The following is a 111,464-nucleotide window of genomic DNA, read 5'->3' as shown; positions in this document are numbered from 1 at the left end:
CCCGAGTTCCAGGAACGGCACATCCACAAGATCGCGGGCATGGACTTCACCATCGTGCTCGCGACCTTCCGGCCAGAGGGCGCCCCGCCCGCCCCGCCCCGGCTCGGCGAAACCCCGATGCTTCTGGTTCAGGTCGTGGGCGACCGCGACGCTCCCGACTACGCCGAAGGGCTCGAGGCCACGCCGGTGGCCGTATTCGACGTCGAGGACACCATCATCGGCGACGACCGGAAGTACGCCCAGGCACGCATCCACATGCTGTCGGCCACCGTCGGCGACCAGCTCAAGAGCCGCCGTCGCGTGGACAGCGCCGACTCCTACGTCCTGCTGGTCGAGATCGAGCGCAACCTGCTGGTCGAGGCCCTGAGGTCATGAAGGCGCGCAAGACCCTCATCACCCTGGGGGCGGTCCTGCTGGTCGTCGTGGCCCTGGGCGCGGTCGCGGCCGCGAACTTCCGCTCGATCATCCTGTTCGTGGTGGGTTCGCGGGGCAAGGAGACTCCGGTCGCCAACATCGAGGTGACCTGGAATCGCGGCCCGGACACGCCGGCGGCCGGCGACCGCCCGCCGAATATCGTCTTCATCCTGGCCGACGACCTGGGGATCAACGACCTCTCCACCTTCGGCGGCGGCGTGGCGGGCGGCACGGTCCCCACCCCCAACATCGACGCCCTGGCCGCCAGCGGCGCGATCATGTCCCAGGCCTATTCCGGCACGGCGGCCTGCGCGCCGTCGCGGGCCATGCTGCTGACGGGCCGCTATCCCACCCGGCACGGGTTCGAGTTCACGCCCACGCCCGGCGGCATGCAGCGCATCATGACGCTGTTCTACAACGACGGCACGCGGCCCCACGACATGCTGCGCGACGCCAGGGCCGAGGCGGCCCAGCCGCCCATGACCGAACAGGGATTGCCCGGCTCGGAGATCACCGTCGCCGAAGTGCTCAAGGCCCGCGGCTACCACACCGCCCACATCGGCAAGTGGCATCTGGGCGGCGGCAAGGCGTTCGGCGCCAACGCCCAGGGCTTCGACGAGAGCCTGCTCATGTCAAGCGGACTCTACCTCCCCGAGAACGACCCCCAGGTCGTGAACGCCAAGCTCCGGTTCGACCCGATCGACAAGTTCATCTGGGCGCGGATGACCTATGCGGCCTCGTTCAACGGAGGACCGGTCTTCTCGCCCCGCGGCTACCTCACCGACTACTACACCGACGAAGCCGTGAAGGTGATCCAGGCCAACAGGAACCGGCCGTTCTTCCTCTACCTGGCCCACTGGGGCGTCCACTCGCCCCTCCAGGCGTCGAAGGCCGACTACGACGCGCTCTCGCATATCCAGGATCATCGCCTGCGGGTCTACGCCGCGATGGTGCGCGCGCTGGACCGCAGCGTCGGCCGCGTGATGCAGACCCTCCGCGACGAGGGCCTGGCCGACAACACCGTCGTGGTCTTCACCAGCGACAACGGCGGGGCCGGCTACCTGGGCCTGCCCGACGTCAACAAGCCCTATCGCGGCTGGAAGCTGACCTTCTTCGAAGGCGGCATCCGGGTGCCCTATTTCATTTCGTGGCCAGGCAGGATCCAGCCCGGCACGCGGCTCGAGGACCCGGTCAGCCACATCGACTTCCTGCCCACCGTCGCCGCGGCCGCCGGGACGACACCGCCGACGGACCGGCCGATCGACGGCAGGAACCTGCTGCCCTGGCTGACCGGCCCGCGGCCCGCCGCCCCGCCGCACGAGGCCATCTTCTGGCAGGACGGCTTCTACCTGGCGGTGCTGAAGGACGGCTGGAAGCTCCAGACCTCGGACAATCCGAAGAAGGACTGGCTGTTCCACGTCGCCGTGGACCCCACCGAGCAGACCAACCTGGCGGCCTCCAACCCCGCCAAGGTCGCCGAGCTCAAGGCGGCCATCGCCGAGCATCGCCGCGGCGGTCGCCCGGCCCTGTTCCCCGCCACCGGCGCCATGCCGGTGATGATCGACAAGACCCTCGAAGAGAAGGCGACGACAGCCGATGAATACATCTACTGGCCTGGCTGAGGCCCGCGCGCCGGCCGACCGGCTCGAAGTGCTCGAGACCTACGCCGGCGTTCCGTTCGTCCGCGCGCCCGATTCCGCGTTCGAGGGGCTGCCCGACTACCCGTGGGCGCCCCGCTACGTCGAGGTCGACGGCCTGCGCATGCACTATGTGGACGCCGGCCCGCCGGACGGCCCGGTCGCCCTGCTGATGCACGGCATGCCCACCTGGAGCTATCTGAACCGCCACCTCGTCGCCGCGCTGGCGGCGGCGGGATACCGGTGCATCGCGCCCGACCACATCGGCTTCGGCCGGTCGGACAAGGTGATCCTGGACGACTGGTACTCGATCGCCCGGCACGTACGCGCGATGGCCCAGCTCGTCGCCGAGCTGGACCTGCGCGACGTCACCCTCTTCTGCCAGGACTGGGGCGGCCCCATCGGGCTGGCCCAGGCCGCCGAGTTCCCCGAGCGCTTCGCCCGCCTGGTGATCATGAACACCTGGCTGCACCACGACGCCTTCGACTACACGCCGGCGGTCCGGCGCTGGAACGCCGGCTGGCGCCCCGGAGGCTTCTACGCCGGCAACGTGCCCGAGCGCCTGACCATCGGCTGGCTGATGATGGCCGCCACCGGACGCGCGACCCGCGAGGCGCTGGCGGCGATGGCGGCCGGCCAGCCGGCGCCGGCGCTCTCGCCCGCCGACGACGCCGTCCGCCGGGCCTATGACGCCCCCTTCGACGGCCTCGGCCACGCCGGGCACGCCGGCGCCCGCCGCTTCCCCCTGTCGATCCCGTTCGACAACCCCGAGGGCGGCGCCGCGGCGGACCAAGCCCGCCATTTCGAGACCCTGCTGGGCTGGGATCGGCCGATCCATTTCATCTGGGGCGCAGACGACGACGTGTTCCCCGAGGCGTGGGGCCGCGCCTGGGCGGGGCGCTATCCGCACGCCACCTTCGACCTGCTGCCCGACGCCGGCCACTTTCTCCAGGACACGCACGGCGCCCGGATCGCCCAGCTCTTCCTGCACCGCGCCCGCGCCTAGGCCGCCACACATCCCGCAAAGACGGACCTCATGGACATCGTACGCACGCCCGACAGCCGGTTCGAGAACCTCCCGGACTTCCCCTACGCCGCCCGCTACGTCGAGATCGACGCCGGCGACGGCACGCCCCTGCGCATCGCCTGTGTCGACGAGGGGCCGCGCGACGCCGCGCCGGTCCTGCTGATGCACGGCAACCCGTCCTGGAGCTACCTCTACCGGAAGATGATCCCGGGCCTCGTGGCCGCCGGCCACCGCGTGATCGCGGTCGACCTCGTGGGCTGCGGCCGCTCGGACAAGCCCGCGAGGAAGGCCGACTACACCCTGGCCCGCCACTACCGGTGGATGGCCGACTGGCTGATGGCGATGGACCTTCGGGACATCACCCTCTTCTGCCAGGACTGGGGCGGCACCATCGGCCTCTACCTGGTCTCCCAGCATCCGGAGCGCTTCGCCCGGGTGATCGCCGCGAACACCGGCCTGCCGCGCGGCGAGGGCGAGAGCGAGTTCATGAAGATGTGGGTGGGCGTCATGCGCGAGGCCACCGCCTTTCCCTGGACCAACTTCGGCCCCGCCAAGGCGCACGCCATGTCCGACGCCGAGGCCGCCGCCTACCAGGCGCCCTTCCCCGACCCGAGCTACGAGGCGGGCATCACCCAGTTCCCCGTCCTGATCGCCGTGCAGCCCGACAATCCCGGCGCGCCGCTGAACCAGGCGGCGTGGCCGAAGCTCTGCGCCTACGACCGCCCGTTCCTGACCCTGTGGGGCGGCATGGATCCCGTGGCCCGCGGCGGGAACGTGAAGCTCCAGAACAGCATCGCCGGCGCTAAGGGCCAGCCGCACCACGTGTTCCCCGCCGCCGGCCACTTCCTGCAGGAAGACGTGCCGGACGAACTGGTCGAGCACATCAACGCCTTCATCGCGAGGACGGCGTGAACCCGCTCCTGCCACGCCTGCAGGGCCAGGGCTACGACGGCCGCGCCGCCCGCATCTTCCTGGGACTGATGGCGCTGCTGACCCTCGTGCCGGGCCTGATCCACAGCTATCTGCCCGACGGCGGCGCCGGGGTGATCGCGGGGCTCGAAATGGGCGCGCGCCGCGAATCCGTGGTGGGCCTCTTCGCCTGGAAGGGCGCCACCCAGATCCCCTTCGGCATCGTCCTGCTGGTGGTGGCGCTGCGCTATCCGGCGCTGACGCCGCTGTTCCTGCTGATGCTCCTGATGGAGCGCGGGATGCTGATCGCCCGCTGGTGGGTCTATGCGCCGCCGTCGTCCGGGCATCACCCGCCCGAGCACTACACCAGCCTGGTCGTCTTCCCGCTGACCGCGCTGTTCCTCGCCCTCTCGCTACGCCGGAAGGCCTGATCATGCCCGACCCGACCCTGAAGCAGATCGAGGTCGTGCGCGACGACTTCGCCCGCAGCCGGATCACCGGACAGCCGCTGCCCAACCTGGCGCCGGGCCAGGTGCTGGCGCGGATCGAGACCTTCGCCCTGACGGCCAACAACGTCAGCTACGCCGTCTCGGGCGACATGCTGGGATACTGGCGGTTCTTCCCCTGCCCCGAGCCGTGGGGCGTGCTGCCGGTCTGGGGGTTCGCCACCGTGGTCCGTTCGCGTTGCGAGGCGCTGCCGGAAGGCGAGCGGTTCTGGGGCTTCCTGCCCATGGCCTCGCACGTCGTCCTCGAACCCGGCGAGGTGCGCGCCCGCGGCTTCGCCGACGTCGCCGCGCACCGCCAGGGGCTGGCCGACGTCTACAACCGCTACCAGCTCACGCGCACCGACCCGCCGGAACTCTCCGGCCTCGAAGCCGAGCGGTCGGCGCTGGTCCCGCTGTTCACCACCAGCTTCATGATCGACGACTTCCTGGCCGACAACGACTGGTTCGGGGCGCGCCAGCTCCTGGTGCTCAGCGCCTCGTCCAAGACGGGCTTCGGCCTGGCCGACCTGGCCGGCCGGCGCGACGGCAGGCCCGTCCGCGTGGTCGGCGCGACCTCGACGGGCAACCGCGGCTTCGTGGAAGCCCTGGGCGTCTGCGACCAGGTGGTGAGCTACGACGAGATCGAGACGCTGGACCCGCAGGTCCCCACCGTCGTGGTCGACCTGGCGGGCGCCTCCGAGGTCCGGGCGCGCGTGCATGGTCACTTCCGGGACCACCTGACCCACAGCTGCATCGTGGGCGTCACCCACTGGGACAAGCGGGGCCGCCGGGACGACCTGCCCGGCCCGAAGCCGGCCTTCTTCTTCGGTCCCGGCCAGGCGGCCAAGCGCGACCAGGACTGGGGCCCCGGCGTGATGCGCCAGCGGGCGCAGGTCGAGGCGCTGCGCATCGCGCGCGAGACCGCCTCGCTTCGCACGGTCGAGACGATCGCCGGAGCCGAGGGCTGCCAGCGGGCCTGGACCGAACTGCTGGCCGGGCGGGTCGGGCCCGAGCGCGTGCTGATGCTGAGTTTCCACGAACACAACGGCTGACCGCGCGAACGCGCGGCGGCACGGGAGGACCACCATGACGGAATCCGCGGCCGCGGACGCGGCCCCTCGGCCCCTGCCTGACATCCAGGCCTCGGCCCCCACCCACGATCCCGGCTTCCTGCGCCGCCGGCGAACGGCGCTGGCCCTGCTGTTCCTGGCCTTCACCTTCAGCATCATGGACCGGCAGATCGTCTCGATCCTGGCCGAGCCCATCAAGCTGGAGTTCGGCCTATCGGACACCCAGCTCGGCTTCCTGGGTGGGCTGGCCTTCGCCGCCTTCTACGTGACCCTCGGACTGCCGCTGGCGATGCTGGCCGACCGCGGCGGCCGCAAGACCATCATCACCCTCTCGCTGGCCACGTTCTCGGCCCTGACCGCCGTCTGCGGCCTGGCCCAGAACTTCTGGCACCTGCTGCTGGCGCGCTTCGGCGTCGGCATCGGCGAGGCGGGCGTGAACCCGTCCAGCCACTCGATCCTCGCCGACTACTATCCGCCCGAGAAGCGGTCGGGCGTGATGTCGATCATCGCGCTGGGCGCCAACGTCGGCATGCTGCTGGGCCTCGTGGTGGGCGGCTTCGTCGCCCACCAGTACGGATGGCGCGCCGCGTTCTTCGTGGTGGGCCTGCCCGGCGTTCTGCTGGCCCTGGCGGTGCATTTCTTCCTGAAGGAGGCGCCGCGCGGCTTCTCCGAGGGCCGCTCGCCGGCCGCGGTCCAGCCGCCGCCTCTGCGGGAATCGGTGGCCTACTTCTGGTCCAACCGGGCCATGCGCCACCTGATCGCCGCCTCGATGGTCGCGGCCACCATCTCCTACGGCATGGGCCAGTGGCAGCCGGCCTTCTTCATGCGTTCGTTCGGGCTGACGCCGGCCCAGGTGGGCGTGATGCTCGCCGGGGTCTTCGGGGTCATGGGCGGCCTGGGCGCCGTCACCGGCGGCTGGCTGACCGACAGGCTCCAGCAGCGACGCGTGCCGTGGGGCGTGTGGATGATCGGGGCGAGCCAGCTCGTCATGGTCCCGTTCCAGATCGCGGCCTTCCTGTCGGATTCGCCCTATGTGGCCCTGGCGCTGTTCGCCCTGCCGGCGTTCCTGAGCGGCTTCTATCTCGGCCCGTCGCTGGCCCTGGTCCAGAGTCTGGCGCGGCTGCGGATGCGCTCGGTGGCGGCGGCGGTGAAGATGCTGTGCGTCAACCTCTTCGGCCTGGGGGTCGGCCCCATGCTGATCGGCATCTTCAGCGACCTCATGCAGCCGTCGCTGGGCCAGGAATCCCTGCGCTACTCGCTGGTCGTCTTCGCGGCGGCCCATCTCTGGGCGGCGGTCCACTTCTATCTGTGCGGCCGCAATCTGGAGGCCGGACTTGCCGAAGCCCGACGCGACTAGGATGTGGGTTTGCGGCACGGAGCGCGACAGGCTCCGTGCCGGCCCGCGTGACGCCGCCGGGCGAGTCGAGGTAGCTTCCAGCCTCCGGACGTCGGGCCGCCCGGTCCCCGCGGCGCCGCTCAGGATCGCATTTTGAGCCAGGATATCCTCAGCGACGAATCCCTGCCCGAACAGATCGCGCGGCGGCTCACCCACGCGATCCTGGGCGGCGACTATCAGCCCGGCGCGCGCTTGCCCGAGCCCGAGATCGCGGCGCGGTTCGGTGTCAGCCGGGGTCCTGTCCGCGAGGCGTTCCATCTGCTGGCCCGCGAGGGGCTGGTGCAGTTCCGGCCGAGGCGCGGGGTGATCGTCACCGACCTTTCGGTCGAGGAGACGCAGGAGATCTACGAGTTGCGGGGCCTTCTCTTCGGCCATGCCTGTCGCCTGGCCGCGGCGCGCGCGACCGACGACGAGTTGGCCGGGGTCCGCGCCGCCCTGGACGCCCTTTCGGCCGCGGTCGCCCGCGACGCCGAGCTGCCCGACTTCATGGAGGCGCGGAACGCCCTCGTCGTCTGCGTCTACATGGCGGCCCGCAACCGCACCCTGATCACCGAGACCGAACGCCTGAACCGCAGGGCCCTGCTCCACTTCGCCGTCTTCAATCGTCCCGAACGCCGCCGCGAGTCGGTGGGGCTGTGGAGGGCCGTCGTCGATGCGATCGGGGCGCGCGACGGCGAGGCGGCGGCGGCCGCGGCCGTCGCCATGGTCCGCGCCGCCGAGCGCGAAGTCATCCGTCTGATGGCCGAGCGCGAGGCCGCCCGCGCGGCGACCCAGCCCGCGCCCCGGATATCGAACTAGGGATCGTCCCGGCTCGAGCCGAAGTCCGGAGCGCCTGAGGCGTCTGGCTTCGGCTCAGCTCCCGGACCGCCCAGCCTCGAGGCCGTACCCAAGACCACCGCGTCAGAATTCTCCGCGGGCCATGCATTTCCGCCCTTGACCGAAATAGGAATTTCGGTTCGCATAAGACGAGGGAGAAACGCCGAATGGCCACTGAACTTTACGCGGATTTCGTGCGCGAACAGGCGCGGATCCGTCCCGACGCCATCGCCTGCCGCTTCGAGGGCGCGGACCTTTCCTATGGCGCGCTGGACCGCCGGTCGAACCAGGTGGCGCTGGGCCTGATCGGCGCGGGCTGCCGCCCGGGATCGCGCGTGGCGATCATGTCGAAGAACTCCGCCGCCTACGTCGAGATCCTCGGCGGGACGCTGAAGTCGTCCACCGTCCTCCTGGCGGTCAACTGGCGCCTGGCCCCGCCCGAGGTGGCCTACATCCTCGAACACGGCGAAGCTGAGATACTGTTCGTGGAAGCCGAGTTCGCGCCCGTCGCCGCCCAGGTGCGCGACAAGCTGCGCGGCCCGGCGCAGGTCATCGTCATCGACGGCGAGTCCCAGCAATCCTACGCGGCGTGGCGCGATGCGCAGATCGCCGACGACCCTCTTCTCCCCGCCCATCGGGACGATGTCTTCGTCCAGATGTACACCAGCGGGACCACGGGCCTCCCCAAGGGCGTGCAACTGACGCACGCGAACTACGCGACCAGCTTCGGCGCCCTCGGGCGCCTGGCCTGGAACGCGGTGGGGCCGGACGACATCGTGTTCGCGCCGGCCCCGTTCTTTCATGTCAACGGCCTGAACGCCGTCCTCAGGTCGCTCATGGCGGGCAGCATGCTGCTCACCTGCGACCAGTTCCGGCCGCCCAAGATCGTGGAGATGTTCGAGCGCGAACGCGTGACCCGCGCCGCGCTGGCGCCCGCGATGATCCAGATGTGCCTCGAAGTCCCGGGCGTGGAAGACCGCGACTTCTCGGCGCTCACGCTCATCACCTATGGCGGCTCGCCGATCAGCGAGACGGTGCTCCGGCGCGCACGCGACGTGTTCCGCTGCGATTTCGCGCAGGGCTACGGCATGACCGAGGCCGCCAGCGCCGTGGCGATGCTCTCGCCCGAAGACCACCGCGACGACAGCCGCCTCCTGGCCTGCGGCAAGCCCTTGCCCGGCATAGACGTGAAGGTGGTGCGACCCGACGGAACCGAATGCGCGCCCCGCGAGGTCGGCGAAGTGCTGACCCGGTCGGCCGCCCTGACTCCGGGCTACTGGAAGGATCCCGAGGCCACCGCCCGCACCATCGTGAACGGCTGGCTCCACACCGGCGACGCTGGCTACTTCGACGAGGACGGCTATCTCTACATCCACGACCGCGTGAAGGAGATGATCGTCTCGGGCGGGGAGAACGTCTATCCGGCCGAGGTCGAGAACGCGCTGGCCAAGAACCCCGACATCGCCGACGCCGCCGTGATCGGCGTGCCCCATCCGCGGTGGGGCGAGGCGGTGAAGGCCATCGTCGTGCTGCGCCCCGGCGCGGCCAGGGACGAAGCCGCGGTCATCGCCGAGGTGCGCCAGCATCTGGCTGGCTACAAGGCGCCCAAGAGCGTGGATTTCGTGGAGGCCATCCCCCGCAATCCGGCCGGGAAGATCCTTCGGCGTGACCTGCGGAAACCCTACTGGGCCGGCCAGGCCCGGGCCGTGAGCTGAGCGAGGCCCACCAATGACCGACATGACCACCGACCTCGTGACCCTGAACGGGGTGCCGGGCTCGCCCTACACCCGCAAGATGCTGGCGCTCCTGCGCTATCGCCGCATTCCCTACCGGCTGATCCTCGCCTCCCACGGGGCGGCGGCCGGCCTGCCCACCACCAAGGTGAGCCTGCTGCCCACCTTCTACTTCAAGGACGAGGCCGGCGCCCTCCAGCCCGTGACCGATTCCACGCCGATCCTCAGGCGCCTGGAACGCGAGCACGCCGGCCGCGAGGCGCGGCCGGCGAACCCGGCGCTGGCCTTCCTCGACGCCCTGATCGAGGACTACGGCGACGAGTGGCTCACCAAGGCCATGTTCCACTTCCGCTGGGCCTACGCCGCCGACATCGCCCGCGCCTCGGCGATCCTGCCGGCCTGGACCCGGGGCCGCACGTCGGACGAGAAGCTCAAGGTCATGGGCGACGAGATCGCCGGCCGCCAGATCCCGCGGCTGCGCTATGTGGGCTCGAACGAGGTGACCGGCCCGATCATCGAGGCCAGCTACGCCCGCTTCCTCGACGCGTTCGAGGCGCACCTGCGCGATCATTCCTTCATGCTGGGCGCGCGGCCGGGGGCGGGCGACTTCGGCTGCTACGGCCAGCTCACCCAGCTCGCCCTGTTCGATCCCACCTCGATGGCGGTGACCGAGGCGCGGGCGCCGCGCGTGTTCGCCTGGACCGGCGCGGTGGAGGACCTCTCGGGCCTGGAGCCGACCGACGCCGACTGGTTCGCCCCCGACGCCCTGCCCGAGACCACGAAGGCGATCCTGATCGAGATCGGCCGGGTCTATGCGCCCCTGCTGCTGGCCAACGCCAAGGCGCTGCGCGACGGCGCCCAGCAGGTCGAGACCGTGATCGACGGCGGCCGCTGGGTGCAGCAGCCCTTCACCTATCAGGGCAAGTGCCTGCAATGGCTGCGCGAGGAGTACGCCGCGCTCTCGGGCGCCGACCGCAAGGCCGCCGACGCCGCCCTCGCCGGCACCGGCTGCGAGGTGCTGTTCCAGGGGCTCTGAGGCGCGCCGGGCCCGAAGACCCGACCGGAAATGCAAAGGACGGAGCGGCGAGGGCCGCTCCGTCCTTTCGCGTTCCGGACCTCGCGCCCGCCGGGCGCCTATCCGGCGAGCCAGCGCCGACAGTCGGCGGCGTCGAGGATGGCGTCCAGCCTGGGCGTCCGGGCGGCGGCGTAGCGGGCCTTCAGCGCCGCCAGCGACTTGGCGTGGTACTTCTGCGGCGGCTGGACGTAGGCGCGGCCGGCCAGGTCGACCGAGAACTCCGCCTGCCCCGCCGCCAGGGCGTCGGCGTTGGCCTGCGACCACGGCAGGAAGTAGCGGCCGACATAGGCCAGGACGGGCGCCAGCGTCGGCTCCAGCGACTCCCAGCTCTCGAACGGGCCGTCGTCCCGCGGCTCCATCATGCGGTGGCACCACGCCAGCACCGCGGGACCGCGCGCCAGGATGCCCGCGCCGCAGGTGGGATCCACCGAGGCCTCGTAGATCTGGGCCGAGAGGCCGAAATCGCCGAACGAGGGCCGGCCGCCGAACAGGTATTTCCGGTCGGCGAAATGCGGCTCCAGCAGGTCCAGCAGCTCGAACCAGTAGTCGGTGATCAGGTGCGCCGTAGCCTCGGACGAACCGACGAAATGACCCCGGCCGGTCATCCGCTCCTGGATCATCTTCTGCCGCATCGCCACCTCGGCCGCGTCGGCCCGGGGCGCCGAGAGCCGGGCCAGGGTGAGGGCCGAGGCCTCCTGGTCCACCTTGTCCCACCAGCGATGGTGGAACATCAGCTTGTTGCCCCACTCGTCCCCGAACTCCTCGAACAGCGCCGAGAGGAACGCGAGGTCGGGGTCCGCCGGGTGGATGGACGGCTCGGGATGCAGGGCGTCCACCTGCTCGATGATCGGCGTGGAATCCTGGAGCCCTTCGCCCGCAGGAGTCGCCACCGTCGGTACGATCGGAATCCGCGCGATGGCCTTGTAGTCGGCTTCGTTGTCGCCGTTCCGCGCGATCCAGAGATGCGGAACGCCCTTGTAGCGGAAGTAGGACCGCACCTTCACCGAGTAGGGCGACATCTCCGACCCATAGATGCGGTAAACACCTTCGCTCACGGACTTCCTCCTGATTTGCGCTCCGGCGGTCTTCGGGCTTTAACGTGAACCGGAGTTCCGATTATCATGGCGGGCATGCCGGCGCGCCGCAAGCGGCTTCGAGGCGCCGGCCAAGAAACAACGGTGGACGGCGGGAGGCCGGGATCATGGACAGGCGACAGATTCTGGCGGCGCTCGCCACGGTGCTGGCGACCCCTGCGGCGGCGCAGGCGCAGCCCGACGGCCTGCGGGTGGTGATGGTCGGCACGTCCGGCCCGCTGCCTGTCCGCGACCGCGCCAAACCCTGCATCGCCATCCTCGCCGGCGGCGGCCTGTATCTTGTCGACATCGGTCCCGAGGCCACCGAGAACATGATGACCTGGCGGCTGCCGCTCAGCTCGGCCCGGGCGGTTTTCCTCACCCACATGCACTCCGACCACATCGGCGACCTGGGCGAATTCAACATGCAGAGCTGGGTCCAGGGTCGGGCGCAGCCGCTGCCTCTGGTCGCCCCCCCGGGGGTCGCCAAGGTCGCGCGCGGCTTCAACCTGGCCTACGAGGACGACCGCGCCTTCCGTCGCGCCCACCACGAACGGGGCGAGTTCAGGTTTCCGCTGGCGGCGGGGAAGCTCGAGCCGAAGACGATCGCGATTCCGGCAAGGGCGACGACCGCCCAGGCCTGGCGCGACGGCGAGCTGACCGTCACCGCCATCCGCGTCGCGCACGAGCCGGCCGAGCCGGCCCTCGGCTACCGCTTCGACTACAAGGGCCGGTCGGTCGCGATCAGCGGCGACACCCGCAAATGGCCGCCGTTCGCGGAGGCTTCCAGGGGTGTGGACGTCATGTTGCACGAAGCTCAGCACGACGGCATGACGCGGCAGGTCTCCCAGGTCCTGGGCTCCACGGGAAACGCCCGGACCAGCGCACTGATGGCCGATACGCTCACCTATCACACGACCCCGGTCGAGGCGGCCGAGATTGCGCGCGCGGCGGGGGCGAAGCGCCTGGTGCTGTACCACCTCACCCAGGCCGGGCTGCCGATGTTCAATCCCGAGACATTCGGCCAGGGCATGGACGCCGGGGGGCCGCTCGACTGGCGGCTGGCTCGCGACGGCATGACCATCGACCTTCCCGCAGGCGGCGACGAGATTCGGTTCGGCCAGCTCTGAGCGAGGCGCTCAGCGGCTCTCTTTCTCGAGGCCGAGGTAGCGGAGAAGAAGCAGGCCCAGTTCGTCCGCCAGCCGCGGATCGGTGATCTCGAACGGTCCCGGGCCGTGCAGGAGCTGCGTGATGATCTGGCCGTGCACCATCCGGATGGCGAGCTGGGCCCGCTCGTCGAAGCCGGGCTCGGCCTCGATCCCCCGACGCTCCAGAAGGCTCAGAAGCTGCTCGGCCTCGAAGATCTCGAGTCGGCGCATGGACGGCCACACACCCTTGCCCCGCAGGCTGAGCTCGAACAGCGCGCGAAAATAGCCCTCGATGCGTCCCATCGAACGGGCCGAATTGGCCACCAGCCGGCGGAACATCACATCGAGCGGATCGGTCTCGCACGCCGGGTCCCGGAAGAAGGTGGCGATGTTCTCCTCGGACCGCTCCGCCATGTAGCTCTGCAGGGCGAAGAAGAACGCCTCCTTGTCCTGGAAGCGGCGGTAGAAGCTGCCCACGGAACAGCCCGCGCGGCGCGCGATGTCGGCCACGTGGGCCTGCCAGAACCCGTGCTCGGCGAAGACGCGCTCGCCGGCCTTGAGCAGCCTGTCACGCTGCTCGCGGCTGCGGGTCTGGTAGGCGGGAAGCGCCCAGGCCGGGTCGCCGGATGGCGTGTCTTCGGGATTGTCTTTGGCCATCAGGGGCGGCGTCTTCTCGATTCGAAACTCAGTTATCCTCTACCGCTTGCGCGTGCAGATTGCACAGGCTGTGGCGACGCCGCCTCAATGGCCGGCCGGCGCTGCGGAATTCCTCGGCAGACGGCGCGCCGCCATCAGGAAGAAGATCACGGAAACCACCTCGCCGATCGCCGCCAGCGCAATGGCGTAACCCAGGCTCCGGTTCCCGAACGCGGGCGCCAGGGCGTCGCTCGTGACCCCGATCACCAGCGGTCCCAATCCGAAGCCCACGAGCGCGATGATGAACAGGGTCCACGCCGAGGCGAACGCACGCGTCTGCGCCGGAGCGAGGGTCTGGATGGTGCCGAACACGGGGCCGGTGAAGCTGTTGCCCAAAAAGCCGGGCAGAATGAGCAGGGCGATGGCGAGAGCGGGGGTCGGAGCCAGATAGGCGCTGATGAACAGCGGCGCGCGGACGGCGATCATCAAGGCCGGCAACCACGCGTACCAGCGGTTGTCACGCCGCCCCAGGAGATCGGCGAACCAGCCGCCGGCCAGCGTGCCGACCACGCCCGTGACGCCTGAGATCAGGCCCAGCGCCAGCCCGGCCTCGGCCGTCGAAAGGCCGTGGAAGCGGATCATGAAGGCCGGGTTCCACTGGAGGGCGCCGTACGAGGTGAAGGCGTGCAGCGCCGAACCGAGCACCAGGAAGTTGAACGCCGGAATACGCATCAGCGTCCGAAGCGCCTCCCGGGTCGAGAGCGGGGGTTCGGCCGAGGCCTCGCCGCCGCGGGGCGGCTCCTTCAGGGTGAGCGCGACCACGATGGCCACCAGAACGCCGGGCAGGCCGACGACGATGAAGGCGGTGCGCCAGTCGAAAGTCTGGGCCAGCCAGCCGCCGGCCAGCAGACCGACCAGAATGCCGATCGGCACGCCGCAGGAGAACACGGCCAGGGCGGTCGCACGTTTTCCGTGCGGGAAGATGTCGGCCAGCATCGAGTGGCCGGCGGGACCAGCTCCGGCCTCGCCGACGGCGACCAGGGCGCGTGCGACCAGGAGCTGCGGAAAGTTCATGGCCAGGCCGCAGAGCGCGGTCGCGCCGCTCCAGAGAGCGAGGCAACCGGCGATGATCCCCTTGCGGGAGGTCCGGTCGGCCAGTCGCGCGATCGGCAGGCCGGCGGCCGCATAGAAGAGGGCGAAGCCCAGGCCCGACAGCAGGCCGATCTGGGTGTCCGTCAGGCCAAGCTCGGTGCGGATAGGCTCGACCAGGATCGAGAGGACCTGCCGATCGACGTAGTTGATCACATAGACCAGCAGCAGGAGGCCGAGGGCGTAACGGGCATAGCCGCGTGAGACGCCGCCGCCGGGCGTCTCCGGCGCATTGTTGGCCGCCATGGTTTCCTCCGCCTGTCGCTCTTCTATTCGGAACAAGAATTCCTATTCAGGATATCCGAGCGTTCCGGCCTGTCAATCGACGCTCAGGCGACCGCCAGCCGGCCATGCGACCGGGTCAGGCGGCGCGCGAAGCGAAGGGCCAGGACCTCGCCGGCGCCGATCTCGTCGGCGAACGCGAGGGCGGTCGCGCGCACCTCGCCCTCCAGACCGGCGACGTAGTCGAGGGCGCGCTGGAGGATCCACAGGGCGTGTCCCAGGGCCTGCTGTTCGACCGCCACGCCGTGGTAGTCGACCACGATGGCGCCCAGCACCGGCTGGTCCGCCCCCTCGGGAGACAGGAAGCCCCCGGGCGGCAGCCCGGGGCTGGCCGCGAGCAGGGCGTTCAGCCTTCCCGCGCTCAGGACCAGTTCCTCGGCGTATCCCCGGAACACGTGACGCAGGAAGGCGACCAGGGTCGGCGGGATCTCGTCACCCTCGGGCAGCGCGCGCCGGCGGTCGGGGAATTCCGGCGTCTCGACCTCGGCCCCGTTGATGCGCTCGGTCCAGCGGTAGACCAGCGGCGCGGTGCGCTGCATCAGATGCAGCGGCTTCGGATCGCGGCCGAGATGGCCGTAGAGCGGCCCCATCATGGCGTAGTCGGCGCGGCTCGGCGCGCCCCCAAGGAAGTACGGATGGTGGGCGAAATGATCGTCCAGCAGCGCCAGGGTCTCGCCGTAGACCCGCTCGATGGCGGGGATCGTCCGCGGTTCGATCCCCAGCATGGGCAGATAGCCCGACATCTTGGACGCCACGCGGCGACCCAGCCGCGCGATCTCCTCCGCCGGCGCGGGGAACCTGAGCGAACGGCCGAACTCCCCCACCAGGAAGTCCTCGTTCTCCTTCAGGAAACTCCAGCGGAAGTGCATCGCCGGCTTGGAGACGCCGCGGTCGCCCACCACTTCCAGCAGGTGCGTCGCCAGCGCCTGCCGCGGCCCCATCGACGCCGTGACGGGATCGGGATAGCGGCGTTCCAGCTCATCCAGGATCTCGGTCGAGTCCTGCAGGATCGCTCCGTCGGCGAACTCGGCCACCGGAATGCGGTGCGACTCCACCGCCGGCTTGATCACCTCGCGGTAGCGCGGGTGGGAGGGGAAACGCTCGACATAGGCCACGCGGCGCACCCGCAGGAACGCCCGCACCTTGGCCGTGTAGAGCGACGCCGGAGCCCCATAGAGGACGACCTCGGGCGACCCGGAACCGCTCATGCCGGCGTCCGGCGCTTCAGGCCCTTCTGCTCCATCCGCCACTTGAGCTGGTCGAACCGGTCCTGGCCGAAGAAGGGCTCGCCGTCGAACACCATCATCGGCACGCCGTAGTGTCCGCCCGCCCGCTGAGCGGCCTGGCTCTCTTCGATGATCGCGCGATAGCGCTCGGAGTCGCTGTCTGCGGCGGCGACCAGTTCGTCATGGTCCAGGCCGGCCCTTTCGGTCGCCCGGCGGACATGGTCGCCCTCGTGCCAGTCGGTGATCTCGCCGCTCCAGATCACGCGGCTCACCTCGTCCAGGAACGGCAGGCCCCGCCCGCGCTCGGCGGCGGCCACGCCGAGATAGGTCAGGCGATGGATGAGGGGCTGTTCCGCGGGATAGCTGCCGTCAGGCGCCCGATAGACCGGGTCCGGCCGCGGCCAACGCATCGGCAGGCCGAGGAACTCCGCCTCGCGGCGGATGTCGGCCATGAAGTAGCTGAACCACAGCGGATCGCGCCCTTCGAAGAACTCGGGCGTCCGCACGGCGATCGGGAAGACCGGCCGCACGTTGCACCGCACCTCGAACGCCTCCTCCAGCGCCCGCAACCGGCTCGCGATGAAGTAGGAATAGGGCGAGCGGAAGGACCAGTAGAGATCGTACGTCAGCATGCCAGTCTCCGCGTCGGGCCGAGTCCCGGCAGGCCCGCTTCAGGCCCGCCGGGATCGTATGTGCTCGCCTCCTGAGAGGGAGAGCTTCAGAACCTCACCGTCGCTTCGACACCGTAGGTGCGCGGCGGGGCGTACCAGCCGACGAAGCCCTGCGCCTGGGCCGAGCCGCCCGCCGAGATGAAGGCGTTGAGCGGCTGCAGCGTGCTCTGGAGGATGTAGGTGCGATCGAAGAGGTTCTTGGCGTAGGCGGAAACCCGCCACTTGCCGTTTTCCGGCGCGACCCCCGCCCGCAGGCCCACCAGCGTGACCGAATCCTGGAAGCCGCGCGGATCAAGCAGGGGCTCGAGCATCTTCCCGCTGGTGTAGCTGATGTCGCCGTTCAGGAAGACCTCAAGGCCGGTGCCGGCCAGCGGCGCCTGGTACTGGGCCGCCAGGCTCCACGTCCACTTCGGGCTGTGGGACGGCGTCAGGCCGTTGAAGTTGCAGGTGCCGGGCTGAGTCCCGTTCGCCGGCCTGCCCGGATAGCATTGGCCCGCCGTGTAGTCGGTGAACTCGGCGTCCATGTAGCCGAGCGAACCCTTGATGGTCAGCTCGCGGATCGGCCGGAACTCGGCGTCGGCCTCGAAGCCCTGCACCCTGCGGTCGCCGGCGTTGGCCACGATGAAGCCCGAGCCCGTCAGCGGATTCAGGATCGAGTCCTGGAAGTCCGTCAGCTTCATCCGGTAGATGTCGGCGTTGAGGACAAGGCGATTGCCCAGCAGCATCGACTTGATCCCGAGTTCGAGGGTCTGCGAGTTCTCGGCGTCGAACTCCACCGGCACCCCGACCGCCGCTGTCCGGGCGTTGAAGCCGCCGGTCTTATAGCCGGTCGCGGCGAGCGCGTAGACCATGATCCCCGGCGCAACGTCGTACTGAGCCGTGGCCGACCACGTGATCTTGTCCTCGCTGCGCCGCACCTTGCCCAGGTGGTTCACCGAGAACACGGCGCGGGCCGCCGTCGACGAGCCGGCGAGCACGTCGGCGTCGATGAACCCGTTCTTCTTGTCGTACGAGTAGCGCAGGCCGCCGACGAGGCGGAAGCTGTCGGTCACGTTGAAGGTCGCCTGGCCGAACAGCGCCCAGCTCTTGGTGTCCTGGGTATAGTAGAAGGTGCTGGTGTCGCCCGGGCTGAACCTGAGCCCGTTGGGCAGCACCCGGTTGGCGTGCTGGCCCAGGGTGGTGCGCGTCGCATGGGTGATCGTCTCGGAGAAGAGATACACGCCCGCGAGGTACGACAGGCGCTGGTCGGCGGGCGAGGCGATCCGAAGCTCTTCGGAATAGCCTTCGCGCCGCAGCCGCTGAGCGCCCCTGGCGGTTTCCTGCGGCAGGCCATCGGCGGCCAGTGACTTGATCTTGTCCTCGTAGCCGTTGAACGCCGTGATCGAGGTCAGGGTGTGGCCACCCGGCAGGTCGATGTCGAAGGTCGCCGAGACGCCGTAGATGTCGGTCACGTTGTCGCCCACGACGTCGTCATCGACGACCCGGTCGCGGTCGTCGAAGTTGCGGAAGGGCCGACCCACGGCGTTCGCCGCGGCCAGGAAGCCCGCCGTGGCGATGCCCGTGGCCGTGCTGGGCGCCAGGGTCTCAGGCGTGCAGCACTGCGAATCGATGTTGGCGTAGTAGCCGATGAAGTTGCCGGTGATGTTGTCGGTCGGCGTCCACTTCAGGCGGCCGCGGAGGCCGTACTGCTTGGTTCCGTTGACGTCCTTGCCCGTGAACAGATTGTGCTCGTAGCCGTCGCGGCCCGAGGCCCAGAACGACAGGCGGCCGGCCAGGGTCTCGGAGATGCCGCCCCCGACGTAGCCGCTCAGCGCGCGATCCTCGTAGTTGCCGACCCTCGCCGTGAGCATGCCCTCGGCCTTCTGCGACGGCTCACGCGAGGTGATGTTGATGGCGCCCACGGGCGTGTTGCGGCCGTAGAGCGTGCCCTGGGGCCCACGCAGCACTTCCACCGTCGAAATGTCCTGCAGGTTCCCCTGAATGGGACCGGCGGCCAGGATGTAGACGCCGTCGATGAAGACGCCGACGCTGCCCTCGATGCCGGGGTTGGTGCCCGACGTGCCGATGCCGCGGATGAAGATCGTGGTGTTGCGGTTGTTGTTCGACTGCGAGATCGACACCGACGGGATGAACCGCGACAGTTCGGTGACGTTGCCGATGCCGGTCTTCTCGAGGAAGTCGCCGCTGACGGCCGTCACCGACATCGGCACGTCCTGGATGTTCTCGGCCCGCTTGTTCGCGGTGACGATCAGCGTCTCGATCTCGGCCACGTCGCCCTGAGCCATCGCCGGCGTGGCGGCGGCCATCGCGAGCGCCGTGGAGGCGAGCAGAGTCCGAGCAAGATTGCGCCCTGGCATGGTCGTTTACTCCCCTGGATGCGTGCGTTGTTATCGTTGCGAGTAAGTGAATGTGAATTCCGGTTCAACCTACGCGCCGACCCACAATTGTCAATCCGCCGGCGCCCGATTCAGGTCAGGTCGCGGGGGCCGCGCCCCTCAACTCGCGCTGGCGTTGAGCGAAGTCGTCCTTGCCGATATTGGCGCCCTTCAGGACCGCCTCCCGGGCCCCGACGCGCTTGAACCAGCCCTGGAGATTCGGGAATTCCGCGAGGTCGATCCCGAGCGCCTTGTAGCCGCGCGTCCACGGCCACGTAGCCATGTCGGCGATGGAATAGTCGCCGCCGAGATAGTCCGCTTCGCCCAGCCGCCGATCCATGACGCCGTAGAGTCGCCTCGCCTCATTGGTGTAGCGCTGGATCGCGTAGGGGATCTTCTCCTTCTGATAGTTGAAGTGCGCCGCCTGGCCGACCATCGGCCCCAGCCCCGCGCACTGCCAGAACAGCCACTGCTCGACCATCGACCGCGCCCGCCGCTCAGCAGGATAGAAGCGCCCGGCCTTGTCCCCGAGGTACTGCAGGATCGCGCCGGTCTCGAAGACGGCGATGGGCTGGCCATCCGGCCCTTCGGGATCATGGATGGCCGGCATCCGGCCGTTCGGGGAGAGCGCCAGGAACGCCGGATCGAGCTGGGCCCCAGCGCTCAGATCGACCGGGACCAGCCGGTAGGGGAGGCCCGTCTCCTCGAGCATGATGGTGATCTTCCAGCCGTTCGGCGTCGGCCAGAAATGCAGGTCGATCATTCACAGCTCCTCGTATCGAGGAGGATTTATGAATCGGAATTACTGTTCCGTAAAGCGGTTTAGGCGGAGTTCGTCAGTCGGGCGGCGCCACGCCGACGCCGGCGGCCAGCATGCGCGTCAGCATGTCCACGACCAGCGGCGGCGCCACCGTATCGCCGGTGATCTGGCGGCGCAGGACGCGATTGATCAGGACCGCGTCCACCGTGCGGAGCGCCAGGATACAGGTCTCGTCGAGATCCTCGCCGACGCCCTCGCCCCGTTCGCGCAGGAACGCCGCCAGGAGCCGCCCGGACTCGTTGTCCGCCGCACGCAGCGCCAGGATGTAGGAAGAACCCGCGCCCGCCAGGGTTCGCTGGAAGAGCGCCCGGAAGAAGCCGTGGTGCCGTTCGATCACACGCGCGGAGTTCCCGATCAGCGTCCGGAGGACCTCGTACGTCGGCTTGTCGGACCAGTCCGGCAGCGCCAGGAACCGCGCCATGTTCCGGCCGATCCGCAGGATGAACTGCATGTGGAGCGCCCGGAACAACGCCTCCTTGTCCCGGAAGCGCCGATAGAAGCTGCCGACCGAGCAGTTGGCGGCCGCGGCGATGTCGCTCACATGGGCCTCGTCGTAGCCCTTCTCGGCGAACACCCGCTCGCCGGCCGCGAGCAGGCGCGCCTGGGCCTCCCGGCTGCGCGCCTGGTTGGCGGGAAAGACGCCATCGAGCTCGGTCAGGATCGAGTTGTCTACCGCCAAGAGTCCTGGCTCCCGCATCCGCCGGCCGACAAGTCGGCCGGCGCGTCCTCAGCCTCCGAGCCGGTGCGCTGCAAAGCGGCGCCGGACTCAGTTGCCCCAGTACACGTACTCGTCGCCCTCCTGCTGGGGGCGGATCAGCGAATGATCCAGCATCACGGGCGATTGGCCAAGCTCCGGCCACAACGGCTTCACCTGCTGGGCGTCGTGCGCCGCCAGCAGACGCTTCAGCTCGGCCACTTTCTCCGGCATGGCCTCGGCCAGGTTCACGCGTTCGGTGGGGTCGGCCGACAGGTCGTACAGCCAGTCCTTCTGCGGCCGCTCGGTCACCTGCAGCTTCCAGTCGCCGGCCCGCACGACGCGATAGGGACCCGTGCGCCAGAAGAGGACCTCGTGCGGACGTCCCAGCTTCCTGCCGGTGACATAGGGCATCAGGTCCACGCCATCCATCGGCCGGTCCTTGGGCATCGCGCCGCGCGCGGCCGCCACGCTGGTGGCGAAGATGTCGAAGTGGGAAACGGGCGCGTGATAGATGCTGCCCGGACGGATCGCCGCCGGCCACTTCATCATCATCGGGACTCGGATGCCGCCCTCGAAGAAGGTCTGTTTCCAGCCGCGGAACGGCCGGTTGATGTCCTCGAGCCCCAGATAATACGCGCCGCCGTTGTCGCTGGTGAAGATCACCAGGGTGTCGTCCTCCAGGCCGCGCTCCTGCAACGCCTGGGTCAGCCGCCCGACGTTGCGGTCGAGCTGGCGGATCATGGCGGCGTAGACGCGCAGCTTGTGGTCCTGGATGTGCGAGAGCGACTCGTAGTCCTCGCGCGTCGCCTGCAACGGCGTGTGCGGGGCGTTGTAGGCCAGGTACATGAAGAACGGCCTGTTCTTGTTCGCCTCGACGGCCGCGATCGCCTCGTCGGTGAGGTAGTCGGTCATGTGCCGCTTGGGCTCGAACGGCTCCCCGCCATCCTTGCGGACGTAGAATTGCAGCGTGGCCCAGAGCTGCATGTCGATGGGATCGAAGCCCTGGATCGAATTGACGACCCGAGGGTCCTCCTTCTTCAGGAACATCGACCCGCCGCCCGTGAAGCCGAGGGTCTCCGAGAAGCCACGCACCTGGGGCTGGAACTTGGGCGCCTCGCCCAGGTGCCACTTGCCGAGCTGGATCGTATGATACCCCGCGTTCTGGAGCACCTGGCCCAGCATGATCTGGTCGGTGGGCACGCCCATCTCGACCATCGGGATCACGTCCTTCTCCCGGTCGGCGAAATAGACGGGATTCACCCGGCCGTAGTGATGCGCCCGGACCTGGCGGGCGAAGCGCAGCGGCGTGGGCGTGAACTCGAAGCCGAATCGCGTGGGGTAGCGGCCGGTCAGGAGCGCCGCGCGCGAGGGGGCGCAGGTGCCGTGGCCGGAATAGGCCTGCTCGAACTGCACGCCCTGGCGGCCGATGGCGTCGATGTTGGGCGTCGGCACGGCCCCGCCAGCGACGCCGCCGCCGTTGAAGCTGAGGTCGTTGTAGCCCAGGTCGTCCACGAGGATGACGATGACGTTGGGCGCCCGCCGGCCGGACGGCGACCGCACAGGGCCCGGCTGCCAGGTGACGTCGCGCGGCGGGCCGGCGTTGATCACCGGACGGTCCACAGGCACGTGGGCGGGGGCCTGGGCCACAGCCTGGGGCGCCGAGCCGGCCAGCAGGGCCGTCGCCGTGAGAAGAGCCAGTTTCAAACGCATACGCCGCCTCCCGATGCGCGGGCCGCCGCCGTGCGGACACCCGTCGTTCTTACCTGCGGTCACATCGCCGCTCGACCTTGATACCGGAACCGGTATTCTCATTCAATATTTGTCACGACCCCACCGTCTGTGACAGGGCTAGAGGAACACGAACGGGAGGAAGGGCGCCATGGCCCAGTTGGTGAAGGTCGTCGACGACGGCCACGTGCGGACGATCACGCTGAACCGTCCCGAGCGGAAGAACGCGCTCAGCGACGAACTGGCCTGGGGCGTCATCGAGGCCGTCGAGGCGGCGGCGCGGGACGACAATGTCTGGGTGGTCGCCATCACCGGAAGCGGCGATTCATTCTGCGCCGGCCTGGATCTCTCGGGCCCCGAGCGGTTCTCGCCGCTGACGCCACAGTCCGCGCAACTGGACGACGTCCATTGGGTCGGCCGCTTCCTCCTGTCGATCCGGAAGGTCTGCGACAAGCCGGTGGTGGGCGGGATCAACGGCGTGGCCGTCGGGGCCGGCCTGGGCCTCGCCATGGCCACCGATGTGCGTCTCGTCGCGCGCAGCGCGCGGCTGATGGCCGGCTACACCCGCATCGGCGGCTCGCCCGACGCGGGGCTCACCATCACGCTCCCTCAGGCCATGGGCTACGAACAGGCCATGCGATTCATGATGGAGAACCGCACCGCCACCGGCGACGAGGCCGTCGCGCTCGGCATGGCGGGCGAGGTGGTGGACGACGGCGAGTTCGCCGCCCGCCTGTCGGCCTACTGCCAGCAGCTCTGCGCCTGGTCGCCCATCACGCTGCGGCTGCTGAAGCGGGGCATGGTGCGGGCCCTGGAGACCCACGACCTCGAGCAGCAGTTGCGCTACGAGCTCTCCAATATCCGCATCGCCTTCTCCAGCGAGGACGCCAAGGAGGCCCGGCAGGCCTTCTTCGAGAAGCGCGCGCCGGTGTTCAGCGGCCGCTGAACACCGCGGCCCGAAAGATACAGCCACGACCAGAGACCCAACAGGAAACGTCAGACATGAAGACCCGCATCACCGAACTCTTCGGCATCGAACATCCCATCATCCAGGGCGGCATGCACATGGTGGGCTACGCCGAGATGGCGGCCGCCGTATCGAACGCCGGCGGCCTCGGCATCATCACCGGCCTGACCCAGGGCACGCCCGAGAAGCTGGCCAACGAGATCGCGCGCTGCCGCGAGATGACCGACAAGCCGTTCGGCGTGAACCTGACGTTCCTGCCGGCCGTGACGCCGCCCGACTATCCGGGCCTCGTCAAGACCATCATCGACAGCGGCGTGAAGGCGGTCGAGACGGCCGGCAACAACCCGCAGAAGTGGCTGCCCGCCCTGAAGGAAGCCGGGATCAAGGTGATCCACAAATGCACCTCGGTCCGCCATTCGCTGAAGGCCGAGGCCATCGGCTGCGACGCGGTCAGCGTCGACGGCTTCGAGTGCGGAGGCCATCCGGGCGAGGATGACGTGCCGAACTTCATCCTGCTGCCGCGCGCGGCCGAGGAACTGAAGATCCCGTTCGTGGCGTCGGGCGGCATGGCCGATGGCCGCAGCCTCGTGGCCGCCCTGGCCCTCGGCGCCGAAGGCATGAACATGGGCACCCGCTTCATGGCCACGAAGGAAGCGCCGGTCCACCAGAACGTGAAGGACGCGCTGATCGCGGCCAGCGAACTGGACACGCGACTGATCATGCGCCCGCTGCGCAACACCGAGCGCGTGCTGGTCAACGCCGGCGTCGAGCGCCTGCTGGAAAAGGAGCGCACGCTGGGCGACAAGCTGACCTTCGCCGACATCGCGCCCGAGGTGGCGGGCGTCTATCCCGCCATCATGAAGGACGGGAAGATGGACGCCGGCGGCTGGAGCTGCGGCATGGTCGCGGGCCTGATCCACGACGTGCCCACGGTGAAGGAACTGGTCGACCGGATCATGGCCGAAGCCGAGAGCATCATCAGAGACCGCCTGGCCAAGCTGGTCTGATCGCGGGGCCGGCGCCGGTCGCGCGAGCGGCTGGCGCCGGCCGACCGTTCCGGGCCATGCTGACGCTCCCGGGCTTGGGAGGGCCCGCCGTATGACCCGTCGCCATCACCTGGCCGCCGCGCTGTTCGCGGTGGCGCTCACCTGTCCCGCGCCCGCCGCCTGGAGCCAGCCGCAGCCCGCAGCCGCCAAGGCCGCTTCGCCGGCCTGGGCGCCGGTGCAGTCCGCCCTGCATCCCTTCGTCGACCAGGGCCAGCTTCCGGGCATGATCACCCTGGCGTTCAAGGACGGCCGGATGGTTCACGCTGAGGCCTATGGCGTCCGCGACCTGGCCACAGGCGCGCCGATGGAGATGGACACCATCGTCCGCGCCTTCTCCATGACCAAGCCGGTGACGGCCGTCGCCATGATGATCCTGCGCGACGAGGGCCGCTGGAAGCCGGAAGATCCGATCGCCAAGCACCTGCCCGAGCTGGCGGGGCTCAAGCTCTGGAAGGGCAAGGACGCCGAAGGACGGCCGATCCTGGAGGCGCCGGCGACGCCGCCGACCGTCGGCCAGCTCATGACCCACACGGCCGGCTTCCTCTACGGATTCGAAGCGAGCGACGTGGATGCGATCTACCGCAGCGACAAGGGGCCGATGCGGGCGGCGTCCACCGAGGATTTCCTGCGCCGGGTGGCCGACCTTCCGCTCGCCTACGAGCCGGGGACGAAGTGGAAGTATTCCATCGCCATGGACATCCAGGGCGCGATGGTGGAGCGCCTGAGCGGCCAGTCGCTGGCGCAGTTCATGGACGCCCGCATCTTCCGCCCGCTGAAGATGACCGACACCGGATTCCATGTGCCCGCGGAGAAGCGCGGCCGCTTCGCCGCCCTCTACGAATGGCGAGACGGAAGGCTCCAGGCGCCCGCGGCCGGCAGTCCGTTCCTGTCGGACTACGCCACGCCTCCCCCCTTCGCCTCCGGCGGCGGCGGGCTGGTGACCACGGCCCACGACTACGCCCGTTTCGCGCGGATGCTGCTGGGCGGCGGGACCCTGGACGGCCGCCGCATCATCAGCCGCAGGGCCGCGGCCGAGATGATGAGCAACCATCTGTCGCCCGAACTGGTCGGCGGGAAGTACGGCATCGGCATGCAGCAGATCCGGCCGGGATATGAGTTCGGCTACAACGGCGTCGTCGTCACCGATCCGGCCAAGGCCGGCGTGGCGATGGGCAAGGGCAGCTACCTCTGGGATGGCGCGGCCGGCACCTGGTTCTGGGTCGACCCCGAGAACCGGCTGGTCTTTGTCGGCTTGGTGCAGCGGTTGATGGGGCCGGGCTTCCCGCCCCTGCAGCCGACCAGCCAGAAGGCCGTGCGCGCGGCACTGGACGGAACGCGCTGAGCACAACCGCGACACCGCCCAGTAAGCGGGCGCCGAGGCGGGCTGAATCCAGCCCCAGACTTTTGGGCGCCGCACAAACCCGACAACTGCGGTAGCCATTGGCGGCCGCCCGGAACAGATGGCGGTGACACGGCGGACAGCAGATGACGCAGGCGGCGGCTTCCCGTTTCGTGAGCGGATTTGGGCTTCAGGTGCTGGCCGCGATGGTGGTCGGAGTCCTCCTGGGGCTGGCGGCGCGGCGACTGGGCGTGGCCGAGGGCGAGGCAGGGTTCGCCCTGGCCGAAACCCTCCGGATCCTGGGCTCCAGCTTCGTCCAGCTCCTCCGCGCTCTGGTGCCGCCGCTGGTCTTCACCGCGGTGGTCGCCAGCATCGCCAACCTGGCCGAACTCCAGAACGCCGCGCAACTCGTCTGGCGCACGCTGCTGTGGTTCGCGGCGACGGCCCTGATCGCGGTGGGCATCGGCATCGCCCTTGGGGTGATCCTCCAGCCGGGCCTCCACACCGCCGTGACCGCCGAGGCGGCCAAGGCCCCCTCCACCACCGGGTCATGGCTGGATTTCCTGACCGGCCTGATCCCCGTGAACTTCCTGGGGCTGACGGCGTCCACCCGGCTCTCGGATGGCGCGGCCACGACGACCGTGTCGTTCAATGTGCTCCAGATCCTCGTCATCGCCCTTGTGGCGGGTGTCGCCGCCCTGAAGGCGGGCGAGGCGGGCCGCACGTTCCTGGCCTTCAACGCCTCGGCCCTGGCGGTCGTACGCAGGATCCTGTGGTGGGTGATCCGACTGACGCCGCTCGGCACCGTCGGGCTCCTGGGCTCCGCGGTCGCACGCTACGGCTGGGACGCGCTGGGCCAGCTCGGCCAGTTCGCCTTCGCGGTCTATCTCGGTCTCGCGCTGGTGCTGTTCGTCGTCTACCCCGCCCTGCTCGGGGCGCATGGCCTGAACCCGGTCCGGTTCTTCCGCGCCGCCTGGCCCGCGATCCAGCTCGGCTTCGTCACCCGCTCGTCCATCGGCACATTGCCGGTCACGGAGGCCGTCACCGAGACGGGGCTGGGCGTGCCCCGCGCCTACGCCGCCTTCGCCGTCCCCCTGGGCGCGACCACCAAGATGGACGGGTGCGCCGCCATCTATCCGGCCATCTCGGCGATCTTCGTGGCCCAGTTCTACGGGCTCACCCTCGCGCCGACGGACTATCTGCTGATCGTCTTCGTCTCGGTCATCGGGTCGGCGGCGACCGCGGGTCTGACCGGGGCGGTGGTCATGCTCACCCTGACGCTGTCCACGCTGGGCCTGCCGCTGGAAGGCGTGGGCCTGCTGCTGGCCATCGACCCGATCCTCGACATGGGTCGCACGGCCGTGAACGTCGCCGGCCAGGCCCTCGTGCCGACCCTGGTGTCCAAGGAACTCGGCGTCCTCGACCAGTCGATCTACGAGGGCCGCGCCCAGCCCGTAGAGGACACCGAGCCCGCCGCCCAGCCCGGATGATGCGGATATCAGCTTTCCCCTCGCCGCCCCCGCGTCACCCGCGCTAGAGAGAAGGGGAAAGACCGGACGCCAAGACGCCGGAGGGGATGGAACGATGCACTATGCCGAACTGAACGAGGCCTGGGCCGAGCTGACGGCGCCCGGCGCGCCTTTCGAGATCGTCGTGCAGGAGGTGCGCGGCGCGCCCACCCGCACCTTCAGGAACGCACCACCGAACGTCCGCGCGCTCTGGCTGTCCACGGCCCAGTTCGCCGACCGCGACTATCTCGTCTACGGCGACGAACGCATCACCTACGCCCAGGCGCATGCCCAGGTGGCCTCGGTCGCCAACTGGCTCCTGAGCCAGGGCGTGAAGCCGGGCGACCGCGTGGCCATCGCGATGCGGAACTATCCCGAGTGGATGCTGCTCTACTGGACCTGCGCCGCGATCGGCGTGGCGGCGGTGGGCATGAACGCCTGGTGGACGGCCACCGAGATGGCCTACGGCCTCAGGGACGCCCAGCCCAAGGTCCTGTTCGCCGACGCCCAGCGCATCGCCCGGATCGCCGAGCAGCCCGACATGCTCGGCGGGACGCTGCTGGTCGCCGTCCGCGCGGAAACTCCGGCGGGCGCCGTCTCCTGGACGGAGGCGCTCACGCACGGGGGCGGCCTCCCCGATGTGGCCGTCGATCCCGATGACGACCTCTGCATCTTCTATACATCCGGCACCACGGGCTTCCCGAAGGGCGCCCAGCTCACGCACCGCAGTTGCGTCAGCAACCTGATGAACATGATGTTCGCCGGTCAGGTCAGCGGCCTGGCGACACAGCGCGCGACCGGCGTCGCGCCGCCGGCCACCCCGCCGATCCCGGTATCGCTCATCACCACGCCCCTCTTCCACGTCACGGCCAACAACTGTGGCGCCTACGCCACCACCGCGGCAGGCGGGAAGATGGTGCTCATGTACCGCTGGGACGCCGGCGAGGCGTTGAAGCTGATCGAGCGCGAGCGCTGCACCTCGGCCAGCGGCGTGCCGGTGATGGCGCGCGAGATCATCACCCACCCCGACTTCGACAAGTACGACACCTCCAGCCTGCTCACCCTGGGCGGCGGCGGCGCCCAGCTCCAGCCCGACCTCGTGGCCAAGATCGACAAGGCGGTGGCGACGGCCCGTCCCAACACCGGCTACGGCATGACCGAGACCTCGGGGATCATCACCTCGATCGCCGGCGACTTCTTCGTGGACAAGCCGGCGAGCTGCGGCCGCGCCATGCCGACCTTCGAGGTGAAGGTGGTGGGCGACGACGGACAGCTTCTGCCCCCCGGCCAGCCCGGCGAGCTGTGGGTTCGCGGATCATCGGTCATCAAGGGCTATATCAACCGGCCCGACGCCACGGCCGAGTCCATCACCGACGGCTGGCTGCACACCGGCGATGTCGCCTACCTGGACGAGGACCAGTTCATCTATCTGGTGGACCGCAAGAAGGACATGGTCCTGCGGGGCGGCGAGAACATCTACTGCGCCGAGGTCGAATCCACGATCCACCAGCATCCCGGCGTCGCCGAGTGCTCGGTCTTCGGCGTGCCCGACCCCCGGCTGGGCGAAGACGTCGCAGCGGCGGTGGTGCTCAGGCCCGGCGAAGTCGTGGACGTCGAGGCGCTGCGCGCGCATTGCGCCGCCCTGATCGCGAAGCACAAGATCCCACGCTACATCTGGATCCTGGACCAGTCGCTGCCACGCAACGCCAATGGCAAGTTCCTGAAGCGCGAGCTGCGCGAGACCCTGAAGCTGGAAGACGCCGCCTGATGTCCTGCATCCCCGCCACCGCGTCGGGTGGCGGGAGGCAAGGCCACGTTCACCGCGGCAGGCGCGTGGAGCCCATCAGGTGCTCGTCGACGGCGCGGGCGCACTGGCGTCCCTCGCGGATGGCCCAGACCACCAGGGACTGTCCCCGGCGGGCGTCGCCGCACGCGAAGATCTTGGGGTCCGACGTCTGGTAGCTGAGGGTATCGGCCCGGACGGCGCCCCGGGGGTCGAGGTCCACGCCGCTCTGTTCCACCACGCCGGCCTTGACCGGCCCGACGAAGCCCATGGCCAGGAACACGAGGTCGGCCTTCAGCTCGAAGATCGAGCCTTCGACCTCCTGCATCTGCATCCGGCCGTCGTCGCCGGCCACCCATTCGACGCGGGCGCATTCCACGCCCGTGACCCTGCCGTCCTTGCCCAGGAAGCGCCGGGTCACCACCGAGAAGTCGCGTTCGACGCCTTCCTGGTGCGACGACGACGTGCGCAGCTTCAGCGGCCAGTCGGGCCAGGTCAGCGCCTTGTTCTCGTGCACAGGCGGCATCGGCATGATCTCGAGCTGGGTCACCGAGGCGGCGCCCTGGCGGTTGGAGGTGCCGATACAGTCGCTGCCGGTGTCGCCGCCGCCGATCACCACCACGTGCTTGCCCTTGGCGTTGATCGTGCCGGTCGGCGCGGCGCGGGCCTCGTCATCGCCCGCGTTGCGCTTGTTCTGCTGGGTCAGGAACTCCATGGCGAAGTGGACGCCCGAAAGTTCCCGGCCCGGCACGGGCAGGTCGCGCGGATCCTCGGCGCCGTTGGCCAGCACGAGGACGTCGTAGTCGTCCAGAAGCCGCGGGACCGAGACGATCCCTCCGCCCACCTCGAAGCCGGTGCGGAAGATGACGCCCTCGCCCTCCATCTGCCGGACGCGCCGGTCGATGAGGTGCTTCTCCATCTTGAAGTCGGGGATGCCGTAGCGCAGCAGGCCGCCGATCCGGTCGTTCTTCTCGAACACGGTCACGGCATGGCCGGCGCGGGCGAGCTGCTGGGCGCAGGCCAGGCCCGCGGGGCCCGAGCCCACGACGCCCACCCGCTTGCCGGTGCCCCGCGGAGACGGTTGCGGCGTGATCCAGCCCTCGGCCCACCCGCGATCGATGATCTGGCACTCGATCGACTTGATGGTGACGGGCGTGTCCGGGATGTTCAGGGTACAGGACGCCTCGCACGGGGCGGGGCAGATGCGGCCCGTGAACTCTGGGAAGTTGTTAGTGGACTGGAGGTTCTCCAGCGCCTCGCGCCAGTGGTCACGGTACACGAGATCGTTAAAGTCGGGGATCTGGTTGTTCACCGGGCAGCCCTGGTGACAGAACGGAATCCCGCAGCTCATGCAGCGTGACGCCTGGGCCTGGAGTTCAGGCTGCGGCAACGGCAGAACGAATTCGTTCCAGTGCTTCAGGCGTTCGGCGACCGGCGCATAGCCGCGGTCGTGACGCTCGACTTCCAGAAAGCCGGTCGGCTTACCCATGACGTAATCCCCTGGCGATCTGGACTATTCGGCGGCCACGGCGGCCGCGGCGCGGCGCTCGTCGGCCATGTCGGTCAGCGCGCGGCGGTAGTCGCGCGGCATCACCTTCACGAACGACGGCAGGGCCTGATCCCAGTTCTCGAGGATCTCGGCCGCGCGCCGGCTGCCCGTATGCAGATGGTGACGCTCGATCAGGATGCGCAGGCGCTCGGCGTCGTGGCCCAGTATGTCGCCCATCCCGCTGTTCTCGACCGAGATCGAGCGCTGGCTGGGCTTCAGGGCCTCGTCGCCGCCCCCGTCCGCCGCGACCGGTTCAAGGTCGACCATCGCCTTGTTGCAGAGGTCTGCGAACCGCGCCTTGGGGTCGTAGACATAGGCGACGCCGCCGCTCATGCCGGCTGCGAAGTTCCGCCCCGTGTCGCCCAGGACGACCACCACCCCGCCGGTCATGTATTCGCACCCGTGGTCGCCCACGCCCTCGACGACCGCGACGGCGCCCGAGTTGCGCACGGCGAAGCGCTCGCCGGCCACGCCCTCGAAATACGCCTCGCCCGCGATGGCCCCGTAGAGCACCGTGTTGCCCACGATGATGTTGCGGGTCGGGTCGCGCCGCGAGTCCTTGGGCTGGCGCACCACCACGCGGCCGCCGGAGAGCCCCTTGCCCACGTAGTCGTTGCCGTCGCCCACGAGGGTCAGGCTGACGCCCCGGGCCAGGAACGCCCCGAAGCTCTGGCCGGCCGTACCCTTCAGGGTGATGGCGATGGTGTCTTCCGGCAGCCCGGCGTGGCCATGACGCTTGGCCACCTCGCCCGACAGCATGGCGCCGACGGTGCGGTTGATGTTGCGGATCGCATACTCGCCGCGGACGGGCTCGCCCTTCTCCAGCGCGACCTTCGCGTCGGCGATGAGCTGGTGGTCCAGGGCCTTCTCCAGGCCATGGTCCTGCCGGTCACGGTTCCACAGGCAGTCCTGGCCCTTGGCCGCGTCCGCGTACAGCAGGCGGGACAGGTCCACGCCCTGGGCCTTCCAGTGCTCCACCGCCGGCTGCATATCCAGCCGGTCGACGCGGCCGACCATCTCGTTCAGCGTGCGGAAGCCCATCTCGGCCATGATCTCCCGCAGCTCTTCGGCCACGAAGAAGAAGTAGTTGATCACGTGCTCCGGCTGACCGGTGAAGCGCGCGCGCAGCACCGGGTCCTGGGTAGCCACCCCCACCGGGCAGGTGTTGAGGTGGCACTTGCGCATCATGATGCAGCCGGCCGCGATCAGCGGCGCCGTGGCGAAACCGAACTCGTCCGCGCCGAGGAGGGCGCCGATGGCCACGTCGCGTCCCGTGCGCAGGCCACCGTCCACCTGGACCGCGATCCGCGTGCGCAGGCCGTTGAGCAGCAGCGTCTGCTGGGTCTCGGCCAGGCCGATCTCCCACGGCGAGCCGGCATGCGTGAGCGACGTCAGCGGCGACGCCCCCGTGCCGCCCTCGAAGCCGGAGATGGTCACATGGTCGGCGCGGGCCTTGGCGACGCCCGCGGCCACGGTGCCCACACCCACTTCCGACACCAGCTTCACCGAGATCCGGGCGCCGGAGTTGGCGTTCTTCAGGTCGTGGATGAGCTGGGCCAGGTCTTCGATCGAATAGATGTCGTGGTGCGGCGGCGGGCTGATCAGGCCCACGCCCGGCGTCGAATGCCGGACGCGCGCGATGTTCTTGTCCACCTTGTGGCCGGGAAGCTGGCCGCCCTCGCCCGGCTTCGCGCCCTGGGCCATCTTGATCTGGATGTCGTCGGCGTTGACCAGGTACTCGGCCGTCACGCCGAAGCGCCCCGAGGCCACCTGCTTGATGGCCGAGCGCATGGAGTCGCCGTTGGGCAGCGGCTGGAACCGATCCGGCTCCTCGCCGCCCTCGCCCGTGTTCGAACGGCCGCCGATGCGGTTCATGGCGATGGCCAGCGTGGTGTGGGCCTCGCGGCTGATCGAGCCGAACGACATGGCGCCGGTGGCGAACCGCTTCACGATCTCGGCGGCGGGCTCCACCTCCTCGAGCGGAACGGGAGTCTCGGCCGGCATCAGGCGCATCAGGCCGCGCAGGGTGAGCAGCCGCTCGCTCTGTTCGTTGATGGCGCGGGCGAAGCGCTTGTACTCCTCCGGCAGATTCCCGCGCACGGCGTGCTGCAGGCCCGAGATCGACTCGGGCGTCCAGGCGTGCGCCTCGCCACGCAGGCGCCAGGCGTACTGGCCCCCCACGTCCAGCATGGTCCGGTAGATCGGGTTGTCGCCATAGGCGTCGCGGTGGCGGCGCACCGCCTCCTCGGCGATCTCGGCCAGCCCCACGCCTTCGATGGTGGTGGCGGTGCCGGTGAAATACGTGTCCACCAGCTCGGACGACAGGCCGACGGCGTCGAAGATCTGCGCGCCGCAGTACGACTGGTAGGTCGAGATGCCCATCTTGGACATCACCTTCATGATGCCCTTGCCCACGGCCTTGATGTAGTTCTTGCGCACCTCGTAGGCCGAGAGCGAGAGGCCGCTCTTCACCCGGATCTGCTCCAGGGTCTGGAACGCCACATAGGGGTTCACCGCCTCGGCGCCATAGCCGGCCAGGACGCAGAAGTGGTGCACCTCGCGAGCCTCGCCGGTCTCCACGACCAGGCCCGTCTGCATGCGCAGGCCCTGGCGGATCAGGTGGTGGTGCACCGCCGCCGTGGCCAGCGCCGCCGGGATCGGCACGCGCTCGGCCGAGACCCCGCGGTCCGACAGGATGAGGATGTTGTTGTCGGCCAGCACGCTGTCGGTGGCTTCGCGGCACACCCGGTCCAGCGCCGCCGCCAGACCGCCCGCCCCCTCGGCGGCCGGCCAGGTGATGTCGATCGTGGCCGTGCGGAACGCGCCGTCCAGCAGTTCATGCACCGCGCGGATCTTGGCCAGATCCTCGTCGGTGAGGATGGGCTGAGCCACTTCCAGGCGCTTGTGCGTGCCCGCCTCGCGGCCCAGCAGGTTCGGCCGGGGGCCGATCATCGACACCAGGCTCATCACCAGCTCCTCGCGGATCGGGTCGATCGGCGGGTTCGTGACCTGGGCGAAGTTCTGCTTGAAGTACTCGTAGATCAGCTTCGGGCGGGCCGAGAGCACGGCGATGGGCGTGTCATGGCCCATCGAGCCGATGGGGTCGTCCCCGTCCCGGCCCATCGGCTCCAGGAAGGCCTGGACGTCCTCCTGCGTGTAGCCGAAGGCCTGCTGGCGATCGAGCAGGGTCTCGGGATCGTTCGGCTGGGGCTCGGCCGTCACGTCGTCCAGCGACAGCTCCTCGAGCTTGAACTGGGTGTCCGCCAGCCACTCTTCGTAGGGGGCCGCCTCGGCGAGGGTGCGCTTGATCTCCTCGTCCTCGATGATGCGGCCCTGCTCCATGTCGATGAGCAGCATCCGGCCCGGCTGGAGCCGCCACTTGCGGACGATCCGTTCCTCGGGGATGTCGAGGACGCCGACTTCGGACGCCATGATCACATGGTCCTCGTCGGTGATGACGAAGCGCGCGGGGCGCAGGCCGTTGCGGTCGAGCGTGGCGCCGATCTGGCGGCCGTCGGTGAAGGCCACCGCCGCGGGGCCGTCCCACGGCTCCATCAGGGCCGCGTGGTATTCGTAGAAGGCCTTGCGCTTGGCATCCATCAGCGGGTTGCCCGCCCAGGCCTCGGGGATGAGCATCATCATCGCCTGGACCAGCGGGATGCCGCCGGCGACGAGGAGCTCCAGCGCGTTGTCCAGGCACGCCGTGTCCGACTGGCCGTGCGGGATCAGCGGCCACATCTTGTTGAGGTCGGGCCCCAGGAGGTCGCTTTCCAGCGAGCGCCGGCGGGCGTTCATCCAGTTCACGTTGCCGCGGACGGTGTTGATCTCGCCGTTGTGGGCGATGAACCGGTAGGGGTGCGCCAGCTTCCACGACGGGAAGGTGTTGGTCGAGAACCGCTGGTGGACCAGGGCCAGGGCGGATTCGCAGCGCTCGTCCTTCAGGTCCTCGTAGAAGGTCCCCACCTGGCCGGCCAGCAGCAGGCCCTTGTAGACCACCGTCCGCGTCGAGAGCGACGGCAGGTAGACGTCGTTCAGCGCCGGCATGTTGCGCTTCAGGGCCAGGTCGGCCAGCGGGTTCTGGAACTGCTTGCGCACGGCCAGCAGCTTGCGCTCGTGGCCGTCCTGGTCCTTCACGTTCGGGCCGCGGCCGATGAAGGCCTGGCGGATGACGGGCATCGAGGCCAGCACGGCTTCGCCGAGGCCGTCGGTGTCCACCGGCACGTCGCGCCAGCCCAGCAGCGGCTGCTTCTCGACCTTCAGGTAGTGCTCGAACTGCTCCAGCGCCGCGGCGCGCGCCAGCGCGTCCTGCGGCAGGAAGCACATGGCCACCGCATAGTGCCCGGCCGGCGGCAGGTCGACGCCCTCGGCGACGGCCCACTCCCGATAGAGCCCGTCCGGAATCTGGATCAGGATGCCGGCGCCGTCGCCCACGAGCGGGTCCGCGCCCACCGCGCCGCGATGGTCGATGTTCAGCAGGATCTGCAGGCCCGCCTGGATCACTTCGTGCGATTTGCGGCCTTTGATATTCGCCACAAAGCCCACGCCGCACGCATCGTGCTCGTTCCGGGGGTCGTACAGTCCTTGCCGTTCAGGCGGTCGCATCGTCGTCGTCATCATTTCTCACGCGAGCACGCTGAAACACGGCCCCAAGCCAGTGTCGTGGGGTCGCGCGTGCATTTCGCGGGCATTTACCCGGCATGATCATGCCTTGTCGATGGGGCGGGCCGCCGCTGCCGGGTAAACTTTTCTAGGGCGCCGTTCAGAAGGCAGTGAGCGACCGGACGATGCACCGGCGCTCTGCAGGCCCCAGCCGCGACCCCGCCTAGGCTTCGAGCAGCGATCGCGGCTCCCGGGATCCGACATGGCCCAGGCCTCGCGAACTGCGGCGGTAGCCGATGAGATCCTGAAGTTCCGGCGAGAAGCTGGCCGCCCTCTCACGCGGAACGGAAAGCATGTAGTTCTCCTGCTGGCGGACCGCGCCACCGCAGTAGTTGATCGTGAGCGCCCAGCGCCGCGCGTCGGACCGGTTCGCGCCGCCGCCATGCCAGAGCGTGCCGGCGACGAAACAGACGCTTCCCCGGGGCATCGTCGCCGGAACAGACGGATGATCGCTGTCCCGCCGCGGCGCCTCCAGCCATTTGTGACTGCCGGGAACGATGCGCGTCGCGCCGTTCTCTTCGGTGAAATCCGTCAGCGCCCACACGGTGTTGCAGACGATCTGGCGATGAGGCATCGCGAGATCATAGAGACCGTCGTCCCGATGGAGCGGCTGAGCCGGCTCGCCGGGCCCGATGACCGCCGTGCCCATGGTCGACAGGAGCATGTCCTCGCCGAGGATTCCCCTCAGCACGGGCAGCGTGCTCGGATGCGTGGCCACGCGCTGCCAGACATCTCCGTGATTCAGCAGATCGAAGTATCGGGCGGTGTTGAAGCCGGTGAATTCGTTCGGCGTCAATTTATGGGCGTTCGTGTCTTCGAGGCGTCGGATTTCCTCGCCGATCTCGTCACACATCTCGGGACTTACGGCGTTCTCGATGATCGCAAAGCCATCGGACTCGATCTTCCGGATGTATCCTTCGTGGTCCATTCCTTCCGTCCCCTTGTCATTTTGCTGACACCGCCCAATAGCCCCAGGGAGCAGATTTCGACCTTTGCGCGCCGCGGCTCCAGCAGATTGGTAATACGTTACCATGCAGAGCCGGCGCATGGTAGAGGGGTGAGAGCACCTGCGACGGCGCCGTTGGCGCGCGTGCGTGGGGGGCCCGCCGTTCGCGGGAACGGGATTGAAGACATGCAGAGGGAGCGAACACCATGACCGGACGCCTGAGCGGCAAGACCGCACTGATCACCGGCGGCACGAGCGGCATCGGCGAGGCCACGGTCGAACTCTTCGTCGCGGAGGGCTGCAAGGTGATGATCGCCGGGCGCAACGCCGAGAAGGGCGAGGCGATGGCGGCCAGGCTGGGCGAGTCCGCACGCTTCGTCACCTGCGACATCACCCAGGAGGCGCAGATCAAGGCGGCCATCGAGGCGACCGTCGAGGCGTTCGGGCGACTGGACTGCCTGTTCAGCAACGCCGGCGGCCCGACGCGCGGTGGCCCCGACACGATGGAGGCCGAGGACTATCGCTACGCGATGGACCTTCTGCTGGGCAGCGTGCTGTTCGGCATCCGCCACGCCGCCCCGATCATGAAGGCGCAGGGACGTGGCGCGATCATCAACAACTCGTCCGTCGCGGCGCTCCGCGGCCACATGGGCGGCTATCTCTATTCCATCGCCAAGGCGGGAGTGAAGCGGGCGACCGAACTGGCCGGCATGGAGCTGGGCCAATACGGCATCACGGTGAACTGCATCTCGCCCGGCGCGATCGCCACGCCCATCTTCTTCGGGGGCTCGAAGGCTTCCGCCGGCCTCGATCCGGCGCACGCGGACGCCAAGATGGCCAAGCTCACCCGGAACCTGGCCAAGGCGACGCCGCTGCACCGTTCCGGACTGCCGCACGACATCGCCACCGCCGCGCTGTTCCTGGCGTCGGACGAGGGCGCCTATATCAACAGCCACGATCTGGTGGTCGACGGCGGCATGATCGCCGGAGGCCGCACCAGCTTCGAGACCACAGCGGCCGGCGCGAACGTCTGACCGGGAGGCACGCCCTCGACCGGCTTCACCCCCGCAAGCCTGGCTTTCCCGCCCGGGGCCCGGCTTGCGGCGGCGTTCTGGCCTACGCCTGCACGAGCTTCACGCGAGCGCCGCACAGGACCACGCCGCCCTCCCCGTTCAGGAGTCCGCGCGCCTCGGCCGCCGCCCGAACGGCGACCGGATCTCGGACAGCGACGTCGAAGCCCCCGACCCCCTCGCCCCGGCCGTCGGCCACGGCGACGAAGCGCAGCTCCGACCCGTCGAGGCCGATCGTCCAGGTCCCGCCATCGCGCCGACGCTCGCGTCCCAGCACCTCGGACCAGCGCGCCGACATGGCGTCGGGATCGGCGGCCTGGAGCTCGGCCCCGACGATGCCGGTCGAGACGTCGGTCCTGACGTTGTCGCGCCAATCGGGACCGCCCCAGTGCCAGCGCTCCCACGGCTCCATCGCGTCGATCGACAGGATGGCCCCGCCCACGTCCTTGGGGTGCAGGTGGGTGAAGGCCACGCCGTCGCCGTCGAACTGGTCGGCGACCCGGACTCCGGCCGCGGCCACGCGCGCCCGCGCCCCTTCCAGGTCGCGCACCTGCAGGATCACCATGTAGCCGCCGTCGCCGCCCCGCTTGTCCAGCAGCCGGCCCGCGGTCGTCCCCTCCTGCGTCGGGGCGACCACCTCCAGGAAGGTGTCGCCGACGGGCCAGACGGCATTGTGCAGCCCGTATTTCCCGACCCCGGGGTCGGCATAGTCGCCACCCAGCCCGAGAACGGCGACGATGTCGGCTCGGGCCGCCTCCAGATCCCGGCCCACCAGGGCGATCTGCCGAAGCCGCATGTCACGTCCTCCCATTTTCGCCCAGCAGACCGGCGCCGGAGGAAGGCGTCAAGGAGGACGGACGTGGCGCTCAACCCAGTCGCCACTCGCTCAGCACGACGCCCTGCGCCGTCTCGAACGCCACCCTGTCGAGCTGCGCGGCGGCCACGCAAGTCGGGCGCTGGTCGGGGCTCTCAGCGCGGCAGTGGACCACCCGCCCGTCCGAGAAGGTCGTGAAGCGGCCTTCCAGCACCAGGCGATAGCCACCGATCGGCGCGGGGGCGGGCTGGTCGCCGATCCCCCTGACCGTGAAGCTGTAGGCCCGGCCGCCACGCCGGCCCAGGCGGGATCCCCCCGGCTCGAGGACCGCCGCCAGGCCCATCGTCTGGGGCGACGTCTCGCGGGCCTGCCCGACGACGGGGTCGACCCGCACGTCCGGGCAACCCTCGGCGCGCAGCCAGGGCCGCGCGAGCCAGAAGCCTTCCACAGCCTCCAGGTCCGCCGCGGCCTCGACCAGCGCGGAATCCTTCCAGTCGGCCGGACGAAGGCGGATGTCGACGGTCCGGCGCTCGGGCCCCCACGACCAATGCGCGATCCCGTCGCCGGCCGGATCATCCGGCGACGAAGCGGACGGCTCGCCGCAGCCGAAGGCCTGGCGGACCGTGAAACGGCGGCCGGCCAGCGGCTGGCCTTCCGGGGCCCGACCCGCCGCGTGGTCCGAGGCGGCCGCCTCCATGACCGTGAGCAAATCGCCACGCCCGACGGCCGGGGGCGGCAAAGGCACGCTCGGCGTGGCGGGAGCCTGAGCCTGGGCCTGCGGGGCGGCGGGCGGCGCGGGTTCGGCGCCGCGATCGCATCCGGCCAGCATCAGCCCGACCGTGGCGAACGCGGCGCCGGCGGCGAGATGTACCGGCGAAGGCGTCTGGAACATGAGGCACCCTAACACGCTCCATCCCCCTCAGGAGGTCGACGGTGTTGTGAGTTGACCTTGGCGGTAAGGGACAGTCTGCAAGGCCCATGACCTTCGATCAAATCGCGGCGCTGGTCGTGCTCGTCGGCGTGGTCGGGCTGATGATCCACGGCCGGATGCGCGCGGACGTGGTGGCCCTGACCGGGGCGGCGATCCTGCTCCTGCTGGGGGTGGTGCGCCCTGTCGAGGTGCAGGCGGCCTTCGCCAGCCCGGCGATCATCGCCCTGGCCGGCCTCTTCGTCATCGCCTACGCGATCGAACTCTCGGGCCTGCTCGGCCTGATGATCCGCAAGGCCAGCGACGTGTCGGCCCGGATCGGCGCCCGCGGCATCTGGGCGGTGATCGGCTTCTGCGGCTCGGTGGGCGGCTTCCTCAACAACACGCCCGTGGTGGTGCTGGCCGCGCCGGTCATCCGCGATGTCGCCCAGTCCCTGGGGCTCTCGCCCAAGCGGTTCCTGATGCCGTTGAGCCACGTGACGGTCATGGGCGGCCTGCTGACCCTGATCGGCACCTCGACCAACCTTCTGGTCAACGACATGGCCCGCAACGCCGGGCAGCGGTCGTTCGGCCTCTTCGAGATCACGCCGGTGGGATTCTGCATCGCGGCGGTGGGCGGCGTCTGGCTGTACTTCGTGGGCGCGCGTCAGCTCGACGGCGTCGCCGCCATCGAGGAGGCGGAAGCCGCCCGCGCCGCCGAAGAGGCGGAAGCCCGCCGCCGGACCGTGGGACGGTTCCGGCTGCGACTGCCCTTCCGTCTGCCCCGCCTGGGCGAAGCCCGGAACCAGACGGACGGTTCGGGCGATGCGCGGTTGGGCGATGTCGAACTCTACGGCGCGGCCGACCGGCCCTTCCAGCTCAAGCCTGCGATGATCAGCCTGGGGGTCTTTGTCCTGGTGGTGGCCGCGGCAGGCCTGGGCTGGGCGCCCATCTCCGCGGCGGCTTTCGCCGGCGCCGTCGCCCTCATACTGCTCAAGGTCATCTCGCCCGACGAGGCCTACGCCGGCCTGCGCCCGGAGATCCTGCTGCTCATCGCCGGGATGGTGGTGATCGGCTCGGCCATGGAAGTGTCGGGCCTGGCCACGGCCGGCGCCGAACGGCTGATCGACATCATCCGCCCGCTCGGCCCGCTCGGCGCGCTGATCGTCATGTACGGCGTGACGCTGTTCGCCACCGAACTGTTGTCGAACGCCACGGTGGCGGTGCTGATGACGCCGATCGCCGTCGCCGTCGCGGAGAGCCTGGGCGTCGATCCGCGGCCGTTCCTGGTCACGGTGATGATGGCCGCCTCGGCCGCCTTCGCGACACCGTTCGGCTACCAGACCAACGTCCTCGTCTACAACATGGCCGGCTACACCTACATGGACTTCGTCCGCGTGGGGCTGCCCCTGAACCTGATCACCTGGGCGACCGCGATGATCGCAATCCCGGCGTTCTTCCCCTTTTGAGCCGCTATTCGCCGAAGCCGACGGCCTCGTCGGCGCGAGACCAAGGCGTCCGCCTTGGGAGGGGAGAGGAGCAGGCTGGCCTTTGCGACCTCCGCAGGCGAGAACGGGCGACGTCTAGAACACGCTCCAGCGCATCCGCGAGGCCAGCCGCTCCAGGGCCATCGTGCCGACCTGGGAGTTGCCCGCCTCGTTGAGGCCCGGCGACCAGATGGCGATGGCCGCCTGGTCCGGCACGACGGTCAGGATGCCGCCGCCGACGCCGCTCTTGCCGGGCAGGCCCACGCGGAAGGCGAAGTCGCCCGAGGCGTCGTAGTGGCCGCAGGTCATCATGATCGCGTTGATCCGCCGGGCGTGCTCGGCGCTGACCACGCGCCGGCCCGACAGCGGGTCCAGGCCCTCGGCCGCCAGGAACAATCCGGCGCGGGCGAGCTGGCGGCAGGTGATCCGGAGCGCGCACTGGTTGAAGTAGGTCTGGAGCACGTCCTCGACCGGGTGCTTCAGGTTGTCGAAGCCCCGCATGAAGTTGGCCAGCGCATAGTTGCGGAAACCAGTGGCCGCCTCCGAACGCGCCACCTCGGTGTCGATGTCCAGGTTGGGCGCCTCGGCCAGTTCGCGCAGGGTGTCGCGGATGTCGGCGACGGCGGCGTCGCAGGCCCGCCCATCCAGCACCACGTCCGTCACCACGATGGCGCCCGCGTTGATGAACGGGTTGCGCGGCACGCCCCGCTCGGCCTCGAGCTGGACGATGGAGTTGAAGCGCGACCCCGAGGGCTCGCGCCCCACCCGCGCCCACAACGCTTCGCCCTGGCGGTGCAGCGCGAGGGTGAGCGTGAACACCTTCGAGATGCTCTGGATCGAGAAGGGGACCCAGGCGTCGCCATATTCGGCCGTGCGACCGTCGCAGGTGACGACCGCCAGCCCGAACCGGCGGGCGTCGACCCGGGCGAGGGCGGGGATGTAGTCGGCCACATGCCCCGCGCCCCGATGGGCTTCCATCTCCCCGCCGACCTCGGCCACCACGTCGGCGAGGTCGGCGGGCATGGCGGACCTAGAAGCCGACCGACAGGCCGAGGGTGACGCGGCTGTCGTACAGCTTCCCGAACCGGTGGCGGTTCGTGTCGTGGTACCGCAGGTCGATGCCGATGTTGTCGGTCAGGGCGTAGCCGATCCCGGCGTTCCATGTGGTGTAGTCGCCGGGCCCGTCGAAGAGCTGGCGTCCGAGGGCGGCGCTGAGGCTCAGCTTCTCGCCGATCGAATAGCTGCCGTTGACCTCGAAGTAGGTGGCGTTGTCCACGCCGCCATAGCTGTTGGGCGAATACCAGACCGCACCGCCCAGGGTGGCGGCTCCCAGCGGGATGCTGCCCGCGACCTTGAACTCGAAATAGTCGAGGTCGGCCCCCGACGGCGCGTCGATGTAGCCGTAATAGTAGACGCCCAGGTCCATCGAGATCGCGCCCACCTGGGGCGTGAAGCCGGCATAGAGGTCGAACTCGGCGTCGGTGCTGTCGCCGAAGTCGACGTTCGAGGCCCAGGCGCCGAGATAGAACCGGTCGTCGCCGAAATCCACGCCCCCGAAGACCTGCGGGTCCTCGTCGGTCTGGCTCACCCCCCGGAAGACGTAGTCGGTCGACGCGCCCAGGTTGAAGCTGAAGGCCGGCCCCTCGCCGGCGTCGGCCGCGACAGCGGGAGCGGCCACAGCGAGTCCCGCCGCAGCGGTCAGGGCGGCCAGGGGCTTTGCGAGGCGATCAATCATGCCGAATCCTTCCGTTTCGAGCGGACAATCAGCATGCCGGACACTTAACGGAACCTTGGCGCCAAGCTCAGCCGTACAGAAGGCGCTCGACCGTGGCGCCGCGCATACAGTGGTTCGAGCTCATCGAGGCTCCGTACCCTCCGGTATGCAGCAGGGCGATCCTGTCGCCGCCCGCCAGCGGCGGCAGCGGCGCGCCCCGCGCCCAGATGTCGAGCGCCTCGTTGATGTTGCCCGCCACCGTCGTCGGCCGCCACCGGCCCGGATCGGGTTCGCGCAGCACGCAGGCCAGCGGCGCGCACGGCCGAGCGTAGTGCGCCGGTTCGGGGGCTAGGTTGAAGCCGCCCGCGACGCTGGCGAAGAGTTCGTCGCGCTTCACCTCCACGTCGGTCACCTCCAGCACCAGCAGACCGGCGTCCTTGACGAGGTAGTCGCCGGGCTCCACCGCCACGGAGAGGCCGCGCGCCGAAATCCGCCGGGCGATCACCGCGGCCCACCGCGCCAGGTCCAGTGGGGCGTCGTTCGCCTGCTGCGGCAGGCCCAGGCCGCCGCCGACGTTCACGGTCGTCACGTCGGGTGCGAGATCGAGGAACTCCAGGGCCGCCTCGACGGCCGCCTCCCAGTCGGCCAGTTCCCGGTCGAGGTAGCCGCAGCCCACGTGGAAGTGCAGCGTGGTCAGGCGCAGGCCGTGCGCCCGCGCGGCGGCGACGGCGTCCGGCCACTGCGGGCGATAGACACCGAACTTCGTCACCTCGGCGCCGGCGTAGGTGAGACGCGCGCTGCCGCCATAGCCCACGCCCCGCTCGGGGTTCACCCGCAGGCCGATGGCGCGGCCCGGCGCCCGGGCGCCGATGCGGCGGATCATGCTGACGCTGTCGCAGTTGATGTGCAGGTCCGGGTGCGCCAGCAGCCGGTCCAGGTCGCGGTCGGACACGCCCGTGCCGGTGAAGGAGATGTCCTGCGCCGCGAACCCCGCCGCAAGCGCGCGATCCATCTCGTCGGGCGAACAGATGTCGACGCCGCAGCGCCCCTGCCGCGCCATCGTCTCCAGCAAGGGAATGAAGCGGTTGGCCTTCATGGCGTAGTAGACGCGCGCCGGCCCCGGCAGCGCGCTCAGGGCGCCGGCCAGGCGATCCAGATTCTCGCCCACGCGCGGCGCGCTGTAGAGGTAGAGAGGGTCCAGGGCCTCGTCCGCCGCTGCGGCGACGTCGACGCCCGCGAACACCAGTCGCCCGTCGACATAGGCGAGATCGTCCCGCGTCCACCAGAAGGCCGGATCGGATGCCCGGCGCGCGGCCTCGCTCACGCGGCGGTTTCCGGCGCCAACCTCGCCAGGTAGGCCCGCCCGTCAGCGTCGGCGCCCTCGGCGCGGCCGGTGATCCAGCGCCGGCAGGTGAGTGCGCTGCAATGGCAGGCGAACTGGCGGAACAGCCGGTCCTCGGTCGCGGCGTAGTCGATGGTGAGGAGGTCCCCCGCGGCGATGTCCTTCAGCGCCACCATCTCGAACCGCGACATGTCGAGCCGGCAGTTGGGATCGCAGCCATGCGACAGGTAGCCGATGTAGCGCGTGCCCGAGATGTGCATGTGCTCGTTCACCTGCAGGGTGTGCTGCTTGAGCTCGGCGCCGACCACCCCCGAGAAACGGTGCACGACGTCGCCCGCGCGCCAGCCCGCGAGGCTCCGGACCCCCAGGCCGTAACCGCAGTCGGTCTCCAGGACCTCGAGCGGTTCTGCAATCTCCGTGGCCGGCCCCATGACAACCCTGAGACGATCGTTAGCCCGCGGCTCCGCGGGACGCTGAAGCTTCATCATAGGTCTTGGAGAACCGAAACAAGTTAAGATCGCCTCTTCGCGCATAGGCGGCCTCGTCCATCATCGTACGCACCAGATGGATGCCCAGGCCGCCCACCTTGCGGGCGTCCACCGAGGCGGTGGTGTCGGGCGTGTCGGCGGAGAGAGGGTCGAACGCGGCGCCGTCGTCCTGGATCTCGACCCCGATCCGCCCGTTCGCCACGTCCGCGTTAACGGTGACGCGGCGGGCGCCGCCGTGGCCGAGGACGTTCGTCACCAGTTCGTCGATCGCGATCATGACCGCATTTACGGCCGCAGGGGGCGCGCCGGATGCCTCGAGATGCGTTTCAAGCGCCGCCATGAGGGCCGGAAAGTCCGTCTTGCCGCCCGTGAGCGTATGGGAGAATCGAGCAGCCATATCGCCCACGTGGATCAGACCCGGCCAATCTAGACGGCTGGCGGAACAAGGCAAACGCTCCGATACTGGTTCCGAGGGGAGGCGCGGCGCCCATGCAGATCACCGAACAGACCCGGGACGACGTTCTGGTCGTCGCGCTGGACGGACGGCTGGATTCCAACACCTCCAGCGCGCTGGAGGCGGTGCTGCCCGCGCGCATCCAGGCGCACGAGCGCGTCGTGCTCGATCTGGCCCAGGTGCCCTATGTCAGTTCCGCCGGCCTGCGCGTGCTGCTGATCGGCGCCAAGGCGGCGCGGGCGGGCGGCAAGAAGTTCGCGCTGTCGGGGCTGACCGAATCGGTGCGCGAGGTGTTCGACATCTCGGGCTTCACCAGCATCTTCACCCTGGCGGCCGACGTGGAGGACGCCATCGCCCAGGTCGCCTGACGGCGCCGATCAGGGGCTGCCGGAATCCGCCGGGGCGTCCGCCGGCTTCGAGACCCCGGCTTTCGAGACCCCGGCCTTCGAGACCCCGGCGCGTCGGAACACGCCCTCCAGCCGGTCGGCCATCATGCGCCCCGGAAAGGCCCGGTCGCCCTCCATGACGGCGGCGTAGACGAAGCGGGTCCCCTCGATCGGGCCGGCCGCCCAGCCGACCCCGCGCGAGGCGTCGGAGACGGTGTTGCAGCTCGTCATGACCGCTCGACCGTCGCGGGCGACGCGCCGCAGGAGGTCGGCCGCCTTCAGCGATCCCGCCCCCTCGCACGACGGCAGCTCGCGCTCGCAGGCCGTATGGGTGTTGTAGCGATAGAGCTGCCGCCCGCCGCCCGCCTCGCCGATCAGGACGCAGGTGTTGGGGTCGCCCACCGCGCGCGATACGGCCGAGTCCAGCCGGTCGCGGTCCACACCGGGCGGCGCCGAGGGGGAGCAGGCCGCGACGGCCAGGACGGCCGCCGCGCCGAGGCCCACCGCTTCAGGCCGCCTGTTTGATCTCGTTGCCGTCGCCCAGCAGAACCACCGTCGGGGCATAGTTGCGCGCCTCCTCGGCCGGCAGCATCCCATAGGCGACCACGATCACCTTGTCGCCAGCCTGCACCAGGCGGGCCGCCGCGCCATTGACGCCGATCACACGCGAACCGCGTGGCGCTTCGATGGCGTAGGTGGTGAACCGCGCGCCGTTCGTGATGTTCAGAACGTCCACCTGCTCGTGCGGGAGGATGCCCGAGGCGTCCAGGAGATCGCGGTCGATGGAGATCGAGCCCTCGTAGTCGAGGTCGGCCTGGGTGACCGTGGCGCGATGCAGCTTGGCCTTCATCAGGGTGAGCAACATGGGCGTCCGACGTCCTTGCAGCTTGCCGCCCCGGGTGCAGGGCGCCGCGCATATACGCTCGGGGCCACCCGCGTTCAATGTGGCGGCGCCGCGCGATTGACGTTGCGGCAAGCGGAACAGCGCACACCTTACGGCGTACGCTTCCGCGGGCCGGCCTCTTCGCGCGGGGCGGGGCGGCAATGCCTTGCCCTCGCCGCGCCGCAGCATCGTCCTCAGCGTGCGTGGCGACGCAGGAAGGCGGTCATTTCCTCCAGCACCGGGGCTCGCCCCCGCAGCGGCCGCGACAAGGCCAGGATGATGCGAATGTGATCGACATTGGCATAGTGGCGCTCCTCCACCGTCACGCCGGCCTCGCGCAGCTTCGCCGCCAGGCGCTTTGTATTGCGTGGCCAGACCATCTCGTCGTCCAGGCCCGTGGCCAGGAAGGCGGGCGGCGAGTCCGCACGGACATGGGCCGCCGGCTGGGTCGCCGGCAGGTCGGGCGTCGCCCCGAAGATCCGCTCGGTTATGGGGCTGGCGATCGGCAGGAAGTCGTAGGGCCCGGCAAGCCCCGCGACGGCGCGGACGGCCGACGGATCGACCCCGGCGGACGCCAGCCACCGACGGTCCAGCCCCAGCATCACGGCGTTGTAGGCGCCCGCCGAATGACCGGCCAGGACGATGCGGCCCGGGTCGCCGCCATGGGCGGCGGCGTTGTCCACGGCCCAGCGGACCGCCAGGGCGCCGTCCTCCAGGAAGCCGGGATAGGTCACCTCGGGATAGATCCGGTAGTCCGCCACCACCGTCACGAAACCCCGTGCGGCCAAGGCGTGGCCGACCCAGTTGTAGTCCTGCCGGCGACCCGAATCCCACGAGCCGCCGTAGAAGAAGACCGCCACCGGCGCCGCGCCGCGAGCGTCCCGGGGCGCATAGACGTCCAGGCGCTGGCGAGGGTGCGGTCCGTAGGCCGCGCCCCGCACGCCGACGACCGAAGGGTCCTTGGGCGACAGGGTGGCGAAGAGGCCCAGCGGCGTGCAGGCGGCGGTCATCGCGCCCAGGAGGGCGGCTGGGGCGACGGCGAGCGTCAGGCGCTTGGTCACGATCGGCGGCGGCATGGGACCACCCTGAGCTACGAATCCCGGCGGCCTCGTGCAAGCACCTGCGCCACCCCGCGGGGATACGGTCCGGCCCGCGACCGGGACGCAAGCTCCGCAGCGTGGCCCTTGACGCCCGGCGCGGCGGCCTGCGGTATAAAGGTGAACAGCGATAAGGAGGACGCCCGGTGGACGGAGCGCAAGCAGGCGAAGGGTTGAAGGCCGAGGTCATGGGCGCGGTCGCGCCGGCCCTGCAGGGGCTGGTCGACCAGGGCGCGCTCTCAGGAATGGTCACCCTCGTGTGGCGCGGCGGCGAGGTGGTCCAGTCCCTGGCGATCGGCAAGCGTGACATCGGCGGCGGTCTGCCGATGGAGCGCGACACCCTGTTCCGGATCGCCTCGATGACCAAGCCGGTCACGTCGATCGCGGCCCTGATGCTGATCGAGGAAGGCAAGCTCGACCTCGACGACCCGATCACGCGCTGGATGCCCGAGTTCAAGGACATGCGCGTCCTGAAGGACCCCGCCGGTCCGCTGGACGACACCGTCCCCGCGGCGCGCGACATCACGGTCGAGGACCTCTTCACCCACCGCGCGGGCCTGGCGTACGGTTTCACCTCGATGGGGCCCATCGCGCATGCGCACGAGGCCAAGCTGGGCTCGCCGCTGGTGAATTCACTCACGCCGGACGCCTGGCTCAAGGCGCTGGGCGAACTGCCGCTCAGCTACCAGCCGGGCGAGCGTTTCCACTACAGCCACGCCACCGACGTGCTGGGCTTCCTGGTGGCGCGCATCGAGGGCAAGCCGCTGGGCGAGGTGTTGAAGGCGCGGATCTTCGATCCCCTGGGCATGTCCGACACCAGCTTCTGGCTGGCGCCCGGGAAGCGGGGCCGGCTGGCCAAGCTGTATGAGGCGAACATCGACGGCTCGCCGCTGAAGGACGTCTCCTTGTCCCACACCGACACGCCGGCGGCGTTCGAGGCCGGCGGCGGCGGCCTGATCTCCACGGCCGACGACTACCTGAAGTTCGCGCGGATGATGCTGGGCCGCGGCGAGGTGGACGGCGTGCGGCTGGTGAAGCCCGAGACCCTCGACCTGATGACCGCCAACCGGCTGAGCGAGGCCCAGCGCGAACACACGTTCCTGGGCATGCCCTTCTGGCTGAGCCAGGGCTTCGGCCTGGGCGTGTCGACGATCCTCGACGCCCAGAAGCACGAATGGATGGGCGCCGGCGCGGCGGGGGCCTTCGGCTGGCCGGGCGCCTTCGGGACGTGGTGGCAGGCCGATCCCGCCAACGACATGATCCTGGTCTACCTGATCCAGGACTCCATGCCGCTCGGCCCCGAGGCGGTGACGGCGATGCAGGGCCAGCGGCCCACGGGCCGCATCGGCGGCCCGATGTTCCAGAAGATGGTCTACGCCGCCCTCGGATAGGCGTCCTGTTCACCATGCCCGTGCGCCCCGCGTTAACCTGCGGGGGCGCACGCTCGGGCGCATGGACCCGATCTCCACCGCCCGATACGGCCTGATGGCGGCCACGCGCCGCTTCGAGGCCTCGGCCGAGCAGATCGCCGGCATGCGCAGCATGGACGGCCAGGGCAGGGACGACCAGGGCGCGGCGGACGTCGACGTGGCCGGAGAGATCGTCAACATGGTCCAGGCCAAGCACGCCTTTTCGGCCAACCTGTCGGTGATCCGCTTCGCCCAGGACATGTGGGACTCGCTGCTGCAGTTGCAGACGAGGTAGGACGGCGGCGCGGGCCGCGATCACGGCGATCACCGGATGGCGGGACACTCGCATATCGCCGCTTCCCTTCCCGCGCGGCGGCCCGTAACTGTCACGCCCCATGGATGCCGAAGTCGACGTCGCCGCCGCACCGTTCCGCGATCCCCGCTACGCGCCGCGCCGCCTGACGGTCGAGGCGCGCCCCGGCGGCGAGTTCATCCTCTCGAATCCCACGCCCTATGACGCCACGTTCCAGACGGTCACCGCCGGCCTCGCCCATTGGGCCGAGGCCGCCCCCGACCGCATCTGGCTGGCGGAACGCTCGGGCGAGGGCTGGCGCAAGGTCACCTACGGCGAGGCCTGGGAGCGCATAGGAGCCCTGGCCGGGGGCCTCCGGGGGCTGGGCGTCGTCGGCGACCGTCCGCTGCTGATCCTCGCCCGCAATCATATCGAGCACGCGCTCGTCGCCTATGCGGCCATGGGCCAGGGCCTTCCCGTGGCCCCGGTCTCGCCGCAGTACGGCCTGGCCGGCGCCAACCTCTCGCGCCTGGCCCACGCCTGCCAGGTCCTGAACCCCGCCGCCGTGTTCACCGAGGAGGCAGCCCTCTTCGCCGACGGCCTGTCGGCCGGCGTCCTGGCCGGCCTGCCGGTCATCGCCGCGGCCGGAGCCCGGCCGGGCGACATCACCCTGGACGACCTGTATCGCGGCCCGCCGACAACCCCGACGGCGCGGCCCGAGCAACACGCCAAGTATCTGCTCACCTCAGGCTCCACGGGCCTGCCCAAGGCGGTGATCAACACCCACCGGGCCATGAGCGCCAACGCCGCCCAGATCACAGCGTGCTTCGACGACCCCGACCCGCCGGTGATGGTGCATTCGGCGCCCTGGAGCCACAGTCTCGGCGCCAATGCGATCCTTCACTATTCCGCCCACAGGGGCGGCTCGCTCTACATCGACGCCGGCCAGCCCACTGCCGCCCGCTTCGGCGAGACGATCCGCAACCTGCGCGAGGTGGCGCCCACCTATCAGAACATGGTCCCCGCGGCCTGGATGCTGTTCGCCGAGGCGCTGGAGCGCGACGAGGCCCTGGCCCGGTCGTTCTTCTCGCGCGTGCGGTTGATGCAGTATGGGGGCGCCGCCCTGGGCCAGGCGACGGCCGACCGCATCCAGGCCGTGGCCGTGCGCACCATCGGCCAGCGGATCAGCTTCGGCTCGGGATACGGCGCCACCGAGACCGGCCCGACGGCCAGCAACGTCCACTGGCCCAACGCCCGCATGGGCATGATCGGCCTGCCCCTGCCGGGCACCTCGGTGCGGCTCGTGCCCGAGGCCGGCAAGCTGGAGTTCCGGGTGAAGGGGCCGCAGGTGACCGAGGGCTATCTGGGCCGCCCCGAGGCCGCCGCCTTCGACGACGAAGGCTACTATCGCATCGGCGACGCGGCGAAGTTCGTCGATCCGTCCGATCCCGAGGCCGGGCTGATCTACGACGGCCGGCTGTCGGAGAACTTCAAGCTCGCCTCGGGCACCTTCGTGATGGTGGGCGAACTTCGCATCGGCGTCATCGGCGCCATCGGCGACGCCGTCACCGACGCCGTGGTCTGCGGCGAGAACCAGGACCGCGTGGGCCTGCTGCTCTATCCCAACCCGACGATGGCCCGGCCCGACATCGAGGCCGCCGTCCGCGCCGGCGTCGCCGTCCACAATGCCCGGGCCAAGGGTTCCGGCGGCCGTGTCGCGCGCGCCCTGGTCCTGCCCGACCCGCCCAGCGCGGGCGCGGGCGAGATCACCGACAAGGGCTACATCGCCCAGAGCCTGGCGCGCACCCTCCGCGCCGACGCGGTCACGCGGCTCTTCGCCGACCCCGCCCCCCCAGACGTGATGGAGTTCGAATGAACGGCGCCGACGCCCTGATCGCGACCCTGCTGGCCAACGACGTCACGGCCTGCTTCGCCAACCCCGGCACATCCGAGATGCAGTTCGTGGCGGCCCTGGACGGCGCGCCCGCCATGCGGCCGGTCCTGTGCCAGTTCGAGGGCGTCGCCACCGGCGCGGCCGACGGCTACGGCCGCATCGCCGACAAGCCGGCCTGCACGCTGCTGCACCTGGGTCCCGGCTACGGCAACGGCGTGGCCAACCTGCACAATGCACGCCGGGCCTACACGCCCATCGTCAACGTCATCGGCGACCATGCCACCTATCACCGCCAGTACGACGCGCCGCTGAACTCCGACATCGCCACCCTTGTGGCGCCCAACTCGATCTGGGCGAAGTCCGCCGACACACCCCAGAGCGTGGCGACCCTGACCGCCGAGGCGGTGGCCGCCAGCTACGGCCCGCCGGGTGGCCCCGTCAGCCTGGTCCTGCCCGCCGACTCCGCCTGGCTGCCCGCGACCGGCGAGCCCGTCATCGCCCAGCGGCCCCAGCGGCCGGCCCCCTCCGGCCGGGCGGTCGACGACGCCGCCCGCGCCCTGAAGGCCGCGAAAAAGCCGGTCGTCCTGCTCGGCGGCCAGGCGTGCCGGGCCGAGGCCCTGAAGGCGGCCGCCCGCCTGAAGGCGGCCGGGATCGAGGTCTTCACCGACACCTTCGTGGCGCGCCAGCCGCGCGGCGCCGGCGGCTTCACGCCGCGCAAGATGCAGTACTTCGGCGAGATGGCGCTGGCCGAGCTGGAAGGCGTGGACCTGATGGTGCTGGTCGGCACGACGGTCCCGGTCGCCTTCTTCGCCTATCCCGACCGGCCCAGCGTGCTGGTCCCGGAGGGCTGCGCCACGCTGACCCTCGCCGAACGGAACGAGGACGCCGCGGCGGGCCTCGCCGCCCTCGCCGACGCCCTGGGCGCGCCGGCCGAAGGCCCGGCCCAGCCGCTCACCCTGCCCGACGCCGCGCCGACCGGCGGCCTCAACGCCTATCTCGCGGGGATCGCCATCGCCCGGCATATGCCCGAAGGCGCGATCGTCTGCGACGACGCCGTGACCTCGGGCGGCGGCGTGGCGGCGGCCACGGCGACAGCCCGGCCGCACGATCACCTGGCGCTGACCGGCGGCGCCATCGGCATCGGCCTGCCGCTGGCCATCGGGGCGGCCGTCGCCGCACCCGACCGCAAGGTGCTCAGCCTCAACGGCGACGGGGCGGCCATGTATACGGTCCAGGCCCTGTGGACGATGGCCCGCGAGAACCTCGACATCACCGTCGTGGTCTTCGCCAACCACACCTACCGCATCCTGAACGTCGAGATGGAGCGCACCGGCGCCGGTCAGGCCGGCCCGTCGGCGCGCAAGCTGCTCGACCTCGGCGAGCCCGACGTCGACTGGGTGTCGCTGGCCAAGGGGCTGGGCCTTCCGGCCGTGCGCTGCGACACCGGCGAGGCCTTCGATGCGGCGTTCGCGGGCGCCATGAACCAGCGCGGCCCCATGTTCATCGAGGCGAAGATCTAGCCGCCCTCCACCGGTTCGACCAGGAAATGACGGCCCTGGCGATCTTCGATCTCGACGACCCAGACGTCGGGATCGATACGGACGGCACGCTCGATGTAACGATCGAGGTCGGGCTCCTCGCGTGAGGCGGCGGGCTCCATCCAGACGCGCTCGCCGTCCCCGCGGGTCGCTTCGGCCAGCAGCCGCGCCGTTCCGTCCGACCGGTTCAGCACCTTGACCAGGACGGCGCCGGCCCGCGGATCGCCTTTGCGCGCCACGACGCCGAAGCCCCCGCCAAGTTCGGCGCGGCGGATCAGGGCGCCGACCCAGATGTCGGTGGAAAGCAGCATGGGCTGGAGTTAGCGCGTCCGGCGGGCGGGAGGAATTGTTAACCCCGCTCATAAAGCCGAACGAAAGGACGCTTCGTTAAGCCGCTCCATCAGACGGCCACCAAGGCCGCGCAAGGTGGTGGACGCATGACGAGCCCGCGCAGAAGCGCGCGCCCAGCGTCTCGGTGGATGGGGTTGGCCTTCGTCTGCGCCGCGATCGCGGCGCCGGGGGCTGCGCGGGCGCAGCCGGCGGACCTGTTCTTCGAGCGCATGGTGATGAGCGCGGTCGACGACCGCTGCAACCTGTTCACGCCCGGCGTGTCGGCGGCCCTGGCCGCAGGCGCGGCCCAGGCGCGGGGCGCGGCCCTGCGCGCCGGCTCCGACAACCGCACCCTCGACGCCGTCGCCCGCGACGCCCGCAGCCGGGCGGCCCGGTTCGCCTGCGACGGCGCATCCGTCGCCAGCGCGGCCGCCCGCGTGGAGGACGCCTTTTCGGCCTACCAGCGTGTCACGCGGATGACCTACCGCGGAGATGTCTCGGCCTGGCAGGCCGATCGTGGGGTGGGCCGCGCAGCCCGCTGGCGACTGGCCCAGAGCGCTGACTTCGGCTCGAACCGCATGGTGTTCGGCCTGGCCGGGCGCGAGGGGTCCAGCGCCCTGGTGGCGGTCGCCAACTTCGCGGACAAGCGCACGCCGTACGCCGCCCGCCTGGTGATGCGCGACGGAAGCCGGACGTTCGGGCCGTACCTGCCCGGCGCGACGAACCAGCCGCTGGCGCGCAAGCTGCCGCCGCGGTCCGCCACTCACGCCTACATGGCCGAGGCCCGCGCGGGCGCCGAGACCGAGCTTCTGCCCAAGGGCGCCGCCAGCGGCTGGGCGTTCCGCTTCCCGGCCGCCGCCGCTCAGGCGCTGGCCGAACTGGACCCGAGAGAAGCGATCGCGGTCGAGTTCCTCTTCCCCGGAGACCGGGTACGAACCGCCTATGTCGAGGTGGGCGACTTCGCCGCCGGCCGCGCCTTCCTGCAGGTCGCGGCGCGGTAGGCGGCCGTCCGGGTCAACCCTGGCGGCGCAGAGGCTCCGCCTCGGTCGTGGCGCCCAGGACCGGCAGACGGACGGTGAAGGTGGCGCCCTCGCCGACCGCGCTCTCCACGTTCATGTCGCCGCCGTGCAAGCGGGCGAAGGCGCGGACCAGCGACAGGCCCAGTCCCGAGCCGCCCGCCCGCTGCTCGGCGTCGCCGGCCTGCTCGAACGGCCGGCCGAGGCGGTCCAGATCGTTCTGGGCGATCCCCACGCCGGTGTCGGCCACGATCAGCTCCAGCACGTCGCCCCGGCCCTGGACCGTGACCGTCACCGAGCCGCCGCGGGGCGTGAACTTCAGGGCGTTCGAGATCAGGTTCATGGCGATCTGCTTCACCGCGCGCCGGTCGGCCTCGGCCTGGAGGGGCGTGATCGGCAGGACGCCGCGCAGGTTCACGCCCACCCGGTCGGCCTGCCCCCGCATGAGGCGCAGCACGGCCGAGACCGCATCGCGGGCGTCGAAGGTCTCGATCGCCAGTTCGAAGCGCTCGGCCTCGATCTTGGACATGTCGAGCACGTCGTTGATCAGCTCCAGCAGGTGCGTCCCGCTCTCGTGGATCAGCTCGGCGTACTCGGCATAGCGGTCGCCCAGCGGGCCGAACAGGCGTTGCCGCATGATGTCGGAGAAGCCCATGATGGCGTTCAGCGGCGTGCGGAGTTCATGGCTCATGTTGGCCAGGAAGCGGGACTTGCCCGCGTTCTGCTGCTCGGCGGTCACGCGTTCGGCCTCGAGCCGGCGCTCGCGGGCGAGCTGACCGCTGGCGTCGCGCACCGCGGCCACGATCCGGCCCGAGAGCGTGGCGCGAAGCGTGATCTCCAGCCAGCCGTCGGGATCGCCAGGGGGCGCCGCGTAGAGGCTGGCGTCGCCGGCCTGGGCGGCGGTATGGAGCGCGGCGGCCAGGACGGGCAGTTCCGCCTCCGCCACCATATGGCCCAGGCTACGCCCCTCCATGTGGCGCGGAGCGAAACCTGCGACGACGGAACCTGCGGCCGAGAGGATGCGGCCGCTGCGATCGAGCACCGCGAAGAACAGCGGCTGGCCCTCGATCAACTCCAGGATCTGTTCGGCCCGCGCCCGGCGCGCCTCGTCGCGGCGGCCGGCGCCCTGCCGCGCCACGAGGCCGGCCGCGAATCCGAGCGTGATCGTGGCCAGCGCCAGGAGGCTGAGCCACGGAACTGCGGCCGGGTTCGCCGCCGTCAGGGCCAGCAGTGTGGAGTCGAACGCCGAGACCGCCGCCGCGGCAAGAGCCGCCGCGGCGCCCAGGGCGATCAGGTCGCGGCTGCGGAAGGCCGTGGCGGCGGCGGCCGGCGCCAGGCACCAGGCGGCCAGAGGCCCTGCGATCCCGCCGGTAAGGTGGCAGGCGCCCGCGCCGGCGAATCCCCATACGAGCACGGCCGCGGCCTGGCCCCGACCTCCGAAGGCGCACAGCGCCGCGCCGGCCAGCGCGCCCAGGCCTCCGATGGCGAGCGCCAGGATCGCCGGATCGTCCGGGGACAGGCCCAGGAGCAGCAGACCGGCGGCCGCGGCCGCGACCGCGGCCAGCCAGGCGCCGTGCCAGACGGCGCCGAACGCCGCATCCCTGCGGCGGCGCGCCATCTCGGATCTTGCTCCGGCCCGGGCCATCTCGATCTCTCAGGAACCCCCGTCAGGTCCGCCGGCCGACCTTAGCGGCGAAGGCGGATTCGCGCGAGCGGACGACCCGGCCACGCCGGCTGCGATCGCCCGAAAGATTTTCGTAAGCGGCATGCGTCACCTTGCGGCTTCCAGTCGACCGGGCGTACGCCGTTGCATGGCTCAAGAGGCCGACCTTCCTTCCGGCGCGAAGACACGCGCACGCGCACGCCTCGAGGCGGCCATGGACGAACGGAAACGTTCGTTCCTGCGCATGGTCAGCCATGAACTGCGCACGCCACTGAACTCCATTCTGGGCTTCTCCGAGATTCTCACCTCGGAACTGTACGGCCCCCTGGGAGCGTCCCAGTACAAGGAATATGCCGCGATCATCCACGGCAGCGGCCAGAAGCTGTTGAAACTCGTGAATCAGGTGCTGGAGATCGCGCGCCTGGAGGGCGGAGCCATCGACTTCGACCCCGCGCCCGAGTCGCTGGAGGCCGCCCTGGACGACGTCCTGGCCAACCTTGGGCCCGAACTGGCGGCGCGCGGCGTCACGGTCGCCGTGACGGACCCGGACGCTCTGCCCCAGGTGATGGCCGACCATCGCGGTCTGCGCACGCTCCTCATGCAACTCCTGCACAACGCCGTCGTCTTTTCGCCCGACGGTGGCCAGGTGACGGTCGCGGCCGCCCGGACGGGCGACACGGTCGAGATCACGATCCGCGACTGCGGCGACGGCGTCGAGGCCGCCGAACTGATCCGGCTGATGGCGCCCTTCGAGCAGGGCGAGAATGCGCTGACCCGCAAGAGCGAGGGCGCGGGGCTGGGCCTGCCCATCGCCGAACTGACCTGCATCGCCATGGGCGGCCGCCTGTCCCTGAGCTCGGCGACGGGCGAAGGCCTGACCGCAACGGCGCGACTGCCGGCCGCGGACTGACGGCGGTTGCGCCCGGACGCGCCGGCCCTTAAGTCGCCCGGGCCATGGCCGCCATCGACGACGCCTTCGCCGAGCTCCGCGACGAGTTCGACCTCCTGGGGGACTGGGAGGAACGCTACCGGTATGTGATCGAGATGGGCCGCGACCTGGCCGCCCTTACCGACGCCGAGCGCAGCGACGCCAACAAGGTGCGCGGATGCGCGAGCCAGGTCTGGCTGGTCACCGAACCGCAGGACGACGGAACGCTGAGCTTCCGGGGTGACTCCGACGCCCACATCGTACGCGGCCTGATCGCCATCCTGCTGCGGCTCTATTCCGGCCGGCCTGCCGCCGAGATCCTCGATTTCGACGTCAAGGCGGCGATCGACGGCCTCGGCCTCTCGGGCGCGTTGTCGTCGCAGCGATCGAACGGCCTGGCCTCGATGGTGGCCCGCATCCGGCGCGACGCCGAACTGGCGAAGGCCTGAGCCCCCTCCGCCTCAACCCAGGCCTTCGGCCAGGATGACCCGATAGTCTGCGCCCTTGAGGCGGTGCTGCTTGGCGTCCTGGTAGGCGGGACTGTCGTACCAGGCCTTCGCCGCGGCCTTGTCGGGGAACTCGATCAGGACCACGCCCTCGGCCGCATCGCCTTCCAGCACTTCCAGCGGCCCGTAGAAGGCCAGGGGCTTGACCGGATGGTCGCCGCGCGCGGCGGCGGCCTTCTGGCTGTAGGTCTTGAGCTCGTCGGCGTCGACGGTCCGGTTCTTGATGAAGATGACGTAGGCGGGCATCGCGGCGCTCTCCTCGGATGGGAGCCGGCAACCTCGCGACCCTCACGCGACGTCCGCCAAGCCCCAACTCGATCGCGAGGTTCGATCGCGGGGGCGGCCGCGAAGCAAAGGGCCCGCGGCTTGCGCCGCGGGCCCTCGTCGACCGCCGGAACGACGTCCGGTCAGGTGTTGGTGGGCAGCTTGCAGCTACCCGCGAAGGCGCAGCCGATGGCGCCGATCGCCGAGACGGACGGCGTGCTCTGATACTCGATCACGTAGCCCTTCAGCTTGTCGGCGCAGGCGACTTCGACGTAGGTCGTGCCCTTGTCCGTCTTGCCGACGACCCGATAGTCCGAGACCTCGCACGAGTTGAAGTTGAACTTCTTGAGGTCCGCCGTGAGGTTCTGCAGGCCCTTGTCCGTGCCCATGGAACACTTGTAGCCGGCGACCGGCGCGCGGCCGCAATCCACAACCTGGCTCTTCTGGCCGGCCTTCGACATCAGGATCGCGCCGGAGCCGTCCTTGCAGACCAGCTCGGCCACTTCTTCGCCAGCCTTGGCCGGGAACAGGGCGTACCTGTCGACTTCGCACTTGGCGCCCGCGCTGGCGACCAGACGCGTGTAGAGCGAAGCCTGCTCGGTCTGCGCCTGGCGGGCGTCGGTCAGGGTGCAACCGCCCAGGATCTGGGTCGCCTTCGCGCACTCGATCGTCTCGTCCAGCGCGCCCGTCGCGGCGACCTTGTAGATGTAGCCCTTGCCGTCCTCGCAGGCGGCCTCGTAGTAGGTGGAGTTGTCGCGGGCCACGCCCACGAAGCGCTTTCCCTTGGCGACGCAGCCGTTGGCGGCCTGGGTGACATACTTGTCGATGACCGCCAGGCGGGTGGCCTGATCGGTGAGCGTGCATTTGATGTTGGACTCGGCCTCGTCGTACAGCAGGCAGCTCTGGGCCTGGGCCGGCTTGCCGCTGTCGAAAGGCGCGCTGGCCACGACGATGTAGCCCGCGCCGCCCTGGCAGGCGACTTCCACATAGGTGTTGGTCTTGGTCTGGCCGATACCACGCGCCTGTTCAGGCAGGCATTCCACGCCCGCCGTCTTCAGCATCGGCTGCAGCGCCAGCTTGGGATCGGCGTTGGCGGGCAGCAGGCAGGGCGCCGACGGCGCCTGGCCCGGCGCCGGGGGGGTGTTCGCTTCGATGCAGCTATAGGCCGTCACCTCGCCCTCGGCCGGCTTCTGCAGCACATAGCCCATCGCGCCGGGGGCGCACGCGACTTCGAAGTAGGACGTCTTCGCCTTCTTGTCCTCGCCGATCAGGCGGGCGTCGGACACCTCACAGGTGAGGCCTGCCGCCTGCACGACGGCCGGGGCCTGAGCCATGCCGGTCTTGCGGGCCGCTTCGGGAATACTCGCGGGCTTCTTGCCCTGCGACACGGCGGCGGCGGGGACCAGCAACGCGGCCGCCATCGCCATCGCAAGCCCGACTGCTTTGGGCGTCTTCACCTTTGCTCTCTCCTGGATCGTGACCCGTGGGGTCCGGGGGGTTGGGGCCGGGGGTTCGGGCGCACATAAGCGCCGCGATGTCGCGGCGGTCAAGATGAACGACGAACCGGGCCGAAGTGTGACGTTATTCCAACGGCTTAGGTTGGCGGACTCCTCAGGTCCGCCGCACCTTCAGGCTTGCGCCCTCCACACCCACGATCTCCACATGGGCGCCAGCCTCCAACGCGTCGTCGTCCGAGACCTCGGCCGCCCATTCCTTGCCGTCCACGAAGACGCGGCCGGAACCCCCTTTGAAGGCCTGGACCACATCGCCGCGCCGGCCGAGGAGGCGGCCGATGTTGTCGTTGATGTCGCCGTCCGACGACGCCAGCACGCGGCGCGGCAGGTAGCGGCGCGCCAGCAGGGCCGAGGTCATGGTCAGCACGGCGAAGACCAGCAGGGCGGTGGGGACGGAGATGTCCACCAGCCCCACCACGGCGCCCGTCACCGCGGCGGACGCCGAAGCCCACAGCAGCCACCCCGTTCCTGTGCCGACCTCCACCGCCAGGAGCGCCGCCGCGAGGCCGGCCCACACCCAGAACGGCTGGGCCGCATAGAGGTCGGTCAGGACGCCCATCCCGATCAGGCTCCGGTCGAGGGCACGGCGCCCCGGCCCCGGGCCTGTGGCCGGGGGGGCGGACTCTCGGCGTTGATGGTCTTCACCAGTTCCCCGATCCCGCCGACGGTGCCCACCAGGGCGCCCATCTCGGCCGGCACGATGACCGTCTTCTGCTGCGGGCTCCTTGCGAGCTGGGCGAACGCCTCGACGTACTTCTGCGCGACGAAGTAGTTGATGGCGTTCACGTCCCCGGCGGCGATGGCGTTGGAGACCATCTCGGTCGCCTTGGCCTCGGCCTCGGCCTCGCGCTCGCGGGCCTCGGCGTCGCGGAAGGCGGCCTCGCGGCGGCCCTCGGCCTCCAGGATCGCGGCCTGCTTGGCGCCCTCGGCGCGGGCGATGGCCGCCGCGCGCTCGCCGTCGGCCTCGGTGATGACCGCGCGGCGCTCGCGCTCGGCCTTCATCTGGCGGGCCATGGCGTTGGTGATGTCCGGCGGCGGCTGAAGGTCCTTGATCTCGATCCGGGCCGCCTTGACGCCCCACGGGCTGGTGGCCTCGTCGATGACGTTCAGCAGGCGCGTGTTGATCGCGTCGCGTTGCGAGAGCACCTCGTCCAGCTCCATCGAGCCGACCACGGTCCGAAGATTGGTCATGGCGAGCTGGGCGATGGCGTAGTTGAGATTGTCCACGCGGTAGGCCGCGGCCGCGGCGTCCATCACCTGGATGAAGACGATGCCGTCGACCTGGACCACGGCATTGTCCTTGGTGATGACTTCCTGGCGCGGCACGTCCAGCACCTGCTCCATCATGTTCACCCGCCGGCCGACGCCTTCCACGAACGGCGTCAGGAAGCTGATGCCCGGCTTCAGGGTGCGGGTGTAGCGGCCGAACCGCTCCACGGTGAACTCGCGCCCCTGCGGCACGATCTTGATGGCGCCGAACGCCACGAACGCAGCCAGCACCAGGAAAATGCCGGCGATCGTCATACCCATCTCGTCCCTCCCGCCTCGTTCGGCGAAACTCTACCTTCGCGCGGGCCCCGCCGCCACGGAAACCCGACGCGCCGCAGATCCCCGTGTCACGCTCGCGCCGCAATCGGAGGTCTGCTAGCGCTCCGCCATGATCAACCACCCCCTCCCGGCTTCCATCCTGCTCCTCGCCCTGGCGCTGGCCGCCGGCTCGGCCCAGGCCCAGACCGCCGCCCCGAAAACCCCGGGTCCGAAGGCTCCGGCCCCGAAAGCCGCGGCTCGGCCAGCGGCGGCCCCGACCGCCTTCGACGCCACCAATCCGCAGGGTCTCATGGACGTGCTGAGCGCCGCCGGCGCCAAGGTCCAGACCAGCCGCAAGGAGGACGACGCCGTCTTCATCGCCGTGACGTCGACAGCGGCCACGTTCTCGATGCAGTTCGCCGGCTGCAACGCGCAGGGGCGCGCCTGCCGGGCCGTCCTGCTGGACGCCGCCCTGCCGAAGGGCGCCGCGACGGCGGCCCAGGTCAACGGCTTCAACCAGACCTCGGTGATGTGCCGCCTGTATCAGGACCGGGCCGGCGTTCCGCACGTGCTCTATTCGACCCTCCTGTCCCGCACCATGAGCCGCGACGACGCGTCGAACGAACTCCTGGCGTGGCAGGGATGCCTCTCCGACGCCTACGACTTCTCACGCGACCCCGTCGCCTATCTCGCCAACGCGGCGTGAGACCGGCCGCCGGACATTGCAAGGCTCGCGCCGGACGTCTCGTCTGCTACCGTAGCCGGACGTCAGCAGCGAGTTCCACATGCCTTCGGTGATCCTGAGCGTGATCGGCAGCGACCGGCCGGGCCTCACGGAGGCGCTCGCCGGGGCCGTCCTGTCGGCTGGCGGCAACTGGCTGGAAAGTCATCTCAGCCGGCTCGGCGGACTGTATGTCGGTTCGGTGCTCGTCGAACTCGAGGCCGACAGGATCGACGGCCTGCGCGACGCCGTGCGCGCGGTGGACAGCCAAGGGGACCTCCAGGGCGGGCTCGAGGTGCGCATCGCCGCCGCGGTCGACGCGGCCGATGCCGGTGGCGAGGCCCTGAGCCTCAGCCTCGTGGGCCAGGACCGGCCGGGCATCGTGCGGCAGGTGACGTCCGTGCTCAGCACGCTGGAGGTCAACATCGAGGCCTTCGACACCCGGATCACGGCCGAACCTCATTCCGGCGCGCCGCTGTTCCATATGGACGCCAGCCTGCGCCTGCCCCCGGGCCTGCCCGCGGCCGAGGTGGCTGCGGCGCTGGAGGCCATCTCGGCCGAGATCATGGTGGACCTGGCGCTGACGCCCGCCGCTGAAGGACCTGGGGGACCCGGGGGACGCTGAGCGTCGTCAGGCCGGGACCGCAGCCTTCCGGATCGCGGCCACCCGGTCGATCGCAGCCTCGGCCTCGGCGACGATGCGCTTCACGATCTCGCCGGCCGGCGGCACGTCGCGGACGCCGCCCGCCGACTGGCCCATGGCGAAGCAGGAACTGTCGGCGTCCAGGCCTTCGAGCTGGCCGCCGATGCCGCCCATCACCCCGGCCTTCGACGAATGCATCGCCTGCTGTGGGAAGGGCTGGATATCCTGCGGCCGGCTCTCCCAGTCGGCGACGTAGGGGTTCTTCTTCACCCGCATCGGCTTGCCCGAATAGCAGCGGGTGCGGACGGTATCCTCGTCCGTCGCCTCGAGGATGGTGTCCCGGTACATCTGGCCGGCGTGCGCCTCCTGGGAGGCGATGAAGCGGGTGCCCATCCAGACGCCCACGGCGCCCAGGCTGAGCGCGGCGGCCAGGCCCCGGCCGTCGTAGAGGCCGCCGGCGGCCACCACGGGAATCTTCACCTGCTCCACCGCCTGGGCCACCAGCGGCAGGGTGCCGACGAGGCCCGTATGGCCGCCGCCCTCGCCGCCCTGGCAGATGACGGCGTCGCAGCCGGCCTGCTCGGCCTTCACGGCATGCTTCACCGCGCCGCAGACGACCATGACCTTCAGGCCCGCCTTCTTCAGCCGCTCCATGATCGGCATGGGCACGCCCAGGCCGGCGATGAAGGACGAGGCGCCTTCCTCGATGATGATCTCGACCGAGGCGGTGAGGCTTTCCGGCGAGGCGGCCAGCAGGTCGACGCCGAAGGGCTTGTCGGTGAGCTTGCGCACCAGGCGCATCTGTTCGCGGATGAACTCCGGCGGGCGGCCCGCCATGCCCAGGACCCCGTAGCCGCCGGCATTCGAGACGGCCGCGGCCAGTTCGGCGTAGGACACCCCGCCCATGCCGGCCAGCATGATCGGATGCTCGACCCCCAGAAGGTCGCAGAGCGGCGTGCGCAGGGTCATCTCGTCGGTCCTCCCGTTCGTTGCGGACAGGATGGCGCCCCAGGTTATCGTTGAAAACCATGACGCGAGGTCAGGCGGGATCGCCGTATGGAATCGTCTGCCGGCCGCCGAGGTTGTCGGAAAGGTAGATTTGCCTTACCTTCACGCCATGTCGACGCTGAAGATTACGTCCAAGGGTCAGGTGACCCTCAATCGCGAAGTCCTGTCGCACCTGGGCGCCCGACCGGGCGACAGGATCGAGGTCGAGAAGCTGCCCGGCGGCCGGATCGAAGTCCGCGCCTCGGGGCCGTCGCGCCCGATCGAGGAGATCTTCGGCATGCTGAAGTCGACGCGGCCGGAACCGCTCTCGGTCCAGGAGATGAACGAGATCATCGCGGACGGCTGGTCGGGCCGTCCGTGAAAATCGCCGTCGACACCAACGTCCTGGCTCGTGCGATCCTGGACGACGACCCCCACCAGGGCGAGATGGCCCGCGAAGCCCTCGCGCGCGCCGAGGTCATCGCCCTGTCAATCGTGGTCCTGTGCGAGCTCGTATGGGTGCTGAGGCGCGGATACGGCAAGACGACACGCGAAGTGTCCATCCTGATCCAGACCCTTCTTGAGATCGATCGGATCGTCGTCGACCGGCCCGCGGTCGAAGCGGGGTTGGCGATGCTCGACGGGGGCGGAGACTTCGCCGACGGCGTCATCCAGCACACAGGCCAATGGCTGGGCGGCGACACGTTCCTGTCGTTCGATCGGGACGCCGTCCGACGCCTCTCCGAACAGGGCCATCGCGCCGAGATTCCCGGCGGCGGCTGACCTCAGGCCGCCGTCCAGCCGCCGTCGATGGTCAGCGCGGCGCCCGTGGTCGAGGCGCCGAGGTCCGAGACCAGGTAGAGCAGCAGGCCCGCGAGCTGATCGTACTCAACGAACGCCTTGTTGGGCTGGGCGGCCAGGATCACCTCCTCCACCACGCGCTCGGGCGAGATGCCGCGCGTGCGGGCCTGGTCGCCGATCTGCATCTCGACCAGGGGTGTCTTCACATAGCCGGGGCAGATGGCGTTCGCGGTGATTCCGGCGCGGGCCACCTCCAGCGCCGTCGACTTGGTGAAACCCACCACCCCGTGCTTGGCCGCCACATAGGCCGACTTGAACGGCGAGGCGACCAGGCCGTGCGCCGAGGCGATGTTGACGATCCGGCCGCGCCCCTGCGCCTTCATCAGCGGCAGGGCGTGCTTGGTCGCGTGGAAGGCCGAGGAGAGGTTGATCGCGATGATCTGGTCCCACTTCTCGTCGGGAAACTCGTCCACGGCGGCCACGTGCTGGATGCCGGCGTTGTTCACCAGGATGTCCAGGCGGCCCAGTTCGCGATGCGCGAAGCCGATCAGATCGGCGATCTCGCCGGGCTTCGTCATGTCGGCGCCGTGGTAGAGCACGCGGACGCCGACGGGCCCGGCGGCCTGCATGGCGGCGCGGTCGGCCTCGATCTTCGCGGCGTCGCCGAAACCGTTCAGGACCACGCTCACGCCCTGGGCGGCCAGGGCCTGGGCCATGCCCTGGCCGATGCCGCTGGTGGAGCCGGTGATGACGGCCGCCTGGCCGTCGAGGCGGAAGTCCACGGCCATGTCAGGCCTCCTTGCGCGGGCGGCTCGCCGGCTTGGGCGGCGGCGGCTGGGGTCGGGAGAAGGTGAAGAGCGTGTCGTTCGAAAGTTCCGACCGGAACGTGTAGCCGTCACGGTCGAAGGCCCGGAGGTCCGCGGCCCGGTCGACACGCCCCTCGATGGCGAAGCGGGCCAGGGCGCCGCGGGCGCGCTTGGCGAAGAACGAGATCACCCGCGCCTCGCCGTCCTTCTCCTCGAGGAACCGGCACGAGACCAGCGGCAGCGTCAGCGCCTTGCGGTCCACCGCGCCGAAGTACTCCTCGCTGGCGCAGTTCACGAGCGTCGGATCCTTGTGGCCTTCGGCCGCCGCGCTCAGGCTCTCGGCGATGCGAGGCCCCCAGAAGTCGTAGAGGCTCTCGCCCCGGTGCGTCTTCATCCGCACGCCCATCTCCAGGCGGTACGGCTGGATCGCGTCGAGCGGTCGCAGAACCCCGTAGAGGCCCGACAGGATGCGCACGTGGTCCTGCGCCCAGGCCAGCGCCTTGCGATCCAGTTCTCGGGCGCGGAGGCCGAGATAGACGTCGCCGTTGAACGCGAAGGCCGCCTGCACTCCGGCCTCGCTCTCGGGATCGAAGGCCTGGAAGCGGTCCCGGTTCAGCTTCGCCAGGCTGTCGGAAAGCGACATCATCCGCTTCAGGTCGGCCACGCGAAGCTTCCTGGCGGCCTTCGCCAGTTCGGCCGTGTGACCCGTCATCTGGGGCGCGGTCAGGGGCGCGGAGTCCGGCCCGGCGTCGAAGTTCAGCGCCTTGGCCGGGGAGAGCACGATCAGCATCGCTGTTCCCTTAGCCGCGACTTGGCTCCGGCGCCAAGACCGCCTCGGCCGCATTCGGACCCCTGTGGGTTGCCTGTCCGGGAAGGGTCGGCAAAGAGTGCGCCATGCGTCCCGTTCGAACCGATCGCCCGCTGTTCGCCCTGCTGTCGGGGTTCGCGGTGCTCGTCGTGATCGTGGCGACCACGCTGTGGCTGGGCGAGCAACAGAGCCGCTCGGAAAGGCTCGTCCAGCACACGCTGGCCGTCGAGATGCGACTGGCGTCCGTGCTGTCGATCGTCCAGGACGCCGAGACCGGCCAGCGCGGCTTTCTGCTGACCAACGACGTCGGCTTCCTCACGCCGTACCGGCGGGCCATCTCCGTCCTCGACGGCGAGCTTCAGACCCTCGCGGCGGGCATCTCCGACAACCCGTCCCAGCAGGCCGAGATGGCCGCCCTGAAGTCCGCGATCCGCACCCGCATGGACCTCCTCACCCTCAAGGTCGAGGGTCACAGGCCGGGCGAGACCGGAGTCCCCCTTCTCGCCGGGCTGGTCAAGGGCCGGGCGGCGATGGACCAGGTGAGAGAGATCATCCTGCGGATGCAGGCCCAGGAGGCGGCGCTCCTGGAACGCCGCGTCGAACGCTCCGGGCGCCAGGCCCTTCTTGTCCGCGGCGGGCAGATGCTGGCCGCTGGCCTGGTGGTGGTGCTGGGGGTGTTCGTCTTCGCCGACGGGCGGAGACGGTTGCGGGCGACCGAGACGGCGCGCGGGTCGCTGGAGAAGGCCAACGCCGAACTCAAGGCCGAGATCGCCGGACGCGAGGCAGCCGAAGCTCAGGTTCGCCAGTTCCAGAAGGTTCAGGCGATCGGCCAGCTCACCGGCGGGATCGCACACGATTTCAACAACATGCTGGCGATCGTCATCGGCTCGCTCGACCTGGCCAAGCGTCGGCTGACCACCGACCCGCAGAAGGCCGAAGCCTGCATCGACAACGCGCTGGAAGGCGCCGACCGGGCCGCCCAGCTCACCTCGCGCCTGCTGGCCTTCTCGCGTCAGCAACCGCTCGATCCCCGCGTACTCGACGTCAACAAGCTGGTGGGCGGCATGTCCGAACTGCTCCGGCGCACCATCGGCGAGAACCTCCGGGTCGAAACCGTGCTGGCGGGGGGCCTGTGGCGCACCTTCGCCGACCCCGCCCAGCTCGAGAACGCCATCGTCAACCTGTGCGTGAACGCCCGCGACGCCATGCCGGAAGGCGGCAAGCTGACCATCGAGACGGCCAACACGCACCTCGACGACGCCTATGCCGCCGCCAACACGGAAGTGGCCGCAGGGCAATATGTGATGATCTCGGTCACCGACACCGGCAGCGGCATGCCGCCCGAGGTCATCGAGCGCGCCTTCGATCCGTTCTACACCACCAAGGGCGTGGGCCGCGGAACGGGGCTGGGACTTAGCCAGGTGCATGGCTTCGTGAAGCAGTCCCGGGGTCACGTGAAGATCTATTCCGAGCCGGGCGTCGGGACCACGATCAAGGTCTACCTGCCCCGCAACACCGGCGAGCCGAGAAGCCAGGACAACCCCCCGCGTCCCCTCGGCGAACTGCCCCATGCCCGCGGCGGCGAAGTCGTGCTGGTGGTGGAGGACGACGAACGCGTGCGGCGTTTCAGCGTCGATGCGTTGCGCGAGCTCGGCTACTCGGTCGCCCAGGCGGCGGACGCCAGGCAGGCCATGACGGAGCTGGGCCTCCAGGCGCGCGTCGACCTGCTGTTCACCGACGTGGTGATGCCCGACCTGGACGGCCGGCGGCTCGCCGACCGGGCGCTGGAGGCGCGGCCCGGCCTGAAGGTGCTCTACACCACCGGCTATACGCGCAACGCCATCGTCCACAACGGCATGCTGGACGCCGACGTGGCCTTCCTGGCCAAGCCGTTCACCGTCGAGCAGCTCGCCTTCAAGATCCGCCAGGTGATGGACGAGGACGCCGGAAGCCGGGACGTCAGAACAGGACGCGGGGATTGAGGATCCGCTTCGGGTCCAGGGCCTGGCGGATCGCCCGCTGGACGGAAAGCTCCGCCTCGCTCTTGTAGCGCGCGGCCTCGGCCGTCTTCATCGCGCCCAGGCCGTGCTCGGCGCTGATCGAGCCGCCCAGGCGGGCCACGATGTCGTGGACGATGCGCGAGCCCGCGTCCCGCCGCGCCACATGCTCGGCGTCGGACCCGCCGTCGGACCGCAGGACATCGTAGTGGATGTTGCCGTCGCCCACATGGCCGAAGGCGGCGATCCGCGCCCCCGGCGCGAAGGCCCGCATGGCGGCGTCGGCCTCGGCCAGGAACGCCGGGACCTGACTCACCGGCACCGCGACGTCGTGCTTCCACGTCGCGCCTTCCGGCTTCTGGGCCGGCGACTGGTTCTCGCGGATCCCCCACAGAGCCTTCGCCTGCGCCTCGGTCTGGGCCACAGTCGCATCGCGGATCAGCCCGTCGTCGAGGCCCGCAGCCAGGAACCGCTCCATCGCCGCCTCGGCCGATCCCGGCTCGCCCGAGGCGAACTCGGCCAGCACGTACCAGGGATGCGGCGCGGCCAGCGGGTCGCGCGTGCCGGCGATGTTGCGCAGCGCGAAGTCGATCCCCATCCGCCCCATCAGTTCGAAGGCCTCGACCGCCCCCCCCGTCTCGTCCTTGGCCCGCGCCAGCAACGCGATGGCGTCGGCCGGCGCGCCGACGCCGATGAAGGCCACCGCGCGCGAGACCATCTCCGGATAGAGCTTCAGCGCCGCGGCCGTCACCACCCCCAGGGTGCCTTCGGCCCCGATCAGGAGCTGCTTCAGGTCGTAGCCGGTGTTGTCCTTGCGCAGGCGCTTGAGCCCGTTCCAGACCTCGCCGTTCGGCAGCACCGCCTCCAGGCCCAGCACCAGGTTGCGGGCCATGCCGTAACGCAGAACCTGGGTGCCCCCGGCGTTGGTCGAGACCACGCCGCCCACGGTGGCCGACCCCTCCGACGCCAGGCCCAGGGGAAAGCGCCGGCGCACCGCCGCGGCGGCGGCATGCACCTCGGCCAGGGTCACGCCGGCCTCGGCGGTGAGGGCGTCGTCGCGGTCGTCCACGTCGCGGATCGCCCGCAGCCGCTCGGTGGAAAGCAGGATCTCGCCCTGCGGGATCTGGCCGCCCACCAGGCCCGTGTTGCCGCCCTGGACGGTGACCGGCTGTCCGGCCTCGAAACAGATCCCCACGACCGCGGCGACCTCTTCGGTCGTCTTCGGCAACGCCAGGAACGACGTCGCGCCCATCCAGCGGTCCCGCCACTCCACCAGCTTGGGCGCGATACGCTCGGCGTCCTCGCTCCAGCCGCCGGGCCCGAGCACGGCCTTCAGGCGCGAGATCACGTCGGCGGGGACGGGGGCGGTCATGGCCGGAACCTACGCTTCCTTTCGGCGCCCCACCAGTATATACTTCGGTATATACCGGAGGCCGCCATGGCGATCCTGATCAAGAATCCCGAGGTCGAGCGCAAGGCGCGCGAACTGGCCAGCCTGCGCGGCCTCAGCATCACGGCGGCCCTGGAGGGGGCGCTGGACAAGGCGCTGGCCGACGCGCAGCCGAAGCGGAAGCCGAACCTGGATGAGATGATCGCGGCGAACGAGAGGTTCCGGCAGGCCGCGGGCCTGGACAAACGTCCCTTGAACGTCACCAAGGCCGACTTCGACGCCCTTTGGGAAGATGGTGACGACGACAGATGATCGTCGTCGACACGTCGGCGCTGATTGCCATTGCGGCCAAGGAGGTCGACTGGCGCGCCCACCTCGCCGCCATCGAAGCGGCGGATCGCGCCGTGATCGGGCAGGTCAACTTCGTCGAAACGGGCACAGTGCTCGTCAGCCGTGGCTACATCGACCAGTCCGCCAGCCTGACCGACTGGCTGGACGCCTTTGCGGTCACGCCATACGACGCGCCGCACCTGGGGCCAGATGCCCTGAGCGCCTACCTTCGCTACGGCAAGGGGCGCCATCCGGCGCGCCTGAACCTGGGCGACTGCTTCGCCTACGCCCTCGCCAAGGCGCTCGACGCGCCGCTGCTCTACAAGGGCGACGACTTCGCTCGCACGGATGTCCGTTCGGCGCTTTGAGAAGCGGACCAAACGCGAGCGGCCTCTGCCAAGGTCGGAAGCGGGTGGCTAGCTGACTTTCGCGGCGGAGCCCGTCACACGCATGTAGGCTTGGGGGCTCTGACCCATCACAGTCCGAAAGGCGTAGGTGAAGGCGGACGGCGACCCATACCCAAGCTCCATTGCAGTCCGAGTTACGTCCATCCCGCCGCTCAACAACTCCACGGCCTTGAAGAGCCTGACCCGCCGCCGCCAGGATCGAAGGCCCATTCCAACTTCGGCTTCGAAGCGACGGGTCAATGTTCTGGGTGACATCCCAAGCGTTCGGCTCCACCTGTCGGCTGATCGATCGTCACTCGGATCGGCGTATAGCGCCTCGCAGAGCCGGCTAAGCGGCTCGCTGACGGGCCACGGGAGCGCAGTGGAGATCGGCTCTGCGCGCTCCAGTTGGTCGAAGATCAATCGCGTAACGCGGCTGCGATAGCCCCCAACCGCCGAGCCTTCGGGGAGGTCTGCGGCTTCCATGATCAATGCGCGTAACAGCGGCGAAACTCGGAATACGCTCGGATGACGGCTCAGCGCGTTTGCCGCGTCCAGCGCGACCCACAGACTGCGAAACTCAGCCCCGTGAAGCGACCCTACCTTGTGATTGGTGGCAGGCGGCAGCCATACGGCCTGCTCCGGGGAAATGACGAATGACCGGCGATCCGTGGCGACCGTCAGAACCCCTGAGATCGCATATACGACCTGGCCCCAGGCATGCGCGTGGTGAGGGAAGAAGCTCCGCGCCGGCAGGGTCTGCGCTCGAACCGTCAGCGGCGACGGGGGTGGCGCATCAGCGGGGGTTTCAAGCTCCAACCATGCCAACGGTGATTGGCTGATGTTCGACATCATCTGTCCTCTAGTCGAAATCAGGACATCGATCATTAGGCTAGGTTGAGGATCGCAGACACCCCCTCGCACCATAGGTCTCCATGAACACCGATCGTCACGGAATGCCGATATCGACCGACATCGATCATGCGGCCGACCGGTACCGCGAGGGGATGGCCCTGACCTTCGCAGCTTGGCCAGGTGGAGCCGAGGCTCTCGACGCCGCCATCGAAGCCGATCCTGAGTTTGCACTTCCCTGTGCAGCCCGCGCCCGGCACTACGCGATGGCGAGCGAGCCGGGCAAGGCTCGCGAGTTCATGGAAAAGGCCATCAGGCTGGTGGCTCAGCGCGGCGACGAACGCGAGCGGAGCCACGTGGACACTCTTGCGCTACTCATGGCCGGGCGCACCAAGGAAAGCCTTGCGAAGGCTCTGGCTCATGCGGAGCAGTGGCCGCGCGACGCCCTCATTCTGTCGCTGCCTCTAGGCGCGTTCGGTCTCTTCGCTTTCTCCGGCATGCGGGATCATGATCAGGCTCGCGTCGATCTCTGCGAAAAGCACGCCTCGCACTTCGGCGACGACGACTGGTGGTTCCTCACCGCCTATGGGTGGGCGCTCGCCGAAGACGGTTCGGTGTCTCGTGGACGGGCGATGCTGGAGAAGGCCTTCGAGCTTCGCCGGCAGAGCGCCAACACCGTTCACGCGCTGACACACGCAATGTTCGAGGGCGGCGCTGGTGGTGATGCCGAGAAGCTAATCACCGGATGGCTTCCGGACTATGACCGCAGCGGCATCCTCCACGGACACATCGCATGGCATGCCGCGCTGGTCGCTTTGGAGCGAGGCGATCCAAACGAGGCGTTCCAAACCTATCTCGACCACGTGCATCCCTCGGTGTCCCAGGGCATGCCGATCAACATCGTGAGCGACGCCGCCTCGCTGCTCTGGCGAATGGATGCCTACGGCCACGGCGCACCTGAAGGTCGCTGGCAAGAGATCGCGGAGTACGCCCGAACTGCGTTCCCAAGGCCCGGCCATGCGTTTGTCGACGCCCACATGGCGATGATCGAGGCCGCGACCGGGGCTCATGCCGACTTGAGCGAGCGGGTTGCGGTGCTGGAAACCATGGCGGCCAGTGGAGCGCTCGGGGCGGGAGATGTCGTCCCGGCAATCGGGCGCGCAAGCCTCGCCTTTGCCGAAGGCGACTACGCACGCTGCGTCAGCATTCTGGAGCCTTTCGCAGCCGACGTGGCGCGTATCGGCGGAAGCGGCGCACAGCGGGAGGTCATCGAAGACACGCTGCTCGTCGCGCTGATGCGTAGCGGCGAGGCCGCCAAGGCCAAGGCGCTGCTCGATGAGCGACTTCATCGGCGTCCATCACCTCGCGACGCCCGTTGGAAATCGCAACTCCCGCAGGCGGACTAAGGGGCTATCGATGTCCGAAGCCCGACGCCGCGAGCGCGGCAACATCGCTCGCTTGACCATCGCCCAGGCTCTTGCGGGGGCCAACTCCGTCGTCGTCTATGCGACCGGCGCCATCATCGGAAACACGCTCGCGCCAGACAAGGCGCTCGCCACATTGCCGATCTCGATCTTCGTGATCGGGATGGCCGCCTGCATCATGCCCACTGGCTGGGTCGCGCGGAAGCTCGGGCGGCGGGCAGCTTTTCTGGCGGGGTCGGCGTGCGGGGTTCTCACGGGACTGCTGGCGAGCGTCGCGGTCATCGTGGGCTCGTTCTGGCTCTTCTGCGCCGCGACCTTCTTCGGCGGGGCCTATGCCGCCGTGGTCCTTTCCTTCCGGTTCGCCGCGGCCGACTGCGTCGAGCCCGAAAGGCGGCCGCGAGCGCTGTCCATCGTGATGGCCGGAGGGGTCTTGGCCGGCGTCGTGGGTCCCCAACTCGTCACCGCCACGATGGACCTTTGGCCGCCCTACGCCTTCGCGGCCACATTCATCGCCCAGGCGGTGGTGGCGGTCCTTTCGGCGTTCGTTCTGTTGGGTGTTCAACTCCCGATGCCCACGCTCGCCGAGAGAGCCGGGGAAGGCCGGCCGGTCTCCAAGATCATGCGGCAGCCGCTATTCATTTCGGCCGTCCTCTGCGGGGCGGCCTCCTACATGCTGATGAACTTCCTGATGACTGCTGCGCCGCTGGCGATGCGCCTCTGCGGGCACTCTCAGGAGACCTCCAACCTTGGCCTCCAATGGCACGTCATCGCCATGTACGCCCCGAGCTTCGTCACGGGTCGGATCATCGAGCGTTTCGGTGCGCCCCGAGTTGTCGCGGTCGGGATGGCGCTCACCGGGCTTTCAGCGGCCATAGGCCTTGGCGGGATCGATGTGGCTCATTTCTGGCTCACATTGATCTTGCTAGGCATCGGATGGAACTTCGGCTTCGTCGGCGCGTCAGCCATGGTGCTCGACTGTCACCAGCCGGAGGAGAAGACCCGCGTTCAGGCGGCGAACGACTTTATCGTGTTCGGCACCATGGCGGTCGGCTCCTTTGCATCCGGGAGTATCCTGAACGCCTACGGCTGGAACGCCGTGCTGTGGGTCTCCTTCGCGCCGCTGGCGTTAGCGGCTGTCGCCCTATTGATTGGTTCGAGAGCGATCCGCGCTGTCGCCGTCAGCTGACCTCCAGAGGATCCGCGAAGGGTCGGACACCGACCCTCCACTCTAGGCACGAAGCGGACTCGATACGCCTACCCCACGAACCCCGCCGCCCGCTTCAGCCGGTCGTTGATGGCCTCCCCCAGGCCCTCGTGGGGGATCGGCGCGACGGCGATGCCCGACGGCGCCGTCCGGTCGGCCGCGCGGAGGTAGGCGAAGAGGTTGGCGGCGGCTTCGGCGAGGTCGCCCGAGGGGCTGAGGTTCCAGGGGCCGGCGCCGCCCGGGCCGAACGACAGCCAGGCCTCGCCGGGCCGCGGGCGCGCCGCGTCCAGCCGCACCGGCGCGTTGGGGGCGTAGTGACGGGCCAAGCGGCCCGGGGAGCGCCTGGCGTCGGCCTCGGCCTCGGCCAGCGGCCCGATCACGGCCTCGATCTCGGCGCGGGTCACCGCGCCCGGGCGCAGCAGCCGCGGCGCGTCCAGCAGGCCGACCACCGTGGATTCCAGGCCCACGGCGCAGGGGCCGCCGTCCAGCGCCGCCGCGGCGGCCGGGCCGGTCTCCTCACACGCATCGGCCAGGACCGTGGGACTGGGCCGGCCCGAGCGGTTGGCCGAGGGCGCCACCACCGGTCCGCCAAAGGCCGCGATCAGGGCGTGCGCCAGCGGGTGCGCCGGCGCGCGGACGGCCACCGTGTCCAGCCCCGCGCGGGCCAGGTCGCAGACGGCCAGCAGATCGGCGACGGGCAGCACCAGCGTCAGCGGCCCCGGCCAGAACCGCGCCGCCAGGGCCTCGGCGCGGGCGTCGAACCGGGCGACCCGCCGCGCCATGCCGACGTCCGCCACATGGGCGATCAGGGGGTTGAAGCTGGGCCGGCCCTTGGCCGCGTACACGGCCGCCACCGCATTCGGGTTCGCCGCGTCGGCCGCCAGGCCGTAGACGGTCTCGGTCGGCATCAGCACGAGCCCGCCGTCGCGCAGCGCGCGCGCGGCCGCCTCCACCCGATCTGTCGGCGCATCGTTCACGGGCGCGCCGTTACACCGGCGCAGCCGGACTGTCCCGCGCGAACTGCGCCCGCTTTGTCGCTCCGGCGACTTCCGAAGCGCCGCGCCACCCACTAGAAGCGGCCCAGCACGCCCGGAGAGAAGAGCCCGCCATGACGTTCCGCGCCCCCGTCCGAGACTTGGCCTTCGCCCTCTCCACCGTGGGCCATCCTGACCTGCTGGCGCGCCACTATCCGGACCTCGACGGCGACACCGTCCAGGCTGTCCTCGACGCCGCCGCCGCCTTCGCCGACAACGAGCTGGCGCCGCTGAACCGCCAGGGCGACCTCGTGGGCGCGCGCTACGAGAACGGGACGGTCACCGCCGCCCCCGGCTTCGCCGACGCCTACCGGCGCTTCGTCGAGCAGGGCTGGAACTCGCTCTCGGCCGATCCCGCGCACGGGGGCCAGGGCCTCTCGAAGGCCATGGAGCTGGCCGTCTTCGAGATGGTCCACGCCGCCAACATGGCCTTCGGCCTCTGCCCGATGCTGACCCAGGGCGCCATCGAGGCCCTGACCCTGCACGGGACCCCGCGGCAGAAGGAGCTGGTGCTGCCGAAGCTGGTGTCCGGCGAATGGACCGGCGCCATGTGCCTCACCGAACCTCAGGCCGGCTCCGACCTCGCGGCGCTCACGTCCGTCGCCCGGCCCGACGGCCAGGGGGGCTACCGGATCTCGGGCCAGAAGATCTTCATCACCTGGGGCGACCACGACGCCGCCGACAACATCTGTCACCTGATCATCGCCCGCACCCCCGACGCGCCGCCCGGGATCAAGGGGATCAGCCTGTTCCTGGCCAACAAGTTCCAGGTGAAGGACGACGGCTCTCTGGGGCCGCGCAACAGCTTCCGGCCCGCCTCCATCGAGCACAAGCTGGGCATCCACGGCTCACCCACCTGCGTCATGCTCTACGAGGACGCCGAGGCCGAACTGGTCGGCGAACTGGGCCAGGGCCTGGCCCACATGTTCGTGATGATGAACGCCGCCCGCCTCCAGGTGGGCGTCCAGGGCGTCGCAATCGCCGAGCGGGCCTTCCAGCAGGCGCTGGCCTTCAGCCAGGAGCGCCGGCAGGGCCGCACCGCCCTGCCCGGCGACGGCGCGATCTACGGCCACCCCGACGTCCGCCGCACCCTGATGCTGATGAAGGCCCGGATCGAGGCGGCGCGCGGGATCTGCCTGACCACCGGCGTCCTGTCCGACGTGGCGCGGCTGGCGGACGACCCGGCCGAGCGGGCGGCGGCGAAGGCCCGGCAGGAGCTGCTGACGCCGATCGCCAAGGCCTGGTCCACGGACGTCGGCGTCGACGTGGCGTCGGCCGGCGTCCAGATCCACGGCGGCATGGGGTTCATCGAGGAGACCGGCGCGGCCCAGCACTATCGCGACGCCCGCATCGCCCCGATCTACGAGGGCACCAACGGCATCCAGGCGCTCGACCTGATCGGCCGCAAGGTGCGCGCGAACGGCGGCGAGGCGATGAAGGCCCTCTGCGCCGACATGGCCGCCACGGCCGACCGGCTCTCGGCCACCGCCGGGCTGGAAGGCGTGGGCGTCCGCCTGGGCGCCGGGGTCGCGGCGCTGGAACGCGCCACCCGTTGGCTGCTGGACGCCGACAACATCGCCGCCCAGGCGGCGGCGACACCGTATCTCAAGCTGGCCGGCGACGTGACCGGCGGCTGGATCCTGGGCCGTCAGGCCCTGGCCGCCGCGGGGTCGGAGGACCAGCCCTGGCTCGCGGCGAAGGGCGCCCTGGCCCGCCTCTGGGCCAGCCAGGTGCTGACCCAGGCCCCGGGCCTCGCCGACGGCCTCGCCGACGGCGCGCTCGACCTCGAACCCACCCAGGCGACCGCGCTGGCCGGTTGACAAGAGGCCGACGACCGGGCGGCCGACGTCACGACGCGCGCCCTGCGACCGGCGGGAACGCCGCCTGACGCCTACGCCGCTAGGGCCGGAAGGTCGTGGAGCGCGGGATCGAGGCCTCGGCCCATCAGGTCGATGAAGTTGTCGCGGTAGAACATCCGCTTGCGCGCCTCGCTGACGCCTTCGAGGCTCTCGTTGAAGCGCTTCAGCGGGTTGCGGCCGCCTTCGACGTGCGGGAAATCGGAGCTGAACAGCACCATCTCGTCGCCCGAATTGGCCATGATCCAGGCCACGTCCTCGTGCGGATAGGGCGTCACGCGAAGCTGCCGGCGCAGGATCTCCGACGGCCGGGCCGAGAGCCGTTGCAACCGCTCCTCCTTGCCGAACGCGGCGCAACCGGAATCCAGGAACTTCATCAGGCTGGGCAACCACGAGGCGCCCAGCTCGATGGCCCCGAACTTCAGCCGGGGGAACCGGTCGAAGACGCCATCGATCACCATCACCGACAGCGTCTGCCAGATGCTGAGCGGGATCGCCATGAAGGTGACCGAGGTGAAGTTCTCGTCGCCGCCGTGGAAATCCCTGACCTGGGGCAGGCCGTTCTCGGTGTAGGCGCGCGCCATCTTCTCCTCGCCGCCCACGTGGAACAGGATCGGGATGCCGGCCTCCTCGGCCACCGCCCACAGCGGGTCCAGCTCGACGTGGCTGGGCGAGAAGCCCGGCGGGTGGCGCGAGGGCACGACCAGCCCCTTGGCGCCCAGGGCGATGGCCTCGCGCGCGATCGCGGGCGCCCGCGCCCGGTCCACCAGCGGGACATAGCCCGTGGCCAGCAGCCGGCGGTCCACCGAGCAGAACTCGGCCATCATCCGGTTGTGGGCGCGCGCCGCCTCGACCGCGAGGTCGATCTCGCCCGCCTGCTCCAGGCCCCAGTTCGACAGGCAGGCGGTGGTGAAGACCAGCTGACTGGCGAAACCCAGGTGATCCAGCGTCGCCGGGCGGTCGTCGGCCCGGAAGGCGCCCAGGGCCTCATAGTTCTTGCGCAGCAGGATGTTGGCCTCGGCCCCAGCGCGGAACTCGGGGTCCTCGTGCCGGTCGGCGGCCTTGGCGAACCATTCCGGCAGCACGTCCTTCTTCCCCGTCTTGGCGATGAAGTCGTCGCGGACCCTGGGGTCCAGGTAGCGGTGGATCGTGCCCGGCAGCTCCATGATGTGGCTGTCGGCGTCGTGGACCGTCTGGCCTTCGACATACGCCATGGCGCATCCTCCCCGGATGAGTGTTCTCGTTGGCCGGCATTCCGAACCTTCAAATTCCGGGCGTCAAGGATTCTGGGCGCGGCATCCGACGGAGGTCGCCCGCGACCTGATCGGGTGGGAGGTCTACGTGGGCGGCGTGGGCGGCCGCATCGTGGAGACCGAGGCCTATCACCAGGAAGACCCCGCCTCGCACAGCTATCCCGGCCCGACCCCGCGCAACGCGGTGATGTTCGGGCCCGCCGCGCACCTCTACGTCTACCGATCGTACGGCGTCCACTGGTGCATGAACTTCGTCTCCGGCGCACCGGGCGAAGGCTCGGCGGTGCTGATCCGCGCCATCGAGCCCCGGCATGGCCTGGACGTCATGCGGGCGCGCCGGGAACGGGACGATCCCCGCGCCCTCTGCTCGGGTCCCGGAAAACTATGCCAGGCGCTGGCGATCACCCGAGAGCACGACGGCCTGCGGCTGGATGCGCCGCCGTTCGAACTCCGAGAGGGATCCGCGGGCGCCGTGGTCTCCGGCCCAAGGATCGGAATCACCAAGGCGGCCGAGAAGCCCTGGCGGTTCGGAGAGGCCGGCTCGCCATTCCTGAGCCGGCCTTTTCCCCGCGCGGGCCGGCGCGGCTAGTGTCCCGATTCCGAGTTCGCAAGCGCTTGTGGCGAGCCCGCGTGCTTTCTGGATCTGGAGTTCGCTCCGCGCCCGATCCGACAATCAGGCGAACTTCAGATCCAGCACACTAGAGCTGCGCCAGCATGTAGTCGGCGGCCGAGACCTTGAACTCGCCCGGCGCCTCGACGTTGAGCTCCTTCACGATCCCGTCCTTGACGATCATCGAGTAGCGCTGCGAGCGCTTGCCCATGCCGAACCGGCTGCCGTCCATGCCCAGGCCGAGGGCTTCGGTGAAGTCGCCGTTGCCGTCGGCCAGCATGACGATGTCCTCCCCCACGGCCTGGTCCTCGCCCCAGGCCTTCATGACGAAGGCGTCGTTCACCGACAGGCACGCGATCGCGTCGACGCCCTTGCCCTTCAGGTCGGGCGCGTGCTGCTTGAAGCCCGGCAGGTGCTTGGCCGAGCAGGTGGGCGTGAAGGCGCCCGGCACGGCGAACAGGGCCACGGTCCGGCCCTTGAAGAACTCATCGGTCTGGACCGGCTTCGGCCCTTCGGCGGTGGCCTGGGTGAGGGTCGCGCTGGGCAGCTTGTCGCCAACCTTGATGGTCATCGAAGGGTCTCCTCGCTGGTATGTCTTGCCTGTCCGGGGCGGCACATAAACGCGAAAAGCCGGGATGGGTAACCTCAATTCCGGGGTTTCCGCGCGCGCGCCCTTGAAGTCGCCACGATCCCGCTGAATCTCTGCCTTATGGACAGCGCGTTCCTGACGGGCCAGCTCCTCATCGCCATGCCGGGGATCGGCGATTCCCGGTTCGAGCGCTCGGTGATTCTCATCTGCGCCCATGACGTCCGGCACGCCATGGGCGTCGCCGTGAACCGGCCCGTGGAAGGGCTCACGGTGCCCGACCTGCTGGAGCGCCTGGAGATCGAATCCGCCGGTCCGGTCGCCCCCGACTTCGTCCTGTTCGGCGGCCCGGTCGAGGTGGAGCGCGGCTTCGTTGTGCATACCGACGACTATCGTGCCGAGCACAGCCTGGGCGTGGACGGGGGACTGGCGCTCACCACCACCCGGGAAGTGCTGGAGGTCATGGGCGCCCCGGGCCGCCAACCCCGCAAGGCCCTGCTCGCCCTGGGCTACGCCGGCTGGGGCGCCGGCCAGCTCGAGCGCGAGATCCGCGAGCACGTCTGGCTCACCGTGGAAGCCGACGAGGCCCTGGTCTTCGACGACGACTACGACACCAAATGGGCGCGGGCCCTGGCCAAGCTGGGCGTCGATCCCACCTTCCTCAACGCCGAAGCCGGCGGCAGGGCCTGACCTCCCGAGCCTCCGCGCGAGTGGAGGCTCCGTCATGGAGAACCACAGAAGACACGGAAGGCGCGGAAATCGCAGCTTCGTCTTCCGTGTTTTCCGTGTCCTTCCGTGGTTCCTTCAAATTCGAGAGGCGCCGCTTCGCGGCCTGGCGAGGTCAGCCGCGGGCCTTCACGGGCGCGGCGCCGTCGACGTAGCTCTCGTTGAGGTAGACCTCGGCTTCCTGGGCCGAGAGGGCCGGCGCATAGCCGAAGCCCTGGCCGTAGTCGCAGCCCAGCGACAGCAGGTGCCGCGCCATGCCGGCGTTCTCCACGCCCTCGGCCACCACCTCCATCGCCAGGTCCTGGCCCAGCTTCACCACCGACGAGACGATCTTCGCCGAGCCTTCGTTGGTCGCCATCGTACGCACGAAGTAGCGGTCGACCTTCAGCGTGTCGAAGGGCAGCCGCGTCAGGTAGCTGAGCGACGAGAACCCGGTGCCGAAGTCGTCCAGCGCCAGGGCGGCGCCGGCGGCCCGCAACTCGCCCAGGACGACCGCCGCCCGGTCGGGGTCACGCATCACGTCGCTCTCCGTCACCTCCAGCTTCAGCGCGCCGGCGGGCAGGCCGGTCTCGGCGCGGATCGCCTTCACGTCGGAGACCAGGTCCGGACGGTCGATCTCGCCGGTGGAGAGGTTGACGGCCACGGTCAGCTCGCCCGCGGCCCGATGGCGCTGGCGCCACGCCGCGAGCTGCCGGGCGGCCTCGCGCATCATCATGGCGCCCAGCTCGGGCATTAGGCCCATCTCGTCGCAGAGCGGCAGGAACTGCTCGGGCATGAGCAGGCCGCGGCGCGGGTGGCGCCAGCGGACCAGGGCCTCGAAGCCCGACAGCGCGCCGGTCGAGAGCCGCACGATCGGCTGGTAGAAGGGCGTCATCTCGCCCCGACGCAGGGCGCCCTTGAGGTCGGCCTCCAGGGCCAGGCGCGACAGGCCGTCGGTCTCCAGGCTGCGGCCATAGGCCGCCGCGCCGCCGCGGCCGTTGCTCTTGGCCGCCTCGACCGCCAGCTCGGCCCGGCGCAGCAGCTCGGCCGCCTCGGGCGCGTCCTCTCCCCCGTGCGCCTCGACGGCGCCGATGGACAGGGTGGGGTGGATGTCGAAGCCGGCCACGCGCAGCGGCTGCTCCAGCGCCCGGCGCAGGGCCTCCGGGCCGGGCGAGCCTTCGGCCGGCGCCAGGGCGGCGAACTCGTCCTCGCCGATCCGCGCCAGCAGGGCGCCCGGCGGATAGGCCGCGGCCAGCCGCGAACCCAGGGCCGCCAGCACGAGGTCGGCGCGCTCGTGGCCCAGCGCCTCGTTCAGCCGGCGCAGGCGGTCCAGGTCGGCGACGATCAGCTCGTGGCGTCCAGGCGTCTGCAACCGCTCACGCGCCAGGTTGATGAAGCTCTTGCGGTCGGCGAGGCCCGTCAGATGGTCCAGGCCGGGCGCCGCGAAACGCACCTCGGCGGCCACGACACCCGCGGCGCGCACGCCCTCCTCCAGCCACACGCCGCGCCAGACACAGGGCACGCCGCCGCGCAGGCGCAGGCGCGCGGCCACTTCCCCTCCGGGCTCCTGGACACGCAGGACATCTTCGGCCAGGGCGCGGTCCTGCGGCAGGGCGAGCGCACGGAGCGCCGCCGACGAACAGTCGGGCGCCAGCGGCCCAAGCCCGAGGGCGCGGGTGGCGCCGGTGAGGCGCAGACGGTCCTTCTCCGGCTCCCAGACCCAGAGCGCGACTTCCGCCGCCCCCAGGGCCTCGAGCGTGGCCGTGGCGTCCCACATCCAGCGATCGTTCGCCATGACGTCCTGAAAACTGAGCCTGTGCCGCAGGCGTCGATGGAACTAGACCGACACCCCTTCGTCCGGCCCCTCGCGCCCCACGTGAGGGGTCAAGCGTCCGAACAGCACATGGTCTCGCCAGGCGCCGTTAATTTTAAGATAAGCTGGCGCAAATCCCTCCTCCCGGAAGCCGGCCTTGGCCAGCAGGCTGCGCGACGGCGCGTTCTCGGGAATGCAGGCGGCTTCCAGCCTGTGGAGCGACAGCGGGCCAAAGGCGAAGTCGCATAGCGCCCGCACCCCCGCCAGGGTCTGGCCCTGCCGTGCGTAGGGCTTGCCGCACCAGTAGCCAACCGAGCCCATCTGCGCGACGCCACGCCGCACGTTCGACAGGGTGATGCCGCCGGTCAGGGCGTCGTCCGAGGCGCGGAAGACGAAGAACGGATAGGCCGCGCCCGCCTCCCGGTCGCGCGCATAGGCCAGGAGTCGGCGCCGGAACGCCGCCCGGCTAAGGTCGTCCGCCGGCCAGATCGGCTCCCAGGGCTGGAGGAACGCGCGGCTGGCCTCGCGCAGGTCGCGCCATTCGGCGTAATCCGACGCCCGCGGCGGCCGCAGCCACACGCCCTCGCCTTCCAAACGAAGGCCGCTCTCCGGCGCGATCCAGTCCAGCAGGGCCATGCGCGGAAACGTCGCGCAATCGCGGCCGCGGTCAAGGACGTTGGCGACACTTTGATAGACTAGTTTACATCATAGACTATTTCATGTACCGGCGATCGGCGACGATCGAACCCAAGCCTGTCGCGCCTCACTTGCCGGACGGGGCCCGCGCCGCATCCGGCCTCCTTGCCCGGAGACACCCCATGTCGGACGAATCGGCCAGGTCGGACGGATCAGATCGGCTTCACGCCCTGGACGCGGTCCGGGGCTTCGCCCTGGTGCTCGGCGTCTTCTTCCACGCGACGATGTCGTTCCTGCCCGGCGAGACGCCGATGTGGCTGATCTCGGACACCCAGCGCAGCACGACCCTGGCCGTGACCTTCTACGTGCTGCACGTCTTCCGCATGACGGCCTTCTTCGTCATCGCCGGCTTCTTCGCCCGGATGATGTATCACCGGCGCGGCCTGGCCGGCTTCGCCCGAGACCGCGGCAAGCGGATCGGCATTCCCCTGGTCGCCGGCTGGCCGTTCGTCTTCGGCGCCATCGTCGCGGCCACCATCGCCGGCACGCTGATCCAGTACGGTGGCCCGCCCCCGTTCACGCCCCCGCCGCCGCCGGAGCCGCCGTTCGCGGCCTTCCCGCTGACGCACCTGTGGTTCCTGTACGTCCTGATCCTGTTCTATGCGAGCGGCCTGGCGGTCCGGGCGCTGGTCGCCCGCCTGGACGCCACCGGGCAGCTGCGCGGACTTCTGGACGGCGTCCTCGGCCGGCTCGTGACCTTCGGGCTCGCACCTCTGGTCCTGGCGGCTCCGCTGGCGCTCGCCCTGAACGCCCACGGTGGCTGGATGATGTGGATGGGCATCCCCACGCCCGACAACTCGCTGGTCCCCAACCTGCCGGCCTTCGTGGGCTTCGGCGTGGCCTTCACGTTCGGCTGGCTGCTGCAGCGGCAGATGGGCCTGCTGGCGCGCCTGCGGGGCCAGTGGCCCCTCCACCTCGCCGTCGCCCTGGCCGCGACCGCCGCGGCGCTCTGGCAGGCGGGGCTCATGCCGACCGGCGCCACCGACCTGCCGGGCGTGGACCGGCCGGTCTACGCCGCCAGCTACGCCCTCGCCTCGTGGGCCTGGACCTTCGCCCTGATCGGCCTGGCGCTGCGGTTCCTCGACGGCTTCAGCGCCTGGCGGCGCTACCTCGCCGACGCCTCCTACTGGATCTACATCGTCCACCTGCCGCTGCTGATCCTGCTGCAGGGCGTGGTGGCGGCCCATCCCTGGCCGTGGGCGGTGAAGTACGTCCTGATCCTGGTCGTCGCCTTCGCGATCATGCTGGCCACCTACCAGACCCTGGTGCGGTACACTTGGCTCGGCGCGATTCTCAACGGACGTCGCGCCCCACGCCCGGGCGCGCGCCGGATGGCCCGGCAGGAGGCCTGACATGTCGGTGGGACATCCCACGCCCGAGGACGACCTGGCGTTCATCCGCCGCCTGACCTCGCCGGACCTCGGCGAGGCCTGGCGCCGCGGCTTCGGATTCATCTACGCCACATGGGGGCTGGCCTTCGCCGCACCCCTGCTGTTCGAATGGGCGCGGGTGGCCGGCTACCTGCCGCTTCCGGCCGCCTTCTGGCTCTACGCCACGGCGACCGCGACCCTCCTGCTCATCACCTTCACCGTATGGACAGCACGGCGATCCAGACCCACGGTCGGGCACCAGCCCCGTGCCCTGAACGCGATCTTCGCCGGCGTGGGCTGGGCGAACGTGGCCGTGCTGGCGGCGCTGATCGCCGTGTCGGTCAAGCTTCAGGACACCCGCCTGCTGATGCTGCACGCCGTCGTCGTCTTCGCGTTCCAAGGCTCGGCCTGGTACGCTGTCTGGGCGCTTCAGAAGCGGTTGTGGACCGGCTTGGTCGCGGCGGGCTGGTTCGTCATGGCGGTCGCCCTCGGACTGACCGTGGACCAGCCGGCGAGCTTCATCCTGATCGCCGCCCTCGGCCTGTTGCTGCTCATGACGCTTCCCGGCCTGCTGATGATGCGCCGGCCGCGCGCCTGATGTCGGCCCGCTTCGACATCGGCCGCATCGACGATGTCATCCACGGCCGGCTGCGGCTGGGCGTCATGGCCTACCTGGCCAACGCCGAGGTGGCCGACTTCAACGAGCTGAAGTCCGTGCTGGAGGTGACCCAGGGCAACCTCTCGGTCCAGCTCCGCAAGCTGGAGGAAGCCGGCTACGTCGCCATCGAGAAAGGCTTCCTGGGCCGCAGACCCCGCACCCGGGTCCGGATCACCGCCGCCGGCCGCACGGCCTTCGCCGCCTACCTGGACGCCCTCGGCCAGCTTATCGGCCCACCGCCGCCGGCGTAGGCGTCAGTCCGCGAACGCCGCCCGGAACCGGTCCGCCGCCGCCAGCGCCGGCTTCGGGCCCAGGACCGCGACGGCGGCCTTTCGCGGGGCCAGGATGCGGGCCGTCAGCGCGGCGATCTGGCCCGGCGTGACCGCGTCCACTTCGGCGGCCACGGCTACGGGGTCCAGGGTGCGGCCGAACAGCAGCACCTGGCCGGCCGCCTGCTCGGCGCGCGCCAGCGCCGACTCGCGCCCCATGAACATCGCGCCCTTGAGCTGGGCCTTGGCGCGCGCCAGCTCGGCCTCGCCCACCGGCGCGGTCAGCGCCTGGATCTCGCCCGCCGTCACCTGCGCCAGCTCGGCCGCGTCGGTGGCGTCGCAGCCGGCGAAGACGCCCAGGACGCCGGTGTCGGCATAGGTCTCGGAATAGGCGTCGATGGCGTAGGCCAGCCCCCGCTTCTCGCGCGCCTCCTGGAACAGGCGCGAGGCCATGCCCCCGCCCAGCATCTCGGCCAGGAGGCGCAGGGCGAAATAGTCCGGATCGCGCACGCCCACGGCCGGCAGCAGCAGGACCACATTGGCCTGCTCCAGCCGCTTGGCCTTGGTGCGCAAGCCGCCCCGGAATTCGGCCGGCGCCGCCTCGGGGAGGGCCGAGCCCACGCCGGCGCCGAAGTCGCGCTCGGCCAGCGCCAGGAGGGCGTCCTCGTCCACCGCGCCGGCGGCGCTGACCACCAGGGTCTCGGGGCCATAGAGGGCCGCACGCCAGGCGTGCAGCGCCTCGGGCGTGGCGCGCCCGATCGAGCTCGGCGTGCCCAGGATGGGGCGGCCCAGCGGCTGGCCTTCGAAGGCGGCGGCCTGCGCCAGCTCGAACACCAGGTCGTCGGGCGTGTCGGCGGCCTCGGCGATCTCCTGGCCCACCACCTGCTTCTCTCGCGCCAGGTCGCCGTCGTCCATCGCCGGCCGCTGGAGCAGGTCGGCGATCACCGCCGAACCCAGGTCCAGCCCGTCCTTCAGGGCGCGCACCTGGAAGCTGGTGCGCTCGTAGCCCGTGGCGGCGTTGATGTGGCCGCCCTCGGCCTCGATGACCTCGACGATGTCCTTCGCCGAACGGCCGCCGGCGCCCTTGAAGACCATGTGCTCGAGAAGGTGCGACCAGCCCGAGCGGCGCTCGTCCTCGAAGCGCGCGCCGCGGCCCGCCACCACCGACAGCGCCACCGTCTGCCAGCCCGGCAGCGGGTCGCAGACCACCCGCACCCCGTTGCCCAGGGTGTGGACGCGCGGCGTCATGGCCTCAGCGCTCCGCAAAGGCCCGGACATAGGCCTTCACCGCCTGGGCCTCGCCCGCGATGCGTTCGAAGCGTTCGGGCCGGTGCGCCAGGCTCGCGGTCCCGCGCGGCAGGGCCGGCGTCACGCCGCTGGCCCTGGCCACGTCCTCCGGGAACTTGGCGGGATGGGCCGTGGACAGGATCACCGTCGGCCCGTCCAGCTCCACGTGGCGCAGGGCCGCCACCGCGACGGCGGTGTGCGGGTCGATCAGTTCGCCGGTCTCGTTGAGGGTGGCGAGGATGGTGCGCGCGGTCTCGTCCTCGCCGATCGCCACGCCGGTGAAGACCGCCTGCATGGCCGAGAGCGCCGCGGGCGGGATGTCGAGCGCGCCGGCCTGGGCGAAGGCCTCGAACGCCCGCGCGGTCTCGGTCGCCTCGCGCCGGACGCCCTCGAAATAGAGCCGTTCGAAGTTGGAGGCCGACTGGATGTCCATCGCGGGCGACAGGGTGGCGTGGACGGGGCCGCGGGCGTAGCGACCGGTGGAGAACGCCTTGGCCAGGATGTCGTTCGAATTGGTCGCCACGACGATCCGCTTCACCGGCAGGCCCATGCGCAGCGCCACATAGCCCGCGAAGGCGTCGCCGAAGTTGCCCGACGGGACCACGAAGTTCACCGCCCGGTCCGGCGCGCCCAGCGCCACGGCCGTGGTGAAGTAGTAGACCGCCTGGGCCACGATGCGGGCGAAATTGATCGAGTTCACCGCCGCCAGGTCCACCGCCTGGCGCAGGCTCTTGTCCTGGAAGGCGTCCTTCAGGATCGCCTGGCAGTCGTCGAACGTCCCGGCCACCGAAAGGCAGGCCACGTTGTCCTCGCTCGCCGTGGTCATGAACCGGCGCTGGACCTCGCTGATCCGGCCTTCCGGGAACATGGCCACGATGCGCACGGACTTGGCGCCGCGGAAGGCCTCGACGGCGGCGCCCCCGGTGTCGCCCGAGGTGGCGCAGAGGATGGTCTGGCGCCGGTTCTGCTGCGCCAGGAAGTGGTCGTACAGCCGGGCCAGCATCTGCATGGCCACGTCCTTGAACGCCAGGCTCGGGCCGTGGAACAACTCGGCGACGAAGGCCTGCGGGCCGATCTGGACCATCGGGACCACGGCCCGGTGGCTGAAGGACGCATAGGCCTCGTCGCACATCCGCGCGAGGTCGGCCTCGGTGACCTCGCCCTCGGCGAACTTGCCCAGCACCGCGGCGGCCACGCGGGCATAAGGCTGTCCCGCGAACGCGGCGATCTCGTCGCGGGCGAACGTCGGCCAGGTCTCGGGCACATAGAGCCCGCCGTCGGGGGCGAGCCCCCCCAGCACCGCGTCGGTGAAACCGACCGCCGGCGCCTGGCCGCGGGTGGAGATGTAGCGCATTCAGGTCTTCCGGCGTCTTGCGAGCATGGCGGCATAGACGCCGAGCAATGCGGCGGCAAGGCCGTACCAGGTCAGCGCATACTCCAGGTGCCGGTTGGGGATGTCGGCCGGGATGGGGGCCGGGTCCAGGGCCGGCCAGCCGGGATTCGTCGAGGTTTCGGCCATCAGCACCAGCGGCGCGGGCGCGGCGGCGCCCAGGGTCAGGGCCATGGCCGGGACATCGCGCGTGAACCACCGCTCGGGCGTGTTGGGCGGCGAGAACGTGTTGCCGGGTTCGGGCCTCCGCAGGACGCCGGTCACCGTCAGGGGTTCGATGTCGGCCCTCACGGGCGGCCGGGCCGATATGGTGTCGACGACGAAGCCGCGGTCGACCAGGATGCTGCGATAGGGGCCGGCCTCGATCGCGCAGGCCGAGATCAGGCGTGCGCCGGCCTGCCCTTCGCGCACGGCGTACAGTTCCAGGAAGGGCGCCGAGCCCAGGCCGGGGCACTCGACGGTCACCCGGGTGAAGTCGGCTTCGGCCATGCCGTCTCCGCCGGCGCGCCCGGCATCGGCCAAGGCGGCCAGCACGGGACCTGCGGGCCGGGCCGGCGCGTCGCGCAACGCCTCGATCCGGGCCAAGAGGTCGCGCTTCCAGCCGAGGCGCTGCATCTGCCACGTGCCCAGCATCACCAGGATGGCGAACGCGATGGCCGTCGCCACGGTCAGGCCGACAGGAAATCGGGCCCCGGATCTCGTCGTCATCGGGGCTTGGCCGTCATCGGGGGTCAGTCGTCGTTTCGCGCTTCGGCGGCCCGGTTCATGAACTGGGCCGCCAGCATGGCGCCCTTCAGGGGACGCATGAGGCCCAGCGACAGGATCAGCGTCGCCGGCAGCCAGAGAATCAGGTGGACCCAGATCGGCGGGTGGATCGTGAACTCGGTGAAGACCGCCGCGAACGCCACCGCGAAGCCCGCGATCAGGATCACGAACACCGCGGGGCCGTCGCCGGAATCGGCCTTGGAGAAGTCGGCGCCGCACGCCTCGCAGGCCGGCGCCACCTTGAGGAAGCCCTCGAACAGGAAACCCTCTCCGCAGTTGGGGCAGCGACCGGCCACACCCGACAGAAGCGGATTGGACTTCACCTCACGCGCCTCAGTGCGCCGGTCCGCCGAAGATCACGTAGACGAACGCGAACAGGAACAGCCACACCACGTCGACGAAGTGCCAGTACCAGGCGGCGGCCTCGAAGCCGAAGTGCTGCTTCTGGGTCATGCCCGTGCCCATCAGGCGGATCAGGCAGACGATCAGGAAGAGCGTGCCGACCAGGACGTGGAAGCCGGTGGCCATGATGAAGGACGAGCCGTAGAGGCCCGAATTGCCCGCGGCCTCGCCGCCGAAGAAGTAGTTGTGGCTGAAGATGTGATGGTACTCGTAGGCCTGGACGGCGGTGAACAGCACGCCCAGCACGATGGTCAGCACCAGGCCGATCTTGGTGCTCTTGCGGTCGCCCTGCTGAAGCGCGTGGTGGGCCCAGGTCACCGTGGTGCCCGAAAGCAGCAGGATCAGGGTGTTCACCAGCGGAAGCTGGAAGGCCGGCACGGTCTCGACACCCTGCGGCGGCCAGGTGGCCCAGGCGGCGCGCACCTCCTCGATGGAGCTGGCCGTCCGCACCTCGTGGAACAGGGCCATCTCGAAGAAGACCCAGAACCAGGCCACGAAGAACATCACCTCCGAGGCGATGAACAGGATCATGCCGTAGCGCAGGCCGATGGAGACGACGGGCGTGTGGTCCCCCCGGTTGGCTTCCTTCACGACGTCGGCCCACCAGCCCAGCATCGTGAACAGCACGCCCGCGAGGCCGGCGAAGAAGAGCCAGGACGTGCCCTCGGGCAGGCCGAACAGCCCCTTCATCCAGGCCACGCCGCCCAGCGCCATCACCGTGGCGGCGATGGAGCCCACCAGCGGCCACGGGCTGGGGTCCACCAGGTGGTAGTCGTGCTTCACGCCAGCGGCCATCGCGGTCTCAACCCCTCGACAAATCCCCCTGCGCGGATCGGGACCCGGCGCAGTCAACTTTGCGGGACGCTATAGCCGCCCCGCCGACGGTTCGCCAAGGGGGAATGCCCCTCGGTCGCTCGGAGCGCGCGCCGGGAAACTCCCGGGACGCGCTCCGGAAGGCTCAGCCCTTCGGATGCGGGCGCTCGGCCTCTTCCGGCGCGGCCTCGGTCGAGCGGAAGAAGGTGTAGCTCAGCGTCACTTCGGACTTGCCCCGCGTGTTCACGTCCTGGGCGAACTCCGGATCGATGTAATAGAGCACGGGCATGTCCACCGTGACGCCGGGCTGCAGCGTCTGGTCCTCGAAGCAGAAGCACTGGAGCTTCTGGAAGTACCGTCCGGCCTGAGACGGCACGACGTTGAAGACCGCCCGCCCCGTGACCGGCTTGTCGGAATTGTTGGTCACCTTGAAGAAGGCGATCTTGGTCTCGCCGACCTTCAGGTCCTGGCTGGTCTGCTCGGCGGTGAAGCGCCACGGCAGGTCGCCCCGGACATTGGCGTCGAACCGCACGGTCAGGTTCCGATCCAGCACCTGGCTGCTCGCGGCGTCGGCCCGGCGGGGCGTGCCGTCGAAGCCCGTGAGCTGGCAGAAGGCGCGATAGGCCGGCACCGAGCCGAAGGCCGCGCCGATCATGCCGAAGAACGTCAGCGCGCAGATCGTCGCGACGCGGACGTTGCGCCGGCGCTCGGCGTCCGCCTTCGGCGTAGCGGGTTCAGAACCTGTCTGCGACATTTGCGCCCAACCTCACGATGGTGACCACGTAGACGATGACCGCGAAGGCCACGAGGCCCACCGCGATCGCGATATTGCGTCCGCGACGCGCCCGGGCCGCGGCGTCGTCCTCGCGCTTGGGGTCGCTCATGCGAAAAGCTCCAGCGGGGCGACGCCCATGAGATGCTCGGCCAGCAGCGTCGCGAACAGCAGGGCCAGGTAGAGGATCGAGAACGCGAACAGGTTGCGGGCGTCGCGCGCGCCAGCCCGCACGTCGTACAAGCCGTCGTTCCGGCGCGGGTCGGCGGCGTCGCCGGCCCGGCTGCGGAACAGCCGCCACGCCAGCAGCAGGAAGACCAGGCCGCCCAGGGCCGAGACGCCCAGGTAGGCCGGGCCGCCCAGGCCCGTGAACGACGGCGCGATACAGACCGGCACGAGGAGGAGGCTATAGGCCAGGATCTGCGCGCGGGTGGACGAGGCGCCCTTCACCACCGGCATCATGGGCACTCCGGCCTTGGCGTAGTCTTCCGACGTGTAGAGCGACAGCGCCCAGAAGTGCGGCGGCGTCCACATGAAGATGATCGCGCACAGCAGCCAGGCGTTCAGCGGCGCATCGCCGCTGGCCGCGGCCCAGCCGATGACCGGGGGCAGGGCGCCCGCCAGGCCGCCGATGACGATGTTCTGCGCCGTCCAGCGCTTGAGCCACATGGTGTAGACGACGGCGTAGAACACGATCGTGAAGGCCAGCAGGCCGGCGGCCAGCCAGTTCAGCGCCATCCCCATCAGCATGACCGAGAACAGCGACAGCACCACGCCCAGCGCCAGGGCGTCGGATCCCTGCACCTTGCCGGCCGGCACGGGGCGGCTGCGGGTGCGCCGCATCTTCGCGTCGATGTCGGCGTCGTACCACATGTTGAGCGCGCCCGACGCGCCCGCGCCCACCGCGATGCACAGGATGGCCACCGCGCCCAGGATCGGATGGATCGCCACGGGCGCGCAGACCAGGCCGGTCAGCGCGGTGAACACCACCAGCGACATCACGCGCGGCTTCAGGAGCTGGAGGAAGTCCTGCCAGCGCGCCGCGTCCCGGGGTGTCTCAGTCGTGGCCATGGCCATCGATCTTACTCTCAGAATGTCGCAGGGGCGCGCCCCGTTTCCGGAACGCGCCCCCCGATATGGTTCCAGTGTCGGCCCTCAGTGGACGTCGGGCTTCACCACCGGCAGCTCGTTGAACTGGTGGAACGGCGGCGGCGAGGACAACGTCCACTCCAGCGTCGTGGCGCCTTCGCCCCACGGGTTGGCTTCCGCCTTGCGCCGGCGGACGGCCGACTCGATCAGCACCACCATGAAGACCGCCACACCGGCCACCGTGACCGCATAGCCGATCGACGAGACGTGGTTCCAGTAGGCGAAGCCGTCGGGGAAATCCACGTAGCGGCGCGGCATGCCCTGGAGGCCCAGGAAATGCTGCGGGAAGAAGATCAGGTTCACGCCGACGAAGGTGATCCAGAAATGCACCGCGCCGAGGAACTCGTTGTACTTCACGCCCCAGATCTTCTCGTACCAGTAATAGAAGCCGGCGAAGATCGCGAACACCGCGCCCAGCGACAGGACGTAGTGGAAGTGGGCCACCACGTAGTAGGTGTCGTGCAGGCTGTAGTCGATGCCGGCGTTGGCCAGGACCACGCCCGTCACGCCGCCGACGGTGAACAGGAAGATGAAGCCGATCGCCCATAGCATGGGCGTCTTGAACGTGATGGAGCCGCCCCACATGGTGGCGATCCACGAGAACACCTTCACGCCCGTCGGCACCGCGATGACCATCGTGGCCGCCACGAAGTAGGCGCGCAGCTCGATGGGCATGCCCACTGTGTACATGTGGTGGGCCCACACGACGAAGCCGATGAAGCCGATGGCGACCATGGCGTAGGCCATGGCGAGATAGCCGAACACGGGCTTGCGCGAGAACGTCGAGACGATGTGCGAGATGATCCCGAAGCCGGGCAGGATCAGGATGTACACTTCCGGGTGGCCGAAGAACCAGAACAGGTGCTGGTACATGACCGGGTCGCCGCCGCCCGCGGCGTCGAAGAAGTGCGTGTTGAAGTTGCGGTCCGTCAGCAGCATCGTGATCGCGCCGGCCAGCACGGGCAGCGAGAGCAGCAGCAGGAAGACGGTCACCAGCACCGACCAGACGAACAGCGGCATCCGGTGCAGGGTCATGCCCGGCGCGCGCATGTTGAAGATGGTGGTGATGAAGTTGATCGAGCCCAGGATCGAGCTGGCCCCGGCCAGGTGGAGCGACAGGATCGCGAGGTCCATGGCCGGACCCGTATGCCCCGACGTCGAGAGCGGCGGATAGGCCGTCCAACCGCCGCCGAAGCCCTTGCCCGGCCCGCCGTCGACGAACAGCGAGCAGCAGAGCAGCACCCACGCGGCGACCAGCAGCCAGAACGAGATGTTGTTCATCCGCGGGAAGGCCATGTCGGGCGCGCCGATCATCAGCGGCACGAACCAGTTCCCGAACCCGCCGATCATGGCCGGCATGACCATGAAGAAGATCATGATCAGGGCGTGGGCCGTCACGACCACGTTGTAGCCGTGCTTGCTGGGCTCGATGAGGCTGACCCCGGCGATCTTGATCTGCGCCAGCCACGAGCCCTCGGTGAACACCTGGATGCCCGGTTCGGCCAGTTCCCAGCGGATCAGGCCCGACAGGGCGCCGCCTACGATCCCCGCCATGATGGCGAAGATCAGGTACAGGGTGCCGATGTCCTTGTGGTTCGTGGACAGGAACCAGCGGGTGAAGAAGCCGGGCGTGTGCCCGTGATCGTCATGCCCGTGGTCGTGGTCGTGTGCGGCGGCTTGAGCCATCTTACGCAGGTCCTACCGGTTAGTTCGCGGCCGGCGCCGGGGGCGCGGTCGGGGTGGCGGCCGGAGCCTGGGGCTCGGGCGTGGCGGGAGACGGAACGGCCGGGGCGGCTTCGGTGGCCGCGGCAGGCGTGGCCGCCGTCTCGGCGGCCTGAGCCACGGCGGCCTGGGCCTCGGCGGCCGCGGCGGCGCCCGCCGGGTTGCCGCCCTTCTTGGTGACCCAGGCGTCGAAGTCGGCCTGGCTGACTACGCGCACTTCGATCGGCATGAAGGCGTGGTCCACGCCGCACAGCTCGCGGCAGTTGCCGTAGTAGACGCCGATGCGCTCGGCCTTGAACCAGATCTCGTTCAGCCGGCCCGGGATGGCGTCCGTGATGATGCCGAACGACGGCACCGCGAAGGCGTGGATCACGTCGGCGGCGGTCACCTGGACGCGCACCACCTTGTTCACCGGCACCACCAGCGGCTCGGTCGCGGCCAGGCGGTACGGACGCTTCTCGGCCTTGGCCTGCTCTTCCGGCAGGTTGTTGGAGATGAACTCGCCGATCTCCTGATCCGGATACTCATAGCCCCAGTACCACTGGTAGCCCGTGGCCTTCACGGTCAGATCCGGCTTCGGCATGTCGTTGTAGGCGAACAGCAGCCGGAACGAGAAGATCGCGACGAACACCAGGATCAGGACCGGGATCAGCGTCCAGGCCACCTCGAGCGCGGTGTTGTGGCTGAACTTCGCGGGAACCGGGTTGGCCTTACGGTTGAACTTCACCACCACGATGATCAGCAGCGCCAGCACGAACAGCGTGATGAGCGTGATGAGCGGCAGCAGGATCACGTTGTGGAAGAAGATCGCGTCGTGCCGCAGTTGGGTCACGCCTGGTTGCAGGTCGATCGCCCCGTCGGTCGGCTCGCCCATCTTGTCCACGGCCCAGGCCGTAGCGCCCCAGAACGCCGCCGTCGCGCCCGCGAGGGCTCCGGCCGCCCGCGTCCGCCATGCGTGAAAGCTCGACTTCATGTCCCCTCGGTCAGCTTGGCCGGCGGCGCCCCCAGGACAGGCGGAACACCTCCGACGACTTCGGAACGGGACGTGCGGACGCGACGTGCGCGACGCCCGACCGGCCCCTTCGGGGGGGTCCATACGCGCATCGCCGGGGCTTGCCAAGGCGTCCGCGGCCCTTGTCGCACCTGCGGAGGCGGTCTGTGGCGTCCGCGTGTGGAACGGACACGGTTCCGCACCCCTCGCGGGCTATTCTGGACGCCTCCGTTCCCCGGAACCGCACTGGAATCGGCCCGATGCACCTCAGTCCCGACGAAGAACGCGCCATCCGCCGCGAGTTCGAGCGCCTGACCAACATGACCCAGGGCGAGTTGCAGGCTTGGCTGGAGACCCCCGAGAGCCGCAAGGTCGGCATGGTGCGGAAGGGCGAGCCCGAATCCGTGGGCCGCCAGTCCGGGAGGCGGATCCTGGCGATCCGGGACACACCGGCCGCCGACCTGACCGACGCCGACTACCGCCACATGAGGAAGGTCATCGGCTACTGCCGCCGCCACCTAGCCCAGCGCCCCTACGCCTGGAAGACGGGCGGCGACGTCACCCACACCCGCTGGCGCTGGAGCCTGATGAACTGGGGCCACGACCCGCTGAAGCGCTGAGGCCTGTCCGACCGCGACACGCGCCCAGCCGCGCAATGGGTGACGCCCTGCCCGCCACTCACTATCTTCTCCTCATGAACGCGCCCGTCTCCGCCCCTTCCCTCCTCGACGCCGCCGGCGTCGACACCGCCCGCGCCCAGGCCATTCTCGGCGACGCCCTCGCGGGCGCCGACGACGGCGAACTGTTCGTCGAGAAGTCCGAGAGCGAGTCGTTCCTGTTCGACGACGGGCGGCTGAAATCGGCCTCGTACGATTCGACAGAGGGCTTTGGACTGCGCGTGGTGGCCGGCGAGACGGCGGGCTACGCCCACGCCTCGGAGGTCTCCGAAGCCGCCATCCGCCGCGCCGCCGATTCGGCCCGGCTGGCCAAGCGCGGCTATGCGGGAACGGCCGCCGAGGCGCCGCGCGCGACCAATGCGAAGCTCTATGGCGAGGATGACCCGCTCGCCTCGCCGGCCTTCGCCGACAAGGTCGCGCTGCTTCAGGAGATCGACGCCTGGGCCCGCGCCCGCGACCCGCGGGTGGTCCAGGTGATGGCCTCCATCGCCGGCGAACGGCGCATGGTGGAGATCCTGCGCGCCGACGGGCGGCTGATCCGAGACGTTCGCCCCCTCAGCCGCATCAACGTACAGATCACCGTCGAGCGCGACGGCCGACGCGAGTCCGGCTACACGGGGGCCGGGGGCCGCGCCGGCTTCGAGGCCTGGATCGGCCCCGACAAGTGGCAGGCCCAGGTGGACGAGGCGCTGCGCCAGGCGCTCACCAACCTGGACGCCGTCCCCTGCCCGGCCGGCGAGATGGACGTGGTGCTCGGCCCCGGCTGGAACGGCGTGCTGCTCCACGAGGCCGTCGGCCACGGCCTGGAGGGCGACTTCAACCGCAAAGGCACCTCGGCCTTCTCGGGCCGGATCGGCGAGCGGGTGGCCGCGCCGGGCGTCACCGTGTTCGACGACGGGACCATCCCCGGCCGCCGCGGCTCGCTGACCGTCGACGACGAGGGCACGCCCACCGAACGCACCGTCCTGATCGAGGACGGCGTCCTGGTGGGCTACATGCACGACCGGATGAGCGCCCGGCTGATGGGGCTGGCCCCCACCGGCAACGCCCGCCGCCAGTCCTACGCCCACATGCCCATGCCGCGGATGACCAACACCGCCATGCTGGGCGGTGATCACACGCGCGCGGAGATGATCGCATCGACGAAGAAGGGTCTCTACTGCGCCAACTTCGGCGGCGGCCAGGTGGACATCACCAGCGGCAAGTTCGTCTTCCAGTGCACCGAGGCCTACCTGATCGAGGACGGCCGGCTGACCACGCCGGTCAAGGGGGCCACGCTGATCGGCGACGGCCCCTCGGCGCTGACCCGCGTGACCATGATCGGCGACGACTTCGACTTCGACCCCGGCATCGGCGTCTGCGGCAAGTCGGGCCAGAGCGTGCCTGTGGGCGTGGGCCAGCCGTCGCTCAAGATAACCGGCCTCACCGTCGGCGGCACGGCGGTCTGATCCCCGGCCCCGACTATCCCCGGGGTCGGGCCTATCCCAGGATCACGTGCGGCACGAAGCGGCTGAGGTTCTTCGTCACCCGGCTGCGGTCCTCGCGGATACCGACGCCGGCCGGCTCGTCGCCGACGATCCAGGCGCCGATCACGGGGTAATTGCGGTCGAAGGGCGTGATCGCGTGCAGCGCCTGGCGGACGTGGCCCTCGGCGCCGTAGCCCTGGTCCAGCACCCGCGCGCGGCGGCCGCCCTGGACCAGCTCGATGTTGGCCCCTTCACGGCTGAACAACGGCTTGCGCACATAGGAACGCCCCAGTTCGGCGATCCCGGGATCGTCCTCGAAGAAGGCCGGAAGCAGGTTGGGATGGCCCGCGTGGCGCTCCCACAGCAGCGGCAGGAGGCCCTTGTTCGACAGGACGGCCTTCCACGGCGGCTCGAGGAACCGGGTCCGCGACCCGGCGATGTTGGCCGCATAGGGCTCGCGGAACATCTCCTCCCAGGGATAGAGCTTGAAGGTCGCCTGGATGATGAAGCGGTCCGGGTCCACGAAGCGGCCGTCGGCGTCCAGGCCGATCCCGCCGATGGGGACGAACTTGGGCTCCAGCCCCGCCTGGGCGGCGATGTCCTCCAGGTAGCGGACGGTCTGGCGGTCCTCGACCGAGTCCGGGTCGGCGGCGAAATGCACGAAGCCGCCGCCGGGGAAGATGGCCCGGAACCGCTGCTCCAGCTTCTCGTGCAGGCTGTTGAACTGGTCCGCGTCGGGCGACAGCGCGCCCAGGGCGATCATGTCCTCCAGCCAGATCCACTGGAACGTGCCGGTCTCGTAGATGCTGGTGGGCGTGTCGGCGTTGTATTCGAACAGCTTCGCCGGCCCCGCGCCGTCGTAGGCGAAGTCGAAGCGGCCGTAGAGCGACGGGTCGCGTCGCAGCCAGCTGTCGGCCACGTCGTCGCGCGAGCCTTCGGGGATCGCCAGCCGCGCCATCAGCGCCTCGCTGCGGACCACCTCGTCCACCAGCGCCAGGCACATCTGGTGCAGCTCGCGCGCCGGCGCTTCGAGGTCGCGCTCCACCTCTTCCAGCGTGAAGGCGTAGTACGCCCGCTCGTCCCAGTAGCGGGCGCCGTCGAGGTGGCGCCAGGTGAACCCCAGCGCGTCGGCGCGGGCGTCCCAGCCGGGGCGCTCAGGTGTGCGGATGCGTTTCATGAAACCGCGGCTCCAAACCCACCCTCCGTCATCCCGCGGCTCGTTCGCGGGACCCATTGCGCTCTGTCGGCGCCGCATGGAGCGCAGCGGCGGCGCTGCTGATCCTCACGCTTTCATGTGTTCACGGGTCCCGCGGACGGGCCGCGGGATGACGTTCGTGGGGGCAGGATCACCCCTTCTCCCCTCGCTCGACCGGAGCCGGCTGGGCCTCGATCCGCAGGTGAGGCGCCTCGATCTGCAGCGGCTCGTCCTTCGGCGCCTTGAGCCGCGCCAGCACGTCGCTGGCCGAGGCGTGGCCGGGCAGGATGCCGGCGGCCTTCAGCTTGGCGTCGAGGTCGGCGCCGGTGCGGCGGTCCTCCAGCTCGGCGGCGACCTTGAACCGCTCGTCCTGGATCGCCTGGCGCTCCTTGATGCGCTTCAGGCTGTCGGCGGCCGAGCCCAGGGCCGCCTGGGCGCCGGCGCCGCGCGAGGCCACGGCCGCCTGGGCCCGCTGGACGCTGTCGTTCACCTTCACCACGTCGATCTCGCGGCGCAGGGTCTCCACCTTCTGCTGGGTCTGGGCGATCGTCTCGTGCATCCGCGCCTCGGCGGCGCGCATCTCGGCGAGCTGCGGCGTCTTCAGCCCCACCTCGGTCTCCAGCTCCGAGATCCTCTGGGCCACTTCCAGGGCCAGGGCCTCGTCGCCCTTGTCGAGCGCGGCGCGGGCCGAGCCCTCGTAGCGTGTGGCCTGGTCGGCCAGGTTCTGGAGTTCCTTCTCCAGCATGCGGCGCTTGGCCACCAGGGTGGCCAGGTCGTCGCGCGCCCGGCCCAGGGCGGCGTCCGCGTCGCGGATCTCCTGGTCCAGGATGCGCAGCGCATTGGCGTCGACCACCGCGGCGCCGGCCTCGTGCGCCGTGCCGCGGAAGAGCGTGATGAGCTTGGCGAAGATCGACATGGAGGTCTCCTCAGGCCGCGGAGGCGAAGGTGTCGCGCAGTTCGTCGGCCGCCTGGATGGCGTTCTCCGCCAGCGTGCGCAGCTCGATCACCACGGTCTGGAGCGTGGTCTTGCACGACAGCTCGCCGAAGATCTCATAATAGTCGCGGCCGGCCACGGTCGTGATGCCGAAGTTCGACAGCGGCACCAGCTTCTGAGCCTTCAGCAGGAAGACGTTGAAGGCGGCCTGGTCCTTCTGCTCGTCCACGGGCCAGAGCAGGGCCGAGACCACGATCTGCTCGGTCCCGGCCGAGATGAACACGGGCAGGTCGCCGAACTCGTGCATGGTGACCTGGAGCACCGGCTCGGCGCCCTCCATCACCCGGGCGGTCAGCTCGCCCTCGCGCAACAGCCGGGTGGCGTCCAGCGCCTCGGCCAGGCTCTTCACCGACCAGTCGGTGTCGATGACATGATCCATCTGCTTGGGTTCCTGCGGAGGGTCGGGGTTTCTCGACAGCGCCGGTCCGCGGCTCGACGCCGTGATGATCGCGCGCGCGGCGGCCTGGACGTCGGCCTTGGCGCCGGGCGGAACCCACAGCTCCAGCTTCACGAGGCCCAGGCGCTGGCGTTCCTTGCGCCAGAGCCGGGTGCGCTCCGCGGGACTGAGGCCCGCCGCCTTGTCGCTCGACCGTGCCATGCGTTCGCGGTATGCATACGCGTATGTTTGACATGACGCAAGGCGGGTCTATGCTCGTGTCCAGGGAGGACCCATGACGTGATCTTCCGGAAGCTGTTCGGCGGCGCGCGCGAGGCGGAGGCCGGCGCCGCGATCGCGGTGGTGCGCAACGTCACCATCGGCCGCTCGGTGCGTCTCGACCCGCTGGCCTGGCGCCGGCTGGGCCCGGAGGCGCGGTTCCGGCTGGATCACGACGTGCTGACGGTCACCGCCCAGGGCCGGATCGACCTGGGCGCCGACGGCTTCGTGCATCGCTTCTACACCGACGATCATCTGATGCTTCAGGTGGTGAGCCCGGACGCCGACGGCAGGGGCGCCCAGGATTTCACCCTCTTCCTGCCGTGGTCCAGCGCCTGGCCACCCGACGCGCGGGCCCGGCGTGTTTGGGCCGACCGCCTGCGCGCCCCCGCCTTCGAGGACGAGGGACTGCCGGCCTTCCGCCGCTACTGGTTCGGCGACGCCGACGCCATCCAGGAGCCGGTGAGCTTCTGGGAAGACGTGTACGACGACCGCTCGGGCCGCCATGCGCGGCGCATCTACCAGACCTGCATGCTCTTCGCCCGCGATCTGCCGGGCGAGGGCCGCGAGCTGCTGCTGGCCATCGCCATGGAGCCCGAGGGCGGCGACCTGACCCACGAGGTCATGGTGGGCATTCCGCTGGATATCGGAGAGTTCGAGGCATGATGTTCGACCCCTACGCCTTCGGTTCGGGCGCGCTGAACTTCGCCCTGGCCTTCCTGGCCGCCGGCGGCTTCGCCCTGATCTTCAAGGCGCTCTACCGCTGGATCACGCCGCACGACGAAGGCGCCCTGATCCGGGCCGGCAACAGCGCCGCGGCCGTGGCCCTGGGCGGCGCGCTGCTGGGCTATGTGATCCCGCTGGCCTCGGCGCTCACCCATACGTCCAGCCTGCCCGAGTTCGTGGCCTGGGCGGTCCTTGCGGGCGCGATCCAGATCGCCACGTTCTGGCTCGTGCGCCGCATCGCCCTGCCGGATGTGTCCGAGCGGATCGAGCGCGGCGAGATGTCGACGGCCCTCTACCTGCTGTCGATCTCCCTCGTGGTCGGCGTGCTGAACGCCGCCTGCATGACGGCCTGAACGCGGAGGCCCGGCCATGAAGCGCTCGCGTACGCTCACCCTCACCGGCCTGATGGCCGCCGGCGGCGTCTCGCTCACCGCCTGCGGCGACAACGCCGCGCCCACGGTGCGGATCGAGAACCCCGGCGCCTCGGTCGACGCCTACGCCTACCAGACTCTCCAGGAGTGCAAGGACCGCGACGAGGTGCCCGACGCGGCCTGCGAGGCCGCCGAGAAGGCCGCCCTCGCCGACCAGGAGGCGGCGCCGCGCTACGCCGCCCAGGCGAGTTGCGAGGAGGTCTACGGCGCCGGCCAGTGCGCGCCGCGCAGCGAGGCCAACGGCGGCGGGTCGTTCTGGGGTCCGCTGGTCGCCGGCTTCGTCGTCGGCCGGATGCTGGACGGCGGCTGGGGCGGGCGCGGCCTCTACCGCGACTGGCGCGACGGCGGCTTCTACACGGGCTCGGGCGGCCGGGTCTGGACCGACTACACCACCGGCCGCACCCGCATCGGGACCCGGGGCTTCGACCCGCCCGACGCCTACCAGCCGCCCGCCAAGGTCCAGAGCCGCGCCGGCGTCATCTCCCGCGGCGGCTTCGGCGGCAACATGAGCAGCCGCAGCTATTCGGGCAGCCGCTGGGGCGGGTGAGGGTAGCCACCCCACCGCTTTCGCTGTAATCCCCGCCGCCAACGCGAGGGGGATTCCGCCAGCCATGTCAGAGCTCTACGACGTCGCCGCGATCGGCAACGCCATCGTCGACGTGATCGCGCCCTGCACCGACGACTTCCTCGCGCAGAACGGCCTGACCAAGGGCGCCATGATGCTGGTCGATCCCGACCAGAGCGCCTCGCTGTATTCCCGCATGGCCCAGGCGGTGGAGGCCTCGGGCGGCTCGGCGGCTAACACCATCGCGGGCCTGGCCAGCTTCGGCGGCCGAGGCGCCTTCATGGGCAAGGTGGCCGACGACCAGCTCGGCCGCGTGTTCGCCCACGACATGCGCGCCATCGGCGCCCGGTTCGAGAACGCGCCGCTGGCGGGCGGCCCGGCGACGGCCGTCTCGATGATCAACGTCACCCCCGACGGCCAGCGCACCATGTGCACCTATCTCGGCGCCTCGGTAGAGTTCACCGACGACGACGTGGACCAGGCCGTCGTCGAGGCCTCGAGGATCGTCTACCTGGAAGGCTACCTGTTCGACGCCGAGGCCGCGCGCCGCGCCTTCGCGAAGGCCGCGGCCCTGGCCCACGGCTCGGGCCGGATGATCGCGCTGACGCTCTCGGACAGCTTCGTCGTCGAACGCCACCGCGCCGCCCTGCTGGGCTTCATCAAGGGCCAGGTCGACCTGCTGTTCGCCAACGAGGCCGAGCTGAAGGCGCTGTTCGAGACCGAGCGCTTCGACGACGCGCTGCACCAGCTCCGCCCGCACGTGAAGATCGCCGCCGTCACCCGCAGCGAGAAGGGCTCGGTCGTCATCGACCACGGCCAGCGCCTGACGATCGATCCCGTGCCCGTGGAAAAAGTCGTGGACACCACCGGCGCAGGCGACCAATACGCGGCCGGATTCATGTTCGGCCTGTCGCGCAACCGGCCCCTGCACCAGTGCGGCAAGCTGGCGTCGCTGGCGGCGGCCGAGGTGATCTCGCACTACGGGCCGCGTCCGGCCGTGTCGCTGGCCGAGCTGGCTGCGTCGAAAGGATACTGAAGCGATGAGCCGCAAGGCCGAAGTCGTCCGCAACACCAAGGAGACCCAGATCCGCGTCGCCGTGGACCTGGACGGGACCGGCGTGGCCAGGGTGTCCACCGGGATCGGCTTCTTCGACCACATGCTGGACAGCTTCGCCCGCCACGGGGGCATCGACATCGAGGTCGAGACCAAGGGCGACCTGCACATCGACATGCACCACACGGTGGAGGACACCGGGATTGTGCTGGGCCAGGCCATCCACAAGGCGCTGGACGGGTTCAAGGGCATCCGCCGCTTCGGCCACGCCTACATCCCGATGGACGAGACCCTGGCGCGCTGCGCCATCGACCTCTCCAACCGGCCCTACCTGATCTGGAAGGTCGAGTTCCGCACGCCCAAGGTCGGCGACATGGACACCGAGCTGTTCAAGGAATTCCACCACGCGTTCGCCATGAACTGCGGCGCCTGCGTGCACCTGGAGACGCTCTACGGTGCGAACTCGCACCATATCGCCGAGAGCGGGTTCAAGGCGCTCGCCCGCGCCCTGCGCCAGGCCGTCGAGATCGACCCCAAGACCCACGGCCATGCCCCCTCCACCAAGGGCGTCCTCTAGGATCATCGCGATGCAGAGGGTGGCCCTGATCGACTACGGGTCGGGCAATCTGCGCTCGGCCGAAAAGGCGCTGGTGCGCGCGGCCGACGGACGCGCCGACATCGTCGTGACCCACGATCCCGAGACGGTGGCGCGCGCCGACCGCATCGTCCTGCCGGGCGTCGGCGCCTTCGCCGCCTGCATGGCGGCCCTGGCCGCGAGGGATGGCGTGATCGCGGCCCTGGAGGCCGCGGTGCTGGAGCGCGGCGCGCCGTTCCTCGGCATCTGCGTGGGCATGCAGCTCATGGCCGGCCGCGGGCTGGAGTTCGGCGAGACGCCGGGCCTGGGCTGGATCCCCGGGGACGTGCGCCGCATCGCCCCGTCCGACCCCGCCCTGAAGGTTCCGCACATGGGCTGGAACAACCTCGAAGGGGTGACGGCCCATCCCGTGCTGGCCGGCCTGCACGGCGGCGCGCCCGTCTATTTCACCCACTCGTTCGCCATGTTCCCGGAAGACTCCGCGCACGTGGCGGCCTATGTGGACCACGGCGGCCGCTTCCCCGCGGCCGTCGCCCGCGACAACCTGGCGGGGGTGCAGTTCCACCCCGAGAAATCGCAGGCTGCGGGCCTGCGACTGCTGGCCGACTTCCTGGAGTGGCGACCTTGATCCTCTACCCGGCCATCGACCTGAAGGACGGCCAGTGCGTGCGCGTGCTGCACGGCGACCTGTCGACCGCCACGGTGTTCAACACCGATCCCGGCGCCCAGGCGCGCGCCTTCGTCGCCGCCGGCTTCCACTGGATCCACGTGGTCGACCTGAACGGCGCCGTCCAGGGCAAGGCCGTCAACGCCACGGCGGTCGAAGCCATCCTGTCGGCCGTCTCGGTGCCGGTCCAGCTCGGCGGCGGCATCCGCACCCTGGCCGACGTGGAGCGCTGGATCGAGGCGGGCGTCAGCCGCGTCATCCTGGGCACGGTGGCCGTGAAGCAGCCCGAGATCGTGCTCGAGGCGGCGCGCCGCTTCCCCGAGCAGATCGCCGTCAGCGTCGACGTGCGCAAGGGTAAGGTGGCCGTGGACGGCTGGACCGCCGATTCCGACCTCGACGCGATCACCGTGGCCAGGCGGTTCGAGGACGCGGGCGTCGCCGCCCTGATCGTCACCGACATCGACCGCGACGGCACCGTCATGGGGTTCGACGTCGAGGCGTTCGGCGCGATGGCCGACGCCGTCGCGATCCCCGTCATCGCCGCCGGCGGCCTGGCCAGCGTGGACGACATCGTGAGGCTGAAGGCCCGCAAGGGCGCGCCCGTGGCCGGCGCCGTCCTGGGTCGCGCGCTCTACAACGGCGCCATCGATCCCGGCCAGGCCCTGGAGATCGCGGCTTGATCCTGCTTCAAGACTACGCAGGACCTGTCCTGCGAAGCTCCGCGAGGAGCGAAGCAGGATGAGCCTGAGGGTGCGCCTCATCCCCTGCCTGGACGTCAAGGACGGCCGGGTGGTGAAGGGGGTTCAGTTCGTCAGCCTGCGCGACGCCGGCGACCCGGTGGAGCAGGCCCGCGCCTACGACGCCGCCGGCGCGGACGAGCTGATGTTCCTCGACATCACCGCCAGCCACGAGAACCGCGACACCATCTTCGACGTCGTCGCGCGCACCGCCGAGGTCTGCTTCATGCCCCTCAGCGTGGGCGGCGGCATCCGCAAGGTCGAAGACGCGCGCCGCCTCCTCCTGGCCGGCGCCGACAAGATCAGCATCAACACCTCGGCGGTGGAGAACCGCGACCTCATCGCGGCCTGCGCCGACGCCTTCGGCAGCCAGGCCACCGTCGTGGCGATCGACGCGAAGCACGGGTCCACGCGCACGGGTCCCGGCGGCCGCAACGACGGCTGGGAGGTCTACACCCACGGCGGGCGGCGGGCGACCGGCCTGGACGTGGTGGCCTATGCCGTCGAGGCGGTGGAGAAGGGCGCCGGCGAGATCCTGCTCACCTCCATGGACCGCGACGGGGCCAAGACCGGCTACGACCTGGAGCTGGTGCGCGCCGTTTCGCAGGCCGTGAGCGTGCCGGTCATCGCCTCCGGCGGCGCGGGCAATGCGCAGCACCTGGTGGACGGCGTGAAGGCCGGCGCCGACGCGGTGCTGGCCGCCTCGATCTTCCACTTCGGCGAGGTGGGAATCGGCGAGGCCAAGGCCGCGATGGCCGCCGCCGGCGTGCCCGTGCGCCTGACGGACAGGATCGCCGCCTAGGGAGAGAGGGGCATGAGCCGCTTCACCGACGTCATCGGCCGGCTGGCCGCCACCATCGAGAGCCGCCGCGACGGCGACACCTCCACGTCCTACACCGCCCAGCTCCTGGCCGACATCGACCGCGCCGCCAAGAAGATGGGCGAGGAGGCGGTCGAGACCGTGATCGCCGCCGCCCAGGGCGACCGCGATGCGCTCACCGCCGAAAGCGCCGACCTGATGTACCACTGGCTGGTCCTGATCGCCGCCGCGGGCGTCAGCCTGGACGAGGTGGCCGAGCGCCTCGAAGCCCGTGAAGGAACCTCCGGCCTGGCCGAGAAGGCCGCTCGCGGCGGCTGAGGTCGGCGGCGTGACGCGCCGCCTCCACCGCTCGTCACAACCGCCCCGCCGCCGGCCCCGCGCCGCTTCTCCACGGCCGCGGTTTCGGCGAACCTCGGCGCATGATCCCGCGCCGCCTCCTCGCCGCCCTCCCCATCGTGGCCCTCGCCGCGTGCCAGCCGCCCGCCCCGGTCCCGGCCGCGCCCGACACGGACTGGGCCCACTACGGCGGCGACGCCGGCGGCCAGCGCTATTCCCCCGCCGCCCAGATCACCCCGCAGAACGTCAGCCGCCTGGCGGTGGCCTGGCGCCATTCCACCGGCGAGCTCGCCACCCACGCCGAGGCGATCGAGCGGGCGTCCTTCCAGGCGACGCCGATCCTGGCCGGCGGGCGGCTCTATCTCTGCACGCCGTTCAACGCGGTCAGCGCCCACGATCCCGGCACGGGCCGGCAGCTCTGGCGCTACGACCCCAGGATCGACACCAGCCTGCGCTATCCCAACTCGTTCAACTGCCGCGGCGTGGCGTACTGGCGCGACCCCGCCGCGCCGGCGGGCGCCCCCTGCGCCGAGCGCATCTTCACCAACACCAACGACCGGCGGCTGATCGCGCTGGACGCCGCGACCGGCAAGGCCTGCCCCGGCTTCGGCCGCGACGGCCAGGTCGACGCCATGCCGGGCGCCGACCTCCAGCGGCCGGGCGGCGCCCAGATCACCTCGGCGCCCGTCGTGGTGGGCGACGTGGTGGTGACCGGCTCGTCCATCGACGACAACCAGCGGGTCCATGAGGCCTCGGGCGCGGTCCACGCCTTCGACGCCCGCACCGGCGCGCTGCGCTGGCGCTACGATCCCCTGGCCGCCGCCGAGCCGAAGATCGAGGCCGGCGCCGCCAACGTCTGGGCGCCCATGTCGGTGGATGCCGAGCGGAGCCTGGTCTTCCTGCCCACCTCCAGCCCCAGCCCGGACTTCTACGGCGCGGCGCGGCCGGGGAACGGCGGCCACGCCAATTCGGTGGTCGCCGTCCATGCGGCCACGGGCGAGGTCGCCTGGGCGTTCCAGACCGTGCATCACGACGTCTGGGACTACGACGTCCCCGCCCAGCCCACGCTGGGTCTGGTGGCGTGGCAGGGCGCAGCGGCCCGGCCGGCGGTGATCCAGGCCACCAAGCAGGGGCTGATCTTCACCCTGGACCGCGAGACCGGCCAGCCGATCATCCCCGTCGAGGAGCGGCCGGTCCCGCAGGGCGGCGCGCTGGGCGAGACCCTGTCGCCGACCCAGCCGTTCCCCGTCGCCCCCGCCGCGCTCGCGCCCAGCCGCATCACCCCCGACGACGCCTATGGCCTGACGCCCTGGGACCGCGGGGCCTGCCGCAAGCTGATCGCCGGCGCCCGCGCCGAGGGCCTCTACACGCCGCCTTCGACGGACGGGACGATCATGTACCCCTTCACCGGCGGTGGATCGAACTGGGGCGGGATCGCCTACGACGCCGCGCGCGGGGTGGCCTATGTCAACACCTCCTCGGCCCTGCACCGGATCACCCTGATCCCGTCCGAGCGCGTGGCGGCCGAGCGGAAGGCCAACCCGGGCGTGGAGATCAGCCCGCAAACGGGCGCGCGCTACGGCATGCGCCGCGAGGTGCTGCTGTCCCCGCTGGGCCTGCCCTGCAACCCGCCGCCGTGGGGGACGCTGACGGCCGTCAGCCTGAAGGACGGCCGCTTCCTCTGGCGCGTGTCGCTGGGCACGACGCGCGACCTGGCGCCAGGGACCCAGCTCGTGATGCGCGGCGTGGGCACGCCCAACGTAGGCGGCCCGATCGCGACGGCCGGCGGCCTGGTCTTCATCGGCGCGGCGATGGACGACTACCTTCGCGCCTTCGACGCCGCGACGGGCCGCGAGCTGTGGAAGGGCCGCCTGCCGGCCGGGGGGCAGGCCACGCCCATGACCTACGTCTGGAAGGGCCGCCAGTACGTGGTCATCGCCGCCGGAGGCCACGCCAAGAGCGGCACGAAGCGCGGCGACCAGCTCGTGGCCTTCGCGCTCCCGCAATAGCCGCCTCAGCGCCCGGCCAGCACGTCCTTCGGGTCGGCCACGTTCAGAAGCGGCTCACCCGCCACGTACCGGCGCAGATTCTCGGCGAACAGCCGGTCGTTGCGCACATGCTGGCCGTCGGTGATGCCCGACGCGTGCGGGGTCAAGCTGACGCGCGGATGGCGCCAGAACGGGCTTTCGGCCGGCAGCGGCTCGGTCTCGAAGACGTCCAGCACCGCATGTTCGGGCACGCCCCGGTCCAGGGCGGCCAGCAGCGCGGGTTCGTCCACCAGCCCGCCGCGGCCCACGTTCACCAGCACCGCGCCCGGCTTCATGGCGGCAAAGAAGCCGGCGTCGGCCACATGGCGTGTCTCGGCCGTCAGCGGGCAGCACAGCACCACCACGTCGGCCTCCGGCAACAGGGCCGGCAGGTCGCCCATCGCCGCGATCCGGTCGGCCGAGGGGTCGGCGTCCTGGCGGCGGCGCACGCCGGTGACGTGGGCGCCGAAGGCCCGCGCCCGGTCGGCCACGCCCTTGCCGATGGCCCCGAAGCCCACGATCAGCCAGCGCGACCCGTTGATCTCGCGGAAACGCACCCGCTCCCACCGTCCGGCCGCCTGATGCGCCCGCCGCTCGGGGCCGTTCTGGAAGGCGTCGAGCACGCCGGCCAGCACATATTCCGACATGCCCACGGCCTGGCCGTGGCTGGTGGTCAGGGTCGCGCCCTTCTGGACGATCTGACCGAAGACGGCGTTGTCGAACCCCGCCGCACCGCTCTGGACCCACTTCAGGCCCGGCGACTTCAGCATGGCCGTCATGAACGCCCGCACGCACGGTCCGAAGAACACGTCGGCGTTGGTCCAGGCGGCCTCGGCGTTCACCGCGTCCGCAGGTACGGGCGCGCCGTTCAGCGTCACCTCGCCCGAGTCCGACATGAGCAGCGGCTCGACCACGGGACCCAGGGCCGAAATCTCCGCCTCGAGCCGGCGGAACGAAGGTTCGTAGATCAGAAGGCGCATCGGTCACTCCCCGGCTGGAGCCCTGTCTAGCCGGGGAGTGACCGGTAAGGCTAGCGCCCGCCGCCCGCCCTGCCGCCGGTCGCCGGAACCTGGGCGGCCGGTCGGGCGACCGGCGTCTGCGCCGTCGGCGACGGCTGGGCGGCCTGCTCGCGGCGGCGGCCCATCATCGCCTGCATCGCCGCCAGCTCGGCGCGGTCAAGCTCGCCGTCCTGGTTCTTGTCGATCATCGCGAAGAACTGGCTGATCCGCTGGCCCATCTCGCCCCGCAGTTCGGCCTTCTGGAGCTTGCCGTCGAGGTTGTCGTCCAGCATCCCCAGCATCCGGGTGCGGTTCATCTGGTCGTCGTAGTCGGTCAGCCTGGCGGAGGTCTCGTCGATCCAGCGATAGCGGATCGCGGTGTAGAACATCTCCTCCCAGGACTGATCGCCCCAGACCACGTGCTTCTTCGGGTCGGGGTTGGCCGGATTCTGGGTCGAGTTGTCGTACCAGTAGTTGGCGATCAGCCGCGAGCCCGCCGGCACCTTCACAGGCTCGGCGAAGGTGTACTCCCGCTGCCAGTTGAAGTCGTAGCGCGGCATGGCCAGCAGCCGCTTCCGCTCGCCGCCCGGATACTCGATCCACAGGTCCGAGGCGTAGCCGCGGTAGTGGGCGTGCGGGAACGCCGAATAGAGCAGCGCCTCCTTCGGGAATTCGACGTAGGCGGTTTCCTTGTGCCGCGCCGCGCCAGGCGGGATCGAGATCGTCGGATCCACGATCACCGAGTTGCGCATCACCAGGTCGGGCTTCTCGCCGTCCTTGTAGAAATAGAGGCCCAGCAGCGAGGTGTCGGTCACCTCCTTGCCGAAGGGCGTGTAGTGCGCCTGGACGCCGATGGCGCCGCCCGGCGGCAGGAAGGTGCCCACGTTCTTCGGCCACAGGGTGCTCTCGGCGCCCACGGCGTAGCCACCCATCGAGGCGCCCCAGCGCGACTCGTTGCCCACCCCGTCCTTCGGGATCTCGTTCATGTAGCCGGTCAGGAAGTGGTGCACCGCCTGGCGCTGGTTTACGACGAAGCTGGAGGCCTTGACCCATTTCCCTTCGGTCAGCGGGTTCAGCATGATCGGCCGCTGGTAGTCCACCACGCCCGAGGCCGGGATGGTGTAGGTCGGGATCTCCAGGATCAGGTCGGGCTTGCCCAGTGGCCATTGGGCCACCGCGGGGCGTTTCTTGGCCAGCGGATCGGGGCCGTCGCCGCGCGGCGCGCCCTGCTCGATCCAGTGCACCACCGTCTTGATCTCGGCGGCCGACAGGCTCTTATCGTCGGCGAACTTGCCGACGTGGGCGTCGACGTTCCACGGGGGCATCCGGTCGGTGCGGATCACCTCGCGGATCATCGGCGAGAAGCCCTTGACCATATCGTAGCTGGTCATGGCGAACGGCCCGATCCCGCCCTCGACGTGGCAGGCCACGCACTTGGCCTCCAGGATCGGCGCCACGTCCTTGGCGTACGAGATCTGCGCCGTCTGCGTGCGCGCGGGGAAGTCGACCAGGCAGCCCGGGCTGGGCTTGTTGGCCGCCATGGCCGGGCGGCCGGCGAGGGTGGCGTCGATGGCGTCGGCGGCCCAGGTGTGGGTCGCGACCGCCTTCTGGGTCCCGTAGTCCAGGCGGTCGTCCAGCGGGCCGCGGTAGGTGATCTTCCAGGTCTTGGGGTCGACCACGATGAACTCGGCCGTCCGCGTCACGCCGAGCTGCTCGCCCACGAGCTGGTTGGCGTCCTTCAGGATCGGGACGTTGAAGCCGTACTCGGCCTTCTCGGCGGCGATGGCCGCCATGCCGTCCTGGTTGGCCGAGTTCAGCATCAGGAACTCGACGCCCTTGCCCTCGTACTTCGCGGTCAGCTCGCGCAGCGCCGGCGCCAGGTTGCGCACGATGGGGCAGCCGTTGGCGTGGGTGACGATCACGATCGCCTTGGCGTCGCTCATCCGGAACAGCTCGTGGCCGATGTAGTCGGTGTCGGCCAGCATGAAGTTGTCGATGGTCGCGGGCAGGCCGGTGCGGGCCATCGCCTCGGTCGCCGAGGCCGCCGAGCCCGAATTCAGCGCGCTGTCCGCCACAGCGGTGCTGGCCAGGGCGCTCGGCGCCGCGCCGTCGCTGGCGCAGCCGGCCAGCGCCAGGCTCAGGGCCGCCGCCGTCGAGGTGAGGGCGAGGATACGCGCCTTCGTCATGTCAAGACTCCTCCCAGGAACGCCGCCGTGATCTTCCGCCCCGGCCGGGTTCAGTCTCAGATTTCCACGTTACGTGTGATCATAGGCCAGCAGACCGACGTTGCATCATTATTTCTGATCAATGTTCAGATGAGGCGCGGTCCGCCCGTGTGGCCCCGCCGTCACGCGAGTCCGGACGCCCGGACCCGCGCGTGGGCCCCGTCGACGCCTCGCTTCCGCAGCCGTTCGCCGGGCCCACTTCAGCCGAGATGCCGCGACGCCGCGAAGCGGCGCGTCCCCATTCGAAGAACCGCGGAAAACGCGGAAGAACACGGAAGGCGAAGCTGCCCTTCCGCGCCCATCCGCGGTTCCCATGACAAGGCCTCCGCTCGCACAGAGGCTCGAGGCACGCCCCAACCGTTCGTGTTTTTCGTGGGGGTCCGTGGCCCAACCCGGCGCTGGCCTTCAGCTCGCGAAGCCCAGCTCCGGCTGGGTGACGGCATGGGCTTCCTCGGGGAGGTGGCAGGTGAAGGTGGCGCCGGCGCCCGGCTCGCTCTCCAGCGCCACCCAGCCACCGTGCAGCTCGGTCAAGGCCTTGACCAGCGCCAGGCCCAGGCCCGGCCCGCCGCGTTCACGGCCGATGAAGCGGTCGAAGATGTGCGCCTGGACGTGGAAGGGGATGCCACGGCCGGTGTCCGACACCTGGAGCTGGACCTCCCCCAGCGCCTTGCGCGCCGACACGGCCACCGATCCGCCGGCCGGTGTCTGGCCGATGGCGTTCTCCATCAGGTGGTCGAGGATCTGGCCCAGGCGGCGGCGGTCGCCGCGGATCACGCCCACGTCGCCGGGGCGCTCCAGCACGATCGAGACCTTGTTGGCCTCGGCCTCGGGCCGCCAGCGGGCGGCCACCTCGATCAGCAGCTCGGCCACGTCCACGTCGCCCAGGTCCAGCGCCATCTCGTCGGCGTCGATCTGGGCCATGTCGAGCACGTCGTCGATCGAGCGGGCGAGCTGGGTGGCCGCCGCCTTCACCGCCGCCGCATAGGCCTTGGCCCGGTCGGGCAGCCCTTCGCCCAGGAGTTCCAGCAGCTCGGAATAGCCGATGATCGTGGTGAGCGGCGTGCGCAGCTCGTACGAGACGTTGCCGACGAAGTCGCGCTTCAGGCGCTCGGTCTCGGTCAACGCCTGTTCCCGCTCCGCCAGCGCGGTCTCCAGGCGGCGCGCATCGGTGATGTCGGTGAAGGCGATCAGCGTCGCGCCGTCGGGCAGCGGGCGGGTGCGGTACTCCACGATGCGGTCGTCCGAGGTCTGGACCTCGCCGCCAATCGGCATGCGCGCGGTGGGATCGGGGTCGGCGACGCGGCCCTTCAGCTCCTTCCAGAAGGCCATGTCGTGCAGCTTGTGCACGCACAGCTCGACCACGCCCTCGAAGTCGCCGGCGGCCTCGAGCTGGAGCGGGGTGATGTTCCAGAACCGCTCGAAGCTCTCGTTGTGCAGGCGCAGGCGCCCGTCGGAGCCGAACACGGCCACGGCGTCCGACAGCTTGTCCAGCGTCGCCTGCTGCACCTGGATCAGGGCGTTGTACTGGGTCTTGAGCTTCAGCTCGCCGGTGATGTCCGAGAACAGCAGCAGCAGGCCGCCCAGCGGATGGGGTTGGCGCACGACCCGCAGGGTGCGGCCGTCGGGCAGGCTCCACATGTCGTCGGGCTGGCTCTCGAGCTTCTCGTAGCGGCTGAGCTCGGCGGTCTTCCATTTCGCGTAGTCGACGCTTTCGGGCAGGCGGCGGCGCTGGCGCAGGCGGTCCAGCACCTCGCCGTGGGTCGGCCGCTCGCCCAGCCAGGCCGGCTCCAGGCCCCACAGCTCGGCGAAGGCGGTGTTGTGGAACGACAGCCGCTTGGCGCGGTCGAAGATCACCACCGCATCGTCCAGGTGGTTCAGGGTTTCGTCGTGGGCCCGGGCGTTGCGCTTGGTCTCCTCGCGCGCCTCCTCCAGCTCGGTATGGTCCTCGGTCCACACGGCGACGCCGCCACCCTCCAGTGGCTGGGCGGTGATCAGGAAGGCGCGGCGGCGGCCTCCGTACGACAGCCAACGCAGGGATTCGCGCCGCTGGCCCAGGTTGGCGGCCTCGCTGGCGGTGGCGTCGGCGCCCCGGTCGAAGGCCGCGCCCCGCTGGGCGGCCTCGTCCAGGCTGCCGGCGTCGACCGCCTTGAGCCAGGCGGCGTTCACCCACACGGGCGACCCGTCGGCCGCGGCGATCCAGGCCGGATAGACCCGCGCGTTCAGGAAGGCGGCGAAGCGCGGCGCGGTCGGCAGGCCCTGGTCGTCGCCCGGCGCCGCCGAGACCCGCAGCCAGGCCAGCGCGCCCGAGGCGCGGCCCTCCACCGTCACCACGCCCGCCGGCCCCTTGACCTCGAACGCGCAGGGCTCGCCGCGCTCGATCAGGCCGCGCAGGCGCCGCGCGTGGTCGGGGTCGGCGCGCATCAGGGCGTTGAGCAGGGATTGGGCGTCGGCCTGCGGCAGCCCCAGCGCCTCGCAGCAGAGGCTCAGGGACTCTTCGCCCGACGCCAGCAGCGCCTGGCCGTCCTCGACCGCCAGCAGCGCGGAGTCGAAGGCCTCGACCGACGCCTGGGAGGTCTCGGCGCCGGCCTCGAGATCGCGGATGCGCGACCGCAGTTCGGCCACGCGGCGGTCGCCGGCGCGCCGCTGGGCCAGCGCCCAGAGCACGGCGGAGATGGCGAGGCTCACCGCCCCGGCCGCCGCCGCCAGCATCAGGTCTTGCGCGTTCATCGACGCCCCGGCGAATCAGTCTCCGCGAGCTTAAGGCCCGCCCGCCGTTCTATCGGCAGGGAAATTCAGCGAGAATGCGCCGGATGACCGCGATCCTCTATCCCGTGGCGGCGAACGCCGAGCTGGCGCTCGGCCGCCCGCTGGGCCGCGCCGCCCGCGAGAGCGAGGCCCGCCGGCGCGCGGGGGAAGCGGTCGTGTTCGCCACCGACGCCGTGGGGCCCGCCTTCGCCACCCGCGAGGCGGCGCTGGACGCCTATGCCGGCCGCGTGGAGGACGAGCGGACCGGCGCGGCCCCCGAGCCGCAGGACCGCTTCTGCCGGCTGGTGGAGCAGGTGGCCGACGGCGCCCCTCCGCCGCGCCCCGTCGCGCCCACGATGGCCGACGGCCGCCGC

Annotated in this window: 108 protein-coding genes (2 of these 108 running past the window's edge); 54 read left to right on the top strand and 54 right to left on the bottom strand. The window is 70.2% G+C overall.

What is annotated here, in order from left to right; all coding sequences use genetic code 11:
• From WG212_RS05165 to WG212_RS05120, 10 genes are all read left to right on the top strand, one after another.
• A protein-coding gene (locus tag WG212_RS05165) for a hypothetical protein (protein WP_337185997.1) crosses the window boundary here: on the top strand, positions 1–375 show its 3' portion. The gene continues 318 nt to the left of window position 1, outside the view; 375 of the gene's 693 nt are visible here — the last part of the coding sequence; its start codon lies off the left edge, out of view; its stop codon occupies positions 373–375.
• A complete protein-coding gene (locus WG212_RS05160; protein ID WP_337185996.1) occupies positions 372–2,036 on the top strand; it encodes a sulfatase-like hydrolase/transferase in 1,665 nt (554 codons plus the stop codon). Before WG212_RS05165 ends, WG212_RS05160 begins: the two co-directional genes overlap by 4 nt.
• Complete coding sequence (locus tag WG212_RS05155) at positions 2,011–3,057, top strand: alpha/beta fold hydrolase (protein ID WP_337185995.1); 1,047 nt, start codon at positions 2,011–2,013, stop codon at positions 3,055–3,057. Before WG212_RS05160 ends, WG212_RS05155 begins: the two co-directional genes overlap by 26 nt.
• A gap of 30 nt (positions 3,058–3,087) precedes the next feature.
• The gene (locus tag WG212_RS05150; protein ID WP_337185994.1) at positions 3,088–3,990 is read left to right on the top strand and encodes a haloalkane dehalogenase; all 903 of its coding nucleotides are present in this window, start codon (positions 3,088–3,090) and stop codon (positions 3,988–3,990) included.
• Positions 3,987–4,418 carry a hypothetical protein gene (locus tag WG212_RS05145; RefSeq protein ID WP_337185993.1) on the top strand — a complete coding sequence of 144 codons (432 nt, stop codon included), beginning with the start codon at positions 3,987–3,989 and terminating at the stop codon, positions 4,416–4,418. The genes WG212_RS05150 and WG212_RS05145 overlap by 4 nt, the downstream gene beginning before the upstream one ends.
• Positions 4,419–4,420: 2 nt before the next feature.
• Positions 4,421–5,524 carry a DUF2855 family protein gene (locus tag WG212_RS05140; RefSeq protein WP_337185992.1) on the top strand — a complete coding sequence of 368 codons (1,104 nt, stop codon included), beginning with the start codon at positions 4,421–4,423 and terminating at the stop codon, positions 5,522–5,524.
• 34 nt (positions 5,525–5,558) lie between these two features.
• On the top strand, positions 5,559–6,899 hold the full coding sequence (locus WG212_RS05135; RefSeq protein WP_337185991.1) for an MFS transporter: 1,341 nt from the start codon (positions 5,559–5,561) through the stop codon (positions 6,897–6,899).
• 132 nt (positions 6,900–7,031) lie between these two features.
• Entirely contained in the window at positions 7,032–7,736 is a 705-nt protein-coding gene (locus WG212_RS05130) for a GntR family transcriptional regulator (RefSeq protein WP_337185990.1), read from the top strand.
• A gap of 185 nt (positions 7,737–7,921) precedes the next feature.
• Positions 7,922–9,469: a long-chain-fatty-acid--CoA ligase gene (locus tag WG212_RS05125; RefSeq protein WP_337185989.1), complete on the top strand. Its 1,548-nt coding sequence runs from the start codon at positions 7,922–7,924 to the stop codon at positions 9,467–9,469.
• Between the two features lie 13 nt (positions 9,470–9,482).
• Positions 9,483–10,523: a glutathione S-transferase N-terminal domain-containing protein gene (locus WG212_RS05120; RefSeq protein ID WP_337185988.1), complete on the top strand. Its 1,041-nt coding sequence runs from the start codon at positions 9,483–9,485 to the stop codon at positions 10,521–10,523.
• Positions 10,524–10,621: 98 nt separating this feature from the next.
• Here WG212_RS05120 and WG212_RS05115 read toward each other — a convergent pair whose 3' ends face one another.
• Positions 10,622–11,617, bottom strand: coding sequence for a glutathione S-transferase family protein (locus WG212_RS05115; RefSeq protein WP_337185987.1), 996 nt, complete (start codon positions 11,615–11,617; stop codon positions 10,622–10,624).
• 146 nt (positions 11,618–11,763) lie between these two features.
• Here WG212_RS05115 and WG212_RS05110 point away from each other — a divergent pair, with 146 nt between their 5' ends.
• Positions 11,764–12,765 (top strand): MBL fold metallo-hydrolase, encoded by a 1,002-nt coding sequence (locus WG212_RS05110; RefSeq protein WP_337185986.1) that lies wholly within the window; start codon positions 11,764–11,766, stop codon positions 12,763–12,765.
• 9 nt (positions 12,766–12,774) lie between these two features.
• Here the strand turns inward: WG212_RS05110 and WG212_RS05105 are convergent, their stop codons facing one another.
• From WG212_RS05105 to WG212_RS05070, 8 genes are all read right to left on the bottom strand, one after another.
• Positions 12,775–13,440 (bottom strand): helix-turn-helix domain-containing protein, encoded by a 666-nt coding sequence (locus tag WG212_RS05105; RefSeq protein ID WP_337185985.1) that lies wholly within the window; start codon positions 13,438–13,440, stop codon positions 12,775–12,777.
• Positions 13,441–13,524: 84 nt separating this feature from the next.
• Positions 13,525–14,814, bottom strand: coding sequence for an MFS transporter (locus WG212_RS05100; protein ID WP_337185984.1), 1,290 nt, complete (start codon positions 14,812–14,814; stop codon positions 13,525–13,527).
• An 83-nt stretch (positions 14,815–14,897) separates the two neighbouring features.
• The gene (locus WG212_RS05095; RefSeq protein ID WP_337185983.1) at positions 14,898–16,058 is read right to left on the bottom strand and encodes a glutathione S-transferase N-terminal domain-containing protein; all 1,161 of its coding nucleotides are present in this window, start codon (positions 16,056–16,058) and stop codon (positions 14,898–14,900) included.
• Positions 16,055–16,708: a DsbA family protein gene (locus WG212_RS05090; RefSeq protein ID WP_337185982.1), complete on the bottom strand. Its 654-nt coding sequence runs from the start codon at positions 16,706–16,708 to the stop codon at positions 16,055–16,057. The genes WG212_RS05095 and WG212_RS05090 overlap by 4 nt, the downstream gene beginning before the upstream one ends.
• Positions 16,709–16,794: 86 nt before the next feature.
• The gene (locus WG212_RS05085) at positions 16,795–19,104 is read right to left on the bottom strand and encodes a TonB-dependent receptor (RefSeq protein WP_337185981.1); all 2,310 of its coding nucleotides are present in this window, start codon (positions 19,102–19,104) and stop codon (positions 16,795–16,797) included.
• 115 nt (positions 19,105–19,219) lie between these two features.
• Entirely contained in the window at positions 19,220–19,885 is a 666-nt protein-coding gene (locus WG212_RS05080; RefSeq protein WP_337185980.1) for a glutathione S-transferase N-terminal domain-containing protein, read from the bottom strand.
• Between the two features lie 73 nt (positions 19,886–19,958).
• Positions 19,959–20,621, bottom strand: a complete 663-nt coding sequence (locus WG212_RS05075; protein ID WP_337185979.1) for a TetR/AcrR family transcriptional regulator — start codon at positions 20,619–20,621, stop codon at positions 19,959–19,961.
• A gap of 87 nt (positions 20,622–20,708) precedes the next feature.
• Positions 20,709–22,349 carry a sulfatase-like hydrolase/transferase gene (locus WG212_RS05070; RefSeq protein WP_337185978.1) on the bottom strand — a complete coding sequence of 547 codons (1,641 nt, stop codon included), beginning with the start codon at positions 22,347–22,349 and terminating at the stop codon, positions 20,709–20,711.
• A 169-nt stretch (positions 22,350–22,518) separates the two neighbouring features.
• On the opposite strand from WG212_RS05070, the gene WG212_RS05065 reads away from it, so the two are divergent.
• The 5 genes from WG212_RS05065 to WG212_RS05045 all read left to right on the top strand — a co-directional run bounded on the left by WG212_RS05065 (position 22,519) and on the right by WG212_RS05045 (position 28,995).
• Positions 22,519–23,313 carry an enoyl-CoA hydratase/isomerase family protein gene (locus WG212_RS05065; RefSeq protein WP_337185977.1) on the top strand — a complete coding sequence of 265 codons (795 nt, stop codon included), beginning with the start codon at positions 22,519–22,521 and terminating at the stop codon, positions 23,311–23,313.
• A gap of 56 nt (positions 23,314–23,369) precedes the next feature.
• Positions 23,370–24,341 (top strand): nitronate monooxygenase family protein, encoded by a 972-nt coding sequence (locus WG212_RS05060; protein WP_337185976.1) that lies wholly within the window; start codon positions 23,370–23,372, stop codon positions 24,339–24,341.
• A 91-nt stretch (positions 24,342–24,432) separates the two neighbouring features.
• Entirely contained in the window at positions 24,433–25,722 is a 1,290-nt protein-coding gene (locus tag WG212_RS05055; RefSeq protein WP_337185975.1) for a serine hydrolase domain-containing protein, read from the top strand.
• A 143-nt stretch (positions 25,723–25,865) separates the two neighbouring features.
• Positions 25,866–27,209 carry a dicarboxylate/amino acid:cation symporter gene (locus WG212_RS05050; RefSeq protein WP_337185974.1) on the top strand — a complete coding sequence of 448 codons (1,344 nt, stop codon included), beginning with the start codon at positions 25,866–25,868 and terminating at the stop codon, positions 27,207–27,209.
• A gap of 94 nt (positions 27,210–27,303) precedes the next feature.
• On the top strand, positions 27,304–28,995 hold the full coding sequence (locus tag WG212_RS05045) for a class I adenylate-forming enzyme family protein (protein ID WP_337185973.1): 1,692 nt from the start codon (positions 27,304–27,306) through the stop codon (positions 28,993–28,995).
• Positions 28,996–29,044: 49 nt separating this feature from the next.
• On the opposite strand, the gene WG212_RS05040 is transcribed toward WG212_RS05045, so the two are convergent.
• The 3 genes from WG212_RS05040 to WG212_RS05030 all read right to left on the bottom strand — a co-directional run bounded on the left by WG212_RS05040 (position 29,045) and on the right by WG212_RS05030 (position 36,146).
• Positions 29,045–30,499: a glutamate synthase subunit beta gene (locus WG212_RS05040; protein ID WP_337185972.1), complete on the bottom strand. Its 1,455-nt coding sequence runs from the start codon at positions 30,497–30,499 to the stop codon at positions 29,045–29,047.
• Between the two features lie 24 nt (positions 30,500–30,523).
• Positions 30,524–35,161 (bottom strand): glutamate synthase large subunit, encoded by a 4,638-nt coding sequence (gene gltB, locus WG212_RS05035; protein ID WP_337185971.1) that lies wholly within the window; start codon positions 35,159–35,161, stop codon positions 30,524–30,526.
• 220 nt (positions 35,162–35,381) lie between these two features.
• On the bottom strand, positions 35,382–36,146 hold the full coding sequence (locus tag WG212_RS05030) for a phytanoyl-CoA dioxygenase family protein (RefSeq protein WP_337185970.1): 765 nt from the start codon (positions 36,144–36,146) through the stop codon (positions 35,382–35,384).
• 224 nt (positions 36,147–36,370) lie between these two features.
• On the opposite strand from WG212_RS05030, the gene WG212_RS05025 reads away from it, so the two are divergent.
• Entirely contained in the window at positions 36,371–37,198 is an 828-nt protein-coding gene (locus WG212_RS05025; protein WP_337185969.1) for an SDR family NAD(P)-dependent oxidoreductase, read from the top strand.
• Positions 37,199–37,280: 82 nt separating this feature from the next.
• Here WG212_RS05025 and WG212_RS05020 read toward each other — a convergent pair whose 3' ends face one another.
• Together WG212_RS05020 and WG212_RS05015 are read right to left on the bottom strand one after the other, a co-directional pair.
• Positions 37,281–38,030: a VOC family protein gene (locus WG212_RS05020; RefSeq protein ID WP_337185968.1), complete on the bottom strand. Its 750-nt coding sequence runs from the start codon at positions 38,028–38,030 to the stop codon at positions 37,281–37,283.
• A gap of 70 nt (positions 38,031–38,100) precedes the next feature.
• On the bottom strand, positions 38,101–38,940 hold the full coding sequence (locus WG212_RS05015; protein ID WP_337185967.1) for a hypothetical protein: 840 nt from the start codon (positions 38,938–38,940) through the stop codon (positions 38,101–38,103).
• Positions 38,941–39,026: 86 nt separating this feature from the next.
• On the opposite strand from WG212_RS05015, the gene WG212_RS05010 reads away from it, so the two are divergent.
• Positions 39,027–40,424, top strand: coding sequence for an SLC13 family permease (locus WG212_RS05010; RefSeq protein ID WP_337185966.1), 1,398 nt, complete (start codon positions 39,027–39,029; stop codon positions 40,422–40,424).
• A 114-nt stretch (positions 40,425–40,538) separates the two neighbouring features.
• Here the strand turns inward: WG212_RS05010 and WG212_RS05005 are convergent, their stop codons facing one another.
• The 5 genes from WG212_RS05005 to WG212_RS04985 form a co-directional block, all read right to left on the bottom strand.
• The gene (locus WG212_RS05005; RefSeq protein WP_337185965.1) at positions 40,539–41,465 is read right to left on the bottom strand and encodes a glutaminase; all 927 of its coding nucleotides are present in this window, start codon (positions 41,463–41,465) and stop codon (positions 40,539–40,541) included.
• 7 nt (positions 41,466–41,472) lie between these two features.
• The gene (locus tag WG212_RS05000) at positions 41,473–42,177 is read right to left on the bottom strand and encodes a TorF family putative porin (RefSeq protein ID WP_337185964.1); all 705 of its coding nucleotides are present in this window, start codon (positions 42,175–42,177) and stop codon (positions 41,473–41,475) included.
• 67 nt (positions 42,178–42,244) lie between these two features.
• On the bottom strand, positions 42,245–43,480 hold the full coding sequence (locus tag WG212_RS04995) for a diaminopimelate decarboxylase (RefSeq protein WP_337185963.1): 1,236 nt from the start codon (positions 43,478–43,480) through the stop codon (positions 42,245–42,247).
• The gene (locus WG212_RS04990; protein ID WP_337185962.1) at positions 43,477–43,929 is read right to left on the bottom strand and encodes an SET domain-containing protein-lysine N-methyltransferase; all 453 of its coding nucleotides are present in this window, start codon (positions 43,927–43,929) and stop codon (positions 43,477–43,479) included. Before WG212_RS04990 ends, WG212_RS04995 begins: the two co-directional genes overlap by 4 nt.
• A gap of 19 nt (positions 43,930–43,948) precedes the next feature.
• A complete protein-coding gene (locus tag WG212_RS04985) occupies positions 43,949–44,326 on the bottom strand; it encodes an ATP-binding protein (protein ID WP_337186063.1) in 378 nt (125 codons plus the stop codon).
• Between the two features lie 149 nt (positions 44,327–44,475).
• Between WG212_RS04985 and WG212_RS04980 the strand changes: the two genes are divergently transcribed.
• Positions 44,476–44,808 (top strand): STAS domain-containing protein, encoded by a 333-nt coding sequence (locus tag WG212_RS04980; RefSeq protein WP_337185961.1) that lies wholly within the window; start codon positions 44,476–44,478, stop codon positions 44,806–44,808.
• A gap of 9 nt (positions 44,809–44,817) precedes the next feature.
• Here the strand turns inward: WG212_RS04980 and WG212_RS04975 are convergent, their stop codons facing one another.
• The 3 genes from WG212_RS04975 to WG212_RS04965 all read right to left on the bottom strand — a co-directional run bounded on the left by WG212_RS04975 (position 44,818) and on the right by WG212_RS04965 (position 46,785).
• Positions 44,818–45,330 (bottom strand): hypothetical protein, encoded by a 513-nt coding sequence (locus WG212_RS04975; RefSeq protein WP_337185960.1) that lies wholly within the window; start codon positions 45,328–45,330, stop codon positions 44,818–44,820.
• Positions 45,331–45,334: 4 nt separating this feature from the next.
• Positions 45,335–45,691 carry an aspartate 1-decarboxylase gene (gene panD / locus WG212_RS04970; protein WP_337185959.1) on the bottom strand — a complete coding sequence of 119 codons (357 nt, stop codon included), beginning with the start codon at positions 45,689–45,691 and terminating at the stop codon, positions 45,335–45,337.
• A 212-nt stretch (positions 45,692–45,903) separates the two neighbouring features.
• Positions 45,904–46,785 (bottom strand): alpha/beta hydrolase, encoded by an 882-nt coding sequence (locus WG212_RS04965; RefSeq protein ID WP_337185958.1) that lies wholly within the window; start codon positions 46,783–46,785, stop codon positions 45,904–45,906.
• Positions 46,786–46,952: 167 nt separating this feature from the next.
• Here WG212_RS04965 and WG212_RS04960 point away from each other — a divergent pair, with 167 nt between their 5' ends.
• The 4 genes from WG212_RS04960 to WG212_RS04945 all read left to right on the top strand — a co-directional run bounded on the left by WG212_RS04960 (position 46,953) and on the right by WG212_RS04945 (position 51,921).
• Positions 46,953–48,197, top strand: a complete 1,245-nt coding sequence (locus WG212_RS04960) for a serine hydrolase domain-containing protein (RefSeq protein WP_337185957.1) — start codon at positions 46,953–46,955, stop codon at positions 48,195–48,197.
• A gap of 61 nt (positions 48,198–48,258) precedes the next feature.
• The gene (locus WG212_RS04955) at positions 48,259–48,510 is read left to right on the top strand and encodes a flagellar basal body rod C-terminal domain-containing protein (protein WP_337185956.1); all 252 of its coding nucleotides are present in this window, start codon (positions 48,259–48,261) and stop codon (positions 48,508–48,510) included.
• 100 nt (positions 48,511–48,610) lie between these two features.
• On the top strand, positions 48,611–50,383 hold the full coding sequence (locus WG212_RS04950) for a feruloyl-CoA synthase (RefSeq protein WP_337185955.1): 1,773 nt from the start codon (positions 48,611–48,613) through the stop codon (positions 50,381–50,383).
• Entirely contained in the window at positions 50,380–51,921 is a 1,542-nt protein-coding gene (locus tag WG212_RS04945; RefSeq protein WP_337185954.1) for an acetolactate synthase large subunit, read from the top strand. Before WG212_RS04950 ends, WG212_RS04945 begins: the two co-directional genes overlap by 4 nt.
• Here the strand turns inward: WG212_RS04945 and WG212_RS04940 are convergent.
• Positions 51,918–52,250, bottom strand: coding sequence for a DUF1491 family protein (locus WG212_RS04940; RefSeq protein ID WP_337185953.1), 333 nt, complete (start codon positions 52,248–52,250; stop codon positions 51,918–51,920). The two genes, WG212_RS04945 and WG212_RS04940, sit on opposite strands and share 4 nt — an antisense overlap.
• A 168-nt stretch (positions 52,251–52,418) precedes the next feature.
• Between WG212_RS04940 and WG212_RS04935 the strand changes: the two genes are divergently transcribed.
• Entirely contained in the window at positions 52,419–53,270 is an 852-nt protein-coding gene (locus tag WG212_RS04935) for a hypothetical protein (protein WP_337185952.1), read from the top strand.
• Positions 53,271–53,283: 13 nt separating this feature from the next.
• Here the strand turns inward: WG212_RS04935 and WG212_RS04930 are convergent, their stop codons facing one another.
• Complete coding sequence (locus WG212_RS04930) at positions 53,284–54,930, bottom strand: HAMP domain-containing sensor histidine kinase (RefSeq protein WP_337185951.1); 1,647 nt, start codon at positions 54,928–54,930, stop codon at positions 53,284–53,286.
• Positions 54,931–55,162: 232 nt separating this feature from the next.
• On the opposite strand from WG212_RS04930, the gene WG212_RS04925 reads away from it, so the two are divergent.
• Entirely contained in the window at positions 55,163–55,858 is a 696-nt protein-coding gene (locus WG212_RS04925; RefSeq protein ID WP_337185950.1) for a HAMP domain-containing sensor histidine kinase, read from the top strand.
• A 44-nt stretch (positions 55,859–55,902) separates the two neighbouring features.
• The gene (locus WG212_RS04920; RefSeq protein ID WP_337185949.1) at positions 55,903–56,325 is read left to right on the top strand and encodes a SufE family protein; all 423 of its coding nucleotides are present in this window, start codon (positions 55,903–55,905) and stop codon (positions 56,323–56,325) included.
• Positions 56,326–56,337: 12 nt separating this feature from the next.
• Here WG212_RS04920 and WG212_RS04915 read toward each other — a convergent pair whose 3' ends face one another.
• The 4 genes from WG212_RS04915 to WG212_RS04900 form a co-directional block, all read right to left on the bottom strand.
• Entirely contained in the window at positions 56,338–56,628 is a 291-nt protein-coding gene (locus WG212_RS04915; RefSeq protein WP_337185948.1) for a DUF1330 domain-containing protein, read from the bottom strand.
• A 161-nt stretch (positions 56,629–56,789) separates the two neighbouring features.
• Entirely contained in the window at positions 56,790–58,103 is a 1,314-nt protein-coding gene (locus WG212_RS04910) for a hypothetical protein (RefSeq protein WP_337185947.1), read from the bottom strand.
• A gap of 154 nt (positions 58,104–58,257) precedes the next feature.
• Entirely contained in the window at positions 58,258–58,719 is a 462-nt protein-coding gene (locus tag WG212_RS04905; protein ID WP_337185946.1) for an NfeD family protein, read from the bottom strand.
• 5 nt (positions 58,720–58,724) lie between these two features.
• Positions 58,725–59,690: an SPFH domain-containing protein gene (locus WG212_RS04900; RefSeq protein WP_337185945.1), complete on the bottom strand. Its 966-nt coding sequence runs from the start codon at positions 59,688–59,690 to the stop codon at positions 58,725–58,727.
• 127 nt (positions 59,691–59,817) lie between these two features.
• Between WG212_RS04900 and WG212_RS04895 the strand changes: the two genes are divergently transcribed.
• Complete coding sequence (locus WG212_RS04895; RefSeq protein WP_337185944.1) at positions 59,818–60,393, top strand: YbjN domain-containing protein; 576 nt, start codon at positions 59,818–59,820, stop codon at positions 60,391–60,393.
• A 79-nt stretch (positions 60,394–60,472) separates the two neighbouring features.
• Complete coding sequence (locus WG212_RS04890; protein ID WP_337185943.1) at positions 60,473–61,033, top strand: ACT domain-containing protein; 561 nt, start codon at positions 60,473–60,475, stop codon at positions 61,031–61,033.
• 6 nt (positions 61,034–61,039) lie between these two features.
• Here the strand turns inward: WG212_RS04890 and WG212_RS04885 are convergent, their stop codons facing one another.
• Positions 61,040–62,020, bottom strand: a complete 981-nt coding sequence (locus tag WG212_RS04885) for a nitronate monooxygenase family protein (RefSeq protein ID WP_337185942.1) — start codon at positions 62,018–62,020, stop codon at positions 61,040–61,042.
• A 130-nt stretch (positions 62,021–62,150) separates the two neighbouring features.
• Here WG212_RS04885 and WG212_RS04880 point away from each other — a divergent pair, with 130 nt between their 5' ends.
• A complete protein-coding gene (locus WG212_RS04880) occupies positions 62,151–62,420 on the top strand; it encodes an AbrB/MazE/SpoVT family DNA-binding domain-containing protein (RefSeq protein ID WP_337185941.1) in 270 nt (89 codons plus the stop codon).
• Positions 62,417–62,821 (top strand): type II toxin-antitoxin system VapC family toxin, encoded by a 405-nt coding sequence (locus tag WG212_RS04875; protein WP_337185940.1) that lies wholly within the window; start codon positions 62,417–62,419, stop codon positions 62,819–62,821. Before WG212_RS04880 ends, WG212_RS04875 begins: the two co-directional genes overlap by 4 nt.
• Before the next feature lie 2 nt (positions 62,822–62,823).
• Here WG212_RS04875 and WG212_RS04870 read toward each other — a convergent pair whose 3' ends face one another.
• Positions 62,824–63,627 (bottom strand): 3-hydroxybutyrate dehydrogenase, encoded by an 804-nt coding sequence (locus WG212_RS04870; RefSeq protein ID WP_337185939.1) that lies wholly within the window; start codon positions 63,625–63,627, stop codon positions 62,824–62,826.
• A gap of 1 nt (position 63,628) precedes the next feature.
• Entirely contained in the window at positions 63,629–64,435 is an 807-nt protein-coding gene (yaaA, locus tag WG212_RS04865; RefSeq protein ID WP_337185938.1) for a peroxide stress protein YaaA, read from the bottom strand.
• A gap of 104 nt (positions 64,436–64,539) precedes the next feature.
• Here yaaA and WG212_RS04860 point away from each other — a divergent pair, with 104 nt between their 5' ends.
• Positions 64,540–66,435: a CHASE3 domain-containing protein gene (locus tag WG212_RS04860; RefSeq protein ID WP_337185937.1), complete on the top strand. Its 1,896-nt coding sequence runs from the start codon at positions 64,540–64,542 to the stop codon at positions 66,433–66,435.
• On the opposite strand, the gene WG212_RS04855 is transcribed toward WG212_RS04860, so the two are convergent.
• Complete coding sequence (locus WG212_RS04855) at positions 66,413–67,822, bottom strand: FAD-binding oxidoreductase (RefSeq protein WP_337185936.1); 1,410 nt, start codon at positions 67,820–67,822, stop codon at positions 66,413–66,415. The genes WG212_RS04860 and WG212_RS04855 overlap by 23 nt on opposite strands.
• A 66-nt stretch (positions 67,823–67,888) precedes the next feature.
• Here WG212_RS04855 and WG212_RS04850 point away from each other — a divergent pair, with 66 nt between their 5' ends.
• Positions 67,889–68,152, top strand: coding sequence for a type II toxin-antitoxin system VapB family antitoxin (locus tag WG212_RS04850; protein ID WP_337185935.1), 264 nt, complete (start codon positions 67,889–67,891; stop codon positions 68,150–68,152).
• A complete protein-coding gene (locus WG212_RS04845) occupies positions 68,149–68,538 on the top strand; it encodes a type II toxin-antitoxin system VapC family toxin (protein WP_337185934.1) in 390 nt (129 codons plus the stop codon). The genes WG212_RS04850 and WG212_RS04845 overlap by 4 nt, the downstream gene beginning before the upstream one ends.
• A 48-nt stretch (positions 68,539–68,586) precedes the next feature.
• Here the strand turns inward: WG212_RS04845 and WG212_RS04840 are convergent, their stop codons facing one another.
• A complete protein-coding gene (locus tag WG212_RS04840; protein WP_337185933.1) occupies positions 68,587–69,411 on the bottom strand; it encodes a helix-turn-helix transcriptional regulator in 825 nt (274 codons plus the stop codon).
• A gap of 80 nt (positions 69,412–69,491) precedes the next feature.
• Between WG212_RS04840 and WG212_RS04835 the strand changes: the two genes are divergently transcribed.
• Positions 69,492–70,814, top strand: a complete 1,323-nt coding sequence (locus WG212_RS04835; RefSeq protein ID WP_337185932.1) for a tetratricopeptide repeat protein — start codon at positions 69,492–69,494, stop codon at positions 70,812–70,814.
• Complete coding sequence (locus WG212_RS04830; protein ID WP_337185931.1) at positions 70,744–72,018, top strand: MFS transporter; 1,275 nt, start codon at positions 70,744–70,746, stop codon at positions 72,016–72,018. Before WG212_RS04835 ends, WG212_RS04830 begins: the two co-directional genes overlap by 71 nt.
• A 68-nt stretch (positions 72,019–72,086) precedes the next feature.
• On the opposite strand, the gene WG212_RS04825 is transcribed toward WG212_RS04830, so the two are convergent.
• Positions 72,087–73,013 carry an L-threonylcarbamoyladenylate synthase gene (locus WG212_RS04825; protein WP_337185930.1) on the bottom strand — a complete coding sequence of 309 codons (927 nt, stop codon included), beginning with the start codon at positions 73,011–73,013 and terminating at the stop codon, positions 72,087–72,089.
• A gap of 131 nt (positions 73,014–73,144) precedes the next feature.
• Here WG212_RS04825 and WG212_RS04820 point away from each other — a divergent pair, with 131 nt between their 5' ends.
• Positions 73,145–74,890: an acyl-CoA dehydrogenase gene (locus WG212_RS04820; protein ID WP_337185929.1), complete on the top strand. Its 1,746-nt coding sequence runs from the start codon at positions 73,145–73,147 to the stop codon at positions 74,888–74,890.
• Positions 74,891–74,961: 71 nt separating this feature from the next.
• Here the strand turns inward: WG212_RS04820 and WG212_RS04815 are convergent, their stop codons facing one another.
• On the bottom strand, positions 74,962–76,140 hold the full coding sequence (locus tag WG212_RS04815; protein WP_337185928.1) for an amidohydrolase family protein: 1,179 nt from the start codon (positions 76,138–76,140) through the stop codon (positions 74,962–74,964).
• A 16-nt stretch (positions 76,141–76,156) separates the two neighbouring features.
• Here WG212_RS04815 and WG212_RS04810 point away from each other — a divergent pair, with 16 nt between their 5' ends.
• Positions 76,157–76,768 (top strand): DNA-3-methyladenine glycosylase, encoded by a 612-nt coding sequence (locus WG212_RS04810; protein WP_337185927.1) that lies wholly within the window; start codon positions 76,157–76,159, stop codon positions 76,766–76,768.
• Between the two features lie 109 nt (positions 76,769–76,877).
• On the opposite strand, the gene WG212_RS04805 is transcribed toward WG212_RS04810, so the two are convergent.
• The gene (locus WG212_RS04805; protein ID WP_337185926.1) at positions 76,878–77,360 is read right to left on the bottom strand and encodes a peroxiredoxin; all 483 of its coding nucleotides are present in this window, start codon (positions 77,358–77,360) and stop codon (positions 76,878–76,880) included.
• Between the two features lie 138 nt (positions 77,361–77,498).
• On the opposite strand from WG212_RS04805, the gene WG212_RS04800 reads away from it, so the two are divergent.
• The gene (locus WG212_RS04800) at positions 77,499–78,065 is read left to right on the top strand and encodes a YqgE/AlgH family protein (RefSeq protein WP_337185925.1); all 567 of its coding nucleotides are present in this window, start codon (positions 77,499–77,501) and stop codon (positions 78,063–78,065) included.
• 151 nt (positions 78,066–78,216) lie between these two features.
• Here the strand turns inward: WG212_RS04800 and WG212_RS04795 are convergent, their stop codons facing one another.
• Both WG212_RS04795 and WG212_RS04790 read right to left on the bottom strand, forming a co-directional pair.
• On the bottom strand, positions 78,217–79,875 hold the full coding sequence (locus WG212_RS04795; RefSeq protein ID WP_337185924.1) for a bifunctional diguanylate cyclase/phosphodiesterase: 1,659 nt from the start codon (positions 79,873–79,875) through the stop codon (positions 78,217–78,219).
• Positions 79,876–79,917: 42 nt separating this feature from the next.
• Positions 79,918–80,529, bottom strand: coding sequence for a GNAT family protein (locus WG212_RS04790; RefSeq protein ID WP_337185923.1), 612 nt, complete (start codon positions 80,527–80,529; stop codon positions 79,918–79,920).
• A 182-nt stretch (positions 80,530–80,711) separates the two neighbouring features.
• Here WG212_RS04790 and WG212_RS04785 point away from each other — a divergent pair, with 182 nt between their 5' ends.
• Genes WG212_RS04785 through WG212_RS04775 form a run of 3 tightly spaced genes read left to right on the top strand, consistent with a single transcriptional unit; the run spans position 80,712 to position 82,868 of the window.
• Positions 80,712–81,941 (top strand): acyltransferase family protein, encoded by a 1,230-nt coding sequence (locus WG212_RS04785; RefSeq protein ID WP_337185922.1) that lies wholly within the window; start codon positions 80,712–80,714, stop codon positions 81,939–81,941.
• 1 nt (position 81,942) lies between these two features.
• Entirely contained in the window at positions 81,943–82,557 is a 615-nt protein-coding gene (locus tag WG212_RS04780; RefSeq protein ID WP_337185921.1) for a hypothetical protein, read from the top strand.
• The gene (locus WG212_RS04775; RefSeq protein WP_337185920.1) at positions 82,557–82,868 is read left to right on the top strand and encodes a transcriptional regulator; all 312 of its coding nucleotides are present in this window, start codon (positions 82,557–82,559) and stop codon (positions 82,866–82,868) included. Before WG212_RS04780 ends, WG212_RS04775 begins: the two co-directional genes overlap by 1 nt.
• A 3-nt stretch (positions 82,869–82,871) precedes the next feature.
• On the opposite strand, the gene WG212_RS04770 is transcribed toward WG212_RS04775, so the two are convergent.
• The 10 genes from WG212_RS04770 to coxB form a co-directional block, all read right to left on the bottom strand.
• Positions 82,872–84,134 (bottom strand): pitrilysin family protein, encoded by a 1,263-nt coding sequence (locus WG212_RS04770; protein ID WP_337185919.1) that lies wholly within the window; start codon positions 84,132–84,134, stop codon positions 82,872–82,874.
• A 4-nt stretch (positions 84,135–84,138) separates the two neighbouring features.
• Positions 84,139–85,527 carry a threonine synthase gene (gene thrC / locus WG212_RS04765; protein WP_337185918.1) on the bottom strand — a complete coding sequence of 463 codons (1,389 nt, stop codon included), beginning with the start codon at positions 85,525–85,527 and terminating at the stop codon, positions 84,139–84,141.
• On the bottom strand, positions 85,528–86,271 hold the full coding sequence (locus tag WG212_RS04760) for an SURF1 family cytochrome oxidase biogenesis protein (RefSeq protein WP_337185917.1): 744 nt from the start codon (positions 86,269–86,271) through the stop codon (positions 85,528–85,530).
• A gap of 23 nt (positions 86,272–86,294) precedes the next feature.
• On the bottom strand, positions 86,295–86,651 hold the full coding sequence (locus WG212_RS04755; protein WP_337185916.1) for a DUF983 domain-containing protein: 357 nt from the start codon (positions 86,649–86,651) through the stop codon (positions 86,295–86,297).
• Positions 86,652–86,661: 10 nt separating this feature from the next.
• Positions 86,662–87,525, bottom strand: a complete 864-nt coding sequence (locus WG212_RS04750) for a cytochrome c oxidase subunit 3 (RefSeq protein WP_337185915.1) — start codon at positions 87,523–87,525, stop codon at positions 86,662–86,664.
• A 163-nt stretch (positions 87,526–87,688) separates the two neighbouring features.
• Positions 87,689–88,297: a cytochrome c oxidase assembly protein gene (locus tag WG212_RS04745; protein WP_337185914.1), complete on the bottom strand. Its 609-nt coding sequence runs from the start codon at positions 88,295–88,297 to the stop codon at positions 87,689–87,691.
• Positions 88,278–88,427 (bottom strand): hypothetical protein, encoded by a 150-nt coding sequence (locus WG212_RS04740; RefSeq protein WP_337185913.1) that lies wholly within the window; start codon positions 88,425–88,427, stop codon positions 88,278–88,280. The genes WG212_RS04745 and WG212_RS04740 overlap by 20 nt, the downstream gene beginning before the upstream one ends.
• Entirely contained in the window at positions 88,424–89,392 is a 969-nt protein-coding gene (gene cyoE / locus WG212_RS04735) for a heme o synthase (RefSeq protein WP_337185912.1), read from the bottom strand. The genes WG212_RS04740 and cyoE overlap by 4 nt, the downstream gene beginning before the upstream one ends.
• 78 nt (positions 89,393–89,470) lie before the next feature.
• Positions 89,471–91,150: a cytochrome c oxidase subunit I gene (ctaD, locus tag WG212_RS04730; protein WP_337185911.1), complete on the bottom strand. Its 1,680-nt coding sequence runs from the start codon at positions 91,148–91,150 to the stop codon at positions 89,471–89,473.
• Between the two features lie 19 nt (positions 91,151–91,169).
• The gene (coxB, locus tag WG212_RS04725; RefSeq protein WP_337185910.1) at positions 91,170–92,159 is read right to left on the bottom strand and encodes a cytochrome c oxidase subunit II; all 990 of its coding nucleotides are present in this window, start codon (positions 92,157–92,159) and stop codon (positions 91,170–91,172) included.
• Positions 92,160–92,437: 278 nt separating this feature from the next.
• Here coxB and WG212_RS04720 point away from each other — a divergent pair, with 278 nt between their 5' ends.
• On the top strand, positions 92,438–92,797 hold the full coding sequence (locus WG212_RS04720; protein WP_337185909.1) for a DUF3140 domain-containing protein: 360 nt from the start codon (positions 92,438–92,440) through the stop codon (positions 92,795–92,797).
• A gap of 74 nt (positions 92,798–92,871) precedes the next feature.
• The gene (gene tldD / locus WG212_RS04715; RefSeq protein WP_337185908.1) at positions 92,872–94,302 is read left to right on the top strand and encodes a metalloprotease TldD; all 1,431 of its coding nucleotides are present in this window, start codon (positions 92,872–92,874) and stop codon (positions 94,300–94,302) included.
• A 31-nt stretch (positions 94,303–94,333) separates the two neighbouring features.
• Here the strand turns inward: tldD and WG212_RS04710 are convergent, their stop codons facing one another.
• From WG212_RS04710 to WG212_RS04700, 3 genes are all read right to left on the bottom strand, one after another.
• A complete protein-coding gene (locus WG212_RS04710; protein WP_337185907.1) occupies positions 94,334–95,497 on the bottom strand; it encodes a glutathionylspermidine synthase family protein in 1,164 nt (387 codons plus the stop codon).
• 169 nt (positions 95,498–95,666) lie between these two features.
• Positions 95,667–96,431, bottom strand: coding sequence for a PspA/IM30 family protein (locus tag WG212_RS04705; protein ID WP_337185906.1), 765 nt, complete (start codon positions 96,429–96,431; stop codon positions 95,667–95,669).
• Positions 96,432–96,441: 10 nt separating this feature from the next.
• A complete protein-coding gene (locus WG212_RS04700) occupies positions 96,442–97,107 on the bottom strand; it encodes a DUF2170 family protein (protein ID WP_337185905.1) in 666 nt (221 codons plus the stop codon).
• A gap of 78 nt (positions 97,108–97,185) precedes the next feature.
• Between WG212_RS04700 and WG212_RS04695 the strand changes: the two genes are divergently transcribed.
• The 10 genes from WG212_RS04695 (at position 97,186) to WG212_RS04650 (ending at position 105,104) form a co-directional block, all read left to right on the top strand.
• On the top strand, positions 97,186–97,830 hold the full coding sequence (locus WG212_RS04695; RefSeq protein ID WP_337185904.1) for a DUF2491 family protein: 645 nt from the start codon (positions 97,186–97,188) through the stop codon (positions 97,828–97,830).
• Positions 97,830–98,243, top strand: a complete 414-nt coding sequence (locus WG212_RS04690) for a DUF350 domain-containing protein (protein ID WP_337186062.1) — start codon at positions 97,830–97,832, stop codon at positions 98,241–98,243. Before WG212_RS04695 ends, WG212_RS04690 begins: the two co-directional genes overlap by 1 nt.
• 16 nt (positions 98,244–98,259) lie before the next feature.
• Positions 98,260–98,868, top strand: a complete 609-nt coding sequence (locus tag WG212_RS04685) for a DUF1190 domain-containing protein (protein ID WP_337185903.1) — start codon at positions 98,260–98,262, stop codon at positions 98,866–98,868.
• Positions 98,869–98,932: 64 nt separating this feature from the next.
• A complete protein-coding gene (locus WG212_RS04680) occupies positions 98,933–99,922 on the top strand; it encodes an adenosine kinase (RefSeq protein WP_337185902.1) in 990 nt (329 codons plus the stop codon).
• Between the two features lie 4 nt (positions 99,923–99,926).
• Positions 99,927–100,517, top strand: coding sequence for an imidazoleglycerol-phosphate dehydratase HisB (gene hisB / locus WG212_RS04675; RefSeq protein ID WP_337185901.1), 591 nt, complete (start codon positions 99,927–99,929; stop codon positions 100,515–100,517).
• 10 nt (positions 100,518–100,527) lie between these two features.
• Positions 100,528–101,163: an imidazole glycerol phosphate synthase subunit HisH gene (gene hisH / locus WG212_RS04670; RefSeq protein ID WP_337185900.1), complete on the top strand. Its 636-nt coding sequence runs from the start codon at positions 100,528–100,530 to the stop codon at positions 101,161–101,163.
• A complete protein-coding gene (gene hisA / locus WG212_RS04665) occupies positions 101,160–101,882 on the top strand; it encodes a 1-(5-phosphoribosyl)-5-[(5-phosphoribosylamino)methylideneamino]imidazole-4-carboxamide isomerase (RefSeq protein ID WP_337185899.1) in 723 nt (240 codons plus the stop codon). The genes hisH and hisA overlap by 4 nt, the downstream gene beginning before the upstream one ends.
• A 58-nt stretch (positions 101,883–101,940) precedes the next feature.
• Complete coding sequence (gene hisF, locus WG212_RS04660) at positions 101,941–102,741, top strand: imidazole glycerol phosphate synthase subunit HisF (protein WP_337185898.1); 801 nt, start codon at positions 101,941–101,943, stop codon at positions 102,739–102,741.
• 12 nt (positions 102,742–102,753) lie between these two features.
• The gene (locus WG212_RS04655) at positions 102,754–103,077 is read left to right on the top strand and encodes a phosphoribosyl-ATP diphosphatase (protein ID WP_337185897.1); all 324 of its coding nucleotides are present in this window, start codon (positions 102,754–102,756) and stop codon (positions 103,075–103,077) included.
• A 101-nt stretch (positions 103,078–103,178) separates the two neighbouring features.
• Positions 103,179–105,104 (top strand): pyrroloquinoline quinone-dependent dehydrogenase, encoded by a 1,926-nt coding sequence (locus WG212_RS04650; protein ID WP_337185896.1) that lies wholly within the window; start codon positions 103,179–103,181, stop codon positions 105,102–105,104.
• A gap of 5 nt (positions 105,105–105,109) precedes the next feature.
• On the opposite strand, the gene WG212_RS04645 is transcribed toward WG212_RS04650, so the two are convergent.
• The 3 genes from WG212_RS04645 to WG212_RS04635 all read right to left on the bottom strand — a co-directional run bounded on the left by WG212_RS04645 (position 105,110) and on the right by WG212_RS04635 (position 111,072).
• Positions 105,110–106,102: a D-2-hydroxyacid dehydrogenase gene (locus tag WG212_RS04645; RefSeq protein WP_337185895.1), complete on the bottom strand. Its 993-nt coding sequence runs from the start codon at positions 106,100–106,102 to the stop codon at positions 105,110–105,112.
• A gap of 50 nt (positions 106,103–106,152) precedes the next feature.
• Positions 106,153–108,306: a redoxin family protein gene (locus WG212_RS04640; RefSeq protein ID WP_337185894.1), complete on the bottom strand. Its 2,154-nt coding sequence runs from the start codon at positions 108,304–108,306 to the stop codon at positions 106,153–106,155.
• 444 nt (positions 108,307–108,750) lie between these two features.
• On the bottom strand, positions 108,751–111,072 hold the full coding sequence (locus WG212_RS04635) for an ATP-binding protein (protein WP_337185893.1): 2,322 nt from the start codon (positions 111,070–111,072) through the stop codon (positions 108,751–108,753).
• 83 nt (positions 111,073–111,155) lie between these two features.
• Here WG212_RS04635 and WG212_RS04630 point away from each other — a divergent pair, with 83 nt between their 5' ends.
• A protein-coding gene (locus WG212_RS04630) for a hypothetical protein (RefSeq protein WP_337185892.1) crosses the window boundary here: on the top strand, positions 111,156–111,464 show its 5' portion. Its footprint extends 270 nt past the window's final position; the window shows 309 of its 579 coding nt (coding positions 1–309); the start codon lies at positions 111,156–111,158; the stop codon falls past the right edge of the window.

It is taken from the genome of Phenylobacterium sp. (assembly GCF_037189685.1).
Taxonomy (GTDB): domain Bacteria; phylum Pseudomonadota; class Alphaproteobacteria; order Caulobacterales; family Caulobacteraceae; genus Phenylobacterium.
Note: the sequence above shows the minus strand (reverse complement) of the source record. Positions and strands in the feature narration are given on the sequence as shown.

Coding starts and splice junctions, on each gene's coding strand:
- WG212_RS05160 (WP_337185996.1), top strand. CDS start 372: ATGAAGGCGCGCAAGACCCTCATCACCCTGGGGGCGGTCCTGCTGGTC.
- WG212_RS05155 (WP_337185995.1), top strand. CDS start 2,011: ATGAATACATCTACTGGCCTGGCTGAGGCCCGCGCGCCGGCCGACCGG.
- WG212_RS05150 (WP_337185994.1), top strand. CDS start 3,088: ATGGACATCGTACGCACGCCCGACAGCCGGTTCGAGAACCTCCCGGAC.
- WG212_RS05140 (WP_337185992.1), top strand. CDS start 4,421: ATGCCCGACCCGACCCTGAAGCAGATCGAGGTCGTGCGCGACGACTTC.
- WG212_RS05135 (WP_337185991.1), top strand. CDS start 5,559: ATGACGGAATCCGCGGCCGCGGACGCGGCCCCTCGGCCCCTGCCTGAC.
- WG212_RS05125 (WP_337185989.1), top strand. CDS start 7,922: ATGGCCACTGAACTTTACGCGGATTTCGTGCGCGAACAGGCGCGGATC.
- WG212_RS05120 (WP_337185988.1), top strand. CDS start 9,483: ATGACCGACATGACCACCGACCTCGTGACCCTGAACGGGGTGCCGGGC.
- WG212_RS05110 (WP_337185986.1), top strand. CDS start 11,764: ATGGACAGGCGACAGATTCTGGCGGCGCTCGCCACGGTGCTGGCGACC.
- WG212_RS05105 (WP_337185985.1), bottom strand. CDS start 13,440: ATGGCCAAAGACAATCCCGAAGACACGCCATCCGGCGACCCGGCCTGG.
- WG212_RS05100 (WP_337185984.1), bottom strand. CDS start 14,814: ATGGCGGCCAACAATGCGCCGGAGACGCCCGGCGGCGGCGTCTCACGC.
- WG212_RS05095 (WP_337185983.1), bottom strand. CDS start 16,058: ATGAGCGGTTCCGGGTCGCCCGAGGTCGTCCTCTATGGGGCTCCGGCG.
- WG212_RS05090 (WP_337185982.1), bottom strand. CDS start 16,708: ATGCTGACGTACGATCTCTACTGGTCCTTCCGCTCGCCCTATTCCTAC.
- WG212_RS05085 (WP_337185981.1), bottom strand. CDS start 19,104: ATGCCAGGGCGCAATCTTGCTCGGACTCTGCTCGCCTCCACGGCGCTC.
- WG212_RS05080 (WP_337185980.1), bottom strand. CDS start 19,885: ATGATCGACCTGCATTTCTGGCCGACGCCGAACGGCTGGAAGATCACC.
- WG212_RS05070 (WP_337185978.1), bottom strand. CDS start 22,349: ATGCGTTTGAAACTGGCTCTTCTCACGGCGACGGCCCTGCTGGCCGGC.
- WG212_RS05065 (WP_337185977.1), top strand. CDS start 22,519: ATGGCCCAGTTGGTGAAGGTCGTCGACGACGGCCACGTGCGGACGATC.
- WG212_RS05060 (WP_337185976.1), top strand. CDS start 23,370: ATGAAGACCCGCATCACCGAACTCTTCGGCATCGAACATCCCATCATC.
- WG212_RS05055 (WP_337185975.1), top strand. CDS start 24,433: ATGACCCGTCGCCATCACCTGGCCGCCGCGCTGTTCGCGGTGGCGCTC.
- WG212_RS05050 (WP_337185974.1), top strand. CDS start 25,866: ATGACGCAGGCGGCGGCTTCCCGTTTCGTGAGCGGATTTGGGCTTCAG.
- WG212_RS05045 (WP_337185973.1), top strand. CDS start 27,304: ATGCACTATGCCGAACTGAACGAGGCCTGGGCCGAGCTGACGGCGCCC.
- WG212_RS05040 (WP_337185972.1), bottom strand. CDS start 30,499: ATGGGTAAGCCGACCGGCTTTCTGGAAGTCGAGCGTCACGACCGCGGC.
- gltB (WP_337185971.1), bottom strand. CDS start 35,161: ATGCGACCGCCTGAACGGCAAGGACTGTACGACCCCCGGAACGAGCAC.
- WG212_RS05030 (WP_337185970.1), bottom strand. CDS start 36,146: ATGGACCACGAAGGATACATCCGGAAGATCGAGTCCGATGGCTTTGCG.
- WG212_RS05025 (WP_337185969.1), top strand. CDS start 36,371: ATGACCGGACGCCTGAGCGGCAAGACCGCACTGATCACCGGCGGCACG.
- WG212_RS05020 (WP_337185968.1), bottom strand. CDS start 38,030: ATGCGGCTTCGGCAGATCGCCCTGGTGGGCCGGGATCTGGAGGCGGCC.
- WG212_RS05015 (WP_337185967.1), bottom strand. CDS start 38,940: ATGTTCCAGACGCCTTCGCCGGTACATCTCGCCGCCGGCGCCGCGTTC.
- WG212_RS05010 (WP_337185966.1), top strand. CDS start 39,027: ATGACCTTCGATCAAATCGCGGCGCTGGTCGTGCTCGTCGGCGTGGTC.
- WG212_RS05005 (WP_337185965.1), bottom strand. CDS start 41,465: ATGCCCGCCGACCTCGCCGACGTGGTGGCCGAGGTCGGCGGGGAGATG.
- WG212_RS05000 (WP_337185964.1), bottom strand. CDS start 42,177: ATGATTGATCGCCTCGCAAAGCCCCTGGCCGCCCTGACCGCTGCGGCG.
- WG212_RS04990 (WP_337185962.1), bottom strand. CDS start 43,929: ATGGGGCCGGCCACGGAGATTGCAGAACCGCTCGAGGTCCTGGAGACC.
- WG212_RS04985 (WP_337186063.1), bottom strand. CDS start 44,326: ATGGCGGCGCTTGAAACGCATCTCGAGGCATCCGGCGCGCCCCCTGCG.
- WG212_RS04980 (WP_337185961.1), top strand. CDS start 44,476: ATGCAGATCACCGAACAGACCCGGGACGACGTTCTGGTCGTCGCGCTG.
- panD (WP_337185959.1), bottom strand. CDS start 45,691: ATGTTGCTCACCCTGATGAAGGCCAAGCTGCATCGCGCCACGGTCACC.
- WG212_RS04965 (WP_337185958.1), bottom strand. CDS start 46,785: ATGCCGCCGCCGATCGTGACCAAGCGCCTGACGCTCGCCGTCGCCCCA.
- WG212_RS04955 (WP_337185956.1), top strand. CDS start 48,259: ATGGACCCGATCTCCACCGCCCGATACGGCCTGATGGCGGCCACGCGC.
- WG212_RS04950 (WP_337185955.1), top strand. CDS start 48,611: ATGGATGCCGAAGTCGACGTCGCCGCCGCACCGTTCCGCGATCCCCGC.
- WG212_RS04945 (WP_337185954.1), top strand. CDS start 50,380: ATGAACGGCGCCGACGCCCTGATCGCGACCCTGCTGGCCAACGACGTC.
- WG212_RS04940 (WP_337185953.1), bottom strand. CDS start 52,250: ATGCTGCTTTCCACCGACATCTGGGTCGGCGCCCTGATCCGCCGCGCC.
- WG212_RS04935 (WP_337185952.1), top strand. CDS start 52,419: ATGGGGTTGGCCTTCGTCTGCGCCGCGATCGCGGCGCCGGGGGCTGCG.
- WG212_RS04930 (WP_337185951.1), bottom strand. CDS start 54,930: ATGGCCCGGGCCGGAGCAAGATCCGAGATGGCGCGCCGCCGCAGGGAT.
- WG212_RS04925 (WP_337185950.1), top strand. CDS start 55,163: ATGGACGAACGGAAACGTTCGTTCCTGCGCATGGTCAGCCATGAACTG.
- WG212_RS04920 (WP_337185949.1), top strand. CDS start 55,903: ATGGCCGCCATCGACGACGCCTTCGCCGAGCTCCGCGACGAGTTCGAC.
- WG212_RS04915 (WP_337185948.1), bottom strand. CDS start 56,628: ATGCCCGCCTACGTCATCTTCATCAAGAACCGGACCGTCGACGCCGAC.
- WG212_RS04905 (WP_337185946.1), bottom strand. CDS start 58,719: ATGGGCGTCCTGACCGACCTCTATGCGGCCCAGCCGTTCTGGGTGTGG.
- WG212_RS04900 (WP_337185945.1), bottom strand. CDS start 59,690: ATGGGTATGACGATCGCCGGCATTTTCCTGGTGCTGGCTGCGTTCGTG.
- WG212_RS04895 (WP_337185944.1), top strand. CDS start 59,818: ATGATCAACCACCCCCTCCCGGCTTCCATCCTGCTCCTCGCCCTGGCG.
- WG212_RS04890 (WP_337185943.1), top strand. CDS start 60,473: ATGCCTTCGGTGATCCTGAGCGTGATCGGCAGCGACCGGCCGGGCCTC.
- WG212_RS04885 (WP_337185942.1), bottom strand. CDS start 62,020: ATGACCCTGCGCACGCCGCTCTGCGACCTTCTGGGGGTCGAGCATCCG.
- WG212_RS04870 (WP_337185939.1), bottom strand. CDS start 63,627: ATGGCCGTGGACTTCCGCCTCGACGGCCAGGCGGCCGTCATCACCGGC.
- yaaA (WP_337185938.1), bottom strand. CDS start 64,435: ATGCTGATCGTGCTCTCCCCGGCCAAGGCGCTGAACTTCGACGCCGGG.
- WG212_RS04860 (WP_337185937.1), top strand. CDS start 64,540: ATGCGTCCCGTTCGAACCGATCGCCCGCTGTTCGCCCTGCTGTCGGGG.
- WG212_RS04855 (WP_337185936.1), bottom strand. CDS start 67,822: ATGACCGCCCCCGTCCCCGCCGACGTGATCTCGCGCCTGAAGGCCGTG.
- WG212_RS04850 (WP_337185935.1), top strand. CDS start 67,889: ATGGCGATCCTGATCAAGAATCCCGAGGTCGAGCGCAAGGCGCGCGAA.
- WG212_RS04845 (WP_337185934.1), top strand. CDS start 68,149: ATGATCGTCGTCGACACGTCGGCGCTGATTGCCATTGCGGCCAAGGAG.
- WG212_RS04840 (WP_337185933.1), bottom strand. CDS start 69,411: ATGATGTCGAACATCAGCCAATCACCGTTGGCATGGTTGGAGCTTGAA.
- WG212_RS04835 (WP_337185932.1), top strand. CDS start 69,492: ATGAACACCGATCGTCACGGAATGCCGATATCGACCGACATCGATCAT.
- WG212_RS04830 (WP_337185931.1), top strand. CDS start 70,744: ATGAGCGACTTCATCGGCGTCCATCACCTCGCGACGCCCGTTGGAAAT.
- WG212_RS04820 (WP_337185929.1), top strand. CDS start 73,145: ATGACGTTCCGCGCCCCCGTCCGAGACTTGGCCTTCGCCCTCTCCACC.
- WG212_RS04815 (WP_337185928.1), bottom strand. CDS start 76,140: ATGGCGTATGTCGAAGGCCAGACGGTCCACGACGCCGACAGCCACATC.
- WG212_RS04810 (WP_337185927.1), top strand. CDS start 76,157: ATGAGTGTTCTCGTTGGCCGGCATTCCGAACCTTCAAATTCCGGGCGT.
- WG212_RS04805 (WP_337185926.1), bottom strand. CDS start 77,360: ATGACCATCAAGGTTGGCGACAAGCTGCCCAGCGCGACCCTCACCCAG.
- WG212_RS04800 (WP_337185925.1), top strand. CDS start 77,499: ATGGACAGCGCGTTCCTGACGGGCCAGCTCCTCATCGCCATGCCGGGG.
- WG212_RS04795 (WP_337185924.1), bottom strand. CDS start 79,875: ATGGCGAACGATCGCTGGATGTGGGACGCCACGGCCACGCTCGAGGCC.
- WG212_RS04790 (WP_337185923.1), bottom strand. CDS start 80,529: ATGGCCCTGCTGGACTGGATCGCGCCGGAGAGCGGCCTTCGTTTGGAA.
- WG212_RS04785 (WP_337185922.1), top strand. CDS start 80,712: ATGTCGGACGAATCGGCCAGGTCGGACGGATCAGATCGGCTTCACGCC.
- WG212_RS04780 (WP_337185921.1), top strand. CDS start 81,943: ATGTCGGTGGGACATCCCACGCCCGAGGACGACCTGGCGTTCATCCGC.
- WG212_RS04775 (WP_337185920.1), top strand. CDS start 82,557: ATGTCGGCCCGCTTCGACATCGGCCGCATCGACGATGTCATCCACGGC.
- WG212_RS04770 (WP_337185919.1), bottom strand. CDS start 84,134: ATGACGCCGCGCGTCCACACCCTGGGCAACGGGGTGCGGGTGGTCTGC.
- thrC (WP_337185918.1), bottom strand. CDS start 85,527: ATGCGCTACATCTCCACCCGCGGCCAGGCGCCGGCGGTCGGTTTCACC.
- WG212_RS04760 (WP_337185917.1), bottom strand. CDS start 86,271: ATGACGACGAGATCCGGGGCCCGATTTCCTGTCGGCCTGACCGTGGCG.
- WG212_RS04750 (WP_337185915.1), bottom strand. CDS start 87,525: ATGGCCGCTGGCGTGAAGCACGACTACCACCTGGTGGACCCCAGCCCG.
- WG212_RS04745 (WP_337185914.1), bottom strand. CDS start 88,297: ATGTCGCAGACAGGTTCTGAACCCGCTACGCCGAAGGCGGACGCCGAG.
- WG212_RS04740 (WP_337185913.1), bottom strand. CDS start 88,427: ATGAGCGACCCCAAGCGCGAGGACGACGCCGCGGCCCGGGCGCGTCGC.
- cyoE (WP_337185912.1), bottom strand. CDS start 89,392: ATGGCCATGGCCACGACTGAGACACCCCGGGACGCGGCGCGCTGGCAG.
- ctaD (WP_337185911.1), bottom strand. CDS start 91,150: ATGGCTCAAGCCGCCGCACACGACCACGACCACGGGCATGACGATCAC.
- coxB (WP_337185910.1), bottom strand. CDS start 92,159: ATGAAGTCGAGCTTTCACGCATGGCGGACGCGGGCGGCCGGAGCCCTC.
- WG212_RS04720 (WP_337185909.1), top strand. CDS start 92,438: ATGCACCTCAGTCCCGACGAAGAACGCGCCATCCGCCGCGAGTTCGAG.
- tldD (WP_337185908.1), top strand. CDS start 92,872: ATGAACGCGCCCGTCTCCGCCCCTTCCCTCCTCGACGCCGCCGGCGTC.
- WG212_RS04710 (WP_337185907.1), bottom strand. CDS start 95,497: ATGAAACGCATCCGCACACCTGAGCGCCCCGGCTGGGACGCCCGCGCC.
- WG212_RS04705 (WP_337185906.1), bottom strand. CDS start 96,431: ATGTCGATCTTCGCCAAGCTCATCACGCTCTTCCGCGGCACGGCGCAC.
- WG212_RS04700 (WP_337185905.1), bottom strand. CDS start 97,107: ATGGCACGGTCGAGCGACAAGGCGGCGGGCCTCAGTCCCGCGGAGCGC.
- WG212_RS04690 (WP_337186062.1), top strand. CDS start 97,830: ATGTTCGACCCCTACGCCTTCGGTTCGGGCGCGCTGAACTTCGCCCTG.
- WG212_RS04685 (WP_337185903.1), top strand. CDS start 98,260: ATGAAGCGCTCGCGTACGCTCACCCTCACCGGCCTGATGGCCGCCGGC.
- WG212_RS04680 (WP_337185902.1), top strand. CDS start 98,933: ATGTCAGAGCTCTACGACGTCGCCGCGATCGGCAACGCCATCGTCGAC.
- hisB (WP_337185901.1), top strand. CDS start 99,927: ATGAGCCGCAAGGCCGAAGTCGTCCGCAACACCAAGGAGACCCAGATC.
- hisH (WP_337185900.1), top strand. CDS start 100,528: ATGCAGAGGGTGGCCCTGATCGACTACGGGTCGGGCAATCTGCGCTCG.
- hisF (WP_337185898.1), top strand. CDS start 101,941: ATGAGCCTGAGGGTGCGCCTCATCCCCTGCCTGGACGTCAAGGACGGC.
- WG212_RS04655 (WP_337185897.1), top strand. CDS start 102,754: ATGAGCCGCTTCACCGACGTCATCGGCCGGCTGGCCGCCACCATCGAG.
- WG212_RS04650 (WP_337185896.1), top strand. CDS start 103,179: ATGATCCCGCGCCGCCTCCTCGCCGCCCTCCCCATCGTGGCCCTCGCC.
- WG212_RS04645 (WP_337185895.1), bottom strand. CDS start 106,102: ATGCGCCTTCTGATCTACGAACCTTCGTTCCGCCGGCTCGAGGCGGAG.
- WG212_RS04640 (WP_337185894.1), bottom strand. CDS start 108,306: ATGACGAAGGCGCGTATCCTCGCCCTCACCTCGACGGCGGCGGCCCTG.
- WG212_RS04635 (WP_337185893.1), bottom strand. CDS start 111,072: ATGAACGCGCAAGACCTGATGCTGGCGGCGGCGGCCGGGGCGGTGAGC.